Annotated in this window: 110 protein-coding genes, 2 pseudogenes and 1 other annotated feature (1 of these 113 cut by a window edge); of the genes and pseudogenes, 70 read left to right on the top strand and 42 right to left on the bottom strand. The window is 60.7% G+C overall.

Translation table 11 applies throughout. From position 1 onward, the window contains the following. The 4 genes in view from BKP54_RS01020 to BKP54_RS01005 are tightly spaced (at most 31 nt apart) and all read right to left on the bottom strand, a layout consistent with a single transcriptional unit that may run on beyond the window. Positions 1–466, bottom strand: the 5' end (the start) of a protein-coding gene (locus tag BKP54_RS01020) for an ABC transporter ATP-binding protein (protein WP_128090343.1). Its footprint begins 1,190 nt before the window's first position; the window shows 466 of its 1,656 coding nt (coding positions 1–466); the start codon lies at positions 464–466; its stop codon lies beyond the left edge, outside the window. After that, on the bottom strand, positions 463–1,314 hold the full coding sequence (locus tag BKP54_RS01015) for an ABC transporter permease (RefSeq protein WP_084814030.1): 852 nt from the start codon (positions 1,312–1,314) through the stop codon (positions 463–465). The genes BKP54_RS01020 and BKP54_RS01015 overlap by 4 nt, the downstream gene beginning before the upstream one ends. A gap of 9 nt (positions 1,315–1,323) precedes the next feature. Further along, the gene (locus BKP54_RS01010; protein ID WP_280951603.1) at positions 1,324–2,295 is read right to left on the bottom strand and encodes an ABC transporter permease; all 972 of its coding nucleotides are present in this window, start codon (positions 2,293–2,295) and stop codon (positions 1,324–1,326) included. A 31-nt stretch (positions 2,296–2,326) separates the two neighbouring features. Beyond that, entirely contained in the window at positions 2,327–3,856 is a 1,530-nt protein-coding gene (locus tag BKP54_RS01005; protein WP_084814029.1) for an ABC transporter substrate-binding protein, read from the bottom strand. Between the two features lie 385 nt (positions 3,857–4,241). Between BKP54_RS01005 and BKP54_RS01000 the strand changes: the two genes are divergently transcribed. From BKP54_RS01000 to BKP54_RS00975, 6 genes are all read left to right on the top strand, one after another. Further along, on the top strand, positions 4,242–4,868 hold the full coding sequence (locus tag BKP54_RS01000) for a cupin domain-containing protein (RefSeq protein WP_158071663.1): 627 nt from the start codon (positions 4,242–4,244) through the stop codon (positions 4,866–4,868). Between the two features lie 386 nt (positions 4,869–5,254). Further along, the gene (locus tag BKP54_RS00995) at positions 5,255–6,841 is read left to right on the top strand and encodes an ABC transporter substrate-binding protein (RefSeq protein WP_057216937.1); all 1,587 of its coding nucleotides are present in this window, start codon (positions 5,255–5,257) and stop codon (positions 6,839–6,841) included. A gap of 87 nt (positions 6,842–6,928) precedes the next feature. Then, entirely contained in the window at positions 6,929–7,978 is a 1,050-nt protein-coding gene (locus tag BKP54_RS00990; RefSeq protein WP_245317752.1) for an ABC transporter permease, read from the top strand. A gap of 9 nt (positions 7,979–7,987) precedes the next feature. Then, positions 7,988–8,890 (top strand): ABC transporter permease, encoded by a 903-nt coding sequence (locus BKP54_RS00985; RefSeq protein ID WP_025430294.1) that lies wholly within the window; start codon positions 7,988–7,990, stop codon positions 8,888–8,890. After that, entirely contained in the window at positions 8,887–9,738 is an 852-nt protein-coding gene (locus tag BKP54_RS00980) for an ABC transporter ATP-binding protein (protein WP_057216941.1), read from the top strand. The genes BKP54_RS00985 and BKP54_RS00980 overlap by 4 nt, the downstream gene beginning before the upstream one ends. Beyond that, the gene (locus tag BKP54_RS00975) at positions 9,735–10,487 is read left to right on the top strand and encodes an ABC transporter ATP-binding protein (protein ID WP_084814027.1); all 753 of its coding nucleotides are present in this window, start codon (positions 9,735–9,737) and stop codon (positions 10,485–10,487) included. Before BKP54_RS00980 ends, BKP54_RS00975 begins: the two co-directional genes overlap by 4 nt. Before the next feature lie 29 nt (positions 10,488–10,516). Here the strand turns inward: BKP54_RS00975 and BKP54_RS00970 are convergent, their stop codons facing one another. Next, positions 10,517–11,023: a hypothetical protein gene (locus BKP54_RS00970; protein WP_128090341.1), complete on the bottom strand. Its 507-nt coding sequence runs from the start codon at positions 11,021–11,023 to the stop codon at positions 10,517–10,519. 24 nt (positions 11,024–11,047) lie between these two features. Here BKP54_RS00970 and BKP54_RS00965 point away from each other — a divergent pair, with 24 nt between their 5' ends. Then, positions 11,048–11,344: a hypothetical protein gene (locus BKP54_RS00965; protein WP_025430290.1), complete on the top strand. Its 297-nt coding sequence runs from the start codon at positions 11,048–11,050 to the stop codon at positions 11,342–11,344. Here the strand turns inward: BKP54_RS00965 and BKP54_RS37235 are convergent. Both BKP54_RS37235 and BKP54_RS00960 read right to left on the bottom strand, forming a co-directional pair. Further along, entirely contained in the window at positions 11,324–11,641 is a 318-nt protein-coding gene (locus BKP54_RS37235; RefSeq protein WP_347376836.1) for a hypothetical protein, read from the bottom strand. The genes BKP54_RS00965 and BKP54_RS37235 overlap by 21 nt on opposite strands. 7 nt (positions 11,642–11,648) lie before the next feature. After that, a complete protein-coding gene (locus tag BKP54_RS00960; protein WP_057217224.1) occupies positions 11,649–12,671 on the bottom strand; it encodes a LacI family DNA-binding transcriptional regulator in 1,023 nt (340 codons plus the stop codon). Between the two features lie 275 nt (positions 12,672–12,946). On the opposite strand from BKP54_RS00960, the gene BKP54_RS00955 reads away from it, so the two are divergent. From BKP54_RS00955 to BKP54_RS00925, 7 genes are all read left to right on the top strand, one after another. Beyond that, the gene (locus BKP54_RS00955; RefSeq protein WP_057220071.1) at positions 12,947–14,284 is read left to right on the top strand and encodes an extracellular solute-binding protein; all 1,338 of its coding nucleotides are present in this window, start codon (positions 12,947–12,949) and stop codon (positions 14,282–14,284) included. Positions 14,285–14,385: 101 nt separating this feature from the next. Beyond that, positions 14,386–15,333 (top strand): sugar ABC transporter permease, encoded by a 948-nt coding sequence (locus BKP54_RS00950; RefSeq protein ID WP_025430287.1) that lies wholly within the window; start codon positions 14,386–14,388, stop codon positions 15,331–15,333. Continuing rightward, a complete protein-coding gene (locus tag BKP54_RS00945; protein WP_025430286.1) occupies positions 15,330–16,271 on the top strand; it encodes a carbohydrate ABC transporter permease in 942 nt (313 codons plus the stop codon). Before BKP54_RS00950 ends, BKP54_RS00945 begins: the two co-directional genes overlap by 4 nt. Next, on the top strand, positions 16,268–16,456 hold the full coding sequence (locus BKP54_RS00940; RefSeq protein WP_025430285.1) for a hypothetical protein: 189 nt from the start codon (positions 16,268–16,270) through the stop codon (positions 16,454–16,456). Before BKP54_RS00945 ends, BKP54_RS00940 begins: the two co-directional genes overlap by 4 nt. A 3-nt stretch (positions 16,457–16,459) precedes the next feature. Then, positions 16,460–17,557 (top strand): ABC transporter ATP-binding protein, encoded by a 1,098-nt coding sequence (locus tag BKP54_RS00935; protein ID WP_084814025.1) that lies wholly within the window; start codon positions 16,460–16,462, stop codon positions 17,555–17,557. After that, entirely contained in the window at positions 17,550–18,545 is a 996-nt protein-coding gene (locus BKP54_RS00930; protein WP_084814024.1) for an ABC transporter ATP-binding protein, read from the top strand. The genes BKP54_RS00935 and BKP54_RS00930 overlap by 8 nt, the downstream gene beginning before the upstream one ends. 12 nt (positions 18,546–18,557) lie before the next feature. Beyond that, positions 18,558–20,177 carry a dihydroxyacetone kinase subunit DhaK gene (locus BKP54_RS00925; RefSeq protein ID WP_084814023.1) on the top strand — a complete coding sequence of 540 codons (1,620 nt, stop codon included), beginning with the start codon at positions 18,558–18,560 and terminating at the stop codon, positions 20,175–20,177. A 291-nt stretch (positions 20,178–20,468) separates the two neighbouring features. On the opposite strand, the gene BKP54_RS00920 is transcribed toward BKP54_RS00925, so the two are convergent. Further along, positions 20,469–21,359, bottom strand: coding sequence for a LysR family transcriptional regulator (locus BKP54_RS00920; RefSeq protein WP_025430281.1), 891 nt, complete (start codon positions 21,357–21,359; stop codon positions 20,469–20,471). 201 nt (positions 21,360–21,560) lie between these two features. On the opposite strand from BKP54_RS00920, the gene BKP54_RS00915 reads away from it, so the two are divergent. The 3 genes from BKP54_RS00915 to BKP54_RS00905 are packed head-to-tail and all read left to right on the top strand — an operon-like array spanning position 21,561 to position 24,320. Further along, the gene (locus BKP54_RS00915; protein ID WP_084814022.1) at positions 21,561–22,718 is read left to right on the top strand and encodes an aldo/keto reductase; all 1,158 of its coding nucleotides are present in this window, start codon (positions 21,561–21,563) and stop codon (positions 22,716–22,718) included. A 10-nt stretch (positions 22,719–22,728) separates the two neighbouring features. After that, positions 22,729–23,718 carry an aldo/keto reductase gene (locus BKP54_RS00910; protein ID WP_084814021.1) on the top strand — a complete coding sequence of 330 codons (990 nt, stop codon included), beginning with the start codon at positions 22,729–22,731 and terminating at the stop codon, positions 23,716–23,718. 59 nt (positions 23,719–23,777) lie between these two features. Continuing rightward, positions 23,778–24,320, top strand: coding sequence for a flavodoxin (locus BKP54_RS00905; RefSeq protein ID WP_084814020.1), 543 nt, complete (start codon positions 23,778–23,780; stop codon positions 24,318–24,320). Between the two features lie 170 nt (positions 24,321–24,490). Here the strand turns inward: BKP54_RS00905 and BKP54_RS00900 are convergent, their stop codons facing one another. Next, complete coding sequence (locus tag BKP54_RS00900) at positions 24,491–25,957, bottom strand: SulP family inorganic anion transporter (protein WP_084814019.1); 1,467 nt, start codon at positions 25,955–25,957, stop codon at positions 24,491–24,493. Between the two features lie 71 nt (positions 25,958–26,028). Continuing rightward, positions 26,029–26,084 (bottom strand) — a sequence feature (sul1 is cis-regulatory element that is thought to sense ions involved in sulfur or methionine metabolism; They are found in Alphaproteobacteria). A 15-nt stretch (positions 26,085–26,099) separates the two neighbouring features. On the opposite strand from BKP54_RS00900, the gene BKP54_RS35700 reads away from it, so the two are divergent. After that, positions 26,100–26,261, top strand: coding sequence for a hypothetical protein (locus tag BKP54_RS35700; protein WP_158071661.1), 162 nt, complete (start codon positions 26,100–26,102; stop codon positions 26,259–26,261). Positions 26,262–26,400: 139 nt separating this feature from the next. Here the strand turns inward: BKP54_RS35700 and BKP54_RS00895 are convergent, their stop codons facing one another. Further along, positions 26,401–26,697, bottom strand: coding sequence for a PRC-barrel domain-containing protein (locus tag BKP54_RS00895; protein ID WP_082523550.1), 297 nt, complete (start codon positions 26,695–26,697; stop codon positions 26,401–26,403). A gap of 181 nt (positions 26,698–26,878) precedes the next feature. After that, the gene (locus BKP54_RS00890; protein ID WP_084814018.1) at positions 26,879–27,127 is read right to left on the bottom strand and encodes a hypothetical protein; all 249 of its coding nucleotides are present in this window, start codon (positions 27,125–27,127) and stop codon (positions 26,879–26,881) included. Between the two features lie 510 nt (positions 27,128–27,637). Between BKP54_RS00890 and BKP54_RS00880 the strand changes: the two genes are divergently transcribed. Then, a complete protein-coding gene (locus tag BKP54_RS00880; RefSeq protein WP_084814252.1) occupies positions 27,638–27,883 on the top strand; it encodes a hypothetical protein in 246 nt (81 codons plus the stop codon). Positions 27,884–28,401: 518 nt separating this feature from the next. Here BKP54_RS00880 and BKP54_RS36250 read toward each other — a convergent pair. Further along, on the bottom strand, positions 28,402–28,953 hold the full coding sequence (locus BKP54_RS36250) for a hypothetical protein (RefSeq protein ID WP_143347934.1): 552 nt from the start codon (positions 28,951–28,953) through the stop codon (positions 28,402–28,404). Positions 28,954–29,076: 123 nt separating this feature from the next. Next, the gene (locus tag BKP54_RS00875) at positions 29,077–30,111 is read right to left on the bottom strand and encodes an AraC family transcriptional regulator (RefSeq protein WP_084814016.1); all 1,035 of its coding nucleotides are present in this window, start codon (positions 30,109–30,111) and stop codon (positions 29,077–29,079) included. A 162-nt stretch (positions 30,112–30,273) separates the two neighbouring features. Between BKP54_RS00875 and BKP54_RS00870 the strand changes: the two genes are divergently transcribed. The 13 genes from BKP54_RS00870 to BKP54_RS00810 all read left to right on the top strand — a co-directional run bounded on the left by BKP54_RS00870 (position 30,274) and on the right by BKP54_RS00810 (position 45,410). Further along, positions 30,274–31,140 (top strand): sugar phosphate isomerase/epimerase, encoded by an 867-nt coding sequence (locus tag BKP54_RS00870; protein ID WP_158071660.1) that lies wholly within the window; start codon positions 30,274–30,276, stop codon positions 31,138–31,140. A 7-nt stretch (positions 31,141–31,147) separates the two neighbouring features. Further along, positions 31,148–31,996: a sugar phosphate isomerase/epimerase family protein gene (locus BKP54_RS00865; RefSeq protein ID WP_025430270.1), complete on the top strand. Its 849-nt coding sequence runs from the start codon at positions 31,148–31,150 to the stop codon at positions 31,994–31,996. Then, on the top strand, positions 31,993–33,507 hold the full coding sequence (locus BKP54_RS00860) for a sugar ABC transporter ATP-binding protein (protein ID WP_084814251.1): 1,515 nt from the start codon (positions 31,993–31,995) through the stop codon (positions 33,505–33,507). The genes BKP54_RS00865 and BKP54_RS00860 overlap by 4 nt, the downstream gene beginning before the upstream one ends. Then, complete coding sequence (locus tag BKP54_RS00855; RefSeq protein ID WP_084814015.1) at positions 33,504–34,484, top strand: ABC transporter permease; 981 nt, start codon at positions 33,504–33,506, stop codon at positions 34,482–34,484. The genes BKP54_RS00860 and BKP54_RS00855 overlap by 4 nt, the downstream gene beginning before the upstream one ends. After that, positions 34,481–35,482 carry an ABC transporter permease gene (locus tag BKP54_RS00850; RefSeq protein WP_025430267.1) on the top strand — a complete coding sequence of 334 codons (1,002 nt, stop codon included), beginning with the start codon at positions 34,481–34,483 and terminating at the stop codon, positions 35,480–35,482. The genes BKP54_RS00855 and BKP54_RS00850 overlap by 4 nt, the downstream gene beginning before the upstream one ends. Positions 35,483–35,544: 62 nt before the next feature. Further along, positions 35,545–36,669: an ABC transporter substrate-binding protein gene (locus BKP54_RS00845; protein ID WP_057207178.1), complete on the top strand. Its 1,125-nt coding sequence runs from the start codon at positions 35,545–35,547 to the stop codon at positions 36,667–36,669. A gap of 633 nt (positions 36,670–37,302) precedes the next feature. Beyond that, positions 37,303–38,130: a phosphogluconate dehydrogenase C-terminal domain-containing protein gene (locus BKP54_RS00840; protein ID WP_084814014.1), complete on the top strand. Its 828-nt coding sequence runs from the start codon at positions 37,303–37,305 to the stop codon at positions 38,128–38,130. Positions 38,131–38,247: 117 nt separating this feature from the next. Then, positions 38,248–39,189, top strand: coding sequence for a D-ribose ABC transporter substrate-binding protein (locus BKP54_RS00835; RefSeq protein ID WP_025430264.1), 942 nt, complete (start codon positions 38,248–38,250; stop codon positions 39,187–39,189). A 69-nt stretch (positions 39,190–39,258) separates the two neighbouring features. Continuing rightward, the gene (locus tag BKP54_RS00830; RefSeq protein WP_057220061.1) at positions 39,259–39,897 is read left to right on the top strand and encodes a DUF2291 family protein; all 639 of its coding nucleotides are present in this window, start codon (positions 39,259–39,261) and stop codon (positions 39,895–39,897) included. 2 nt (positions 39,898–39,899) lie between these two features. Next, a complete protein-coding gene (locus tag BKP54_RS00825) occupies positions 39,900–41,444 on the top strand; it encodes a sugar ABC transporter ATP-binding protein (RefSeq protein ID WP_128090340.1) in 1,545 nt (514 codons plus the stop codon). Next, positions 41,444–42,511 carry an ABC transporter permease gene (locus tag BKP54_RS00820; RefSeq protein ID WP_025430261.1) on the top strand — a complete coding sequence of 356 codons (1,068 nt, stop codon included), beginning with the start codon at positions 41,444–41,446 and terminating at the stop codon, positions 42,509–42,511. The genes BKP54_RS00825 and BKP54_RS00820 overlap by 1 nt, the downstream gene beginning before the upstream one ends. A 2-nt stretch (positions 42,512–42,513) precedes the next feature. Continuing rightward, on the top strand, positions 42,514–43,548 hold the full coding sequence (locus tag BKP54_RS00815) for a Gfo/Idh/MocA family oxidoreductase (protein WP_057220058.1): 1,035 nt from the start codon (positions 42,514–42,516) through the stop codon (positions 43,546–43,548). Further along, positions 43,545–45,410, top strand: a complete 1,866-nt coding sequence (locus BKP54_RS00810; protein WP_084814012.1) for a hypothetical protein — start codon at positions 43,545–43,547, stop codon at positions 45,408–45,410. Before BKP54_RS00815 ends, BKP54_RS00810 begins: the two co-directional genes overlap by 4 nt. 24 nt (positions 45,411–45,434) lie before the next feature. On the opposite strand, the gene BKP54_RS00805 is transcribed toward BKP54_RS00810, so the two are convergent. Beyond that, entirely contained in the window at positions 45,435–46,151 is a 717-nt protein-coding gene (locus BKP54_RS00805) for a transcriptional regulator NanR (protein ID WP_057220057.1), read from the bottom strand. Positions 46,152–46,301: 150 nt separating this feature from the next. Here BKP54_RS00805 and oiaX point away from each other — a divergent pair, with 150 nt between their 5' ends. Both oiaX and BKP54_RS00795 read left to right on the top strand, forming a co-directional pair. Next, complete coding sequence (oiaX, locus tag BKP54_RS00800) at positions 46,302–47,558, top strand: 3-oxo-isoapionate-4-phosphate decarboxylase OiaX (RefSeq protein WP_057216965.1); 1,257 nt, start codon at positions 46,302–46,304, stop codon at positions 47,556–47,558. Positions 47,559–47,561: 3 nt separating this feature from the next. Beyond that, complete coding sequence (locus BKP54_RS00795) at positions 47,562–48,863, top strand: four-carbon acid sugar kinase family protein (RefSeq protein ID WP_057216967.1); 1,302 nt, start codon at positions 47,562–47,564, stop codon at positions 48,861–48,863. Positions 48,864–49,162: 299 nt separating this feature from the next. On the opposite strand, the gene BKP54_RS00790 is transcribed toward BKP54_RS00795, so the two are convergent. The 3 genes from BKP54_RS00790 to BKP54_RS00780 all read right to left on the bottom strand — a co-directional run bounded on the left by BKP54_RS00790 (position 49,163) and on the right by BKP54_RS00780 (position 53,061). Further along, positions 49,163–50,608, bottom strand: a complete 1,446-nt coding sequence (locus BKP54_RS00790; protein WP_057220056.1) for a sulfatase-like hydrolase/transferase — start codon at positions 50,606–50,608, stop codon at positions 49,163–49,165. 139 nt (positions 50,609–50,747) lie between these two features. After that, a complete protein-coding gene (locus tag BKP54_RS00785; RefSeq protein WP_057220055.1) occupies positions 50,748–51,806 on the bottom strand; it encodes a LacI family DNA-binding transcriptional regulator in 1,059 nt (352 codons plus the stop codon). Positions 51,807–51,870: 64 nt separating this feature from the next. Then, positions 51,871–53,061 (bottom strand): glycoside hydrolase family 88 protein, encoded by a 1,191-nt coding sequence (locus tag BKP54_RS00780; protein WP_057207188.1) that lies wholly within the window; start codon positions 53,059–53,061, stop codon positions 51,871–51,873. A gap of 237 nt (positions 53,062–53,298) precedes the next feature. Between BKP54_RS00780 and BKP54_RS00775 the strand changes: the two genes are divergently transcribed. The 10 genes and pseudogenes from BKP54_RS00775 (at position 53,299) to BKP54_RS00730 (ending at position 65,047) form a co-directional block, all read left to right on the top strand. After that, a complete protein-coding gene (locus BKP54_RS00775; RefSeq protein WP_225906239.1) occupies positions 53,299–54,141 on the top strand; it encodes a sugar ABC transporter permease in 843 nt (280 codons plus the stop codon). Positions 54,142–54,178: 37 nt separating this feature from the next. Beyond that, positions 54,179–55,027 carry a carbohydrate ABC transporter permease gene (locus BKP54_RS00770; protein ID WP_051509368.1) on the top strand — a complete coding sequence of 283 codons (849 nt, stop codon included), beginning with the start codon at positions 54,179–54,181 and terminating at the stop codon, positions 55,025–55,027. Between the two features lie 47 nt (positions 55,028–55,074). Continuing rightward, positions 55,075–56,157, top strand: a complete 1,083-nt coding sequence (gene ugpC, locus BKP54_RS00765; protein WP_084814010.1) for a sn-glycerol-3-phosphate ABC transporter ATP-binding protein UgpC — start codon at positions 55,075–55,077, stop codon at positions 56,155–56,157. A gap of 34 nt (positions 56,158–56,191) precedes the next feature. Further along, positions 56,192–57,478 carry a sugar ABC transporter substrate-binding protein gene (locus tag BKP54_RS00760; RefSeq protein ID WP_057207190.1) on the top strand — a complete coding sequence of 429 codons (1,287 nt, stop codon included), beginning with the start codon at positions 56,192–56,194 and terminating at the stop codon, positions 57,476–57,478. A 111-nt stretch (positions 57,479–57,589) separates the two neighbouring features. After that, positions 57,590–58,876 (top strand): ABC transporter substrate-binding protein, encoded by a 1,287-nt coding sequence (locus BKP54_RS00755; RefSeq protein ID WP_084814009.1) that lies wholly within the window; start codon positions 57,590–57,592, stop codon positions 58,874–58,876. Between the two features lie 59 nt (positions 58,877–58,935). Then, positions 58,936–60,750 (top strand): DUF2264 domain-containing protein, encoded by a 1,815-nt coding sequence (locus BKP54_RS00750; protein ID WP_348626712.1) that lies wholly within the window; start codon positions 58,936–58,938, stop codon positions 60,748–60,750. A gap of 107 nt (positions 60,751–60,857) precedes the next feature. Then, positions 60,858–61,697 (top strand): 5-dehydro-4-deoxy-D-glucuronate isomerase, encoded by an 840-nt coding sequence (gene kduI / locus BKP54_RS00745; RefSeq protein WP_084814008.1) that lies wholly within the window; start codon positions 60,858–60,860, stop codon positions 61,695–61,697. Further along, positions 61,694–62,458: a 2-dehydro-3-deoxy-D-gluconate 5-dehydrogenase KduD gene (gene kduD, locus BKP54_RS00740; protein ID WP_084814007.1), complete on the top strand. Its 765-nt coding sequence runs from the start codon at positions 61,694–61,696 to the stop codon at positions 62,456–62,458. Before kduI ends, kduD begins: the two co-directional genes overlap by 4 nt. Positions 62,459–62,490: 32 nt before the next feature. Next, a pseudogene (locus BKP54_RS36315) lies at positions 62,491–62,646 on the top strand (transcriptional regulator); the annotation flags it as partial. A 268-nt stretch (positions 62,647–62,914) separates the two neighbouring features. Continuing rightward, positions 62,915–65,047, top strand: a complete 2,133-nt coding sequence (locus BKP54_RS00730) for an adenylate/guanylate cyclase domain-containing protein (protein ID WP_244494263.1) — start codon at positions 62,915–62,917, stop codon at positions 65,045–65,047. Positions 65,048–65,290: 243 nt separating this feature from the next. Here BKP54_RS00730 and BKP54_RS00725 read toward each other — a convergent pair whose 3' ends face one another. The 5 genes from BKP54_RS00725 to BKP54_RS00710 form a co-directional block, all read right to left on the bottom strand. Further along, complete coding sequence (locus tag BKP54_RS00725; RefSeq protein ID WP_245317751.1) at positions 65,291–66,622, bottom strand: DUF2778 domain-containing protein; 1,332 nt, start codon at positions 66,620–66,622, stop codon at positions 65,291–65,293. A gap of 441 nt (positions 66,623–67,063) precedes the next feature. After that, a complete protein-coding gene (locus BKP54_RS00720; protein ID WP_025430241.1) occupies positions 67,064–67,669 on the bottom strand; it encodes a nucleoside deaminase in 606 nt (201 codons plus the stop codon). An 83-nt stretch (positions 67,670–67,752) separates the two neighbouring features. After that, the gene (locus BKP54_RS00715) at positions 67,753–69,240 is read right to left on the bottom strand and encodes a nucleobase:cation symporter-2 family protein (RefSeq protein WP_128090365.1); all 1,488 of its coding nucleotides are present in this window, start codon (positions 69,238–69,240) and stop codon (positions 67,753–67,755) included. A 91-nt stretch (positions 69,241–69,331) separates the two neighbouring features. Further along, positions 69,332–69,799, bottom strand: a complete 468-nt coding sequence (locus BKP54_RS34810; RefSeq protein ID WP_128090339.1) for a hypothetical protein — start codon at positions 69,797–69,799, stop codon at positions 69,332–69,334. A gap of 192 nt (positions 69,800–69,991) precedes the next feature. Then, positions 69,992–70,885, bottom strand: a complete 894-nt coding sequence (locus BKP54_RS00710; RefSeq protein ID WP_084814005.1) for a LysR family transcriptional regulator — start codon at positions 70,883–70,885, stop codon at positions 69,992–69,994. A 92-nt stretch (positions 70,886–70,977) separates the two neighbouring features. Between BKP54_RS00710 and BKP54_RS00705 the strand changes: the two genes are divergently transcribed. The 3 genes from BKP54_RS00705 to BKP54_RS00700 all read left to right on the top strand — a co-directional run bounded on the left by BKP54_RS00705 (position 70,978) and on the right by BKP54_RS00700 (position 73,185). Beyond that, a complete protein-coding gene (locus BKP54_RS00705) occupies positions 70,978–72,393 on the top strand; it encodes an aldehyde dehydrogenase family protein (RefSeq protein WP_057216984.1) in 1,416 nt (471 codons plus the stop codon). A gap of 8 nt (positions 72,394–72,401) precedes the next feature. Further along, the gene (locus BKP54_RS35695; protein ID WP_158071659.1) at positions 72,402–72,554 is read left to right on the top strand and encodes a hypothetical protein; all 153 of its coding nucleotides are present in this window, start codon (positions 72,402–72,404) and stop codon (positions 72,552–72,554) included. 64 nt (positions 72,555–72,618) lie between these two features. After that, positions 72,619–73,185 (top strand): tyrosine-protein phosphatase, encoded by a 567-nt coding sequence (locus tag BKP54_RS00700; RefSeq protein WP_057220050.1) that lies wholly within the window; start codon positions 72,619–72,621, stop codon positions 73,183–73,185. A gap of 98 nt (positions 73,186–73,283) precedes the next feature. Here the strand turns inward: BKP54_RS00700 and BKP54_RS00695 are convergent, their stop codons facing one another. From BKP54_RS00695 to cmoA, 5 genes are all read right to left on the bottom strand, one after another. Then, entirely contained in the window at positions 73,284–73,958 is a 675-nt protein-coding gene (locus BKP54_RS00695) for a phosphatase PAP2 family protein (RefSeq protein WP_051509367.1), read from the bottom strand. Between the two features lie 59 nt (positions 73,959–74,017). Continuing rightward, the gene (locus tag BKP54_RS00690) at positions 74,018–75,340 is read right to left on the bottom strand and encodes a histidine kinase dimerization/phospho-acceptor domain-containing protein (RefSeq protein ID WP_084814249.1); all 1,323 of its coding nucleotides are present in this window, start codon (positions 75,338–75,340) and stop codon (positions 74,018–74,020) included. A gap of 6 nt (positions 75,341–75,346) precedes the next feature. Beyond that, entirely contained in the window at positions 75,347–76,000 is a 654-nt protein-coding gene (locus tag BKP54_RS00685; RefSeq protein ID WP_057207331.1) for a response regulator transcription factor, read from the bottom strand. A 225-nt stretch (positions 76,001–76,225) separates the two neighbouring features. Next, positions 76,226–76,975: an isoprenylcysteine carboxylmethyltransferase family protein gene (locus tag BKP54_RS00680; protein ID WP_057220049.1), complete on the bottom strand. Its 750-nt coding sequence runs from the start codon at positions 76,973–76,975 to the stop codon at positions 76,226–76,228. Between the two features lie 9 nt (positions 76,976–76,984). Further along, positions 76,985–77,746: a carboxy-S-adenosyl-L-methionine synthase CmoA gene (cmoA, locus tag BKP54_RS00675; RefSeq protein ID WP_057207202.1), complete on the bottom strand. Its 762-nt coding sequence runs from the start codon at positions 77,744–77,746 to the stop codon at positions 76,985–76,987. Between the two features lie 108 nt (positions 77,747–77,854). Between cmoA and BKP54_RS00670 the strand changes: the two genes are divergently transcribed. Continuing rightward, complete coding sequence (locus BKP54_RS00670; protein WP_057207203.1) at positions 77,855–78,280, top strand: LysR substrate-binding domain-containing protein; 426 nt, start codon at positions 77,855–77,857, stop codon at positions 78,278–78,280. Positions 78,281–78,518: 238 nt separating this feature from the next. On the opposite strand, the gene BKP54_RS00665 is transcribed toward BKP54_RS00670, so the two are convergent. The 4 genes from BKP54_RS00665 to BKP54_RS00650 form a co-directional block, all read right to left on the bottom strand. Continuing rightward, entirely contained in the window at positions 78,519–78,758 is a 240-nt protein-coding gene (locus BKP54_RS00665; RefSeq protein WP_057207204.1) for a 4-oxalocrotonate tautomerase family protein, read from the bottom strand. A gap of 86 nt (positions 78,759–78,844) precedes the next feature. Further along, positions 78,845–79,558 carry an SDR family oxidoreductase gene (locus tag BKP54_RS00660; protein WP_057207205.1) on the bottom strand — a complete coding sequence of 238 codons (714 nt, stop codon included), beginning with the start codon at positions 79,556–79,558 and terminating at the stop codon, positions 78,845–78,847. A 142-nt stretch (positions 79,559–79,700) separates the two neighbouring features. Then, positions 79,701–80,633, bottom strand: a complete 933-nt coding sequence (locus BKP54_RS00655; RefSeq protein WP_057207206.1) for a LysR family transcriptional regulator — start codon at positions 80,631–80,633, stop codon at positions 79,701–79,703. A 154-nt stretch (positions 80,634–80,787) separates the two neighbouring features. After that, the gene (locus tag BKP54_RS00650; RefSeq protein ID WP_084814004.1) at positions 80,788–81,819 is read right to left on the bottom strand and encodes a helix-turn-helix domain-containing protein; all 1,032 of its coding nucleotides are present in this window, start codon (positions 81,817–81,819) and stop codon (positions 80,788–80,790) included. A gap of 88 nt (positions 81,820–81,907) precedes the next feature. Here BKP54_RS00650 and BKP54_RS35990 point away from each other — a divergent pair, with 88 nt between their 5' ends. Both BKP54_RS35990 and BKP54_RS37040 read left to right on the top strand, forming a co-directional pair. Beyond that, on the top strand, positions 81,908–82,288 hold the full coding sequence (locus BKP54_RS35990) for an FAD-dependent oxidoreductase (RefSeq protein ID WP_084814003.1): 381 nt from the start codon (positions 81,908–81,910) through the stop codon (positions 82,286–82,288). A 5-nt stretch (positions 82,289–82,293) separates the two neighbouring features. Next, a complete protein-coding gene (locus BKP54_RS37040) occupies positions 82,294–83,565 on the top strand; it encodes a BBE domain-containing protein (RefSeq protein ID WP_198956807.1) in 1,272 nt (423 codons plus the stop codon). 27 nt (positions 83,566–83,592) lie between these two features. On the opposite strand, the pseudogene BKP54_RS36305 reads toward BKP54_RS37040, so the two are convergent. Further along, positions 83,593–83,658 (bottom strand): annotated as a pseudogene (locus tag BKP54_RS36305) (DNA polymerase IV); the annotation flags it as partial. Positions 83,659–84,338: 680 nt separating this feature from the next. Between BKP54_RS36305 and BKP54_RS00630 the strand changes: the two are divergent. Together BKP54_RS00630 and BKP54_RS00625 are read left to right on the top strand one after the other, a co-directional pair. Beyond that, on the top strand, positions 84,339–85,772 hold the full coding sequence (locus tag BKP54_RS00630) for a family 16 glycosylhydrolase (protein WP_057207209.1): 1,434 nt from the start codon (positions 84,339–84,341) through the stop codon (positions 85,770–85,772). Positions 85,773–86,139: 367 nt separating this feature from the next. After that, positions 86,140–86,325: a twin-arginine translocase TatA/TatE family subunit gene (locus tag BKP54_RS00625; protein ID WP_025430220.1), complete on the top strand. Its 186-nt coding sequence runs from the start codon at positions 86,140–86,142 to the stop codon at positions 86,323–86,325. A gap of 246 nt (positions 86,326–86,571) precedes the next feature. Here the strand turns inward: BKP54_RS00625 and BKP54_RS00620 are convergent, their stop codons facing one another. Genes BKP54_RS00620 through BKP54_RS00610 form a run of 3 tightly spaced genes read right to left on the bottom strand, consistent with a single transcriptional unit; the run spans position 86,572 to position 88,974 of the window. Next, complete coding sequence (locus BKP54_RS00620) at positions 86,572–87,495, bottom strand: U32 family peptidase (RefSeq protein ID WP_057225867.1); 924 nt, start codon at positions 87,493–87,495, stop codon at positions 86,572–86,574. A gap of 4 nt (positions 87,496–87,499) precedes the next feature. Continuing rightward, on the bottom strand, positions 87,500–88,477 hold the full coding sequence (locus BKP54_RS00615; RefSeq protein ID WP_057217002.1) for a peptidase U32 family protein: 978 nt from the start codon (positions 88,475–88,477) through the stop codon (positions 87,500–87,502). Further along, positions 88,468–88,974: an SCP2 sterol-binding domain-containing protein gene (locus BKP54_RS00610; protein ID WP_025430217.1), complete on the bottom strand. Its 507-nt coding sequence runs from the start codon at positions 88,972–88,974 to the stop codon at positions 88,468–88,470. The genes BKP54_RS00615 and BKP54_RS00610 overlap by 10 nt, the downstream gene beginning before the upstream one ends. 113 nt (positions 88,975–89,087) lie before the next feature. On the opposite strand from BKP54_RS00610, the gene BKP54_RS00605 reads away from it, so the two are divergent. Next, positions 89,088–90,599, top strand: coding sequence for a UbiD family decarboxylase (locus BKP54_RS00605; protein WP_084814001.1), 1,512 nt, complete (start codon positions 89,088–89,090; stop codon positions 90,597–90,599). Next, on the top strand, positions 90,596–91,222 hold the full coding sequence (locus tag BKP54_RS00600) for a UbiX family flavin prenyltransferase (protein WP_025430215.1): 627 nt from the start codon (positions 90,596–90,598) through the stop codon (positions 91,220–91,222). Before BKP54_RS00605 ends, BKP54_RS00600 begins: the two co-directional genes overlap by 4 nt. On the opposite strand, the gene BKP54_RS00595 is transcribed toward BKP54_RS00600, so the two are convergent. The 3 genes from BKP54_RS00595 to BKP54_RS35985 form a co-directional block, all read right to left on the bottom strand. Continuing rightward, positions 91,171–91,863 carry an NnrU family protein gene (locus BKP54_RS00595; RefSeq protein ID WP_025430214.1) on the bottom strand — a complete coding sequence of 231 codons (693 nt, stop codon included), beginning with the start codon at positions 91,861–91,863 and terminating at the stop codon, positions 91,171–91,173. The two genes, BKP54_RS00600 and BKP54_RS00595, sit on opposite strands and share 52 nt — an antisense overlap. A 9-nt stretch (positions 91,864–91,872) precedes the next feature. Next, a complete protein-coding gene (locus tag BKP54_RS00590) occupies positions 91,873–92,289 on the bottom strand; it encodes a hemerythrin domain-containing protein (protein ID WP_025430213.1) in 417 nt (138 codons plus the stop codon). A gap of 120 nt (positions 92,290–92,409) precedes the next feature. Then, the gene (locus BKP54_RS35985) at positions 92,410–92,571 is read right to left on the bottom strand and encodes a hypothetical protein (RefSeq protein WP_198956806.1); all 162 of its coding nucleotides are present in this window, start codon (positions 92,569–92,571) and stop codon (positions 92,410–92,412) included. Positions 92,572–92,694: 123 nt separating this feature from the next. On the opposite strand from BKP54_RS35985, the gene BKP54_RS00585 reads away from it, so the two are divergent. From BKP54_RS00585 to BKP54_RS00560, 6 genes are all read left to right on the top strand, one after another. Continuing rightward, positions 92,695–93,252 (top strand): cytochrome c oxidase subunit 3, encoded by a 558-nt coding sequence (locus BKP54_RS00585; RefSeq protein WP_084814000.1) that lies wholly within the window; start codon positions 92,695–92,697, stop codon positions 93,250–93,252. Between the two features lie 5 nt (positions 93,253–93,257). Beyond that, positions 93,258–93,536 carry a cytochrome C oxidase subunit IV family protein gene (locus BKP54_RS00580; protein WP_084813999.1) on the top strand — a complete coding sequence of 93 codons (279 nt, stop codon included), beginning with the start codon at positions 93,258–93,260 and terminating at the stop codon, positions 93,534–93,536. Between the two features lie 172 nt (positions 93,537–93,708). Further along, complete coding sequence (locus tag BKP54_RS00575; protein WP_025430210.1) at positions 93,709–94,161, top strand: cytochrome c; 453 nt, start codon at positions 93,709–93,711, stop codon at positions 94,159–94,161. A gap of 24 nt (positions 94,162–94,185) precedes the next feature. Further along, a complete protein-coding gene (locus tag BKP54_RS00570; RefSeq protein WP_025430209.1) occupies positions 94,186–95,532 on the top strand; it encodes a nitric-oxide reductase large subunit in 1,347 nt (448 codons plus the stop codon). A gap of 67 nt (positions 95,533–95,599) precedes the next feature. Then, positions 95,600–96,412, top strand: a complete 813-nt coding sequence (locus BKP54_RS00565) for a CbbQ/NirQ/NorQ/GpvN family protein (protein ID WP_025430208.1) — start codon at positions 95,600–95,602, stop codon at positions 96,410–96,412. 10 nt (positions 96,413–96,422) lie between these two features. After that, positions 96,423–98,324, top strand: a complete 1,902-nt coding sequence (locus BKP54_RS00560) for a nitric oxide reductase activation protein NorD (RefSeq protein ID WP_084813998.1) — start codon at positions 96,423–96,425, stop codon at positions 98,322–98,324. A 69-nt stretch (positions 98,325–98,393) separates the two neighbouring features. Here the strand turns inward: BKP54_RS00560 and hemN are convergent, their stop codons facing one another. Next, positions 98,394–99,746: an oxygen-independent coproporphyrinogen III oxidase gene (gene hemN / locus BKP54_RS00555; RefSeq protein ID WP_084813997.1), complete on the bottom strand. Its 1,353-nt coding sequence runs from the start codon at positions 99,744–99,746 to the stop codon at positions 98,394–98,396. A gap of 226 nt (positions 99,747–99,972) precedes the next feature. Here hemN and BKP54_RS00550 point away from each other — a divergent pair, with 226 nt between their 5' ends. The 5 genes from BKP54_RS00550 (at position 99,973) to BKP54_RS00530 (ending at position 104,397) form a co-directional block, all read left to right on the top strand. Continuing rightward, positions 99,973–100,263 carry a DUF2249 domain-containing protein gene (locus tag BKP54_RS00550; protein WP_084813996.1) on the top strand — a complete coding sequence of 97 codons (291 nt, stop codon included), beginning with the start codon at positions 99,973–99,975 and terminating at the stop codon, positions 100,261–100,263. Positions 100,264–100,397: 134 nt separating this feature from the next. Then, positions 100,398–101,762 carry a hypothetical protein gene (locus BKP54_RS00545; protein ID WP_025430204.1) on the top strand — a complete coding sequence of 455 codons (1,365 nt, stop codon included), beginning with the start codon at positions 100,398–100,400 and terminating at the stop codon, positions 101,760–101,762. Further along, positions 101,759–102,295 (top strand): DUF2249 domain-containing protein, encoded by a 537-nt coding sequence (locus BKP54_RS00540; RefSeq protein ID WP_025430203.1) that lies wholly within the window; start codon positions 101,759–101,761, stop codon positions 102,293–102,295. The genes BKP54_RS00545 and BKP54_RS00540 overlap by 4 nt, the downstream gene beginning before the upstream one ends. After that, positions 102,282–102,590 carry a metal-sulfur cluster assembly factor gene (locus BKP54_RS00535; RefSeq protein WP_025430202.1) on the top strand — a complete coding sequence of 103 codons (309 nt, stop codon included), beginning with the start codon at positions 102,282–102,284 and terminating at the stop codon, positions 102,588–102,590. The genes BKP54_RS00540 and BKP54_RS00535 overlap by 14 nt, the downstream gene beginning before the upstream one ends. Before the next feature lie 289 nt (positions 102,591–102,879). Then, the gene (locus BKP54_RS00530) at positions 102,880–104,397 is read left to right on the top strand and encodes a DUF1254 domain-containing protein (protein WP_084813995.1); all 1,518 of its coding nucleotides are present in this window, start codon (positions 102,880–102,882) and stop codon (positions 104,395–104,397) included. Positions 104,398–104,736: 339 nt separating this feature from the next. Here BKP54_RS00530 and BKP54_RS00525 read toward each other — a convergent pair whose 3' ends face one another. Then, positions 104,737–105,960, bottom strand: coding sequence for an NnrS family protein (locus BKP54_RS00525; RefSeq protein WP_025430199.1), 1,224 nt, complete (start codon positions 105,958–105,960; stop codon positions 104,737–104,739). Positions 105,961–106,295: 335 nt separating this feature from the next. Here BKP54_RS00525 and nirK point away from each other — a divergent pair, with 335 nt between their 5' ends. The 4 genes from nirK (at position 106,296) to BKP54_RS00505 (ending at position 110,407) form a co-directional block, all read left to right on the top strand. Beyond that, positions 106,296–107,438: a copper-containing nitrite reductase gene (gene nirK, locus BKP54_RS00520; protein ID WP_025430198.1), complete on the top strand. Its 1,143-nt coding sequence runs from the start codon at positions 106,296–106,298 to the stop codon at positions 107,436–107,438. Positions 107,439–107,548: 110 nt separating this feature from the next. Continuing rightward, positions 107,549–108,466 carry an SUMF1/EgtB/PvdO family nonheme iron enzyme gene (locus BKP54_RS00515; RefSeq protein ID WP_025430197.1) on the top strand — a complete coding sequence of 306 codons (918 nt, stop codon included), beginning with the start codon at positions 107,549–107,551 and terminating at the stop codon, positions 108,464–108,466. A 120-nt stretch (positions 108,467–108,586) separates the two neighbouring features. Beyond that, a complete protein-coding gene (locus BKP54_RS00510) occupies positions 108,587–109,288 on the top strand; it encodes a Crp/Fnr family transcriptional regulator (protein ID WP_025430196.1) in 702 nt (233 codons plus the stop codon). A 213-nt stretch (positions 109,289–109,501) separates the two neighbouring features. After that, the gene (locus tag BKP54_RS00505) at positions 109,502–110,407 is read left to right on the top strand and encodes a LysR family transcriptional regulator (RefSeq protein WP_025430195.1); all 906 of its coding nucleotides are present in this window, start codon (positions 109,502–109,504) and stop codon (positions 110,405–110,407) included. A gap of 13 nt (positions 110,408–110,420) precedes the next feature. Here BKP54_RS00505 and BKP54_RS00500 read toward each other — a convergent pair whose 3' ends face one another. Then, complete coding sequence (locus BKP54_RS00500) at positions 110,421–111,371, bottom strand: alpha/beta hydrolase (protein WP_025430194.1); 951 nt, start codon at positions 111,369–111,371, stop codon at positions 110,421–110,423. 26 nt (positions 111,372–111,397) lie between these two features. Then, positions 111,398–111,619: a DUF2798 domain-containing protein gene (locus BKP54_RS00495; protein ID WP_025430193.1), complete on the bottom strand. Its 222-nt coding sequence runs from the start codon at positions 111,617–111,619 to the stop codon at positions 111,398–111,400. A gap of 543 nt (positions 111,620–112,162) precedes the next feature. Between BKP54_RS00495 and BKP54_RS37035 the strand changes: the two genes are divergently transcribed. Beyond that, positions 112,163–112,606 carry an SDR family NAD(P)-dependent oxidoreductase gene (locus BKP54_RS37035; RefSeq protein WP_280951613.1) on the top strand — a complete coding sequence of 148 codons (444 nt, stop codon included), beginning with the start codon at positions 112,163–112,165 and terminating at the stop codon, positions 112,604–112,606. Positions 112,607–112,733: the final 127 nt, after the last annotated feature.

Below are 112,733 nucleotides of genomic sequence, written 5' to 3'. Positions count from 1 at the left end.
ATTCGTGCGGATAAGAACGCGATCGCGCGTGCGCATCGTGGATGCCAACATCCTCAAGCAGCTGGATTGTCCGCCGCTCTCCTTCGCGCTTCGATATTCCCAGATGCCGCACCATCGGTGCTGCGACTTGCTTGCCGATGCGACGGAGCGGGTCGAGATGTGAAGCGGGGTTCTGGAAGATCATACCGAGTTCGCGGCCGCGGATCGAGCACCAGTCAGGCTCGCCAAGTTCGAGGAGGCTTCGCCCCTCCAACCGGACAGCGCCCATCGTCGTTGCTGTCCTGGGAAGAATGCCCATGAGCGCGCGGCACGTGAGGGACTTCCCAGACCCGCTTTCCCCGACGATGCCGAGGATTTCGCCAGCATTGACACTAAACGACACGCCTTTCACGGTCTCGAGGGATCCGAAGGAGATCGACAGGTTTTCAACCTCCATCAATGGTGAGAGCTTGCTTGCCATGCTCATGCGGCCACCTCTCGACGCTGCCATTGGCCGAGACCGTCTCCGAGAAAGGCGAAGCCCAGTCCGAGTGAAATTGCCGCGAGACCTGGGAAGAGGCAGATCCACCATGCTTGCTGGATGAACGCCTGTCCGTCGGCAATGATGACGCCCCATTCTGCGAGCGGCGGCTGAGCGCCCATGCCGAGATAGCCAAAGCTCGCCCCGGCCAGCATGACAAGCACGGCGTCGCTCACGGCATAGGCAATGACTGGTCCGATCGCGTTCGGCAGAACGTGTTGGAAAAGGACCGCTCGTCTCGGGTAGCCGAGGCATTCGGCGGCGCGGACGAATTCGCTTTCGCGAACCGTCAGGACTTCGGCTCTGACAAGACGCGCGTAGCTGACCCAGCCGACGATCGTCAGTGCGATGATAAAATTGACGAGGCCCGGTCCGATCACGCCGACGATTGCCAGAACCAAGACAAAAAATGGAAAGGCGACCGTAAGGTCATAGACCCGCATGAAGACGCTATCGACCATGCCTCCGAAGTAACCGCTGAAGAGCCCGACGATGGTGCCGATTACAAGCGGAGGCAGCACGCCGATGACACAAAGAAACAGGTCCACGCGCGCTGCGTAAATGACGCGGGAGAAAACGTCGCGACCTACCTGATCTGTTCCAAACCAATGATCTGCGCTGGGCGCTGTCAGCATACTGGCGATGTCGATCGTGTCCGGGTCGTATGGCGCGATCAGGGGAGCGGCCAGGGCGATGAACAACCAGCCGCCAAGAATGGCGATCGCCAGCACCATCATCGGTGAGAGCCGCGTTGTGAATGGAATGACCCCTGATAAAGCAGGCAATTTCAACATTGTGGTACCTCAGAGCCGGATTCGGGGATCGATCAAAGCCGAAACAAGATCGACGGCTAGCGTTATGAATACGGTGGAGAAGGCAAAAACGAGCGTGAGCCCTTGCACCACATAGTAGTCGCGGCCGAGGAGTGCGCCGACCATCAGCGAGCCGAGGCCAGGTATGGCGTAGACCGTTTCAACGATGATGGCTCCGCCGATCATGAAGGCGACCATAACGCCCAGAAGGTTGAGCGTCGGAAGAACGGCGTTGGGCAGGATGGTTTTCCAGAAAATCTCCCGCTCGCTTGCACCTTGAGCACGCACCGCGGTTACGAAGTCGGCCGTGGTCTTTTCGATCAGCGCAGCGCGGAGACTCTGGGTCAGCACCGGAACAAGCCAGATCGCCGTCGACATCGCAGGCAGAAACAAATGGTGCAGATGCTCGGCGAAGGTCTCGCCGTAGCCTGAAACAGGAAACCATCCCAACGAAACACCGAAGAAGCGCGACATCATGATACCCAGCCAGAAAACCGGAATGGTGATGCCGATGATGCCGATGATCCGAATGATCTGGTCGGCGGCACCGCCTGGTTCGCGTGCGCTGGCGATCGCCAACGCAATTGTTGGCGGAACGGCCAGTGTCACGACGTAACCCGTAAGGAACAAGGTTGGCCACATGAACTGCAAAATGAGTTCGCTTACCGGCCGCTGGAATCGCAGTGATTGACCGATGTCACCTCCAAGTAGATTGATGGTGTAGGTCAGGTACTGCCGCCAGAGCGGCTGATCCAAACCATAGTGCGAACGAATGGCCGCGATCGTTTCGGGGCTCGCACGGTCGCCTGCAAGGAGACGGGCGGGATCGCCAGGCGCGAGGTGCAGCAGCAGGAAGGTGACGATGCTGATCCCGACCATCACGGCAAGCAACTGCAGCATGCGCCGCGATATGAGTGACAGAAAGTTCAATCTGGTACCTCCGGTGAGAGGGAAGGGCAGCACACCAAAGCGCCGCCGCCCCGCCTGATCTCATCTACTTGGCGACCGTCGTATCTTCGAGGGTCCACTGGAGGGAGGGAGTAAGCTTGATGCCTTCGAGGGTCTTCGAGTAGGCGACCGCGTTCGGCGCATAGAACAGAGGAATCTGAGACACCTCTTCGGTCGTGATCCTCTGGATCTCCTTATAGATCTCCGCTCGCTTCTGGAGATCGGTCTCCATGGTGCCCTGCGCAACCAGTTCGTCGACCTTCGGGTTGGCGTAGAAGGTGTTGTAGGAGTTGGAGCCGCAAGTGCCGCAAACTGCCCAGCGAACAGCCAGATCGGGATCGGGCGTCTCGTTATACCACCAGTTTGCCGCCGCATCGTAGTCGCCCTTGGCGGTTGCATCCCACCAAGCGCCGGAGTCAACGTTTACAATGACTGGCTTCAGTCCGATGGCCTGCCACTGTGCCTGCAGCAGCAACGCCATCTGCTGTTCGGTCGCGCCCGATGTGGCGAGGATCTTCACCTCGTGTCCGGACATTCCAGACTCAATCAGTAACTGCTTTGCCTTCGCAGAATCAAAGGGGATGCCAGGGTTGTCCTTGTCGTGGAAATCGATACTGCCTGGCAGGGTCGTGTTGGCGGGTTCTGCGTAACCCCGCGTGATCGCTTTTGCCATTGCTTTGTTGTCAATCGCATAGGCTGCGGCCTGTCTTGCCTTCATGTTTGAAAACGGCTCGCGCTTGTGGTTCATCAACGTCATATAGATTGTGGTCGAAGGTTCGAGCCGCATATCGATGCTGTCCGTTGCCTTCAGGTCATCAATCTGCGCCCACGGTACTGCGCGCACCACTTCAGCCTCGCCGGCCTTCAACATCGCCGCTCGCGTCTCAGGAGAGGCAACTTCTTTCAGTTCGACGATCGCGTCCGATTTTGGATAGCCGCTGCGCCAATAGTGCTCATTGGGTTGCAGCACGAGCTTATCATTCGGCTTCCATTCCTTGACGGCGTACGGGCCCGATGTCACTGGCGCGCTGCTGAAAGCCTTCTCCGCGCCCTGAGCCTCGACGTCAGCCTTAGAAACAATCCCCATGTTCCAAATTTCGAGATTGCCCAGGAATGGTGCGAACGCAGACTTCAGTCTAATCACCACCGTCTTGGGGTCAGATGCCGTGATGGTCACCACTGCACCGAGCGGGGCGGGATAGGCTGACTGCTTGTCATCGTGGATGCGCGACAGACTGAACACGACGTCATCGGCCGTGATGGTTGTGCCATTCGAGAACTTTGCGTCCCGCAAGCGAAATGTATAAGTGCGGCCATCCTCCGAAATATCCCAGCTTTCAGCCAGTCCTGCTTCAAGTTCGCCGTTTGCGGTGTTGCGCTGCACAAGGCGCGCATAGAGCTGGCCGTATGTCTCGATGTTGCCCGCCGCGGCAGAGCGCAACGGGTCGAGCGTCGTGGTCTTGTACGGGGATACGATCCTGATGAGTTCGGAAGCCGACGCCGGATGAACGGCTAAGACCGAAGCGCCTAGATATAAAGTTGCCGCAACGAGCGGTAGTCTTGTTGCTGTTCCCATTTCCGCGCCTCCCAGCGTCGATTGTTTTTGGTGGTAGTCGGGCTTGTTCGGGTGAGAGTATGTTAGTAATCCAACATTTGTCAATATGAACGATAAAAAAATATCAAATCTTGCGATGAACAGGCGTTCAGTAGACTGAACGAGAACGCGTGTTGGGACCGTTCCACCGCCCAAAGCCGCTGAGCAAAGGCTGTTACGGCGCGCGCGCGGGTCACGGGGAGTGATCGGCTGTTAGCCCAGGCGCCTGTCTTGTTGACGGCATGAAACCTGCGCGAAATCCCGCGTGAATGATTGTCGAATGCGGCCACATGTCGTTTTGGCTTGCGCAGGAGACTTTAGTGAAGCTAAAGTTTTTCCTCAAATCAGGACAGAGCGGAAAGACGATATGAGCTTCGACGAACGGGTGACGCGGCAGAAGGGCGTCGGGCAGTTCCCCATTTCTCCACAATTTCCGCCCGCCGTTTCACTTGGCCGCGCGCTTCGGCAAAGGCGCAAGGAGATCGGCAAGACGATGCGACAGGTCGCGTTTGAGGTGGGGCTCAGCGAGGGCTTCATCAGCCAGATCGAGCGCGGTCTTTCGACGCCGTCGCTGATCTCGCTCTACAACCTTGCCTCTGCCCTCGGCGCCAGCGTGGAGGCCTTTCTGCAGCAGGTGCCACATCCCACCTATTCCATGGTCTCGCATGCCAGCGAACGGCACGGTTACAGCATCGAGGCGGAGGAGCGGGTATATCAACTGTTGCAGCGCGGCTTTCCCGATGCTCGGCTCAACAGCTGCATCACCCACATGCCACCCGGCTATGTCTCCGAGTTGACGCGTCACGAAGGTGAGGATTTCCTGTATCTGATCGAGGGCGAGATGCTCTACGAGATCGGTGACAGGCAATACCGACTGACGGCGGGGGACACGCTGCACTTTCCCGCCTCGCTGCCGCATCGCGCCTGCAATGTCGGTCCCGGCGAGGCGAGGGAACTATGGGTCGGAACGACGCGGATCATACCGGAGCGGTGACTGGCCGTTACTGCATGTTTCCTCAAATCCTATTCGATTTAAGGATAAAAACACGCAGCAGTTCAAAGTGCTACAGCGACCTTTGCGCGTCTAATAAGACGCGCGGCGCTGTAGGTGTCGGATTAGAGCTTGTTTCAGACGAAATTCTCACGAAGGCGATTGACAAGCGACCATCATAAACTTTAGCCTGACTAAAGTGTCGGAACGGGAGGTGGAGGTCGCCCGATCTGGTGAACGCTGCCTTGCCGGTTCCATGCCTCGTGACAGGGCCGGCCCGCAAGGTGGGACGATCAAGGCCCGTGCAGCTGCGCGGGAATGCAATTCCAGAACAATAACACGGGAGCAGACGGCACCAGGTGAAATCCTGGCCGGCTGAAGGAGGAAACATGCGCGTACAAAGACTGGTAAGCGGAGCGATGGTGGCGCTGGCGCTGGCGACGACTCATGCGCTGGCCGAAACGCCGAAGAACACGCTCGTCGTAGCCGACACCATCGACGACATCATCACGCTCGATCCTGGTGAAGTATCGGAACTCGGCGGCGTTCTCGCCGCGAACCAGATTTATCAGCCGCTGGTGAGCGTCGCGCCCGACGATTCCAGCAAGATCATCGGCGTGCTCGCCGAAACGTGGACGGCCTCGCCAGACGGCAAGACCTATACGTTCAAGATGCGCCCGGGGCTGAAGTTCGCCTCCGGCAATCCGGTGACGGCGAAGGATGCGGAATATTCGCTGCGCCGCGTGGTCCAGATGAAGTCGCGCTCAGCCTTCATCCTTACCCAGTTCGGTTTCACGCCGGAAAACGCCAACGAACGCATCAAGGCGACCGACGACATGACGCTGGTCATCGAGATCGGCGACACCTATGCACCCTCGTTCCTCTACTACTGCCTGTCTTCCTATGTGGGCGGCATCGTCGATTCCAAGCTTGTGCAGGAGCACGAGGTCAGCGGCGACTTCGGCAATGCATGGCTGAAGGCCGAAAATTCTGCAGGCTCTGGCCCCTATGTGCTGACGCGCTGGGAACCGAAGCAATCGATCCTACTGACCCGCAACCCGAACTATGCCGGCGAAACCGGTGGGCTGGAGCGCATCTTCCTCCAGCACATTCCGGAAAGCGCGGCCCAGCGCCTGCTGCTCGAAAAGGGCGACATCGACATCGCCAACAAGCTCGGCCCCGATGATTTCGGCGCGCTGGAGGACAATGCGGATGTCGGCTTCGTCGACGGCCGTTCGGGCACGATCTACTACATGGGCCTGAATGTGCGGAACGAGTATCTGGCCAAGCCCAAGGTCGTCGAGGCACTGAAGTATCTCGTGGACTATCAGGGTATCGTCGACACGATCTCACGCGGCACGATGGAGGTACACCAGACGCTGGTGCCGAAGGGCTTCCTCGGTGCGATCGACTACAACCCCTACAAGCCGGACATCGAGAAGGCCAAGAAGCTGCTCGGCGAGGCCGGCGTTTCCGGCGAGTTCACGCTGGATTCCGTCGTCTGGAACACGCCGCCCTACACGGACTTCGCACAGGCCATCCAGGCGACCATGGCGCAGGCCGGCGTCAAGCTCAATCTGGAGGTGGTCGATGGCCAGCAATGGCTGGAGCGCTACCGCTCGGCAAGCCTCGACATCTGGTTCGGCCTGTGGGGACCTGACTATCCCGACCCGCATTCCAACGCCAAGGCTTTCGCCGTCAACAAGAAGGACGCGCCGGATGGCTCCACCGGTCTCGCCGACCGTTTCGGCTGGGATGCCGGAAAACTGTCGCAAGATGCGATGGCGGCTGTTCGCGAGCAGGATACGGAGAAGCGGCAGGCCATGTATCAGGTCATGCAGAAGGCCCATACCGACACTTCGCCCTTCCTCTACATGTTCCAGCAAGTCCGCAAGGTCGGGGTGCGCAGCTCGGTTAAGGGCCTCGTCCTGGGGCAGACCTTTTCCGACGACCGCTACTGGAACGTGAGCAAGTAAACGTCCGAACAGGACTCGGCCGCGAATGGGATTCGGTCCCGGTTCGCGGCCGAGCGTCGATCGCAAACAATCAAACCGGAGTGGGTCGTGCCGGCAGTTCTCTTCAACCGGGTTCTCGGCTTCACCGGCCGGATACTCTTCCTGTTCGTGACCGTGGGCATCACCCTGCTCGGCCTCGTGGCGCTCACCTTCTGCATCGGCCGCATGGTGCCGATCGATCCGGTCCTCTCGGTGGTCGGCCAGAAGGCGAGCGAGGAAGTCTACCAGCGCGTCTTCCTCGAAATGGGGCTGGACAAGCCCCTCTGGCAGCAATTCCTTGTCTATGCCGGCAAGCTCGCGCAAGTCGATTTCGGTACGTCGTTCGTCACCAATCGGCCCGTGCTGTCCGACCTTGCCGGCTTCTTCCCGGCAACGCTGGAGCTGGCGACGCTCGGTCTGCTGATCGGCACGCTGGTCGGCGTACCCGTGGGGGTCGCCGCCGCCTACTGGCATGACCGATGGCCGGACTATCTCATACGCTTCGTCGGCCTTATCGGCTATTCCGTGCCGATCTTCTGGCTCGGGCTGGTCGGCCTCTTCGTCTTTTATTCCAGGCTCGACTGGGTGTCGGGACCAGGGCAGATCGACATCTTCTTCCAGGGGATCGTCAAGCCGGTTACGGGCTCGTTGCTGATCGACTCGCTGATTGCCGGCGAATGGGAGGTCTTCGCCAATGCGTGGAGCCATATCGTGCTGCCGGCCGTGCTGCTCGGCTACTACAGCCTCGCCTATATCTCGCGCATGACGCGTTCGATGATGCTCGACCAGTTATCGCGGGAATATGTGCTGACGGCCCGTCTCAAGGGGGCGACGGAGTATCGGACCGTCATGCTCCATGCGCTGCGCAATGCCGCGATCCCGCTCGTGACGGTCATCGCGCTCTCCTATGGCGGCCTGCTCGAGGGTTCGGTGCTCGTCGAGACGGTCTTCGCCTGGCCGGGCATCGGCAACTACATCGCCTCGTCGCTCTTCCGGGCTGATGTCAACGCCGTTCTCGGCGGCACGGTGCTTGTCGGCACCGTCTTCATCCTGCTCAACATGATCTCGGACGTGCTGTACCAGATGCTCGATCCGCGCTCCAACCTTCGTCGCCGGTAGGAGGCCACCATGACCGCAACGAACCTCGCCCTTGCCGACAGCCGGCGCCAACTGCGGCGGGCCCGCGTCGGCGAATTCTGGCAGTTCGCCCGTCGCTTTGCGGGCAATCCGCTCGGCATGCTCGGCCTCGCCATCCTCGGTGTGCTGGTGCTGAGCGCCGTCTTCGCTCCGCTCCTCGCCTCGCACGATCCCTACCTGCCCGATCTCGTGCGGCGTCTCTCGCCGCCAAGCGGCGAGAACTGGCTCGGCACGGACGAGCTGGGGCGCGACATCTTCTCCCGCGTCCTTTTTGGTGCGCGCCTGACCCTTCTGATCGTCGGGCTGGTCGTCGCCACATCGGTCCCCATCGGCCTCATCATCGGCGCGGTGGCGGGAACGTCCGGCGGCTGGGTCGATGCGGTCTTCATGCGCATAACCGATGTGTTCCTGGCGGTTCCCAAGCTACTGTTGGCGCTCGCCTTCGTCGCCGCGCTCGGCCCCGGCATCGTCAATGCGGCGCTCGCGATCACGCTCACCGCCTGGCCGCCCTATGCGCGGCTGGCGCGGGCGGAAGCGCTCGTCGTGCGCGACAGTGATTATGTCAATGCCGTGCGGCTTGCAGGAGGGTCCGAATTCCGCATCGTCTTCTGCCACGTCATTCCCATGTGCCTTTCGTCGGTCATCGTACGCATGACGCTGGACATGGCCGGCATCATCCTGACGGCGGCGGGGCTCGGCTTCATCGGTCTTGGCGCGCAGCCGCCGCTACCGGAATGGGGCGCGATGATCTCGACCGGTCGCAAGTTCATCTTCGACCAGTGGTGGGTGGCGACAATGCCCGGCTTTGCGATCTTCGTCGTCAGCCTCGGGTTCAATCTTCTGGGGGACGCCATGCGCGACCTGCTTGATCCACACCTCAGGAGGCGCGCATGAGCGAGACACTTGTGAACGTAGAAAACCTGCGCGTCGGTTTTGTCGGCGAGGGTGGGGGGATCATCGAAGCGGTCAAGGGCGTGTCATTCAGTGTCGGCCGGGAGAAGCTCGGCATCGTCGGCGAAAGTGGTTCCGGCAAGAGCCTTTCCAGCCGGGCGTTGATGGGCGTGCTGCCCGGCCATGCGCGGGTGTCGGCCGAAGCCATGTCCTTTGCCGGCATCGATCTCCTGGCGGCCACGCCGCGGCTGCGCCGTCACTTGCGCGGCAGTCGCATGGGAATGATCCTGCAGGACCCGAAATTCTCGCTCAATCCGGTCATGCGCGTCGGCAAGCAGATCGCGGAAGCCATCCGGCTCGGCGATCGTTCGCTGCCCCGCGCGGCGATACGCAGGAAGGTGCTGGAGGTGCTGGAAGCCGTGCACATCCGTGCGCCGGAGCGGGTGTTCGATCTCTACCCGCACGAGCTTTCCGGCGGCATGGGCCAACGCGTGATGATCGCGATGATGGTGGTGCGCGAACCGGAGCTGCTGATCGCCGACGAGCCCACGTCCGCCCTCGATGTGACGGTGCAGGCCCAGGTGCTGGAGATCATGGAGGAGCTTGTCCAACGCCGCGGGATGGGGTTGATCTTCATCAGTCACGACCTCAACCTCGTCTCGCGCTTCTGCGACCGGGTGCTGGTCATGTATGCCGGTCAGGTCGTCGAAACACTGGATGCGCGACGGATGCACGAAGCGAAGCATCCTTATACGCGGGGGCTTATCGCCTGCCTGCCGGCCATCGACGGGCCGCTGACGCCGCTGCCAACCCTGGAGCGGGACGCAAGCTGGAACGAGGTGCGTGCATGATCCGGATCGACAATCTCAGCGTCCATTTCGGCAGCGCGGTGGCCGTCCAAGACCTCAGCCTGTCGGTGGCAGCCGGCGAGAGCTTCGGCCTCGTCGGCGAAAGCGGATCGGGCAAGTCGACCGTGCTGCGCACCCTCATGGGCCTTACGCCCCGCTGGACCGGCGATATCCGCATAGGGGGCATCGACCCGCGCAAGGGGCGACGGCGAGATCTGGTGCATGTGGCGCAGATGGTGTTCCAGGATCCCTACGCCTCACTCCATCCCCGCTACACAATCGGCCGGGCGATCGCCGAGCCGATGTGGATCAACCGCATGTCGGACGTCGACGCCCGCACAGTCGAGCTCCTGGAAATGATCGGCCTGACGGCTGCGCACCGTTTCCGCTTCCCGCACGAGCTTTCCGGCGGACAGCGGCAGCGCGTGGCGATCGCCCGCGCTCTGTCGCTCTCCCCCCGCTTGCTCCTGCTCGACGAACCGACCTCGGCGCTCGACGTTTCGGTCCAGGCCGAAATCCTCAACCTCCTGAACCGGCTCCGCCGGGAGCTGAACCTGACTTTCGTGATCGTCAGCCACGACCTTGCGGTCATCTCCTACATGTGCGACCGGCTGATGGTGATGCAGAACGCCCGCCCGGTCGAAACGCTGACCCGCGAGCAATTGCGCTCCGGCGATATGCAGCACGACTATACCCGAACCCTGTTCCGGGCGAGCCACCACAAGGCGCAAGGTGCGCTAGCCAACGAATGAGGTGGCGATCTCCTTGGGCCACGGCTCCTTCAAATCAATCCCAATTCCACAAGTACGGTCGTTGGGAAATTGGCTCTCAATTTCACGAGGTCACCGGCGGCTACGACCATCTCTCCCTCGCTCCAGATATCGTATTCCATCTCTATGCGAATGCCGTCTCGTTCCAGCACCGCCCATGAATGGTCAAGGCCGCCACCCATATCGAGAGACCATCCTTGGTCTCTCAGTGCAAAAATTGCCGCGTACCAGGCGTCTTTGGAAATCGCAAAACAGTGAATTCGATCCGCACCTTCGTCACCCGTGGCCATCATTGACGTCAACTCCGAATGCCCGGTCGACCCTGAAGCGTTATGCGCGGGCAGACTCTCGCCGCGCAAGTGGGCCTTTGAAGAGATAGAGGATTCTGTCTTGATCCTGACACGGGTGTCAATCTGCTGCGGTGCAAAGCTGGACAATATGACCAGCAGAAGCGCCGCGAAAATCGCGGTCCACACCGACAGTGCCGATCCAAATCTTTTTCGCGTAGACTCTTTCAAAGTCTGGTCGTCGAAAGGGTCGCAATGCGCATTCTTCTGATTTTTGGCGCCCTCATCGTTGGGACGATTGCCGGCATTTACCTGTTCGGAATGATCTGGCGAACCACTGCTCCGGAAGGCGCAATGGCGATGGTCGTTGGAGGAGGCACGCCGGTTCTCCTCGGAACTTTGGCGTTTCTCGGCACGAAGAAGGCTGACGGCCAGCGACCAAGCCTTCTTAGCGCGCAGACATGGTTCGCTGTCCTGGGCATAGCGGCGGCCGCAGCCGGGCTGTTCCTGCTCTTGATTATAGCTGTTTTCCTAGCGGTTCAGCGCGGCTAGGGACCAAGCCCGGCCCACGGGTTTCAAGCAGAAACTCACCAGGAAGCGTCGTCCAGCCCAGTTCTTGGCGTCGATTGGCGACCTTTGTCGCCGGGCGACTGCTCCCTGCGTCCGGTCCGGGCAAAGATCAGCTGGGCATTTCGACAGGAGCGAAAGCAAGGCCGGCTTAACATTGAGATTTTCGCGGCCGACCTCTATTTCTTGAAGCAATCCTTGTTCGGCGATCGTCTTCAGATAGGCGGATGCTACCTGTCGCGTTGCGATGTTCGACGCCACAAGAGAGTGGCACCCTCGCATCCCTCGATCACAAATTCTCCTTGAGTAAGACCTCAATACGGATCTTTTCCTGCGACGCGATCGGCTCGCGCTCATCGGTGCGAGCGCGCATGATGCGGATGGCGCTGCGCACCGCGTGCCCGGGGTCCTGTGCAATAATGGTATCGATCTGGTCGTTGCGGAGAGCTTCTTCGCTGAAGGGCGTGCGTTCGTGGACAACGATGACGATCTTTTGCGCGTCCATACGCTGCCTGATCGCCGTAACAGGCACGCGGCTTTCCGGGCTCATGACATAAGCGGCCCTGATATCCGGATTATGTTCCATGACTTGCCGTATAATCGCCGCCGCCCGCCGTTCATCCCCATAGGTCTCGAGCGACGGCAGGTTCGTCAGGTGAGGGAACTGCTGATTGATGATGCTGTCAAAGCCGCGGCGGCGCTCGATACTGTCGCGCGCCACCATGGTTTCCGCGACGATCATGATCTTGCCGACTTCCCGGCCGAGGAACCGGCCAATGATCTTGCCCGCTGTTGCACCGGCTGCGAAGTTGTCAACGCCAACAAAGTCTGCAGTTTCCAACTTTTCCTGTCCGGACAAAAACTGGACCAGATGAATGCCGCGCAGCATCAGCCGGCTGAGCGCGTCGCGCACCTGTGGTGACTCAGGCGCCATGACGGCGACGCCATCCACCTCTTCGTGTTCGATCGAGGCCAGATGCCGTGAAAGCTGATGCGGATCGTCCGTTGGAATTTGATCGACGGTTATTTCCGTCAACTCGGATTTGAGCGTTTGACTTGCCTCCCGAACACGTTGCAGCAGCTCCAGAAGATATTGATCGCCTTTGCTTGGGAGAACGAAGCGAAAGCGGTAGAGCTTGTTGCGAGCCAGGACAACAGCCGCCGGATTGCGAAAAAAACCAATTCGTTCAATGGCTTCGTTCACTTTTCGTACGGCTCCAGCACTGACATTCGGCCGGTCGTTCAAAACGCGATCGACTGTCGCCAAACTCAATCCGGCTGCTTCCGCCAGGTCTTTCGCCGTCGGTCGCATCATCTTTTTTCACCATCCTCCTGTTGCCGCCCACCGCCTCTTTTCCAACAGCACAAGCGAAAAAGCAAGAAATTGAGGTGCGCACCTCAAAAAAACCTTGCACTGAGGTGCGCACCTCAGTTATATGATTGACAACAGCAGCGGCCAGAGGAGTGCGCCGACGCTGGAGGGGAGGGTCGCTCCAAGGAGGGCGAATCTTCGAGTCTGTCGCAACTCGTTGAGAGCGCGAGGCACGTACCGATGGAGGTCGGAGTGTCACGCTGGAGGAGATTTCCATGACAGTTTCATATTTGAAGTCGGCGTTTGGCGCCGGTGTTGCAACCGCATTTTTGACGCTGGGCGCAACCGCGCCGGCGCAGGCCGAGGATTTGACGCTGTGCTGGGCTTCCTGGGATCCGGCCAATGCGCTTGTTGCGCTCAGCAAGGACTTCGAGGCCAAGTCCGGCCACAAGATGAGTTTCGAATTCGTGCCGTGGCCGAACTTCGCCGACCGTATGCTCAATGAGCTGAATTCCGGCGGCAAGCTCTGCGACCTGATGATCGGCGATAGCCAGTGGATCGGCGGCGCGGCGGAAAACGGCCAATACGTCAAGCTCAATGACTTCTTTGGCAAGGAAGGCATCAAGATGAGCGATTTCATCCCGGCGACCGTTACAGGTTATGCCGAGTGGCCGAAGGGTTCGCCGAACTACTGGGCGCTGCCTGCCTTCGGTGACGTCGTTGGCTGGAGCTATCGCAAGGATTGGTTCTCTCGCCCTGAACTGCAGGCGGAATTCAAGCAGAAATACGGCCGCGATCTTGCCGTGCCGAAGACGTTCGCCGAACTCAAGGATATCGCCGCGTTTTTCCAGAATCGCGAGATCGACGGCAACAAGGTTTACGGCGCCGCGATCTACACCGAACGCGGATCCGAGGGCATCACAATGGGCGCGATGGACGTGCTCTACAGCTTCGGCTTCGAATATCAGAATCCGGACAAGCCCTATGAGCTCGAAGGGTATGTCAATTCAGACAAGTCCGTGAAAGGTCTGGAATTCTACAAGGAGCTTTACAATTGCTGCGCTCCTCCCGGATCGTCCGACGCCTACATGTCCGAGAACATCGATGCTTACAAGTCCGGCCAGGTTGCCCTGCAAATGAACTTCGCCTTCACCTGGCCCGGCATCCATGCCGATCCCAAAGTCGGTGGCGACAAGTCTGGTTATTTCGCGAATCCGGCCGGCCCCGACGGCGTGCAGTTCGCGCAGTTGGGCGGCCAGGGTATCTCCGTGGTCGCAGCATCCGACAAGCAGGATGCTGCCCTTGAATATATCAAATGGTTCGCTCAGCCCGATATCCAGGCCAAATGGTGGCAGCTGGGGGGCTATTCCGCATTGCGCGCGGTCGTTGAAGACCCCGGCTTTGCCACGAGCCAGCCTTACGCGCAGACCTTTCTGGATTCCATGGCAATCGTGAAGGACTTCTGGGCGGAACCATCCTATGCTTCGCTTCTACAGGCCTCGCAAAAACGCTTCCACAACTACGTCGTCGCCGGTCAGGGCACGGCCAAGGAAGCGCTTGACGGCCTGGCTGCCGATTGGACCGAGATCTTCGACGACGAAGGCAAATACTAGACGCTGACCGCGTACCTCCTCGCGGCTTCAGATGTCTGTGCAGGACCGGCGCTCTTTAGCCGGTCCTGCGAACCAATCTGCTTATGAATTAGGGGACTACTATGCTCGATTCATCGATCGAACGGGCGGCACGCGCAACGCCACCAGTCGTTGCCAAACGCATCCAAGGGCTCTCAGATCGGGCCATTGCCTGGCTTTTCGTGGCACCGTCGATCTTCCTGTTGCTCGCCGTCAACATCTTTCCGTTGATTTGGACAATCCGGCTGAGCTTTACCAATTTTCGGGTCAATCGGCCGAATGCCGAGGTCAGTTTCGTCGGGCTCAAGAACTACATCAATATCCTGACAGACTCGGACGTCTGGTTGACGATGCAGGCGACGGCCCATTTCCTGATCTGGACGATCGTCCTCCAGGTTCTGATTGGCTTCGCGCTGGCCTATCTGATCAACAAGAAATTTCGCGGCAACGACATGTGGACGACGATCATCGTGCTGCCGATGATGTTGAGCCCGGCGGTTGTCGGCAACTTCTGGACATTTCTCTACCAGCCGCAGATCGGCCTGTTCAATTACGCCGTGGGGTTCTTGACTGGAGCCGACCCGTCCGCCTTTTCGATGATCGGCGACGTGCCGCTGGCACCGTGGGCCATCGTAATCGTCGATACCTGGATGTGGACGCCTTTCGTCATGCTGATTTGCTTGGCGGGGCTACGGTCCATCCCTGGCAGCATCTATGAAGCGGCGGAATGCGACCGGGCCAGCAAATGGCGGCAGTTCTGGACGATCACAATTCCCCTGGTCCTTCCGTTTCTGATGCTGGCGATCCTCTTCCGCGGCATTGAAAACTTCAAGATGTTCGACCTTGTGGTGCAACTGACGGGCGGCGGTCCCGGGTCGACCACTGAGCTGACGTCCATCAACCTGAAGCGCGAAGCCTTCGAAAAATGGCGCACGGGGTATGCCTCCGCCTACGCGGTCATCCTCTTCGTGACGGTCTTCGGTCTCGCATCGATCTACGTCAAAGCCCTGAACAAGGTGAAACAGAGATGAGCAGCTATTCCGTAACAGAACCTTCGGGTCGCCAGAAATTGTTCGCGGGAACGCTTGTGGTCCTTTACGCCCTGATCACGATCCTGCCGCTCCTGTGGATCATCGGAACAAGCTTCAAGTCGCCCTCCGATGCCATCGCCTATCCGCCCAAAACGTTCTTTTCGCCAACCCTCGAAGGATATGTGAACCTCTTCACCACCCGCACGCGGGCAACGGAAGAGGATGTCAAAGCCCTTGGGGAACCGACGACCTGGTACGACCGCATCGTGCGCAAGGATGGCTTTATCATCGCCGGCCCATCGCGTTTCATGGAACGGTTCTGGAATTCGATCATCATCGGCTTCGGTTCGACGGTGCTGTGCATAGTCTTGGGCACTGCCGCGGCCTACGCCTTCTCCCGCTTCAAGGTACCGCTCAAGGATGACCTGCTGTTCTTCATCCTGTCGACGCGCATGATGCCACCGATTGCCGTGGCGATCCCGATCTTCCTGATGTTCCGCTCGCTTGGCCTCAACGACACCCATCTCGGCATGATCCTGCTCTACACCGCGGTCAACCTGTCGCTGGCGGTCTGGCTGCTTAAGGGCTTTATCGACGAAATCCCGATCGAATACGAGGAAGCGGCGCTGATCGATGGCTACACCCGCTTTCAGGCCTTTTACAAGGTCGTCCTTCCGCAAGCCATGACCGGCATTGCCTCGACAGCGATCTTCTGCCTGATCTTCGCCTGGAACGAATATGCCTTCGCCGTTCTTTTGACCTCGGGCACAGCCCAGACGGCACCACCCTTCATTCCCACGATCATCGGCGTCGGCGGCCAGGACTGGCCGGCCGTGGCCGCGGGTGCAACGTTGTTTCTCGTTCCCGTCATGATTTTCACGATTGTCCTTCGCAAACACCTGTTGCGTGGCATCACATTCGGAGCCGTTCGCAAATGACCGAATTTATCAAAGGGTTGCGCGGGTTCCGGCGCGGCGCATGGGAAATGGTCGCTTCGATCCTCATCGCGCTCGGGGTGTTCATGCTGATGCAGCCGTTCGCACTGTCGATGTTTTCCTACTCGTTCATCGTGACCCTGGTGGGCACTGTCATGTTCATCATCGTCAGCCATTTTCCGGAGTAACCCATGGCACAGATCAGAATTCAGAATGTGCGCAAGGAGTTCGGAGCATTCACTGCCGTCGAGTCCTCCTCGTTCACAGTGGAGGACGGTGAATTCTTCATGCTGCTGGGACCATCGGGTTGCGGCAAGACGACAACGTTGCGAATGATGGCCGGTCTGGAACTGCCGACCAGCGGTGAAATCTTCATCGATGGCGAAGAAGTCGGCATGAAGCCGGCAAGCCAGCGCGACATCGCCTTCGTCTTCCAGATGTTCGCCCTCTATCCGCATATGAATGTACGCAAGAACATTTCCTACCCTCTGCTGAGCCAGGGCATGCCGCGGGCCGAGGTCAAGGCACGCGTGGAAGATGTGGCGCGCATCCTCAAGATCGAGACGATCCTTGACCGCCCGGTCGGCGGATTGTCGGGCGGCGACCGCCAGCGTGTCGCCCTCGGCCGTGCTATCGTGCGCCGCCCAAAGGCGTTTTTCATGGACGAGCCTCTTGGCGCGCTCGATGCGGAGTTCCGCGAGCATATGGCCGAGGAACTGCGTGCACTTCACGACCGGATCGGTGCGACCACTGTCTACGTCACCCACGACCAGCTGGAAGCCATGCAGATGGGCGACAAGATCGTGGTGATGAACCACGGCGTCGTTGAGCAGTTCGGCAAACCGCAGGAAATCTATGACTGGCCGGCAACCAAATTCGTGGCAAAATTCATCGGTTCTCCGGCCATGAACTTCTTCGATTTTGACGGCATGATCGATGCCGGCGGCACTGTCGTCGAGCTTTCGGGGAAGAAGGTCGATGTTCCGTCATCGCGGCAAGGGGCCAAGGGCAAGCTGACAATGGGGGTGAGGCCCGAGCACATCCGCTTTTCCGATTCCTCTGAGTATCGCGGCAGAGTGCTTGCCACGGAATATCTCGGCACCACGCAGATCATTACGCTGGCGACGCCGAACGGCGAGGTCAAGGCGCGTGCGTCCTCGAGGCAGGCTGTCAGATCCGGGGAAGTCATCGGTCTTGAGTTCGATCCCGCCACCCTGACGATATTTGAGGGCGTGAAAGGGCAGGCGCTTCTGTCCGAAGCCAATGAGGGAGTGTTGCGCCATGGCTGACGTCGTTCTTGAAAACGTGACGAAGAAGTTTGGCAATCATACAGCGCTCGACAACGTGTCGCTGACGATACCGAACGGTTCCTTCGTCGTTCTCCTCGGGCCGACGGGCGCCGGAAAAACCACGACGCTGCGCATGGTGTCCGGTCTCGATCGCCCCGATAGCGGCAATATCTATTTCGGCGGCCACTCAGTCGAGGGACATTCACCGGCGCAGCGCAACGTCGCCATGGTGTTTCAGCAGTATTCGCTCTATCCGCATCTGACGGTGCGGCAGAACCTTGAATTCCCGTTGAAATCGCCGCTATTGAAGACGCCACGCGAGGCGATTGACCGCAAGGTCAATGCGATCGCCGAGGTTCTGCAGATCTCCCACAAACTCGACAACAAGGCGACGGCGCTCTCGGGCGGCGAAATGCAGCGTGTCTCCATTGGCCGCGCGCTCGTTCGCACGCCGCAGATCTATCTCATGGACGAGCCTTTGAGCTCGCTCGACGCCAAGCTCAGGGCCGATTTGCGCGTCGAGCTGAAGAATATCCAGGCCAAGTCCGGCGCCACGCTGCTTTATGTCACCCACGATCAGATCGAGGCAATGACAATGGCAACGCATATCGGCGTGCTTCACGAAGGCCGGCTGGTGCAGTTCGGCGCCCCGCGTGAAGTCTACGAGCATCCGGTGAGCATCTATGCGGCAACAAAGCTCGGCCAGCCCCGCATCAACATTATTCCCGCCGACACTTTTCCCGGCGCACCATCCAGAGCGGCGCACATCGGCTTGCGGCCCGAGCACATTACACAGGGCAGCGGCCAGGAGGCATTGGTCCGGCGGGTCGAGCATCTTGGTGACCAGACCCGTCTTCATCTGTCCTTCAAGAAAAACGACCTCATCACCGTCACCGACGCCCACACCAGGCTGAAAAGTGGCGACACCGTGAAAATTCAGCCGGACAAGCCGCTCTATTTCGACGCGGCCGGCATGCGCTTAGCTTAGAGGAAGGATCACATGGCACAATTCATCAACAAGAGGGAAGACGTCGTCACCGAGGCGATCGACGGCCTGCTGGCGATAAGCGGCGGCTCGCTGGCACGACTCGACGGCTACCCGCATATTCGCGTGGTTCTGCGCAATGATTGGGACAAGTCCAAGGTGGCGCTGGTCTCCGGCGGCGGGGCAGGGCACGAGCCTGCGCATGCGGGCTTCGTCGGGGCGGGCATGTTGACCGCTGCCGTCTGTGGCGACGTCTTTGCCTCACCCAGTGTCGACGCCGTTCTTGCCGGCATTCTCGCGGTCACCGGTCCAGCCGGCTGCCTTCTGATCGTCAAGAATTATACCGGTGACCGACTGAACTTCGGTCTCGCCGCCGAACGCGCCCGTGCCTTCGGCCTCAATGTCAGTATGGTCATCATCGGCGATGACGTGGCATTGCCCGAATTGCCGCAAGCACGCGGTGTTGCAGGCACTCTCTTCGTTCACAAGATTGCAGGAGCATTGGCCGAGGCCGGTGCGGATCTGGAAACGGTAACGGCAGCTGCCCGGCGTGTGGCCGCCGGATCGAAAAGCATCGGCATGTCCCTTGATACATGTACGGTTCCTGGATCCCCAAAGGAGGACCGCATTCCGGCCCACATGGCCGAACTTGGGCTTGGCATCCATGGGGAGGCCGGTGTCGAGCAAGTCGACTTCATCGACGCTCGACTGGCCATGGAAGCGGCCGTAAGCAAACTTGCAGCGGCCATGGAGGATAGATCCTATGTGGCGCTCATCAACAATCTGGGCGGCACCTCGACGCTGGAAATGTCGGTACTAGCGCACGAACTGATCACGTCCTCGATCGGAGCGCGGATTTCGCACATCGTCGGTCCCGCGTCGATGATGACCTCTCTCGACATGCATGGTTTTTCGGTGTCCGTCTATCCAGCTGACGAAGCGGAAATAGCGGCGCTGAGCGCACCGGTTTCCATGGCGGCATGGCCCGGCGTGTCAACGGTCAAACCGGTCATCGTCAACATGCTGCCCGACGGCTTGACGCCAATTGCGCCGCTGTCGTCCGAACACAGGGAGACACGCGAGTTCATTGTCAAATGCTGCCGGATCCTGGTTGCAGCCGAGGAAGACCTGAATGCGCTGGATGCCAAGTCGGGCGATGGCGATACCGGCTCGACACTGGCTGGCGCCGCACGCGCCCTGATCAATGCGATCGACCGGCTGCCGCTCTCCGATCATACCCAACTCTACCGGGCGATCGGCCAGGAACTCAGCCAGACGATGGGCGGATCGTCGGGCGTGCTGCTGGCGATTTTCTTCGCCGCGGCTGGCGACGCTGCATCGAGCGGCCTTCCCATGCGCGATGCGCTGAAGGCAGGACTTGCCCGGATGCAGGAAATCGGCGGCGCGCGTCTCGGTGACCGCACCATGGTTGACGCGCTTTCCCCGGCTCTCGACGCACTCAGCGACGGTGTCCGTTCGGCCGCTCTGGCGGCTCGGGAAGGGGCCAACCTGACGGCGACGCTCCTCAAGGCCAATGCCGGTCGCGCAGCTTATATCAACGCGCGACAACTGGAGGGCCATGTCGATCCGGGCGCGGAGGCCGTCGCCCGGCTGTTCGAACACCTGGCGGCGTGATGCTCGAGCGCATCTGCGTTGCAGGTTGCGCTCGCCCAGATCCATGCCGAGGCGGTACTGCGCCGCCTTGGCAGCGGAGATATCGCCCTTGATGGCAACCAAATCCTTGCCGGCTGAGTGCCGAGCGACGGTGGATCCTGCACCGGAAAGGCCTTGGTGCGCCGCACCGGGCCACTTACCTTTGCTACTCTGTCGCGGGCTTCTTCGCTCACTGCCTCGCCATTGCCGGGCTCCGCATGTGCCTGACGCACTACATTGTGACGTGGGCTTAAGGCATCAAGCGCAGTCCGTTCAGCTGCCGCGATACCGCAGAACGTCCACCAATAATGCGAGAGCAGGCGATTGCTGCCGACGGCTCGGATAATACAGATGATAGCCGGGGAAGGAGGGGCACCAATCCTCCAAAACGCGCACCAGCCGCCCCTCGGCAACATGAGCGAGTACTTGGTCTTCGGGCATATAGGCGACGCCAAGTCCGTCCAAGGCCGAGGACAATCGCATGCTCAGGCTATTGAACACGAGTTGCCCCTCTCCACGCACTTTCACCTCGCGTCCGTCCTTTTCCAGCCCCCATGGAAATAGCCCGCCATAGGTCGGGAGACGGATGTTGATGCAGGTGTGGGCGGTCAGGTCCTGCGGGGTTTGTGGAAGCGGATGCCGCTCGAAATAGGCTGGCGACGCCACGACCGCCATGCGCATATTGGGGCCAATGCGCACTGCAATCATATCCTTGGCGACCTGCTCGCCCATGCGCACCCCGGCATCATAGCCTTCGGCGACGATATCGGTGAGGCCGTAGTCGACGATGATTTCCACCGCGATGTCGGGATAATCAGGGAGAAATCGTTTGAGCGCGGGCTGAAGGATCGAGATCGCGGGATGTTCACCGGCCGTGAGGCGAACCGTCCCGGCCGGCTTGTCCCGAAGCTCACCCAAAGCGACCAATTCGGCTTCGATCTCTTCGAAGCGCGGCGCGACCGTTCGCAGCAGGCGCTCGCCGGCTTCCGTCGACGAGACGCTGCGCGTCGTGCGGGTCAAAAGCCGCAGACCCAGTCGCTCCTCGAGATTGCGCATGGTCTGGCTGAGTGCCGACGGCGATACGCCAAGTTTTGCAGCAGCCCGCGTGAAGCTTTTCTCCCTGGCGATAACCGCAAAGGCGGCGAGATCGTTGAAGTTTTCCATCTGGATTTGTTAGCTCATCTAAAAGGTTCATGCGGATTATGGCATCTAATCGCCATCGGCGTCACGCGCTACCTTGGAACTCAATGGTGCGGGCAGTCGGACACTCGGATCTCTTCCAGCTTCTTCCGGCTGACTCGGCCCCGAAACACGACGGTCGATGGGTAACGGTCTGCAAACCGATCACAGGGAAGGACGAAAGACATGACGAATGAGGACACAACGACAATCGGCCGTCGAGGCTTCCTCGGCGCGGCGGGAAGTCTTGCGCTGGCTCCCCTGCTCGCCGGTGCGAGTTCGCCGGCCTTTGCACAGGCAGGGACCGCGGACAGCTCTGCCTCAGTCCAGTCGAGCGATCGGCGAAAGCTTGGAACGTTGGAAGTCTCAAGCGTCGGCCTTGGTGTTCAGAACATGGGCCGGACCTATCAGACGACGATCCCTTCTCGGCTGGAGATGATTAACATCATCCGCGTGGCCCATGAGGGCGGCGTCACCTTTTTTGATACCGCCGAGGCCTATGGCCCGCATGAGTGCGAGCGGATTCTTGGCGAAGCCATCGAACCGTTCCGAGATAACGTCGTGATCACCTCGAAATTCGGATGGAACATCGACCTCAAAACCGGCGAGCGTCGTCCCGGCCTCAACAGTCGTCCGGATCACATCAAGCTTGTGGTCGACGGCATGCTCAAGCGTCTGCGCACGGACCGCATCGACCTTCTCTACCAGCACCGCGTCGATCCGGAAGTTCCGATCGAGGATGTCGCAGATGTAGTCAAGGACCTCATGGACCAGGGCAAGGTCCGGCACTGGGGCCTTTCCGAAATGGGGATTAACACATTGCGCCGCGCTCACGCCGCACTTCCCGTGTCGGCCGTCCAGAGCGAGTATTCGATGCTGTGGCGTGGGCCTGAAGATCAAGTGCTTTCGGTCTGCGAGGAACTCGGCATCGGTTTCGTTCCATGGAGCCCGCTTGGTGTCGGTTTCTTGACGGGTGCAATCGACGCGCGGACGCGTTTTGCCCAGGGCGACATCCGCGGGATCGAATCGCGTTTCTCGCCGGAAAACCTGCCGGCGAACCTGGCGCTTGTGACATTGTTGAATAACTGGGCTGACCGGAAGCAGGCGACCCGGGCTCAAATTGCACTTGCGTGGCTGTTGGCGCAAAAGCCGTGGATCGTACCGATCCCTGGGACGACACAGATGCCGCACCTGCTTGAGAACATCGGCGCCACGTCGATCAGCTTCAGCGCCGAAGAAGCCAAGGAGCTCAATCACGCTGTCTCCGCCATAAAGGTGCGCGGCCAGCGCTTGCCCGATGCCGTTCTGGCCTACTCGGCCGTCGAGGCACCTGAGAAGAAGTAAGGGATAAACAATGAAACACAGATATCTCGGAAATCTTGAAGTGTCGGCCCTAGGCCTTGGCTGCATGGGTATGACGGGCGTCTACGGCTCCGCTGGGGATAGGAGTGAGATGATCCAGCTCATCCACGACGCGCACGACCTGGGCGTGACGCTTTTCGACACGGCAGAAGCCTATGGACCTTTGACCAACGAGGAGTTGCTGGGGGAGGCGCTTCGACCGATCCGCGACAAGGTTGTCATTGCCACGAAGTTCGGCTTCGACATAGACCTTGAGACCGGCGCGCGCAGCGGCGGCACCAACAGCCGTCCCGAACATGTCAAGGCGGTGGCGGAGGCGGCGTTGAAGCGGCTGAAAACAGATCGCATCGACCTCTTCTATCAGCACCGTGTCGATCCGGCCGTGCCGATCGAAGACGTGGCCGGCGCCGTCAAGCAGCTTATCGCCGAAGGCAAGGTCAAGCACTTCGGTCTCTCGGAGGCCGGCGTCCAGACCATCCGCCGCGCCCATGCAGTCCAGCCCGTGACCGCGGTGCAGAGCGAATTCTCGCTGTTCTGGCGCGCACCGGAGGCCGAGCTTCTGCCAGCGCTCGAGCAACTTGGCATCGGCTTTGTTCCCTTCAGCCCGCTCGGCGCCGGTTTCCTCACCGGCAAGATAGACGAGAACACGGCTTTTGATCCGACGGATTTCCGCAACCATGTGCCGCGGTTCACACCCGAAGCGCGCAAGGCGAACATGGCGCTGGTGAGCGTGGTCAAGGCTGTGGCCGATCGCAAGGGTGCTACGCGGGCGCAAGTCGCGCTTGCCTGGCTGCTCGCGAAGAAACCCTGGATCGTACCGATTCCCGGCACCACCAAGCTCCATCGTGTGGAAGAAAACCTTGAAAGTGCCGATCTGGAAATGACGCCTAATGATCTTGCCGAGATTGATGCCGAGGTCTCCAAAATCGAGGTCCGTGGCGAGCGTCTTCCCGAAGCATCGCTCAAGATGACCGGGCTTTAATCAAAGGCAGGTGAACCGTCGTGACTGATTTCGGCAAGCCGACCCGGAGGGGCCTTCTCATGGCGCCGCTGTTCCTCACCCTTGCGGCGGGCAGCGCGTCCGCCACCGTGGCCCAACAGGGCAAGAAGCCGCTCGTGGCGGTGTTTTCGCGCAGCGGAAACACGCGGGTTGTCGCCCGGCAGGTCCGCCGTGCCCTGGGCGCAGATCTATTCGAGATCGAGCCGGAACAACCGTATCCCGACGACTATTTCGAGACGGTCGCGCAGGCGCAATCGGAACGCGACCAAGGCTATAAGCCGCCCTTGAGGGCGACGGTGGACAACGTCGCCAGCTATGCCACGATCTTCCTCGGTTTTCCGATCTGGGGCATGACGGCGCCTCCGGTGATACGGTCGTTTCTTTCCGCGCATGACCTATCGGGCAAAACCATTGCGCCACTCATCACCCATGGCGGTTACGGGCTTGGCGATAGCCTGTCGGTCCTCGCAACGCACGCGCCGACCGTGAACCTGGTCGAGGGCTTCTCCATGCAGGCGCCGCAGGAACGACAGACGATTGAAAGGGTGACAGACTGGCTCGACCGCTTGGGTGCCCCCAAGTGAGGTCGGATTTTTGCCCGAGATACTGGTTCTGGTGCCGGCCGCCAGGTCGGCTTCGGCCACAAAAGCGTGACGATTGTGATGGCCGCTGTTGGCCGACAGAACCTTAACAAGAGCTGGCCATGGTCCTTGGCGTCCATGGCCAGCTCTTGTTGAGGATCAAATAATCTGGATCAGACCTCTTTAAGCTTCATCGCCCCATTCAGGCTCCCGATCAACGTGGCACTCGCCTCGTTCAGGCCCAGGATATCTACGGCGATACCATGCGCCTTGTAACGTCCCACCACCTTGTCCAGAGCATCGACGGCGGTGATGTCCCAGAAGTGCGCCTGTGACACGTCGATAAGAACAGCCATGCCGCTAGCCTCTTCTATATCGAACGCCTCGACGAAAATGTCGGCCGAAGCGAAGAACACCTGGCCCGACACGCGATATGTCAAGCGCCCTGCAGCAGCGTCGGCCACGCTTTCCACCCGCAAGAGGCGCGCGACTTTGAACGTGAAGAAGACGCCGCTTAGAAGGACGCCCACTGTCACGCCGAGTGCCAGGTTCGAGGTAGACACCGTGACGAGGACGGTCGCGATCATGACCGCGCTCGACACCTTTGGGTGAACGATCACACTGCGCAGTGAACGCCAGTCGAACGTGTCGATCGATACCATAACCATGATGGCCACCAGTGCTGCGACCGGAACCTGAGACACCCATGGCTTAAGCAAGACCATCAGCACCAGCAGGAATGCCCCGGCAAACAGCGTGGATAGTCGGCCGCGTCCGCCGTACTTCACGTTGCTGATGGTCTGGCCGATCATGCCGCAGCCTGCGATCCCGCCGAACAGGCTTGCCGCGGCATTTGCAATGCCGAGGCCCGTGCACTCCCTGTTCTTCGAACTCGGTGTTCCCGTCAGATCATCCACCACACTGGCCGTCATCATAGATTCAAGCAGGCCGACCATGGCGATGGCGAGCGCCGGCCCTGCGATAATCCTCAGGGTTTCCAGTGTCAGGGGAACGGTGGGCCAGCCAAAGATCGGAAGAGAGTCAGGCAACTTGCCGAGATCGGCAATGGTCATCACCGGGAGTTGTAACGAGATCGATACCAGGGTCAGAACCAAAATACAGATCAACGGCGATGGGATCGCCGTGGTGACCCTTGGGGCAAGGTAGATGACCGCAAGTCCTGCCGCCAGCATGCTGTAGGCAAGCCCGTCGCCGCCAATGATGTGCGGTAGCTGGGCTCCAAAGATCAGGATCGCAAGCGCGTTGACGAAGCCTGTGCGGACAGATTTCGAAACGAAACGCATGAGAACGCCGAGCCGAAGGAGCCCAAACACTATCTGGAAGATGCCCGCGAGCAATCCGGCGGCAAAGAGATAGGGCAGCCCATGCGCGTGGACGAGGGGTGCTGCGACGAGCGCGACCGATCCTGCCGCAGCGGAAATCATGGCAGGACGCCCGCCCGTGAAAGCTATGACAATGCCGATGATGAAGGAGGCGAATAGGCCGACCTGAGGATCGACGCCGGCGACGAAAGAAAAGGCGATGACCTCGGGGATCAAGGCGAACGTCGCGACGGCCCCGGCGAGCATTTCGCGCATAGGGGCGGCGGACCAATCCCGACGGATGGAGGAAAATTGCATCTGATGTGTTCTCGCAAAGCATGGCGAACGCGCTCGATCGAGCGGTTTCTGAAGTTGGCATGCAGGTTTTGCGTGGTCTGGCGGATCGGCGGCCAGAAGAGCCACCCGGAGTTTCACCGGGTCCGTGGTGAGTGATTTTTTTATGACCTCATTTATTCCGCAATGCAACATGCAACGGAGCCTGCCGCGCATCGTTTTGGAGCTGCCGACCATGCTGGCTGTCGATGACCTCTGGTTCATCGCCGCTCAAGGCGTGAGTTTTGTGGCGGTCGGCGACATACGTTGCATCCGGCTATCTTCGTAGCGGACTTACCGTAGCTCCGTGAGGGAGTCCGCCAATGTGCGCACGTTGAACGAATGTGATCAGATCGGAGATATTCGCCGTCTGCGGTGCTTTTGACCACAGTCGGAGGAAGCCCGGCACATAGGCCGGGCTACAGTGGCTAATGGCGATGCTCGGGCATCTCCTTAAGCTGATCCTTGGTCCATGTCGTGATAGCGTGGACGTCGCCGTCCTCATCCCGCATGAAATCGAGATCGGTAAGGGGAACCGCGACCGGCTTGGCGCCTATGCCGAGGAAGCCGCCGACGTCAATGATAACGCTGCTGCCGGCGCCCGCTCCATGCACATGATCAACTTTGCCGACCTTATGGTCATCCGCTCCGTAAACTGTCGCACCTTCCAGGACCGCGGGCGTGAGTTCTGTGGCTGCGAGGCGGACGTGATTAGTGTGATCCATCTTCGTTTCTCCTTTGAAATGAACTGGTGAAACCTAATTGGAAGGAAAGTGTTCCATTCGAGCGCGATTGGTACTCTGCGTCTGAGTGCGATGGCGTGCCGCGCTTAACCCGCCGAGACCGGCGGACAGCGGCAAACAGACGCTGCTATCCACTACAGCGTTCCAAGCGCCAGCGCGCCTCCTACCGCCAATAGCCCTGCCTAGTGTCGTCGATCGACGATCGCCCCATAATGTAGCCGATCGCGAAGGCAAGGGCGCCGATCGTAAGCACCAAACCCGTTGCGGTATGTGGGTGGTCCGCGGCCGCAGCAGCCACAGCACTGGTTTCGCGCTTCACCACATCTCCCGCTGTCTTTGCTACTTTGCGAACGCCAGTAGGTGGTTCGGTGGGTGTGCCAGTGAAGCCGGTTGTAAGGTCATTCTTTGCCATGGAGTTTCTCCTTGTTGGTGTGAAGGAGGAACTGACAATGGGGTGGGGAGGTTCCACAAATGGCCGACCGGCCCTTATCAATAGCGGTGCCTTGTCTGCGTAGGGCTGCGGCGCACCCGAAAAGCCGGATTTTCGATTGAGAAGTTTTGGAACGATTTTCCGAACACGGGGTTCATATTTCAGGCGTTCTGTGACGTCACCATCTTCGGTTTGAGGAATGCAATGATTGATCCTCCAAATCAGCCCCCAGGCACATCCGAGCGGAAGGTCGAGCTCGACCAGGCGGTTGACTACGCGGTGCAGCTCCTTGTCGAAGAAGCCCACTTGGTCGGATGGGGCCGTGTAGAATTTCTGACGGCTATTTTGGACGCAACCAGTGCCCGACTTGCCGCGGTGGAAGAAGAAACAGAGCTAGAGGCCGGCGGCGTCACATTGCCAAGGACCGCATACCCGACCGATTAGAGAATGCGCTTTTTCTCAATGGCCGACGAGCCGCAAGAAAGGTCGAAAATGACGATTGCGATTGAGGAAGATCCGCAGGCATGGCGCGAGGATCTTCGACTGCGACTTGAGGGGTTGGTAGACCTGTTCGTCGTGGCGGGCATTCAGCAGGAAGATGTTTTCGCCGCCATCCTTGAGGATGTCGATGGTCTGCGCAGCGCCTTGATCCGCGATCCAGACCCCGCAGACGACGACACAGCGAAGACCACTATTGATGAACCTTCAAACGATTGGCCTGCGGCCGAGGGAAGGTAATCGTCGTGTTTTCTAGGGTTCACCGGGTCGCGGATGGGGCTTTTCCTCGTTGTCTGCTGCCACTCATTTTGGTGGTCGAGGATGAGTATCTGATCCCTATTTGGCTGCATATGGCGTAGGTCATAGCCCAAACGGACAGCTTGTTTCGGAAAACCCGTCGTCCTATAAAACTGGTATACGCGCATCTGTCGAGCATGAGATAACTCCACGCTGGCAATCGCGCACTGCTTTCGACTCTTGACCACGGATGTACTGGCACTAGTCTTGGAAGCGACAAAAAAGAAGGTCGGAGCCAGCGCGCCCCGGCCTTTTTTGTTGGGCCCGATGCTTATATTTACTCCGACGCATGCGCCTCTATTGAGCGGGCGCCGTTGTCGAGGGCTGCGCACTCGTCGGTTCGGTGGTGGTCGCTGGCGGCGTCGCTGTTTCAGTCGTCGTCTTTCCCGGAAGCAGGAAGACAATTGCAAGGATGATGACGACGACCCATGTTTTGACCTCCCAAGCTTAGTGGCTTGAGCCTACTCGCCACTTCGAACCCGTTCGATATAGCGCTTCCTGTCTTCCTCGGTCGCACTAGCCGACATGTCCTGTCCGAGTTCGGCCCTTTGAGATAGCGGGAGCCATGGTCGATTAGGGTTCTCTCTAACCCATAGCTGTCTGGCACGTCTTTCAATTTCAGCGTCTTCCAACGTCTCCTCCTTCGATTTGAGTTCGAGTACCGCAGGGCCAGGCTCTTGCACGACTGACCTTGAATCCTTTGCAGACCAGCGGGCAACCCGAAGTATCCTGGCCTGATAAGGATCTACGTAGTGCAGACACTCGATTGCTTCGATAGGCCGCCGTCGTCGCAAGGCCGTTGAGGCGGAATTTGACGTTGTCGTCAGCTCGCAGGCAGTCAAAGCTACGACCTGACCAAACTCGTGCATCTGGATCGGCGCGGCAACGGGAAGGCTGTTCGCAAATTCCTGGCGTGGATCCAGGGCCAGGTGTGATTGCAGCCGAAGACGAGGACCAACCGGATAGGAAAAAAAAACGTCCCGCAACCGGTTTGATTCGTCGCTGATGGTCATTCCTGGCCATGTCCGCGTAACGCTCGAGACGCCGGTCCTTCCAAGGCTCTCTTTGCGCATAGCGCCGGCGCCCCTGTGCCAACCAGATCTTCGTTCGGTAGGGGGATGCCTCCTGACGGAAGCTCAGCTGGTCATCATCGTCTGCTGTCGCGGCGTCTCAATGGGCGAGAAGCCGAAGCGCTTCTTGTAGCAGGTGGCAAAATATTGGCTCGAGGAGAAGCCGCAGTCATAAGCAACGTTGGTGACGGACTGCTGGCCACTTTCGAGCAGTTGGCGCGCCGCGTTCAGGCGCAACATCTGCAAGTAGCGCACAGGCGTCATGTTGGTCAGCACCTGGCAATGCTGGGTGAACTGGGTGCGCGAGAGATTGCATTCGACAGCCATGTTCTCCAGGGTCCAGTCTTCATCAAGCGCATGCCTCAAGCGCTTGAGGAAAATCTCGACCGTGCGCTTGGAACTTGCGAGTGCCAGATCCAGCACCGGCGCCTGGCTTTCCAGCATTTGGCGGAACTGGAGCAGCATCATCGAGATCAGCAGGCGCAGGCGCGCTTCACCGCCATGGATGTCACGGCTCGCCACCACCTCGTGAATTTCCATGAAGGTGCGCGCGACTTCGCGCGAGGCGAGATAGGAAATCTGCTCGTTCTTGGACAGAAGCTCGCTCAGCCGCTTGCGATCCCGTTCCGGCCAGCCGATCCAATCGGGCCAGAGCCAGGTTTCATGCGGGCGGCGCACGCCCATGTCCATCAGCACCCAGACGATATGGCTTGCGCCGATATTGGGGTCGCCGAGCGCATGCAATTGCCACGGCCGGACGACGAACATCTGGCCTTCGCTGAGCGTGGTCTTGCGGCCGTCCATCGTAATGGTGAGAGAGCCGCGTGCGAGATAGGCGATCTTGACGCCTTCGTTGCAATGTTCGCGCAGACCCCAGTCCTGCGGGTTCGTCGCATCCCAACCGCCAACGGAACAGACCTGCGGCAAGGCGTGGCCGAGGTCGATGCCCGGATAGCCGCGTCGTGTCCATGCGTTGAGCGAGACTTGTCCGGCAAGAGACGCCTTCATGAGGTCCTGGCAGTTCCCGGCATAGAGCAGGGCACCCGGCTCACGGAAAACCGCCGGCCGGCCGACGGCTCGCTCATTGTTGACTTTGCTCATCGCTCTCCCCCGCCGATGTTCAAAATTTACCAGTCCTCTATTTCGAACGCGGACGCTCCTTTATTGCGCAATGCTGCGTCATCATCAAGCGGCAAACGGAGGCGCTTGGTGATTTGTCGTTGAAACTCAACGGCATGGAGGAGAATCAGGGAGGATTTGCCGGTGCGGATAGGTTTCCACACGGACGCGTTCAACTCGGCCTATTGGTCGTTCGAAAAATGCTTGCAGTGGGCGAGCGACAACGATGTGCACTTCATCGAGTGTGGCCTGATAGACGGGGTCAGCTGGATTCATGGTCTCGGCTACCAGCCGCATGTCGCGCTTTACGAGGATCCCGCACTACTGCGTCGGAAGATGGATCGCTACGGCGTGCGCTTCTCCCAGGTCGATGCCGCCTATCCGCTTTCCGGCGAAGATGGCCCGTTGCGCGGCGTGCCTTACGTGCTGAAATCGATTGCCTGGGCCGCGCAGGCCGGCAGCCCTTGCGTCGATACGACCGACGGGCTCCATATGCCGCCGGGGCTGAGCGAAGAAGAATCGATGGCGCTCATGAAGCGCAGCTACGAGAAGATCATCGAGGTCGCGGAAGCGCACGAAATCATCGTCAATATCGAGCCGCACGGGCATTTCACCACGCGCCCCGAATTCATGGAGCGCATGCTTGCCTTCGTCGATTCCCGATGGTTGCGCATGAACATGGACACCGGCAACACCTTCATCGCCGGTCAGGAGCCGACGGAGTTTCTGCCGCGCTTCGTCGACAAGGTCAGCCACGTTCACGTCAAGGATGTTTCGCAATCGCTCGCCGCTGCGGTTCGTGGCGGGCAGACCGGCATCGCGGTCAGCCATTGCGCGCTCGGCGATGGTGTCAATGCCGACAACATCAAGGCCTGCCTCGCGATACTGCGCGATCACGGCTACGACGGCGTGCTCAGCCTGGAATGCGAGGGAGCCGCCGGCCCGATGATCGAGAAATCCCTGTCTTGGATTCGCGCGACCTGCCGCGACCTCGGCATCAAGCTACACTGAGCGCGCCATGAACCTGGGCATCAACCTTCTCTGTCTGACTGACTTCGTCGAGGACAGGCACCTGGCCAGCATCGGACGGCTGCGCGACCTCGGTTATGACGGGGTCGAGGTCCCGGTCCTTAAAGGTGCCGTCAGCCACTATGAGCGCCTGGGCAAGGAGCTCGACACGCTCGGCATCGGCCGATCGACCACGTCGATCGTTCCGACGCCGGACGCCAACCCGGTCAGTTGTGACGCGGACGTACGAGCGCGCGGCCTTGCCCATCTCGACTGGGCCCTGGATTGCGCCATCGCCCTTGGGGCCGAAAGTATGGGTGGGCCCTTCCATGCACCGATCGGGTTCTTCACCGGGGTCGGGGCCAGCGAGGACGAGCTCAAATACGGCGCCGACGCACATCGGGCACTGGCGGAGCGGGCTGCGGCAAACGGTATGCATCTGAGCCTCGAGCCCCTCAATCGCTTCGAGACCTATTACCTGAACACCATGGAGCAGGCCCGCTCCTATGTGGACCGGGTTGGGCATCCAGCCTTCAAAATCATGTACGACACCTTTCATGCCAACGTCGAAGAGCGTCGGCCGGAGGCGGCCATTCGCCTGATCGGCAGCGACATCGGCGTCTTTCACGTCTCCGAGAACGATCGTGGCATCCCGGGACGGGGACACATAGACTTCGCCGCAATGTTCAAGATCTTGAAGGAGATCGGTTATGACGGCTGGCTGACCCTTGAAGCATTCGGCGCCGGACTTCCAGCAATCGCGACGGCAACCCGCGTCTGGCGGCCGCTGTTTCCCGATTTCGAGACGCTCTTTTCCGAAAGCGCGACGTTCATTCGCAAGACATGGGCACAAGCATGACCATTCCTTCTCCCGCAATCGAGATGCGCGGCATCACCAAGAATTTTCCCGGCGTCAAAGCGCTGAAAGGTGTGAGCTTCGTTGCCTATCCGGGTGAGGTCCACGCACTGGCCGGCGAGAACGGCGCCGGCAAGTCTACGCTGATGAAGATCCTCTCCGGCGTCTACCGACTGGATGGCGGCGCCGTCGTCGTGGGCGGAGAGGAGCGACATTTCACTCATCCGCTCGATGCGATCCGCGCCGGCATCGCGGTGATCTACCAGGAATTCTCGCTACTGCCCGAGCGCACCGTGGCGCAGAACATCTTTCTCGGCCGCGAGCCGACGCGGTTCGGCCTCGTCAACCACGGGGCGATGAACCAGGAGGCGCGACGCGTGCTCTCGCTGTTCGGCTCGTCGCATCGGATCGAACCCGACACGGTTGTCGCCGACCTCGATGTCGCAAGCCAGCAACTGGTCGAGATCGCCAAGGCGGTGTCGCTCGATGCACGGGTGATCGTGATGGACGAGCCGACCGCCGCCCTCAACGAGGCGGAATGCGAGGTGCTGTTCGGTCTCGTCGACACTCTGAAGAATAGGGGTGTGGCGATCATCTACATCACGCACCGCATGCGCGAGATCACGCGGCTTGCCGATCGGGTGACTGTGCTGAAGGACGGCGAAACGGCAGCGAGCTTCGACGAAGTGCCGGAGCCCGATGTAATCGTACGCGCCATGGTCGGGCGCGATATCGGCGATTTCTATGCGGCGCCAGCGACGTCGCAGGAGATTGGTGACGCCGTGCTCTCCGTGTGCAATGCCGGCAACGAGCGGCTGAAGAACATTTCCTTCGAACTTCGCGCCGGCGAGATCGTCGGTTTTGCCGGATTGCAGGGGGCAGGGCGCGTTGCGCTCGCCCGGGCGATTTTCGGCTTTTCGCCCTTCATCAGGGGCGAGGTGATGCTTGCCGGCAAGCCGGCGCGGTTCACCAACCCGCGCGACGCCATCCGCGCAGGCATCGGCCTTTTGCCGGGCGATCGCAAGGCCGAAGGGCTGGTGCTCATGCAGTCGGTCACGGACAATGGCATGCTGACGGCAAGGGCGCTGTCGGCGCTCGCTGGCAAGGCTGATGCGACCGTGTTCGCCTCCACTGAGGAGATTTATAGGCTGCTGCAGGACCTCGACGTGCGCGCGGGCAGCTTTTCCCAGGAAATCAAGGCGCTCTCCGGCGGAAACCAGCAGAAGGCAATTGTCGCGCGCTGGCTGGCACTGGCGCCACGCTTGCTGATCTTCATCGAACCGACCCGCGGCATCGACGTCAACGCCAAGGCCGGCATCTACCACCTCATGCGCGATCTCGCCCGCAAGGGTACGGCGATCATGATGATTTCGTCCGACCTGCCGGAGGTGCTCGGTGCTGCCGACCGCATCCTCGTTATGCGCGCCGGCGAACTGGTGGCAGCGTTCCAGCGCGGCGTGTCGGAAGCCGATGTCATGCTCGCTGCAACCGGCGAAGAGGCGGTGGCGGCATGAACACGGCGATCTTCACCAAACGCCCCACTTCGCGCACTGAGCGCTATTCGCCGGCCCTGCTGCTCACTGCCGCGCTTCTGACCTACATCGCTATCGCGCTCAGCCTTGGTTTGACGCGGTTCCTGACACCGGAAGCGGCGATCTCCATCCTCAACCGCTCCATCGCGCTCGGCATGACCGCTGTCGGCCAGACCTTCGCCATTCTCGTCGGCTCGATAGACCTGTCGGTGGCGCATCTCATTTCCGCGTCGGCGGTGGTCTCGTCGGCGATCATGAACGGTGATCCGGCGATGATGGTGCCTGCCGTCCTCGCGGTGCTGCTGATGGGTGTTCTGGTCGGCACGTTGAACGGGCTGCTGATTATCAGGCTGGAGGTCAATCCGCTCATCGCGACGCTGGGCATGGCGCTCATCATTCAGGGTTGCCTTGCTTCCTTCCACGGCAAGTTCGCAGGTTCGGTCCCGGATGCGTTCCAGTTCTTCGCCTATGGCACTGTGCTGGAATTGCCATTCAGCCTCATCGTGCTGGCGCTGGTCGTTCTTGCTGCCTGGGTCCTGCTGCGGTTCACTCGCTTCGGGTCCAACATCTACTCAGTCGGCGGCAATCGCGACACCGCGCGTGCAGCGGGCATCAAGACGGGCCGGGTGGTGATGGCGAGCCATATCATCTGCAGCCTGTGTGCGTCACTGGCGGGCCTCTATCTCGCAAGTCGCCTGAAGTCCGGTTCGCCCTGGATCGGCACGGAGGGTGCATACGACCTGGAATCGATCGCCGTCGTGGTCATCGGCGGGACGATCCTCTCCGGCGGCAAAGGCGGGATCTGGGGCACCGTCGCGGGCGTCATCATCTTCTCGCTGATCGACTCCATCTTTAATCTCACCGGCGTCGACGCCTTCGCCAAGCAGGTGATGCGCGGCATCATCATTGTCGCAGCCGTCGCCTTCTACGCCGTGCGCTCGAAGAGGATAGTGGCATGATTCAGCAAACCATCGGCTCTGCAGAGACGCCCGGCACCTCGAGAAGCGGCCGCTTCCCGAAGATCAATCCCGTCTTCTTCGTGCTTGCAGCCCTGCTCGTCGCCATCACGCTGTCGAACCCGAACTTCGTCGAGCCCCCCGGATACATGAATTTCCTGAAGCGTGCCGCGCCGCTGGCGATCCTCGCCGCCGGCCAGATCTATGTCATCGTCTCTGGTGGATTCGATCTATCCGTTGGCTCGCTGATCACGCTAACGGTGGTCGGTTCATCGATGCTGCTCAACAACAGTGCCGATGCGACATGGTGGGTGATCCCGGTCATGTACGCCGTTGGGCTTGCTGTCGGCGTGATCAACGGTCTCGTCGTCAGCTTTCTGAGGGTCCCCTCGCTGATTGCCACACTCGGCATGATGATTACTCTGAACGGTGCAGCCTTCATGTGGTCGAGCGGATCGCCGCGCGGCTACCTGCCCGAGACTTTCCGCTTCTTCGGGCGCGTCAATATCCAGGGCATTCCGCTCATTCAGTTCCTGCCGGTTGCGCTGCTGGTGCTGCTTGCGGTCGGCATATGCCTGTTCTGGCTCATGCATCGCACCAATCTCGGCCGCATGCTGCATGCGATCGGCGACAATCCGCGGGCGGCGCAGATGTCGGGCGTCCCGCTCGAGCGGGTTCGCATCACCGCCTTCGTCGTGTCGTCGCTGAGCGCCGTGACGGCCGGCATTCTGCTCGGCGGTTTTGCGGGCGTTTCGACAGATGTCGGCGTCGGCTACGAGCTGCAGGCGATCACGGCTTGCGTCATCGGTGGCGCGCAGCTTCTGGGCGGGCGTGGCTCGGTGCCCGCGTCGATCGCCGGCGCGTTGACGCTGACTGCGATCTTCACGCTGCTCAATTTCATTGGCTTGCCGAAACCGGTGCGCGATGTCGTGCAGGGCGTGATCCTGATCGTCGCCGTCGTGCTTGCCACCTATCGGCGCAACCGCGCCGGCGGGACCTGAGTTTCGTCGGCCGAAGGGCCGTCGGGAGGAACTGAAAAATCATGATCAAATGGGAGTGAGACATGAAAAGACTGCTGACCGCCACCCTTTCGGCTGCCCTCATCGCCAGCACCGCGCAGGCCCAACAGCTGAACTTCGACGATCCTGCCGAGTTCGCCAGGCAGCGCGAGCTCTTGACGGCCAAGGCCAACGGTCCGGGTGGGGAGCCGTGGGCGCAATATTACGGTGACCAAATGGCCGACACCGCAAAGTTCAAGAAGGATGGTCCCTACACGATCTGCTTCTCGAACGCCGGGGTCAACAATGCCTGGCGCGTGACCGGCTGGACGAACATGCAGGCTGAAGTGAAGCTCCATCCGGAAATCAAGGAGCTCATCCATGTCGATGCCGAAGGCTCCGACGACAAGCAGATCTCCGACATCGACGATCTGATCAATGGCGGCAAATGCTCGGCTCTGATCGTCTCGCCGAACACGACCGCGGCGCTGACCCCGGCCGTCGAGAAGGCCTGTGCCAAGCTGCCCGTCATCGTCTTCGATCGCGGCGTCAACACAAAATGCCCGGTCACTTTCATCCACCCGGTCGGCGGTTATGGCTTCGGCATCCAGGCCGGCGAATTCGTGGCGGCCAATGCGCCGGCCGGCGCCAACGTGCTGATGCTGCGCATCGTGCCCGGCGTCGACGTACTGGAGACCCGTGCGTCCGCCGCCAAGCACATCTTCAAGGAAAAGGGGCTGAACGTCATCGGCGAGGAGTTCACCGAGGGCGACAACGCCAAGACCAAGTCGATCGTCGAGGACTATCTGCAGCGCGGCACGATCGACGCGGTCTGGATGGATGCCGGCGCCACCGCCGTTGCAGCGCTGGAGGCTTTCGAAGACTCCGGTCTGCCCCTGCCTGTTATCACCGGGGAGGACCAGCAGGACTTTCTGATGAAATGGAAGGCCGAAGGCTTCAAGGCGATTGCGCCGACCTACCCGACCTATCAGTGGCGCACGCCCATCATTGCGGCCGTGAACGTGCTGAAGGGTGAACCGGTCCCGGGTCCGGAATGGGTGATGCCGCAGCCGGCGATCACAGCCGAGACGCTCGACCAGTACGTCAACGACAAGATGCCGCCGCTACATCATGCCATGTGCGGCTGCGAAAAGCTGCCCGACTATCCGGCAGCATGGGGTGGTCAGTAAGAAGAAGAGGGGCTGCGCGACAGCGCGGCCCCTTCCGTCGTCTCCCTCGCTGGACCGGTCCATAGAGCCGACGTTCCTCGGCCCGCGAATTGCCGGGTACAGGCCGACCGGAAATCTGAACGAGGCCATACCATCATAGCGCTGGCCGGTTACAGAGCGAAAAGGTGACGCCTTTTGCGCCCAGCCTGTCAATGTCACCAACGCCAGCCCCTTTGCTATAACCTCCGCGTCGCCGAAGGCCGATGCCACGTTGGTTGCGTCCGTCCTCACGACGACTTGTCCCAGCTGTTTCAGGTCAAGCCACGCTCCGCCAGGCGACGGCCGCCGAGTACGCCTGCGTTCTTCGGTGAGCAGTTGCGGATCAGCCCAGAGGGTTTCAGTGCTTTGGTAGTCGAACGTCTGTGATGCGGCCCCTCTTGTGGGCAGGCCTTGTGCAGGCAGATGCCTCTACCCGGCTTGCAATCGAGCCGTCCTATTGCCGGCGCGGTTTCGCAGATCTCGATAACATGTATCTTATGATACCTGTTGACATGTTATACCAGTTGAGAAATATAGACCTACGCCGGGATCGGCGGAGGAACGTTTCGGCTGGACGAGATTGGCTCCGGTCACTTGCATTTAGGGAGGTCTTCGATGACATCGATCGCGCTGTTCGGTGCCGGTGGCAAAATGGGCTATCGGCTCGCCAAGAATCTGAAGGGTTCGCGCTTCGATGTCCGGCATGTCGAAGTGAGCGACACCGGCAAGGCGCGCCTTTCGAAGGATCTCGGCATCGCCTGCGTTTCCGCCGATGAGGGCCTAGATGGTGCCGATGTCGTCATTCTTGCGGTTCCGGATACTGCGATCGGCAAGGTCGCGGCCGGCATTGCCGGCAGGCTGAAGCCGGGCATGATGGTCGTGGCGCTCGATGCCGCGGCCCCATTTGCCGGCCATTTGCCCGAGCGCGCGGACCTTACCTATTTCGTCACGCATCCCTGCCATCCGCCGATCTTCAATGACGAGACGGATCCAGCGGCCAAGCGCGATTTCTTTGGCGGCATCGCGGCCAAGCAGCACATCGTTTCCGCTCTGATGCAGGGTCCGGAAAGTGCCTATGCGCTCGGCGAAGAGATCGCCAAGGTCATCTGGGCGCCGGTCATGCGCTCGCACCGCGTCACCGTCGAGCAGATGGCGCTGCTGGAGCCGGGCCTGTCCGAAACGGTCTGCGCTTCGCTGCTCGTCGTTATGCGCGAAGCAATGGACGAATGCGTGCGCCGCGGCGTTGCCAAGGAGGCTGCCCGCGACTTCCTGCTCGGCCACATGAACGTGCTCGGCGCCGTGATCTTCGAGGAGACACCGGGCGTCTTCTCCGATGCCTGCAACAAGGCGATCGAGTTCGGAAAGCCCGTGCTCATGAAGGACGACTGGAAGCGCGTGTTCGAGCCCGCGGAAATCGCCGCGAGCATCCAGCGCATCACCTGATTTACGGCGGGCTTGGTCCGCGCTGACGGCGCCACGCGCCGGCAAAGAATCGCACCGGGAGGCCATTTTCAATGGGGGGATGGCCGAAGGAGACCGGGGCTAACTGGGAGGAGAAACATGAACATTACCCGTAGACTGATCACTATCGGTTTTGCTGCCGTCATGGCGGCTGGCGTTGCCATGCCGTCGTTTGCTGCCGATCTCATCGCGATCATCACGCCGAGCCACGACAACCCGTTCTTCAAGGCGGAAGCCGTAGGCGCGGAAGCCAAGGCCAAGGAGCTCGGCTACGAGACACTGGTTCTCGTTCATGACGACGACGCCAACAAGCAGTCGCAACTCATCGATACGGCAATCGGCCGCGGCGCCAAGGCGATCATCCTCGACAATGCCGGCTCGGAAGCCTCGATCGCCGCCGTAAAGAAGGCCAAGGATGCGGGCATCCCCTCCTTCCTGATCGACCGTGAAATCAACGCCACGGGCGTCGCTGTTTCCCAGATCGTCTCGAACAACTACCAGGGCGCGCAGCTTGGTGCCGAAGAGTTCGTCAAGCTGATGGGCGAGAAGGGTAACTATGTCGAGCTGCTCGGCCGCGAAGCCGACCTCAATGCCGGCATCCGCTCCAAGGGCTATCACGACGTCATGGACGAATATACGGACATGAAGATGGTCGCCCAGCAGTCGGCCAACTGGAGCCAGACCGAAGGCTACTCCAAGATGGAGACCATCCTTCAGGCCAATCCGGACATCCAGGGCGTGATCGCCGGCAACGACACGATGGCAATGGGCGCGATCGCGGCTCTGCAGGCTGCCGGTCGCAAGGACGTTATCGTCGTCGGTTTCGACGGGTCGAACGATGTGCGCGACTCGATCAAGGCGGGCGGCATCAAGGCAACTGTCATGCAGCCGGCCTATGCCCAGGCCCAGCTCGCCGTTACCCAGGCGCATGAGTACATCACGACCGGCAAGGCGCCGGCCGAAGAAAAGCAGCTGATGGACTGCGTGCTGATCACAGCGGACAACGCCGGCAAGCTCGAAACCTTCGCGCTCTCCGAATAATCCTCTCGCAATGGCGCGAGGCAGGGGAAAACCCTGCCTCGCGTTTGCTGTTTATGACGGAGAATGGGAATGCTGAGGTTTCAGGCTGCCTGTACACTCATGCTTGCCGGCGCGCTTGCGCTTAGCGGCTGCAAATTCGTCAAGACCGAGGACGAACAGAAGCAAGCGGCGGCAGGCGCCTTCAATCCCGACAGGCTGGTCGCCGACATTTGGGACGCGAAGGTCGTACCCTATCTCGTCGAGCGTGCAGGCGCGTTCAAGGATGTCACCGCTCTTGCCGCAAACAATCTGGACGCGGCGGCGGAAAAATACGGCCACAAGGAAAAGCAGGGCAACGCGCCATGGACCTTTGCCGCCAAGGTCGACGGCGTGATCGTCGCTGAGGAGACGAAATCACGCGCGGCCTACGTTGATGTGGACGTGGACGGCGACACGAAGGCGGACGTGCGCGTCTCGATCGGCCCGGCCATCCGCGGCACGGCGTTGCGCGACAGCCTGAAATTCGTGAACTTCAACGAGTTCAAGAACCAGATCGAATGGGCGCAGTACGGAAAGGCCTTCAACACCCACGTGAACCGCGCCTTGCTTGAAAAGCTTTCGCGCGAGGGGCTCACCGGCAAGACGCTCAAAGCGACCGGCGCCTATCCGTTGCCGGCCAAGGGTCAGTTGCCGCAATTCGTGCCTGCCACCATCACCGTGGGAGGTTGACGATGGCCAATCTCGACGACGGCGACGTCATTCTCGAACTGAAGGACATCACCAAGGCCTATTCCGGTATCGTGGCGCTGAAGAAGGCGGACCTGAAGCTTCGCCGCGGTGCCGTGAATGTGCTCGTCGGCGAAAATGGTGCCGGCAAGTCGACGATGATGCGCATCATCGCCGGCGTGGAGCGCCCGACGCTCGGCGAGATCTGGATGGATGGCGAACGCATCCACCTGAACAGTCCCGCCGACGCGGTGCGCCACGGCATCGGTATCGTCTTCCAGGAACTGAACCTCTTCGGCAATCTCTCGGTTGCCGAGAACATCTTTGCCACCCGCGAGATCACACGTGGCCCCCGCGGCATCGACCACAAGGCGCAGGTGGAAAAAGCCAACGAATTCCTCAATCGCCTGGAAGCAGGCATCTCCGCCGAAACGCTTGCAGAAGACCTGCCGATCGGCCAGCAACAGCTCGTCGAGATCGCTCGCGCCGTATCGCTCGACACCCGCATCCTTATCATGGACGAGCCCACCTCGGCGCTCAGCGCCGCCGAAGTCGACGTACTCTTCCGCGTGATTGCGGACCTGAAAGCGCGCGGTGTTGCGATCGTCTACATCTCGCACCGGCTGGAAGAGCTGATGCGCATCGGCGACTACATCACGGTGCTGAAGGACGGCGAGATCACTGGCCATGCCATGGTCAAGGACATCGATACGCGCTGGATCGTGCGCTCGATGATCGGATCGGATGCCAAGGATTTTGCCAAGCAGGTCGAGCACGAGCCGGGCGAAGAGGTCTTTCGCACCGAAAACATCTGCCTGCCGCGCGCGCAGGGCGGCTATGCCGTTGACCATGTGTCGATCGGCGTTCGCAAGGGCGAGATCCTGGGGATCTACGGTCTCATGGGCGCTGGGCGCTCCGAGCTTTTCGAATGCATCATGGGCCGCCACGAGCACTATACGGGGAAAATCTTCGTCGAGGGCGAGGAGCTGAAGGGGCGTGACACGACCCGCCGCATCCGCGAGGGCCTGGCGCTGATCCCGGAAGACCGCCAACGCGAGGGCCTCGTGCAGTCCATGTCGATTGCTGACAACCTTTCCATGGCAAGCCTCGGCCAGTTCCTGAAGGGTGGCTTCCACATCGATCTCAAGCTTGAGAAGAAGGCGATCCTGGACGCGATCCGCAATCTTTCGATCAAGGCGAAGAACCCGGACTTCGACGTCACCTCGATGTCGGGCGGCAATCAGCAGAAGGTCGTCATCGGCAAGGCGCTGATGACCGGGCCGAAAGTGCTGCTGATGGACGAGCCGAGCCGCGGCATCGATGTCGGCGCCAAGGCGGACGTTTTCCGCACCATGCGGCGCCTGGCGGGCGAGGGGCTCGCCATCCTGTTCTCCACCTCCGACCTGGAAGAGGTCATGGCCCTTTCCGATCGCATCGCGGTGATGAGCAACGGCCGCCTGGTTACGGTGGTCGACCGCAAGGATGCCACTGAGGAGATGGTCATCTCGGCCTCCGCAGAGGGACATAAAACCAAAAGGATGCATGCGTGATGACGACAGCAACGCAAACTGCCGCCGCTGGCAACAGCCTCTCCACTGGGGCGGCCCTGCTCACGCTCATGAAGCTGAGGACGTTCATCGCGCTCTTCGCGGTGATCATCTTCTTCTCGATCTTCGCGCCGAATTTTCTGTCGACCGCGAACATGATCCTGATGTCGAAGCACGCGACGCAGAACGCCTTTCTCGCCATCGGCATGACCTTTGTCATCATCACCGGTGGCATCGACCTGTCCGTCGGCTCGATCGTCGGGCTCTGCGGCATGATTGCGGGCGGGTTGATCATGTACGGCGTGGCGCTGCCGCTCGGCTACACGGTCTATTTCAATATCGTCGAGGTCGCGATCATCGTGATGGCAGTCGGCATCCTCATCGGTGCGGTCAACGGTCTGCTGATCACACGGCTGAACGTTGCGCCCTTCATTGCGACGCTCGGCACACTCTATGTCGCACGCGGCATGGCGCTGCTCTATTCCGATGGCCAGACCCTGCCCAATCTCAACGGGCGGGAAGACCTCGGCAACCAGGGCTTCAGCTATCTCGGCTCCGGCTCGATCCTCGGCCTTCCGGTCTCCGTCTGGATCCTCATCGTCGTGGCGTTGGGTGCGGCCTACTTCGCCCGCTTCGTGCCGCTCGGCCGGCACATCTTCGCCGTCGGCGGCAATGAGCGCGCCTCCCGCATGTCGGGCATCCGTGTCAACCGCGTCAAGATGTTCGTCTACATGTTCTCCGGTTTCTGCGCGGCGATCGTCGGCCTCGTCATCTCCTCGGAACTGATGGCCTCGCATCCCGCGACCGGCACCAATCTCGAGCTCAACGCTATTGCAGCGGCAGTTCTCGGTGGTACATCCATGTCCGGTGGGCGCGGCACGATCGGTGGAACGATCATCGGCGCCTTCGTGATCGGCATTCTGTCGGACGGGTTGGTGATGATGGGCGTGAGTTCGTTCTGGCAGATGGTGATCAAGGGCCTGGTGATCATTGTCGCCGTGGTGGTGGACCAGGCACAGCGCCGCCTGCAGCAGCGCGTGGCCCTGATGCAGATGGCAAAGGCAGGCTGAGCATGGCCAAGATCAAGGGCGCGCTGATCGGCTGCGGTTTCTTCGCCGTCAACCAGATGCATGGCTGGCAGGATATTGCCAATGTGGAGATCGTGGCGATCTGCGACCGCGATCCGGAGCGGTTGCGTATCGTCGGCGACCAGTTCGGCGTCGCGCGGCGCTACCAGTCGGCAGAGGCGACGTTTGCCGATGGCGGCTTCGATTTCGTCGATATCGCCACGACGGTCGGCAGCCATCGGGCACTGGTGGAGCTTGCCGCCAGCCATAAGGTGCCAGCGATCTGCCAGAAGCCGTTCGCGCCGACCCTTGAGGATGCCAAGGCCATGGTGGTTGCTGCCGACGGGGCTGGCATTCCGCTGATGATCCATGAGAACTTCCGCTGGCAAACGCCGATCCTCGCAGTGAAGGCGGTTTTGGACCGTGGCACGATCGGCACGCCCTTCTGGGGCCGCATCTCCTTCCGTTCCGGCTTCGATGTCTTTTCAGGCCAACCCTATCTCGCCAAGGGCAAGCGCTTCATCATCGAGGACCTCGGCATCCATTCGCTCGACATCGCCCGTTTTCTCTTCGGTGATGCGCACCGAATGACTGCCCGCACGGCGCGCATCAATCCTGACATTGCCGGTGAGGATGTGGCGACCATGCTGCTCGGCCACGACAACGGCATCACCTCGATCGTCGATGTCAGCTATGCGAGCAAGCTACCGGAAGAACCGTTCCCGCAGACCTTCGTCGAGATCGACGGCAGCACGGGCACGCTCCGTCTCGGCAAGGACTACAAGCTCACCGTCCATGGGCCAGAGGGCACGACGGAAAGCCTCGTCGCGCCGAAGCTGCTCCCCTGGGCCTCGCGGCCATGGCACAACATTCAGGAGAGCGTGGCGCTGATCCAGAAGCACTGGGTCGAGCGGCTGGCCGCGCGGCAGGAACCGGACACCTCCGGCCGCGACAATCTGCAAACCTTCGCCCTTGTCGAAGCCGCCTATCTTAGCGCCAGGCGCGGCGAGACCGTTTCGCTTGTGGATCTGCTGGGATGAACAAAGACGCGCTGCTGCTCTACGGGACCCGGGAGCGTGAGCCCGAAAGCCGCACGCTCATCGCCGGCGATTTGAGCGTGGCGCTTCAGGACGGTAATCTTCGCAGCCTTCGGTTCCGCGGCTATGAGGTGTTGCGCGCGATCGCCTTCCTGGTGCGCGACGGGGATTGGGGCACCTGCAATGCCATGATCAGTGCCCTTGCCGTCGAAGAGAAAGAACAGGGTTTCTCCGTCACTTACAGCGCCCGCTTCACCGCGCCTTCGGGCGCCAATCTCGATTGCGCGGTCGCGATTTCCGGATCCGAGCGGACGGTGAGCTTTTCCGCAGACTGCATCAGCGACGCTGACTTCGAGACGGCCCGTGCCGGCTTCGCCGTGCTGCACCCGGTCGTCGGCGTCGCGGGCCAGCCAGTGGAAGTCCGGCATGGCGATGGCAGTATCGAGCAGGCGCATTGGCCGGAGCAGATTGAGCCCTGGCAACCTTTCAAGGATATCGCGGCGATCACGCATCGCGTTGCGCCGGGCATCGAGGCAACAACGCAGTTCGGTGGCGACGTCTTCGAGATGGAGGACCAGCGCAACTGGACCGACGGATCCTATAAGACCTATGTGCGGCCACTGGCGCTACCCTGGCCCTACCGCGTGCCGAAGGGCGAAGCGTTCGGCCAGCGGATTACCGTAGGCATCCGGGCGGAAGAGGGCGCGGCATTCGCGGTGGCGTCGGATCTGGTCACGCTTGTGCTGGCGCCGACGGCACTTCGCTTTCCGGAGCTCGGCGTCGGCTTGCGGCCGGAATGCTTCGCCGACGAACTCGCCTCGCTTGCCGTCCTCAAAACGATCGACGCGCGCCATCTGATCGCCCATTTCGATCCTGGCGCCGGACATGGGATCGCAGCGCTGGAAGGATACGCGGATATCGCTGAGCGGTCCGGCCTCAAGGTGACACTGGAACTTGCCCTGCCATGCAAGCGCCCGCTTGACGAGGAAATGGCCGAACTCGCCACGTTCATCGAAAAGGCTGGTCTGGCGCTCGATACGCTGTTCGTTTGCCCGTCAGTGGACCGTCAGTCAACGCCGCCCGGCAGTCAGTGGCCGCAGTGCCCGCCGCTCGCGGATGTCTATGCCGCGGCGCGGGCAGCCTTTCCCGGCGTTCGGCTCGGCGGCGGCATGATGAGCTATTTCACCGAGCTCAATCGCAAGCACGTGCCCGGTGATCGGATAGACTATGTCAGCCATTGCACCAACCCGATCGTGCATGCGGCTGATGACCTTTCCGTCATGCAGACCTTCGAGGCCCTTTGCGATGTCGTGCGTTCCACGCGGGCAATCTATGGCGACAAGCCCTATCGCATCGGCCCTTCCACCATCGCCATGCGCCAGAATCCCTATGGCAATGCCACGAAGGACAATCCGGCCGGCGGCCGCATCCCGATGGCCAGTGTCGACCCTCGGCACAATGGACGTTTCGGCGCCGCCTGGGCGCTGGCCTATGCCGCAACCGTGGCCTCTGCAGGACTGGAAGTCCTGACGCTTTCGACGCTTGCAGGCCCTTTCGGGCTTGTCGCCGGTGAGGGGGAGACGACCGCGAAAGGCGAGTTGCGGCCGCTTGCACATGTGCTGGCGCGTCTCGGGGCACTCGCAGGCGAAGAGGTTGTCGCGGTCGAGACCTCACGGCCGGATGCGGTGCTGGGGCTGGCGTCCCGGGAGCGGTTGCTTCTGGCAAACATAACGCCTGCGCCGCAGACAGTGTTGCTCACTGCTACGCCGCGAAAGGTCGTGGAAATTGCGAGCGGTGAGAAAGTCCTGGCGTCAGGACAGCACGTCACTCTACCAGCCTATGGCTGCGTCGAGATCTTCATCTGAGCGTTATACCAACCTACGTTGATACTACTTCTGGCTCTTGAGGGCATAGAGTGCGCGGGAGCGCTCCAGGTGTTTTACCATCGCCTGTTCGGCAAAATCGGCGTCACCCTTTTCGATCGCGCGGATGATTTCCGCGTGTTCTGCAAGTGTGAAGTCCTCGCGGCCCGTCCATATGAGCATTTCCGTATGGTAGGACTTCAGCCATCCCAGCATCGCGCCGCTGACGGCCGCAAAGATCGGGTTGCCCGAAATCCGGGCGATCGCGTGGTGGAATTCCATGTCGGCATCGATGAAGGCATCCGCATCGCCGAGACTCTGTTTCTGCTTTTCGAGCAGCCCGCGCAGTTCGGCGATCTGTGCCGGGCTTACCTTGGCTGCCGCCTCGCGGACCATGCCGCGCTCGAAGAAGATGCGGGCGCTCTTGAGGTGTTCCAGCGAGTCCGAAGAGCCGGAAAGCATCAGCTTTGCCGGCAGATCGACCTGCCGGAAGATGGATTCCGCGGTTATGCGCAAAACTTTGGCGCGCTCGCCTTGGGAAATCTCGACGAGGCCCTTGCCGGCGAGCGCCTGCATCGCTTCGCGGATGGCCGGGCGCCCGACGCCGTAGCGTTCCATCAGTTCGCGTTCGGACGGCATGTCGTCGCCGGCCTTCAGCTCGCCGGTCTCGATCATGAGCTTCAGTCGCGAAAACACTTCATCGGAGAGTTTCTTGCGGACGATCGGTTCGGAAACAACGTTCATGAGTCACCTGGTTTCGACAGGTTTGATTATGCATCAAGTTCCCATGCTGCAACAGGTTTCGCCGCAGCCGGCTTGCAATAACATAAATACTCATTATACCAGTTTGTAGCCGTTAACAAGCGTGCCGCACGGGATGCGGGAGGAGAGAACGTGATCCGTCTGACCTATCGGATAGAGACGCCCGGATCTGTAGAAGCGATGGCGTCGAAGATCGCCAGCGACCAGTCGACAGGCACCTTCGTGGCGTTGCCGGGGGAGACGGAAGAGCTGAAGGCGCGCGTGGCGGCGCGCGTCGTCGCCGTCCGTCCGCTGCCGCCCACGCACCAGGCCTCCTTCTCTGACGAAGCGGGTGGCGCCAAACAGTTCAACCGTGCGGATGTCGACATCGACTTCCCGATGGACGCGGTGGGCACGGATCTCTCCGCGCTGATGACCATCGCCATCGGCGGCGTGTTTTCCATCAAAGGGCTCACAGGTATCCGTATCGTCGATATGAAGCTGCCGCGGGAATTTGCGGCGGCCCATCTCGGGCCGCAGTTCGGCGTGGCGGGAAGCTTCGCGTTGACCGGTGTGAAGCATCGCCCGATCATCGGCACCATCGTCAAGCCGGCGCTCGGCCTCAGGCCGCATGAAACAGCTGATATGGTCGGCGAGTTGATCGAGGCGGGCGTCGATTTCATCAAGGACGACGAGAAGCTGATGAGCCCGGCCTATTCGCCGCTGAAGGATCGTGTCGCGGCGATCATGCCGAAAATCCTCGCCCACGAGCAGAAGACCGGCAAGAAGGTCATGTACGCCTTCGGCATCAGTCACGCCGACCCCGACGAGATGATGCGCAACCACGATATGGTCCTTGAGGCCGGCGGCAATTGCGCCGTGGTCAACATCAATTCGATCGGTTTTGGTGGTCTCGCCTTCCTGCGCAAGCGCTCTAGCCTCGTGCTGCATGCCCACCGCAATGGTTGGGATATCCTCACGCGCCATGCCGGCCTCGGCTTCGAGTTTTCCGTCTGGCAGCAGTTCTGGCGCCTGCTCGGCATCGACCAATTCCAGATCAACGGCATCCGCGTGAAATACTGGGAGCCGGACGAAAGTTTCGTACAATCCTACAAGGCCATCAGCACGCCGTTGTTTTCGGAAGACGACAGGGCGCTGCCGGTGGTCTGCTCGGGCCAGTGGGGCGGGCAGGCGCCCGATACGATCGCGGCGACCGGTGGATCGACAGCGCTTCTCTACCTCTGCGGCGGCGGCATCGTCAGCCATCCGGGCGGGCCGGGAGCGGGCGTGAAGGCGGTCAAGCAGGCATGGGAGGCGGCGGTCGCGGGCGTGCCGCTGGACGCTTACGCGCAGGATCATCCGGAACTCGCGCAATCCATCGAGAAATTTGCCGATGGCAAGGCGGCCTGAGCCATGACACGACCGCTGATCAGCTATTATGGCGACGACTTCACCGGCTCAACCGACGTCATGGAGGCGCTCGCCTCGAACGGTGTCGAAACGGTGCTTTTCCTGAAAGTGCCGGACGCGGACCTGTTGTCGCGCTTCGACGGCGCGCGCGCCTTCGGCCTTGCCGGCACGAGCCGCAGCGAAACGCCTGAGTGGATGGACGTGCACCTTCGCGAAGCCTTCGGCTGGCTGAAGACGCTCGACGCCGAACTCTGCCACTATAAGGTCTGCTCGACCTTCGATTCCGCGCCGCATGTCGGCAATATCGGCCGGGCGATCGAGATCGGCCGCACGGTCTTCGGCGAAGCGACCGTGCCACTCATCGTCGGCGCGCCCCAGATCCGCCGATATACGGCCTTCGGAGAGCTCTTCGCCGCCTATCAAGGCCGCAACTACCGCATCGATCGTCATCCGGTCATGTCGCGCCATCCGGTCACGCCGATGGACGAGTCCAATCTGCTGATGCATCTCGCGCGCCAGACAAAGCTCTCTTCGGCACTCATCGATAATGTCGCGCTGCTGGGCCGGTCGGCGCTTGAAGACGCCGACATCCTGCTCATCGACGTGCTCGACGCGTTGACCCAGGCCGCCGCCGGTGCCTTGGTCTGGAACGCGCTGCATCCCAGAAGCGGCTTCATTTGCGGATCCTCCGGTGTCGAATATGCCTTGATCCCCGCATGGCGGAACGAGGGTCTGATCGGCGACAAACCTGTCTTTGCCGAGGCCGGTCCGGTGGATCGCATCGCGGTCGTGTCCGGCAGCGTTTCTCCCACCACGGAGCGGCAAATTCGCCATGCGCTCGCAAACGGTTTTGGCGGCGTCACGCTTGATCCTCTTGCACTTTCCGGCGACGAGGCCGGAGCTGCAATTGCCGTGGCGATCGAAGCCGGCCTCAAGGTGCTGGAAGGCGGCGACAGTGTCGTGCTTTACACGGCGCTTGGTCCATCTGCCGATCGGGGCGGCGAACTCGATTCATCGACAGGCGCTCGTCATCGCCTCGGCCGCGCGCTCGGCCAAATTCAGTCGGCGCTTGTCCAGCGCGCCGGGATCTCGCGCGCCGTGGTGGCCGGCGGCGATACGTCAAGCCACGCGCTCGGTCAGATGGGCATTTTGGCACTGACGCTAAAGATGCCCCTGCCGCAGACGCCGGGCTCGCCGCTTTGCATCGCTCATGGCGGTGCGGTGGATGGCTTGCAGATCGCGCTGAAGGGCGGGCAGGTTGGCGGCGACGACTATTTTTCCATGATCAGAGCGGGCAAAGTATAACTCGGGCGGTGAGCGGCACACCAACGTTAGGCTGGAAATAAAGAGATAGAGCGTTTCCGCGCCTCCGTTTAACGCAGACGTGCGACTGGGCCACCCGGGCGAGCTGCCGGATCATTCTTCGAAATGCTCATATTCGAAGGTCGACCTTCAGCCAGCGGACAGCGCCGGCATGATCTCCAAGATGAGATCGGGTGCGCTTGATCGGCGAAGATGTCGGTAAACCTCAGAGCGACGACTTGTTCGCTGTGGCGGCCTCGAAGCTGTCCACCAGTAGCCGTAGGGCGGGTAATGACCGGAGCTTAAGGGAAGGCCAAGGCTTTCCTGCGCAGTATGAACTGCTGGAGCGCATCAGGGCCAAGCGCGATGTGGTCTCCTGTTAGCCGCATGTGCTCGGTCAGTTTGGAAAACAAGTATGCGGCCAGATCTTCGCGCTCCACGACCAGGTTGGTCGTTTCCTGCGGGTCGCTTGCCAGCGCGTAAAGCTCAAAGAAGACCTCGTCCTTGAAGATGTCGACGATGAGCTTGTGCGATTGGTGGATGATACACCGCGAGAAGTTGCCCAGGGCGCCATTGCCGTCGAACTGAACAAAGATATCCTTATGCTCGCAAGGCGTCCCGGCGTTGATCGACGGCATCAGGGAGCGGCCGGGAAGGTCTTTGGGTTTCTCGACGTTCACGATGTCGCAAATCGTTGGCAAGACGTCGATGTGACTGACCGCTTGGTCGCAGACCCCGATGCCGGCCATGGGCGCCGGCATCTTGAACAGGAGAGGTGTGCGGATCGCCTCCTCGTACATGCACATCTTCTGCCAGAGGCGATGCGAGCCGAGCATCTCGCCATGATCGCTCGTAAACACGATCAGTGTTTCGTCGTAAATGCCTTCAGCCTTCAGCTTGGAAACGATCGCTCCGATGCAATGGTCGAGAAGAGCCACCAGCCCGGCATAGACGCGCCAAATCTCTTTCCAATCGTCGCGGCTGTAACGGGTGCCGAGGAAGCCGGGTAGATTGTAGAGCTGCAGCGGACTTTGGCCGGAGAACCATTGGCCGACATTGTCAGGCGGCTCGACCTCTCGCGCCAACGAATACCACGGCTCGGGCACATCGAAGGGGGGATGCGGCGCCAGGAACATGGCGCTCAGGAAAAGTGGCCGCGATCTGTCGCGGTTCTCGATGGCGCCGAGCGACGATTGCAGGATATAGCCGTCGAAGAAGCTGTCGAACCCCGGCTCATAGCAGCCGGTCGCCGGCGTCGAATAGTCTCCGACCGAGGTAACGGTGCCTGAAGTCAGTTCCGGAACGATGCCGCGGAAGCGTTGGCCTCCAGGTGGACGGTGCCCCCTCGCATCGAGAAACGCGCCGTAATTCTCTTCAAGTGCATGCCACCTGACCGCCGTGCCTTCGCGCATCTCGAGCGGTGGCTGGTACATCAGATGCTGCTTTCCCGCGTGCCATCCGTCCCAATCGGCAGACAGCAGTCCGTACAGGTTGGCGAAGTCGTCACCTATGAAGCCATGCTGTTTGTCCACCTCGACCCAGGGGTTGATCAGACAACCGGTCGAATTGGGATATCGCCCGGTGAAAAACGCGCCGCGCGAGGGAACACAGAGCGGGGAAGCGCAATAGGCGTTCGGGAAAAGGCAACTGTCGGCCAGAAGCGCCTGCAGATGCGGCATGTAGGATGTGCCGATGAAATCGTAGCGAAGCTGGTCGGCCATGATGACGACGACGTTCGGTTTCTTCATGGATTATCCTCGCTAAGCCAAGGAAAAAAGGCAGCGCAATGCGTTCGCCGTGGCAGCCCGGTCAGTCAGACATCGGCGGTGGCATGCCGTCTGCAAGGGGTGAGCAGGCGTCGGTGAAGGCCTGTAGGTTTCGTCGTCGTCAGCGGGCGGGACGTTCCCTGGGCGGACCGACGGTCGCCCTTTCGATCAGTTTGACGCCCATGTTGACGCGCGTGATGCTTTCTTCGGCGTTGGCTATTCGCTTCATCAGGAGTTGAACGCCGATCCGGCCGAGCTCGATGCGATCGATGCTGATCGTCGTCAGCGGCGGCCGGCTGTGCATGGCAATCGCTACGTCGTCGAGCCCGATGATCGAATAGTCGTCGGGCACCGAAAGCCCCTGGCTCTGAAGCGCCTGCATGACGCCGAGCGCCACCACGTCCATGCTGCAGAAAAGCGCCGTTGCCTTGTCCAGCCTGCCGCTCTCGAGCGCTTGGCGCGTGGCCAATTGCGCCTGGGTTTCCAGGAAACCCATCTTGCCGAGATCAATGAGGTGCTTGTCCGGATCGAAGACAATTCCAGCTTCCTCCAGCGCCAGGCGAAATCCTTCAAGGCGACGCTGCATGGACAGTCGCCGTGGCAGCGTCACATGCATGATGTCTCGGTGCCCGGCCTCCAGCAGGCGGCGCGTCGCTAGCCAGCCCGCCGACCAGTTGTCGGGCAGAACACTGTCCATGCGCATCGAACGATCCATGCCGTTTATCAGAACGGTCGGCACACCACTTGCGGCGAGCCGGTCGATCGCGGCCCGGTCGTCCAGGCCGACCGCGATGACTGTGCTCGGCTCCGCGCCACGCAGGTATTCGTCGATCTCCGCGGTGTTCTGTTTGGTGTCGAGCGTCAGCAGCTGCACGTCGACTTTCAGCGAATGCGCCGCTGCCTCGTCCAGTGCGCCGCGGATCACATCCTCGTAGAACTGCGACCCGGAGTAGTACTCGGCCGGCACGATCAACGCGGTGCTTCCGATGCCAGCCTTGTGAAGCGATCGGGCGTTGCGCCCGAGGTAGCCGAGTTCTTCGGCAAGAGCCAAAATCTTCTTGCGGCTCTCACCGCTGACGCCGCCGCGATTGTTCAGCACCTTCGACACGGATGCGACCGAAACGCCGGCTGCATCGGCGATGTCGCGCAGTGTCAGTGTGGCGAGTTGATCATCGGTCATTGGAAACCCACTCCATCAGATTCCTGCGCTTTTTGGGAGTCGCAGCGACTGGCATTTTGTCTGCTTACCAGAAGAATTGTGTATGCCCGAGCGACCGCATCAAGGCCTCCATGAAATAGTAGTCTCCATAGGGAAGCATGGTGTCGGAATAGCCTGATCCGACATGGGCCGCGCCATGGGCGAGAAGGCCGAGTGCCGTTGGATCTTCGGTCAGGTCGCAGGTGTCGAGCAAGCCAGCGATCAAGCGGTCGGCAAACCCGCGCCAGGCTTGAGCCTCGTCGACGTCGCACTGGTCGGCGAGCATGTAGATGCCGGCTGCCATGATGGCGCCGGCCGAACTGTCGCGCGGCGCGTTCTTCGGGTTGGGGACGTCATAGTCCCACACGGGCACGAGGTCGCTGCCCATCAGCTGCTCGGCCTTGGCGGCGAGCCTGCGGGCCGCATCCAGATAGGTCCTGTTGCCGGTGACGCGCGCGCATTGCGCAAAACCGTGGATCAGCCAGGCCTGGCCGCGTGACCAGCATGATCCGTCGGCATGGCCCTGGTGGGTTTCTCCGCGCAGTGCCTCGCCGGTGCTCGGGTCGAACAGGAAGGTGTGGAAGCTGGTATCGTCGTCGCGCACCAGATGTTTCAATGTGGTGTCGGCATGGCCGTCGGCGGCCTCGCGAAAGTCGGCGCGTCCGGTTTCGCCGTAGGCCCAGTAGAGGAGGGCGAGGTTCTGCATCGTATCGGCGATGATCCGCCCGTTGGCGAAATCTGCGCGCATGGAGCCATGCGCCGGTTGCGCGTTCCACGCCTGAAGATAGCGCCCCTCCGGTCGGTACCGGCCGAGCAGCAGATTGGCGGCTTCAAGAGCGAGCGCGCGCGGCTCCTTCTCGCCGGTCATCAGCCATTCGGCGACGCAGCTGAGCGAGAACTGGAAGCCAAGATCATGGTCCTGAGCGCGGCGATGCGCCAGAATGCCCCGAAAGATCGAGCGGCGGGCGCGCGCTGCGTTCAGGAATGTCGGATCTCCTGTTAGCTGCGAGGCAAGCCATAATTGGCCGGCATGAAAGCTCACGACCCAGTCGTAGGGGCTGCAATAGGCCCAGCTATTGTCGCTCAAGCCGATCTTCGGGTTGCGAATGCCGATGATCGGCATGGTCGTGCGCAATTTTTCGATGCTGCGTACGAGCGCTGCCTGGTGGCGATCAACATGAGAGGTGGCGGCTGCCGGCACGGAGGCTGCAAAGTAGCTACTGGTTTCGATTTTCATGTGAGTGCTCCTGAGTGTGGAAATCTTTTTGCTCATTACGCAATTTTCGTCAATAGCGAAACTTTCGCTTGACGAAGAATGTTTTCGGTTTCATTCTTATGTCTAGTCTGGGCGTCCTTCGTGACGTCCACGGCGCCGATAAGGGAGGGTGAGGGAATGTCCATTACGGACGCATCGAATGCAGGGCCGCCTCTGAGCGTGCGACTGCGCAGCCAGTTGGGCGGCTACGGCTTCCTGATGCCCTGGCTGCTGGGGTTTGTCGTGCTGACCTTGGGACCGGCCGTTTCGTCGTTCTATCTCTCGCTCACCGACTTCGGCCTGATGGGGCCGGCCAACTGGGTCGGCGCCGAGAACTATGTGCGGATTGCCAGCGACGACCCCCGTTTCTGGACGGCGATGCGGGTGACTTTCACATTCGTTCTCCTGTCGGTTCCGCTCAAGCTGATGTTCGCGTTGGCGATCGCCGTGGCGCTGAACAAGGGGCTGCGCGGCCTGACGGTCTTTCGGGCGATCTTCTATCTTCCGTCGCTGGTCGGCGGCAGCGTTGCGATCGCGGTGCTCTGGCGGCAGGTGTTTGCCGGCGACGGGGTGCTGAACCAGGTTCTGGCGGCGCTTTTCGGCTACGAAGGCCCGAGCTGGATCTCGAACCCGTCCACGTCGCTCTACACCCTGGTTCTGCTCGCGGCCTGGCAGTTCGGCTCGTCGATGATCATCTTTCTCGCCGGTCTGCGCCAGATCCCGCAGGATATGTATGAGGCTGCCAGCATCGACGGGGCAAGCCGCTCCCGCCAGTTCTTCAAGATCACGCTGCCGCTTTTGACGCCGGTGATCTTTTTCAATGCGGTGATCCTGACGATCGACGCGTTCAAGGCTTTCACCTCGGCTTTCGTCGTCAGCGACGGCAGCGGTGGTCCGATCGATACGACGCTGTTCTACACGCTCTACCTCTACCAGGAAGCCTTCACCAACTTCCGTTTCGGATACGCATCAGCCCTTGCCTGGGTGCTGGTGGTCATCATCGCCATTTTCACGACGCTGTCCTTCATGTCGGCCAAATATTGGGTGCACTACGATGACTGATACCGTCTACGCGTCGAACGTCGTCGAGGCAGCTGCCATGCCCGACGGAGCCAAATCCTCGCCGCTGAAGCGGGCGTTGGTCTACGCGCTCCTGACCGCCGTGAGCTTCATCATGCTCTATCCGTTGCTGTGGATGGTCTCGAGCTCCTTCAAGCCAGAAAACGAGATCTTCGCGACGACATCGCTAATACCGCAGGAGTTTACGCTCGATGCCTACCGACGCGGTTGGAATGGCCTGAGCGTCAGCTTCGGCCACCTGTTCCTCAACTCGCTGCTGATCTCGGTCCTGGTCGTCATCGGCAACCTGATATCGTGCTCGATGGCCGCCTATGCCTTCACGCGGCTGCAGTTCAAGGGACGCGGGTTCTGGTTCGCGCTCATGCTCGGAACCCTGATGATGCCGCAGCATGCGGTGCTGATCCCGCAATATCTGATGTTTCTCAAGTTCGGCTGGGTCAACACGATCATGCCGCTTGTCGTGCCGAAGTTCTTCGCCATCGATGCCTTCTTCATCTTCCTGATGGTTCAGTTCTTCCGCGGCATCCCGCGCGAACTCGACGAGGCGGCCATCATGGACGGCGCCGGGCCGTTGCGCATCTTCCTCAAGGTGATCCTGCCGCTTTCGACGCCTGTCCTGGCGACCGCCGCAGTCTTCTCCTTCATCTGGACCTGGGACGATTTCTTCGCGCCGCTGATCTATCTGAACGACATCGAGAAATACACGGCCCAGCTTGGTCTTCGAACCTTCGTCGATGCCACGGCGCAATCGGATTGGGGCGCTCTGCTTGCGATGTCGACTTTGACCGTATTGCCGATCTTCGTCCTCTTCCTCCTGTTCCAGCGGCTGCTGATCGAAGGCATCGCGACGACGGGCATGAAGCGGTAGTGCCGCGAACAAAAACCACAGAACAAGCAATAGGAAAGGGGAGCCCCATGACGACGCTCGCTTTGAAGCAAGTCCAGAAGCGCTACGGTGCCGTCGAGGTCATCCGCGGCGTCGACCTCCAGATCGGCAGCGGCGAGTTCGTCGTTTTCGTCGGCCCGTCGGGGTGCGGCAAGTCAACGCTCTTGCGCATGATTGCCGGGCTGGAGCCCATCTCCGGCGGCGAGCTGGCGATTGGCGGCGCCAGGATGAATGAGAAGGCAGCCTCCGAGCGCGGCATCGCCATGGTCTTTCAGTCCTACGCCCTCTATCCGCATATGAGCGTCTACAAGAACATGTCGTTTGGTCTTGAAACCATGCGCATGCCAAAGCCCGAGATCGACCAGCGGGTGCGCAAGGCCGCCGAAATCCTGCAGATCACGCAGCTGCTCGAACGCAAGCCAAAGCAGCTGTCGGGCGGCCAGCGTCAACGAGTGGCCATCGGCCGCGCCATCGTGCGCGATCCGAAAATCTTCCTGTTCGACGAACCCCTGTCCAACTTGGATGCCGAGCTTCGCGTGCAGACCCGTGTCGAGATTGCAAAGCTCCACGCCGACATCGGCGCCACGATGATCTATGTCACCCATGACCAGGTCGAAGCCATGACGCTCGCTGACCGGATCGTCGTGCTGCGCGCCGGCCGGATCGAGCAGCAGGGAACGCCGCTCGAAATCTACAACAGGCCGGTCAACCGCTTTGTCGCCGGCTTCATCGGTTCGCCCAAGATGAATTTCCTGGATGTATCCGTGGTGGGGCGCCGCGACGACGGTGTTGTCATCGGTCTTGCCGGTGCCGATGTCGCGGTGCCGCTGGTCGAGAGAGCCGAGATCGGGGCGACCCTCAGTCTTGGCGTTCGCCCGGAGCATATCAGGGCCAACGGCGCGGGCGGCATCCATCTGGGGACATTGACGATCACCCATATCGAGCATCTCGGCGGCCAGACCATCGTCTATGGGCGTATGCCCGACAAGCAGGCGCTCATCGTCGCCATGGAAGGCCAGACACTGCTTGGCACGGGCGAAACGCTGAGCGTCAGCATCGCGCCGGAACATTGCCATCTCTTCGACGCCGAAGGGCGCAGGCTTGCCGACTAGGCTCAGGCAAAAACGGAACCAAAGGGAGGAATTCATGATCAATCGACGCGAACTTCTACGCAACGGCCTGCTGCTCGGCGGAGCGGCTGCATTTTCGCAGCTTCCGCTGCGGACCGCATTTGCCGACAGCGCCACGATGCGGCTCTACTGGTGGGGCACGCCTGCGCGCGCCGAGCGCACCCTTGGCGTCGCCCGGCTGTTTGAAGCCGCCAATCCGGATGTCAAGATCAACGGCGAAGTCGGCGGCAACGACTATTGGTCGAAACTGACGACGATGCTTGTTGGCGGCAATGCCCCTGATATTTTCCAGCTCGAGCCTGGCCGATTTGCCGACTATGCGCGCCGTAACACCACGCTTCCGCTCAACGATTTCCTCGGCAAGTCCATTCGCACCGACAAGCTCGCGCCGGGTGTGCTGGAGCTTGGAACCGTTGACGGCAAGGTGGCGGGCATGCCGCTGTCGCTCAACGCGTTCGCATTGTTCTATGACACGGAAGCCTTCAAGCAGGCCGGGCTCAATCCGCCGGGGGCCGCGACCACGTGGGACGAGTTCGCCAAACTTTGTGTCGAACTGACCAAGGCGATCGACCGCAAGAACGTTTGGGCGGTCGGCAACGCATCACGTTACACCTATGCCTTTGATGCATTCTTGAACCAGCGCGGCAAGCGATTGTACGGCGAGGACGGCAAGATCGGTTTCGATGTCAACGATGCCAAAGACTGGTATGGCTACTGGGAGAGCCTCGCCAAGAACGGCGGCTGCGTGTCGGCCGAAGTTCAGTCGATGGACCAGATCCAGGTCGATTCAAACCCGCTGGCAACCGGCAAGGCCGCTATGGCCATCGCGTTTTCGAACCAGCTTCTCGGCTACCAGTCGGCGATGAAGAACCCGCTAGGGATCACCACCTTGCCGGTGACGGATCCATCAGGACCGTCCGGCCTGTTCTACCGGCCGGGTCTGCATTTCGGCATTGCAAGCACCTGCGAAAATCCGGAACTTGCTGCCCGGTTCATTGACTTCTTCGTCAACGATATGGCTGCCGGCAAGGTTCTCGGCGTCGAGCGCGGCGTTCCCGTCAACACCGACGTCAAGGGCGCGGTCGTTCCGCTGATCGACGACGTGTCGAAACGGACGGTCGACTACATCTCGTCGATTGCCGGCCGGGTCGGCGCCTATCCTCCGCCAGTGCCGGTCGGCGCCTCCGAATTCGACACACGCGCCTTCCGGCCGCTGGCAGACAAGGTGGCCTTTGGCCAAGTGACGCCCGCAGAAGCGGCTGATCAGTTGGTTGCGGAAGGCGGCCGAATTCTCAAGGGCTGATCGTCTCGCGACGATAGTGGCCGCTTCGCTTGTCGAAATCGCCTATGCGCCCAAGTGCGCCGCCGAAGGAGGTCGGCGGCGCACAGAAATCGAAGCTTTCGGGAGAGGACCATGCTTGGCAGACGCGAATTTTTGCAATTGGGGTTGTTGTTCGGGGGCGCGGCAACGTTTTTGCAATCGCCGTTGCGCTCGGCACTGGCGGATAGCGCAACGATGCGCCTCTTCTGGTTCGGTTCTCCCGCACGCGCCGAGCGCACGCTTGGTGTTGCCAGGTTGTTCGAGGCCGCAAATCCCGGCGTGAAGATCAATGGCGAGGTTGGCGGCAACGACTATTGGTCGAAGCTGACGACGATGCTGGCCGGCGGCAATGCGCCCGATATTTTCCAGCTCGCGCCAAGCCGCTTTGCCGACTACGCCCGCCGCAACACCCTGCTTCCGCTCGGCGATTACCTGGGAAGCGTAATCCGTACCGACAAGTTGATGCCCGGCGTCCTCGATCTCGGGGCGGTCGACGGCAAGGTCGTCGGCATGCCCCTGTCGTTGAATGCGTTTGCTCTGCTTTACGACAGTGTCGCCTTCGACGAGGCCGCCATTGCGCCGCCCGGACCGACGACGACCTGGGACGATTTTGCCAGGCTCTGCATCGACATCACCAAGGCGATCGGCCGGAAGAATGTCTGGGCGGTCGGCAACGGCGCGCGCTACAGCTATGCCTTTGAGGCGTTTCTCGTTCAGCGCGGCAAGCGACTGTACGGCGAAGATGGCCGGATCGGCTTCGATGCCACCGATGCCAGCGACTGGTACGGCTATTGGGAAAGTCTGGCGAAGAACGGCGGCTGCGTGTCGGCCGAGGTCCAGGCAATGGACAAGCTTCAGATCGATTCCAATCCGCTTTCAACCGGTCACGCGGTGATGGCGATCGCCTTTTCCAACCAGTTGCTCGGCTATCAGGCGCTCGCTAAGAACAGGCTGGGGATCACCTCGCTACCGATCGCCGACGCGGCGGGACCTTCCGGCCTGTTCTACAAGGCGAGCCTGCATTTCGGGATTGCCAGCACCTCGAGGCAGCCGGAGCTTGCAGCCCGGTTCCTCGATTTCTTCATCAACGACCTCGCGGCCGGCAAAATTCTCGGCGTGGAACGCGGCGTGCCGATCAACCTTGATGTCAGGGAGGCGGTGACGCCTCTTGTCGACGATGTCTCGAAACGATCGGTGGACTACATTTCCTCGATAGCGGGACGGGTGGGCGCCTTTCCGCCCCAGGTTCCGATCGGGGCCTCCGAGCTGGAGGAACGCGTGTTCCGACCGATCGCCGACCAGGTTGCCTTCGGCCAGCTGACGGTCGCTGCAGCCGGCGAGGAGCTGGTCGCGCAGGCAAACCGCATCCTCAGGAGCTGACGTTTCCAACGGCTCGCCCTGGGCCCTGCACCATAAGCCTCCCAAGACAGGAATGGCCAATGACAGATGGCATATACCCCGACAGCCTGTTCCATCCGTGGTCGGGCAATGAACTGCGCACGCGGGCCGATGTCGAGCGCGCGCTGAAATCGCTCTGCGACCCGGCCGAATCCTACCGGTCGGCCGGTGGCGCGCGGTTGCGGTTCGACGCGACCGCTGCGCATTTCGATCAGGCGGCAGCCGATCTCGAGGGCTTCTCGCGGTTGTTGTGGGGGCTGGTGCCGGCGCAGGTCGGCGGTGCCGACTGGATCGACTGGAAGCCGATCGCACGCGGTCTTGCGTGTGGCACGGATCCGCACCATCCGGAATATTGGGGGCAGCCGACGGATCGCAACCAGCGCCTCGTCGAGCTCGCGGCAATCGGCATTGCGTTGCGTCTCGTGCCGGACAAACTCTGGGCTCCTCTTGAGCCAGATGAGCGCGAGAACGTCGTCGCCTATCTCAAGTCAGGGCATGCCTGCCGGTTTTCTGAGAACAACTGGAAGTTCTTCCGGCTGCTCATCAGCCTGGGGCTGGATTCCGTCGGCGCCGATCACGATCGGGACTTGGACCAGGCCTATATCGACGAAATCGAGACTTTCTATTTCGGTGATGGCTGGTACAGCGATGGCGACGCGCGCCGTGCCGACCACTACATCCCCTTCGCCTTTCACTTCTATGGGCTCATTCTTGCCGTGCTCGACGGCCGCGCCTACACGCAGCCCTATCGCGAGCGTGCGCGTCTCGCCGCCGGCGATATGACGCGTTGGTTTGCCGATGATGGCGCCGCATTGGCGTTTGGCCGGTCGATGACCTATCGCTTTGCCATCGCCGGTTTCTTCGGCGCTCTGGCATTTGCCGGCGAGGAGGCGCTGCCTTGGGGGCAACTGAAGGGCTTCTATCTGCGCAATCTGCGCTGGTGGGCCAAGCAGCCGATGGCGTCGAGAGACGGCATCCTGCCGGTTGGTTACGCTTACCCGAACCTTCTGATGTGCGAGACCTACAACTCACCGCAGTCGCCCTATTGGGCCTTGAAGGCGTTTCTGCCGCTGGCCTTACCGGAGCAACACCCCTTCTGGAGCGCTGAAGAGGCGGATTGCCCACCGCGCGCCGACGTCGCCGTGCACGTGCACACGGGCATGATCATCAGGAACCCTCCTGGTGATGCCATCGCGCTTTGCGGTGGCCAGCAAACGGGTCCGCAAAACACCTGGGCACGGTTCGGTGCCGAGAAATACAGCAAGTTCGTCTATTCCGCCCGCTACGGTTTCAGCGTGGAAAGTGACCCCAACCGTTTCGCCGACGCTGTCCTGGACGGCATGATCGGATTCAGCAGCGACGGTCTCCAGTTCCATGTCCGCCAGGCCAACGAGCAAGTGCTGATCGCCGATGACGTCCTCTACGCGCGCTGGCGGCCCAATGGCGACATCCTGGTCGAAACCTGGCTCTACTGTCATGGCGATTTCCATGTCCGCACCCATCGCGTCTGGGCCGAGCGAGCGGTCCTAACCAAGGAAGGCGGCTTTGCGATCGCCCGAAGCGATCGGCTTGCCGATGCACTGGAAGGTGAAGCTGGCAACGCTGTTGTTGCAACTCCGCACGACCTGTCGGCGATCGTCGATCTCGGCTCGTCGGTCATCCGTGCCGGCAAAGCGCATATCGCCCAGCCGAACACCAACCTGATTGCCGGAAGGACGCTGGTGCCGCAGTTGACGGCCGAACTCCCCCCCCGGAAAGAGCACGCTTTTTGCAGCCGTCCTGGCGAGCGCCGATCCGGCCGCCGGGCGCAGCACGCTGACGCGCTTGCCGCCGGCCCCCGACCTGCCAGCGCTTGAAGCCCTGATCAAGGCAAAGGGCCGGCCGGTCACCCTTATGAGCAGAAATACGAGTGCCTGACCGGCGGTTGACGCCGGCCCATTTTGCAAGTCGAGGACAAGAACTGATGGATATTCGCCAAGCTATACATTTCGAACAGGCCGAGACGCTCGACACCGAGGGGCTGCGGCGCCATTTCCTCATCAAGGATCTCTTCGTTGCCGGCGAGATCCGCGCCACATACAGCCACTATGACCGCCTGGTTCTGCTCGGCATCCGGCCGGAAGCTGCACCGCTCGCCTTCAGCGCCGAGCTCGCGAAATCCGCTGGCGTTGCCGATTTTCTCGAGCGGCGGGAACTGGCCGTCGTGAACCTTGGCGGCGGCGCGGCGAGAATATCTGTCGATGCCGTGGATCATGTCATTGCGCCTTTTGAGGCGCTCTACATCGGCAAGGGTGCGAAAGGCGTGTCCTTTGCCGCCGTGGACGAGGCATCGCCTCCAAAACTCTATGGCGTCTCGGCGCCCGCGCATGCCAGCCACCCCACCCGCAAGATCCCCCAGGATGAAGCGTCTCCCCAGGCGCTCGGGACGAGCGAGGCCGCCAACAAGCGCACCATCTACAAATATGTCCATGATGGCCTGTTGCCGACCTGCCAGCTCATGCTCGGCATCACGCGGTTCGAGCCGGGGAGCGTCTGGAACACCATGCCTGCGCACCTTCACGATCGGCGCATGGAAGCCTACCTCTATTTCGACATGCCGGAAGATCGTATGGTCGTCCATCTCATGGGGCGGCCCGAGGCGACGCGTCACCTGATCGTTCGCAACGAGCAGGCGGTCATTTCGCCCCCGTGGTCGATCCACAGTGGCAGCGGCACGGGCTCCTATGCCTTCGTGTGGGCAATGGCAGGCGATAACCAGTCCTTCGCCGACATGGATTTTGTGGCAATGGAGACCCTGCGATGACCGAGATTGGGGATCTGTTCAGTCTTTCCGGCAAGTGGGCGCTGGTCACAGGCGCCCGGGGAGGGCTGGGGCAGGCGACGGCACTCGCGCTTGCGAAGGCAGGGGCCGACATCGTGGGCCTCGGGTCGACGCCGATGCCGGAAACCAGAGAGTTGATCGAAGCTGTCGGACGCCGATTCCTCGGCATCCAGGCGGATCTTTCGCAACCCAACGATTTTCGCTCTCTCGTCGGCGAGATCGACGAGCAAACCGGGCCAATCGATATCCTGGTCAACAATGCCGGAACGATCAGGCGTGCCGATCTGCTCGACTACTCCGAGGCTGATTGGGACGTGGTGACGAACGTCAACGAGAAGAGCCTGTTCTTCCTCAGCCAGGCCGTTGCGCGCGGCATGGTTTCGCGTCGCTTCGGCCGCATCATCAACATCGCATCGCTGCTCTCCTTCCAGGGGGGCATCCGGGTTCCGGCCTATACCGCCTCCAAGCATGCGGTGGCGGGGCTGACGAAGCTGATGGCAAACGAGTTGGCTGCATCCGGTGTCACCGTCAACGCGATCGCGCCCGGCTATATGGAAACTGACAACACCGCGGCCCTGCGAGCGGATCCGGAGCGACAGAGGCAAATCCTCGAACGTATTCCCGTCGGGCGATGGGGCGTTCCTGAAGATCTGGCGACCGCGGTCCTGTTTCTGGCAAGCCCGCATGCATCCTATGTGACTGGAGCTATCATTCCGGTGGATGGAGGATGGCTCGCGCGGTGATGGCACTTCGATCGTTAGGACAGTCGCTATGTCGAGCGTGACGCGAGATCGGCATCGAGGATCTGGAGGGTGAGAAAATCATCTCGTTCTCGCGACAGAACCTGTCTTACACGGAGCGCTCCGAGAAGTTCGAGGAGTACAATCTTTCGACGAACGTCACTTACAGCTGCGACGACACCTTCTCGCTACAACGCCGCGCGTCTTGTTAGACGCGCAAAGGTCGCTGTAGCACTTTGAATTGCTGCATGTTTTTATCCTTAAATCGAATACGACGTTGGCCGTCGAGTGGTTTCTAGCTTAAGATGGCATCTGCTATACGCCGAGGTTGGCACTGCCCAACAGGCAGCAGATGACGGTTCCACCTTGAACAGTCTGCTGTAGCAGAGGTGCGACGTTCGGATCATCACCATTGACGGTATTTGCCCGGCACTTCGCGTTATTGGTGGGAGTGGATTCATGCGTTCGCCAGATATGACCGGAATATCCCGACCCCCGCGCTGGGGGTTGGCCGCAAAGCTGTTTACGACGCTCGTCCTGCTTGGCGCCGCCGCGATCTTGGTGACCGGTGTACTCGGTTACTTCCGTGCCCGTGACGCCATCGAAAAAGCGGTTTTCGACCAACTCACGGCCGCCCGTCAGAACAAGACGCGTCAAGTCGAAACCTATTTTCGCACCATCGCAGCGGAACTGCGCCTGCTCGCCGCCTCCAAGATGGTGGTTGATGCGACGCGCGAATTCCGGATTGCAGTCGACCAGCTCGATCGCGCAGGCGTACAGCCTGACCTTCGGCAGAAGGTCCAAGATTGGTACGCTGCGAACTTCATCCCGCAGATGACGAGTATCCTGGGAAGGCAACCGGAGCTGTCCGACTATCTGCCGGTTGGTGGCGCTCCGTACTATCTGCAGTATCACTACATCGTGGAAAATCCGAACCCGGCGGAGCGACGCAAGCTGCTCGATGATGCCGGTGATGGCAGCGAATACACCAGGCTGCATGCCACCTATCATCCATTGATGCGCGCAGCCGCCTCGATGGTCGGTTTCTTCGATTTCATGATTGCTGATCCCAAGTCGGGTCGCCTGATCTACACAGTCCAGAAAGAACTCGATTTCACCACGTCCCTGCAATTCGGCCCCTACCGTCGCTCCAACGTCGCAGCCGCTGTCGCTCGCTGTGCAGAGCCCGCCGGGCAATCGGCCATCTGCCTCGAGGATTTCGCTCCATATGCACCGACCGGTGGGGCGCCAATTGCCTTCATGGGAGCACCGGTGATTGATAAGGGTGTCGTCATCGGGGTGCTGGTGGCGCAACTGTCGAACGAGGAGATCGACAACGTCGTCACTGGTGGTCGCCGGTGGCGACAGGAAGGGTTCGGCGACACGGGCGAGGCATATTTAATTGGACCCGACTATCTGGTGCGCTCTGGACCGCGGACATTCTACGAGAACCGGGAGGCGTACTTCGCCGAACTCAAGTCTGTCGGTGCCTCGGACGAGGAGATCGCCGCCATTCAGCGTTACGGGACGCCGGTGATGCATCAGCGCATCGACACCGAAGCATCTCGGGCAGCACTTGCCGGTGTCGAAAACACCGGCGAGATCATCGGGTACCGCGGCGTGCCGACACTCGCCTCGTGGGGCCCGCTCGAGATACCCGGCGTCAGGTGGGCGCTCGTCGCTAAAATTGACAGCGCCGAGGCCTTCGCGCCGATCGCCCAGCTCCGCCAGGAGCTGCTGATCGTCGGGGGATTGGCGCTGTTGGCGGTGGCCGTGACGGCCGCATGGCTTTCGCGCGCACTGCTCGGACCGCTGCGTGAACTCACTGCCGGAGTAAAGCGCTTCGCGGCCGGCGACTATGGAGCCAGTGTGCCAGTTCGCACGCGCGACGAGGTGGGCCAACTCTGCTCAGCCTTCAACGGCATGGTCGAGACGCTGCACGAAAAAAATGTCGTGATCGAGAACAAGAATCGTGAGAACGAGGAACTGCTCCTCAACGTGCTGCCGGCTCCGATCGCCAACCGGTTGCGCGGTGGCGAGGCTGGGATCGCCGACGGCTTCGCCGAGGTGACCGTCGCCTTCGCGGATCTGGTTGGCTTCACGGCTCTGTCATCGGAGATGCCGCCACACGAGGTCGTCACGTTTCTCAATGGGCTATTCACGCGCTTCGATGTCGCCGCCAATGAACTCGGAATCGAGAAGATCAAGACGCTTGGTGACGCCTATATGGCGGTGTGTGGCTTGCCCGAGCCGGTGGCTAACCACTCCGAGCGGATGGTGCGCATGGCTATCCGCATGGTTCACATTACCCGAGAGCACGCGATGGAAAACAACGTCTCGATGAAGCTCAGGGTTGGTGTCAATACCGGGCCGGTCGTGGCCGGCATCATCGGCAAGAGCAAGTACATCTACGACCTGTGGGGCGATACGGTGAACCTTGCCAGCAGGATGGAATCAGGCGGCGTGCCCGACGCGGTTCAGGTGACGCGCCCTGTCTACGAAAAGCTCAAAGACCACTTCGTCTTCGAGCCGCGCGGCCCTATCGAAGTCAAGGGCAAGGGCAAGGTAGAGGCCTGGCTGTTGAGGTTGTAATGCCGGACCGGCCATATCCGGCCTGTCGATCAGGTGGAAGCGATACGGGAACGCGTCCGCAATTTCTCGCCGGCATGAACGTCTACGTCTCAACCTAATGGCAGCGAATTTGGAATGTCTTTGACCTTTATGGCCTTCGCGCGGAGATGATGTAGCTGGAATACTCCAAGCCGCGTCCTTCTCAGTCGCGTTGGCGAAACGCCTTGGCGGCCATCACTACCGCGACTGCCGGGATGTTGTCCGTCAGCCCTTCTTTCCGTTCGATGCCATCTGTATGCCGGCCGCGCGTCCGCCGCTCGGAACCACGACGATCTGCCTGACCTTGCCTTCTTTGAACGCTGTGAGGAAACGCTTGTAGTCCTTGAAGGCGACGCAGCCATGCGATTCCGCCCGGCCGCTGCGCAGCAGGTAGCTGTGGGTCAGGAAACCGTCTCGGCCGTGCTTGTTCTTTCCGTCGACAGGCAGCATGCGGACCGCCTCGACCCCATGGAAGCGCGTTTCGCGCATCTTGAGATTGTAGGTGTGCGGTGGGGTGGGTCCGGTCATCTTGACGTTTACGTAACGCGGATTGTCGGCCATCTTGCCGATGCCGGAATGGGCTTCGAGCACGCTGCCGTCGGGCATATAGACCTTCGCGGCGGTGATGTCGTAGACGGCGACGCCATTTCCTGCCCGGGCACCACCGCCGAATAGGTTGCGCAGTGCGCCGAGGCCACCGCCCGATCTTTTGTCCGCCGGATTGTCCGGCCGCACAAAGGCAAGCTGTTGCTGCTTTGGCGTTTCGCGTTCTTCGGCCTTCGGCGCTGCGTCGTCCTTGGCTCGCCGGGTCTCGGGTTTCTCTGTTTCAGCGGTAGGCTTTTGGGCTTGATCTCCGCCGGGACGGAACTGCGGCTTCGGTCCCGAAGACGGCGTGTCCTCGTAGTCTGGCAGGGCAACGGCCTCATCTTCGGCGTTCGGGTCCGGCGAGGCCGCGAGGTCGTCCTCCATTGGTACCGTCAGCAACGCCGAAAACACAGCGCTGTCCGTTGCGCTCTGAGAGGGGGCCGCATAGGCCAACGAGACCAAGGGCTTGTCGGTTGCTACGGCGCGCGGCGGCCCGAACCGTTCCGGCGCAGGCGCGTCAAGACTGGCGATCGCGCGGCCTGGCGTGACGGAATGAGAGGCCCTGAAGTGGCTGGCGAGCTGCTCGGATGTCAATGCAGCCTGCTTCGCACCGGAACTGAAGCGTGCAGCCTTGCCACTCGTCTCGGCATCTCCAAAGATATCGGCCCTGCGGGGGAGTTTCCCTTCGGCGCCGCTAAGGCTTGCGAGCACGACGGGCTCGGCCACGGCGACCAGCCTCGGCGTCTGTTCGACCCTTGCCTGCTTGACCCACGGGCGCTCTTTTTTGTGCTGCGCCGCATAGAGTTGTGGTTTGGGCAGGAGGTTGCCCGAACCGTGACCGAAATAGCTGCCCATCGCGACTGCACCCACGACGGATCCCGCGGCCGCGCCGGCAAGGGCGATGCCGCAACAGGTGATCAGCAGTGGACGCAACAGACGGCGCAAAGACTGTGAACGAACGACCTTACTCAAACGCATCTCAAGCCAGTAAATCTCGCAAACGCTCTCGGGCCGACGAGCGACCACCGCTGCGCAATTTCCCGGATTGTCCCCTTTTTTGACGACGGATCGACAAAGAATGAACAAGTATGGTTAAATTTTGCTTTCCATGAATCTCACTAGATTAAAACTGGCATCAAGGCGTCCGTTCTCGGCCGTCGAATGGGTTTGCCGGATGATCGGCGGCTGGTTTCTGAAGTGGGTAGGATGCCGGGTGTAGCCCCAGCAAGGACTACACCCGATGCGTACTCTTCAATCAGCCTACAGCACCGCGCGTCCTATTCGACGCGCAAAGGTCGCTGTAGCACTTTGAATTGCTGTATGTTTTCGTCCTTAAATCGAATGCGATTTAAGGAAACATGCAGTAGGCAACGGTTTCTATCGAGACCGGCGCGAAAGGGACGGATCGGCGCGTTAGTTGAGGGGGATTGCATTATCCCCTTTGCTGGCTTGATAAACTGCGGAGAGGTCGTCGTATTTGCGCCCGATTGCAGTTGCTCTTTCCTTCAAAAGCGAATGCTGCGGTTCCGGCACTCCGTCGATCAGCCCCATGATCGACTGTCCTTTCCAGAATGAATTCGTCCGATTGTAGCCCCCTGGCTCCAGCGTGAAGACTTCCTTCAGGATCTTCAAATCGTGCGGAATGGAAAACGCATCCCGGGAATCCTCGTGGCTGAAGAAGTAAAAGAAGTTGTCGAAGCCTGCCCAGGTGATCGCCGAAAGGCACATCGAACACGGCTCATGGGTCGACAGGAAAATGAGGTCCGTCGTATCCGGCCGCTCGGATCCGGTCATCTCATAGAAGCGCTTCAGGGTGTGAACCTCCCCGTGCCATAACGGATTCTCGGTTTCGTTGTTGGTTTCGACGAGCACAGTGGAAAGGTCCGATTTCCGCAGCAGCGCCGCTCCGAAGATCTTGTTGCCGGCCGCGACGCCGACCTCCGTGGCGGGGATGATGCCAGCCTCCATGGCTGTCAGCAGGGCGTCGAGCAGACGCGTCGTTTCGATTTTTTCTGACATTCTTTATCTCCTTGAAATGTCGGGAAACGGTTGGTCCGGATCAAAGTTTAGACTTCGATCCGGACGTGCTTTCAAAGCAATACTCAGTGAGCGCCCTCAGGAATCATCGGTATTTCGATGCCTTTTTCGTCATAGAGCTTGCCGTTGAGGAAGTAGTCGCCGTCGCGAAGCCGGACGATGTCCTTGTAGCGGATCGTCCGTTCTGTGCCGGCCACGAACACTGACTGCTGATCGGCATTTCCTGCTTTGAAATGATTGAACAGCAGGTTGAGGACGATCGCCATCAAAGCAGCGGAACTGATGCCGGAATGAAAGATCGTCGCAACCCATGCCGGGAAGTGCTCGTAGAATCCCGGCGACGCGATGGGGATCATGCCGAAACCGATCGACGTCGCGACGATGATCAAGTTCATGTTGTTGTGGTAGTCGACCTTGGAGAGCGTGCGTATGCCACTTGCCGCGACCGTACCGAAAAGGACGATGCCGGCACCACCGAGAACGGAACTTGGCACCGCTGCAACAACGCGTCCCATGACCGGCAGAAGGCCGAGGACGACGAGAAAAAGACCGCCGGTCGCCACCACATAGCGGCTCTTCACGCCGGTTACGGCGACAAGCCCGACGTTCTGGGCAAAGGCACTCTGTGTGAACGAACCGAAGATCGGCGCGAGAATACTCGACAGCATGTCGGCCCGAAGCCCATCGCCCAGGCGGTGAGAATCAACCTTCGTTTCGACGATCTCGCCAACGGCGAGAATGTCGGCTGATGTCTCCACGAGCGTCACGATGATGACGATCAGCATCGAGACGATGGCGGCGATCTCGAAGGTGGGATAGCCGAAATGGAATATTGTCGGCAGGGCGAAGAGGGGGCCATTTCCGACTTGTGAAAAGTCGGTCATGCCAACGGCATAGGCGATGCCCGTTCCGATCACGAGCGCAAGCAGGATGGAGAGCCTTGAAACCGATGCGCTTCCAAGTTTGCTGAGCAGGAGAACGATGGCGAGCGTTGTGGCGGCCAGCTGGATATTTGCCGGGCTTCCGAAATCGGGAGAACTGTTGTTGCCGCCCATTGCCCAGAACGCGGCGACCGGCATCAGCGTCAGTCCAATGGTGGTGATGACGATACCGGTGACTAGGGGTGGGAAGAAACGGGTAATCCGTGAGAATACGGGCGTAATCAATAGCCCGATCAACGACGCCGCGATGACGGCGCCGAGAATAGACGGTATTCCCCCATTGCCGGAAATCGCCACCATTGTTGCAACCCCCGAGAACGAAACGCCCTGCACAAGCGGCAGACGGCTCCCGAAGAATGGCAATCCCAATGTTTGCAGGATGGTGGCCAGACCACCGGCAAAAAGCGACGCCGTCACCAGGAGGCCGATGTCACTTGGGCTAAGCCCCGCCGCCTGTCCGACAATAAGGGGTACGGCGACTATGCCGCCGTACATCGTCAGAACGTGCTGTAATCCATATGCGATATTGGCGCCGATGCTGAGTTTTTCGTCTTCCGGGCGCCTGCTTGATGCACTTCCCTCTTCTATAATTGCCAAGGTAAACTCCTCCATACCTTTGCTGAGTTGCGTTTTGAGTTGAACCCCATTTCGGTCAGACACGTCGGCATAGCCATCGGGGCACAGGCCTATGCCGAGCATGGGCTCATGCCTGAATGAGAGATCGTTGCCGCTTATCGTCGACGTTGCTGGAACGCGCACGAGAGACGTGTCGTCGTGCAACAGGGGCAGGGTGCCCAAACCGATTTTCAGGAGCGGTGCCCGGCGGCGCTGCGCGCTCTAAGAGGTGAACCGGATCATCGAAGAGACCGAGCGGCAAGGCAGTTTCGCCACCCTCGATCGAACGGATCCTGATTCCGCGAACGAAATCGAGGCTGCCGATAATTTTATGGATACCCTGGGACCGAGCAATGACTGTGAAACGCTTCGAGTGGACGTCGACCGGCTCTGATGCGACCACGTCGCTCTTGGCAGGGGACTTGCGACGGGCGTCAGACTGGCGCGTATTGCGGCAGATAACGCAATGAAAGCCATAGACTAACCGACCAGCGGTTGAGGTCTTCCAATCATGCTGAAAGCAAAAAATATTACCAAAGGGAAGTTCGGTTTCCATGCCCCCACCAGCTCCATAGTTGAACTGGCAATTGGCCAGTTTCGCTAGGACCCTGTTCCAGGAGGTGCGAACTCCGGATCGTCATCAACGTGGGTTGAACGGGGCAATTCTTGCGAGGCACAGGCCTACGCTTCAATTAACGATGCAATGTTTTTACAGATACTGTCAAGGGGGCCAAGGAGACGTTATCGCTTATCGAGATCGTTCCTTCACGAGATCGATGAAGGCGCGTAGTTTGGCGGGCGCGTGCCGGCGCCCGGGGTAGTAGAGGCTGAGGCCGGGATAGGCCGGGGTCCAGTCATCCAGCACCTGGATCAGCCGTCTCGCCGCCAGATCCTCGGCGACCAGGTCTTCCGTGATCAGCAACAGGCCGACGCCGGCGAGAACCGCCTCGTGCATCAATGCGGTTTCGTCGAGCGTCAGGACGCCGGGAACGTCAATCTCCACCGTCTCGCCGCGCTTCTCGAATTCCCAGCGATAGATCGAACCGGAGGACATGCGCATGCGGATGCAGGCATGGCGCAGCAGGTCGGCGGGCACGCGCGGCTGTTCGCGGCCCGCAAAATAGGCGGGCGACCCGACGACGATGGAACGGATCGTCCGGCTGAACGGCACGGCGATCATGTCCGCCGACAGGCTCTCCTGAAGGCGGAAGCCGGCATCAAATCCTTCCTCCACAAGATCGATCAGCCGATTGTCGGTCACCAGCTCGACCTTCATCTCCGGATGGCGCCGGAGATATTCGAGGATCAGCGGCGACAGGATCATCCGCGCTGCGCCGAGCGAGGTGTTCAGCCGCAGCGTGCCGGAAGGGCGCTCGCGGTGCTGATCGACATTCTCGATGGCGGCGTGGATTTGCGAAAGGGCCGGAGCGACCTCCGCGATGAACTGCTCGCCCGCCGCCGACAGGGAAACGCTGCGGGTGGTGCGATCGAACAGGCGTACGCCAAGCCGCGCCTCGAGACCCGCGACCGCGTGACTGAGGGCTGAGGAGGACATGCCAAGGTCGCGGGCGGCGGCGCGAAATCCACCGCGTCGGGCCACCGCCACCACGGCTTCCAGTTCAATCAGGCCGCTGCGATTCATTGCGCTGGTTTCCGGGACAGTTTGCGTCTCTTTCACGGTCTTATACACGCAATCGGAAGGCGCTACATCCTGGTTTCAACAGGAGAACGACTATGCGCGATATCAACGAAATCTACATCGATGGCGCCTTCGTCACGCCGCACGGGACTGAGCGGTTCCAGCTTTTCAACCCGACTACCGAACAAGCGATCGGCGCGGTGCGCCTGGGCGACGTCGAGGACGCCCGCGCCGCAATTGCTGCTGCGAAACGCGCGCTGCCGGCGTGGTCGCAGACCAGCAAGGAGGAGCGGATCGTCCTGTTGCGCCGTTTCCATGACGTGGTCGCCGCCCGGTTCGACGATCAGCTCGACGCTATCGTCGAGGAATACGGCGCGCCGAAGAGCCGCGCCGGTTGGATGGTGAACATGGCGGCCACTGCCTTTCTGGAGGCGGCGGAAACGCTTGAGGCTTATGATTTCAACCAGACCATCGGCCGTGCGGACGTGCGCATGATGCCCTTGGGCGTCGTCGCCGCCATCACGCCCTGGAACAGCAATGCCTCCTTCATCTGCGGCAAGATGGCGATGGCTATCGCCGCCGGCTGCACCATCGTGATCAAACCCAGCGAAATGAGCGCAATCCAGACCCGGATCGTCACCGAGGCGCTGCATGAGGCGGGTGCTCCTGCAGGTCTGTTCAACATCGTCACCGGACGGGGTGATGTCGTCGGTGCGGAGTTCGCCTCTCACCCCGACGTCGCCAAGGTGACGTTCACCGGTTCGACAGCAGTTGGACGGTCGATCCTGCGGTCGGCCGCAGAGACGATGAAACGCGTGACGCTGGAGCTCGGTGGCAAGGGGCCGCAAATCATTTTGGACGATGCCGATCTCGATGAGGCGATCCCAGTGGTGGTGGCGTCCGGTTTCATGAACAGCGGCCAGGCTTGCGTAGCGGGGACGCGGGTTCTCGTCCCGGAACGCAGAATGGCAGAGACCCTGGCGAGGCTGAAGGCCGAGGTCGAGGCGGTCCGCGCCGGCGATCCGACCAACCCCGAAGTGTCCGTTGGCCCAATGGTCAGCCGGAAGCAGTGGGACCGGGTGCAATCCTATCTGAAGCTTGGACAGGAGGAAGGCGCGACGCTGCTGGTCGGCGGCGAGGGCCGACCTGAAGGCCTTGAGCGCGGCTGGTTCGTGCAGCCGACCGTCTTTGCCAACGTCACCAACGACATGCGGATCGCGCGCGAGGAAATCTTCGGACCTGTGCTGAGCGTGATCGGCTACGCCACGGAGGAAGACGCTATCGCCATCGCCAACGACACGACCTACGGCTTGCAATCCTATGTCCTGTCGTCAGATCCCGTGAGGGCGCGACGGGTTGCCGCGCGCCTGGAGGCCGGGCGAGTCGTCATCAACGGAGCACCCCACGAGCCCCTGGCACCCTTCGGTGGGTTCAAACAGTCGGGAATTGGCCGCGAACGCGGCGTCGTGGGCTTGGAGGCTCATCTTGAGCCCAAGGCGATCCTTGGCTGAGGCAATCGATGGCGTCTCTCGAGGTTTGTCTCGACCTCGAGAGACCCCTGATCGTCCTGCTGGACGGCGATCTTTCGGAAGACGCCGGAACGGATTTCTTCGCAAGCGGCGATGACGCCGTCTCCAGCTTCCAATGGTCAGCCGCAGCAGGCGAACATTGACAACATTGGCGTTCAGCTTCATGTCAGCGGTTGCATCCATGGTGCTCGAAAAGGAGCAGGTTGGATGAAATTTGGATCCATAAGACCAATCCTGTGGGCGACACTCGCGGCCGCATTGATCATCGGAGGGTACCTCGGCGGTATCCAGCTTTCCGGGAACTTCCACGAGGTTGTTCCGGGCGAGCTCTACCGTTCGAACCAGCCGACGTCGGCGCAGATCGCCGACTACGCCAAGCGATTTGGCATTAGGTCGATCGTCAATCTTCGTGGTGTCGACAACGGCGCGGCTTGGTATCGCGATGAGGTCGCAACTGCCGCAGCGCTCGGTCTGAAACATGTGGACTTCGGGATGTCCGCGAGCCACGAGATGACACTCGATCAATCCTTGAACCTCGTATTGCTGCTGCGCGATGTTCCCAAACCGGCCCTCATTCACTGCCGGTCAGGCGCCGACCGCACGGGGCTTGCTTCGGTCATCTATCTCCAGCAAATCGCCAAGGCCGACGAAGAGACCGCCGAAAAACAGCTGTCGATACGCTTCGGGCACATCGGGATCCCCTACCTTTCCCCCAGCTACGCAATGGATGAGAACTGGGAGATGTTGGAGAAGGTCTTCGGCCTCGCCGGTTAGGGCATTTCCAGGAAAAGTGCCAAGCGACGTTCCGTGAGGAAATGTTTGGAAACAAAGAGATGGAGCATTTCTTTCACACCGCTTAAATCGGAAGCGCTCTAACCGGCACTCTCCTCGGGGCGGGGCAGATAACGCCTGGCGATCATCCAGCAGATCGTTGCCCATGTCGCACCCGCACACCAACCGCCAAATACATCTGTCGGATAGTGAACGCCGAGGTATATCCGGCTCAATCCGACCATCAAAGTCAGCGCCAGGGCCACGGCGATGACGTAGAGACGCGTGGCGCGGTTCGATTGGACCCGCGAGAGAAGCAGGCCCAACGTCAGATAGGTAACCGCAGACAGCATCGCATGCCCGCTTGGAAAGCTGAGATCATGCACATCGACCAGGTGGGGCACGATGTCGGGTCGAGGTCTCGCAACCCCGATTTTCAGAAGCGTGCTCAGCAACCATCCACCCAGAACCGAGAGCAGTACGAACATACCGGTGGCGCGACGCGATGCGAGAACCAGATAGCCGACTGTAACGATAGTGACGAGGGTCAGTACGGTGGTGCCACCGAGGCTGGTGATGTCGGTGACCACATGCGTCAACCATCCGGGCCCGATGGGAGCGGAGAGGTTGCCGGGCTGGCGCAGCGCGCGCAGGATCGCCTCATCGAACGCGCGCGTTTCTCCCTCGACCACCTCGCTCGTCAGCCTAATGAAGACAAAGGCGCCTCCGGATGCCAGTGCAAAGGCGGCGATGCCTAGCGGCCCATACGCCCTCATGCGTCTGTAAAACCGTTCGGTTAGCGCGGCGATCTTGGACAAGGCGGGCTCCCGCTGGGTTAAAGGCGCACGGCGGCCTCGAAGCCGCCCAACCTCCCGGTCGCAGGAGATTGGAGTGCCAGGCTGCCGTTCATCTGCTCGACGAAGCGCTTGACGATCGACAGCCCAAGTCCAGAGCCGGCCGCTTGCGTTGGTCCGCGCGTGAACCGTCTCGTCAGGCCCGCCAATGTCGGTTGATCGAGGACGGCGCTTTCATTGACGACGCGGATGCCATCAGTGCCGAAATAGACATCGACGACACTGCCCGACGGGCTGTGGACCAGTGCATTCTCAAGCAGGTTGCGCACGACGATCGCGAAGGCATCCGGGCGGATTTGCCGCTCGAGGCGCGCCTCATCTGGCGCATGAAGCACGATGCGCCCCGCGCCCAACGCAGATCGCCCGATGTCTTCGATGACAACCTGCAGGACCGGGAAGAGGTCCGTTTTTTCGTCCGACACGCCGATGCCTGCTTCAGCGCGCGACATCTGCAGCAGTTTTTCCGCCAGCCGCCCCAGATGTTGAAGCGATCGTTCGATCTGTCCGACACGGGCAGAAAGCGAAGGCGGCACCTCCGCGAGCAGCCGTTGGGTCTGCGCCAGCGCGCCGGCAATCGGTGTGCGCAACTCGTGTGCGCTGTTGGCGGTGAATTCCCGCTCGGATTCGAGTGCGGCGCGCAGCCGATCCAGCAGCAAGTTGACGGAGCGGGCGATCGGGCGAAGCTCGACCGGGAGCCCGGCTTCATCCACCGGGACCATGTTGCCACCATCCTTGGTGCCGATATCGTCGCGCAGCCCTTCAATTGGAGACAGGGTCATACGGACGACGAGGATGATGGCAATGATGCTGGCGGGAATGAGTGCCAGGATCGGGAAAAAGAGCGCCATTCCCCCCTCGATTGCAGCCTCGCGCCTATTGTCGAGGGAGTCCGCCACTTGGATGTAGAATGAGCCGTCCGCGGTCCCGGCCGTGTATATCCGGTGCGTATCGTTCTGCGAGAAGCCGACCTCGAGGGGGGCCGGGAAGGGCTCGGCAGGCGCATCCCTCGATTTCAACAGGATCTGCCCGTCCCGACCGCGAACCTGGTAGACAAGATATTCGCGGTTGCTGGCTGCTTTTTCTGCCGGGCGTCGTAGCGCATCGCCCGCATCCCGCCCGGCCAGATCGTCGATGACGATCGGAAGCAGGCGTTCGGCGGTTTCCTGAATGCCGCTATCGAAAATCTCGGAAAACTCGTCCTGCATGATGAGGATGCCAAATCCCATGGCGACGAGCCAGAAAACCGCGACGACACTTGTGATCGCGACGACGAGCTTGCGGGTCATGCTTGGTTTCTGGAACATGGTCACTCACTTGATGCAGTAGCCCACACCCCGAACAGTTTCGATGCGGTCATGGCCGATCTTTTTTCGCAGCCGGCTGATGTAGACCTCGACCGTGTTACTTTCGATCTCGGCGCCGAAGGCGTAAAGCTCCTCGTGAAGCTGTGCCTTGGACACAATTGCTCCGGGTCTGGCCGCCAGTTTGTCCAGGACGGCCCATTCGCGGGCGCTCAAGAGCTGGACCTCATTGTCTACCACCACGTTTCGGTTGATCTGGTCTATCTCGATCCCGGGTAGGCGAATGGTCGAGGTTGGCTTGCCCGCATAGCGCCTCGATACCGCCAGCATGCGCGCAGTCAATTCGTCGAGGTCGAAGGGTTTGACGAGATAGTCGTCTGCCCCGCTGTTAAGTCCCTCGATCCGATCGGATACTTGATCGTGCGCTGTCAGGATGATGACCGGCGTTGCATCCTGACGTGAGCGTAAAGACCGGAGCAATGACAGTCCATCTCCATCCGGCAATCTCAGGTCGAGAAGGATAAGCCCGTATTCGACCGTCCCCGTTGCCGACATCGCATCAACGACGCTTAAGAACCAGTCTACGGCATGGCCCGCGGCGGCGACGTGATCACGCAGCGCCTCCCCCAGGACCTGATCGTCTTCCACAAGCAGAACGCGCAAGCTACCATCCGCCACCAAACAACCTCTGCCTATTGTCGCCCATAGGCATGCGTCAAGTCGATTGTTTTTCGATCGGTCGGATTGCTCATGAGCCATGGCTCCCTTTCAGGCCGAAACGGCGCCGAGTTGTGGATCGTAGGCTGCGGGATTTCTGACATGAACCTGAGAGGCGCGGAGGCGATGGAAGCCGTCGTCTCCGGCAGGGTGCCACGGCAGACGGCGCCCTTAGAGCGATGTCTTCGGTTCGCGAAACGCACCGTGCTTCTTGAAGTGGCTGACCAATGCGGTCGCCATGCCGACAAGCGCCATCAGGGCAGCGAGAACAAGCAGATAGGATCGCCGGTGCTCAAGGTTCTCGGCGATGGCGAACCGATACATTTCCGTTGCGAGGATGGCGAGCAGAGCGGCTGAGACAGTCGAATAATCCTTGGCGACGACGCGTTTGAAATTGAATGACATCCCGTCGATCGAGTGACGGAAGTTCTCAAGCCGCAGCGCCCAGCGCGGCACGTCTCGACAATAGGCGCGATAGGCTTCGCCGAACTTCTGCTCCAGGAAAACTTCCTCGGCATAGACGATGCATTGGTACATGAAGGCAAACAGGCCAACGCCAATCGCAATGACCAGCGGATTGCCGTGCAGCAGGAAAATGCCGGTATAGACGAGCATGTTGCCCACATAGAGCGGGTTTCGGCAGACGCCGAACATGCCTTCGGTGACCAGGTCCTTTGCGTAGACCCTCTTGTTCAACCCGCCGCGCTTAATGTAGGCGTAGCCCACCACGACCGTGCGTAATGCCAGCCCGGCGAGAACAACAGCAATGGCGGCCGCGGTCTTCAGCAGGTTCGCTGTCCCGCTGCCCCACATTTCGGTTGACGGCGGCACCAGGATGAATAGTGCCAGGATGATGGCCGGGAAGACCTGGTTGCGGTACCGGAAGAAGAAATTACCGAGCTGTATCATCAGCGTCTTCATGTCGGCGCCCTACTTGACTGCGACGATGCCGCAGAAATTGTACCAGCGGAAAAAGACTTCGACGCTGCGGAAGCCCACTTCTTTCAGCAGTTGCAGGTTTTCCTCCAGGCGATAGGGGATCAAGACATTCTCCAGGGCTTCGCGCTTCTTGGATATCTCGATCTCGGAGTAGCCGTTGCGCCGCTTGAAATCGTAGTAGTGCTGGATGAAGAGCCGGTTGAAGGTCGTATCTTCACCCGTCAGCTTCTCGACGAGAAGCAGGCAGCCTCGATCGTTGAGAGCTTGATACATCATGCGCATAACGCGTTCGCGGTAGAGCGGACGAATGAACTGCAGCGTCAGCAACATGGTGACGACGCTCGCATTGTCCATGTCCACGCCCTGATGGAGGTCGGCGACCTTGAGGTCGATCTGCCTGCGGGGTGCCGATGCGTCTATCTTCTGGCGCGCCTTGTCGAGCATGTCGGGCGCATTGTCGATGCCGACGAAGCGAACGCTCGGCTCGATGACGCCGTCGAGGCTTAGAAGGGTCGTGGCTGTGGAGCAGCCGATGTCATAGACGTTGGTGTCGGGTTGCGCGAAATCACGCGCAAGCTCGCACACCATGCGCTGCATTTCCTCGTAGTAAGGAACGGAGCGGCCGACCATGTCGTCGAACACATCCGCAACCGTTGCGTTGAAGGCGAAATCCCCGACCTGTTGGTCGTCGCGGGCAAAGACTTCGTCCTTCCCGCTGGAGCGAAGATGCAGGTGTTGTGCCTTGTTGGCCATGGGTCGCAATCCGATTGATACCTTGCGTCATGACCTTCATCGCAGGCGATGAAGGTCTACCGACATTCGCAACAGGCCATTCGAACCTGACATGAACCTGAACGACGGTTGATCCCACTCATCGGATCGTTCCGGCAGGAGAATCCGACCGCCGATCTTGTCATCCAATCGCTCGCGCTGGGCTCGCTTGAGAGGCCCGACCTAACCATCACATATCGGCGAAGCGCCGACGCTCGCGAAGTGTCATCGGCGTTCCTGCTGGATAGGACGATGGCGGTCTGCTCGCCGAAATTGATAGCCGGAAGCAGGGGGCAGCTCGAGGCCAGTGACATCCTCGATTTGCCCATCTTGCTGGACACGGCAGACGCATGGTCTTGGCGGTGCTGGTGCAGTTCTGCGGCGCTCACGTTCGAGCCTCGGGGCGGAAGCATCGCTTTCGATACCGACGAGGCGTCGATCGACGCTTGTATCTCGGGATTGGGAGTAGGACAGGCAAGCCCGCTGTTTATCGAACACGAGCTGAGATCGGGTTAGCTTAGCCTTGGCGGCGTCGGTGTTGCCGGTGGTCGGTGCTTACGAGACCTCAAGGCCCGTCGAATTCGGCATGGCAGGCGTTTTCCTGAAATGGTTGGAGAAATGGACGAACGTCGAGGTTGATTGACAGAGATTCGACGTTCATGCTTTGCGCTACGAAATCCGGCGTTTCCACTATCGCAACGGTCTCTGCCCACACGTTTGGGCAGAGACCGTTGAAATCGGTTGGCCAACTGCTTCAGGACTTGGCGGCGGCAGCACGCAGTGTGCGGTATTGTGCCGTCGGAAGCCCACCCCAGCCCCAGTTATCAAGATCGACCTCTTCGATCACGACATAGGTCGATTCAAGCGGCTTGTGCAGAACATTGAGCAGCACCTCGCTGACGCCCTTGATGATGGCCGCCTTTTCCTCCGCCGACACCGAATTGCGGCCGGGCGTGGTTCCTTCGCGGGTAACCTGTACGGTGACAATAGGCATTGCAGTCTCCTTGCCGAGAGTTGGTTCGGTAAATCATCGGATTTGGTGGGCCGGCGCGGGGATCGTCCCGAGCCAGCACCATGAGGTTACCAGCGCCCGGCGTTCTGGCCGCCATCGACATGGAGGATCTCGCCGGTGACGAAGCTCGCGTTCTCCAGATAGAGTACGGCGTCGACGATATCGCGGATTTCGCCCATCCGGCCAACCGGATGCAGCGCAGAGAGGGCCGCGTGTGTCTCGGGCGCGTGCATGGGGGTCTTGATAACCCCTGGAGATACCGCGTTGACGCGAACCCCGCTCTTCGAGAATTCCATGGCAAGCGACTGGGTGACCGCGTTCAGCCCACCCTTGGTCAGGGAAGCAAGCGCTGAAGGCAGGCCGACGATCGGCTGATTGACCAGGCTTGTGGTGATGCTGACAATGTGGCCCGAGCCCTGCTTCAACATTTCGGCCGCGGCACGCTGGGTAATGTGGAAGAATCCGGCGACATTGACCCCGAGGTTGTGATCATAGTCTTCCTGGGTCATTTCAATGAACGGCTTGGCAAGAAACACGCCGGCGTTGTTCACAAGCGAGTCGATGCGACCGAAGCGCTCCATACCTTCGCGGACGATCCGTTCGGCGGTCTCCGGCCTGCTGATGTCGCCGGGCACGGCGAGAATGTCCGGGTCGGCCGTGGCCGCGATCGACCTGGAACTGGCTATGACGCGAAAGTTTCGGTCACGGTAGGCGCGAACCAGGGCGGCGCCGATGCCTTGTGACGCGCCGGTGATAATGACGACCTTCTGTTCGGTATTCATGATGTGATCCTTTCTCAATGGCAGCGACCGTCTGATCGACGCCCGCCCGACGCCCTCGGCGTTGGTGCTATTGATTTAGATCTATCCTGAGATCGGGAGAATGGTCAGAAGTTGGACGTCAGTCATTCGAATATCGGCATAATCAAGGGAGCGTACCTGCTTCTGCAGCCAGTCGGGCAAATTCGGAGCGCAGACGTGGCGTGGCGAAATCGACAAAGGCTCGAACCTTGGGCACGGACATGCGCCCCTGGGGTGCGAGCAAATGAACGGGCAGGGGTGGGTGCTCGGCGTCGGCGAGGACGATCTTCAGTCGCCCGTCTTTGACATGTTCAGCGACATGATAGGAATAGAGCCTGGCTACGCCTCTACCCGCGACGGCCGAAGCAGCGGCGGCCCGAACGCTGTTGACGATCAATCTCGGCGTGAAGTGAACCGTCCGCGGAATGGTCGAGTCTTCTGCCGGTGTGAAGTTCCAGGAATCGAGACCGAAATTGGTAAAGGCGATGATCTGGTGCTTTGTGAGGTCGGCTGGCACCTCGATGACGGGATGATTGGCGAGATAGCGGGGAGAAGCGACCACCACGCGCCTGACATCACCGCCCAATCGGGTGGAAATATGTGACGAATCCGCCAGATGGCCAATACGCAACGCAATGTCGACGCCTTCGTCCACCAGGTTGACGAACCGATCGAGCAGCAGCAGCCGGGCAGAAACAGCCGGGTGGACGTCGAGGAAATCATCCAGGATCGGACGCATAACCTCGTCCCCTATGATCGGCGGCACGGAAATGGTCAGCGTTCCACGCGGAGCCGCACGCTCACCGCCGGCGAGCATGTCGGCCTCCTCGAGATCGATCAGCACCCGCCGACAGGCAGTCGCGTAGCGTTGGCCGGCCTCGCTGAGCTTGAGTGTGCGGGTCGTTCGATGCAGCAGTTCGGCACCCACATGCGCTTCCAGGAAGCTCAGCGCGCGACTGACCGCCGTCGGGGAGCGCTTCAGCCGACGGGCAGCACCTGCGAGGCTGCCCTCGTCGATCGCGGTCACGAACACTTTCATTGCATCAATGCGATCCATTATTCTGCCGATCTCCGGTGTAGTGCCTATCAGCAGGCAAGTATTCGCCCGAAACTGGCAATAGGTAAATATGCGAACCGAAGGCACCTTCGGTTCCTCTCGGTCGAGATCGATATCGGCGATCGTCGCCGGCTGTGCCGAAACGCGGCTCCAATCAGGTATGTTTCAAGGCTTGGCGCAGCGAGCCAAATCTGAGGCGATAATGCGCGGCGGTCAGGCCCGTTTCACGGTGGAACAGGCGGCTGAAGAAGCTTGCGTCCTCATAGCCTGTTTCGTTGGCGATCGCCTCGATCGTCAGGTCGGTTGTTTCCAGCATCTGCTTTGCTTCTTCGATACGAAGCGCGTGTGCGTAGGCCAGCGGCGTCATACCTGTCGCTTTGGTGAAGCGGCGGATGAACGAGCGTTCCGACAGCCCGGAAAGAGCCACCATTGCGGCAACGGGCGCGCGGGTCTTGTAGTTCAGCGCGAGCCACTTTTGGCAGGAGTTGATCACCGCGTCGACCGTCTGGCGGAGGCTCATGAGTGACGCAAATGGCTGCTGCCCCAGGTCATGCCATTGCAGCATGTAGACCTTGGCCACTTCCATCGCCTCCTTGAGGCCGACGAACCGCGCAATGAGGTAGAGAGCGAGATCCTGCCAGCTTGACCCGCCCCCCGCCATAACGATGCGCTGCGCCTCACCACTCAGGACCAGTGACCGATCCAGGCGCACCCTGACACCAGGGTAATTGTTGGAAAGGGTCGTGACATAGCCCCAGTGGATCGTCGCTTCGCAATTGATGAGCAGTCCCGCCTCGCCGAGCAGGACGGCACCGGAACAGGCACTGGCCAGCAACGCGCCATCCTCATGCGTTCGCCTTAGCCATCTTGCTTCAGGCTCATACAGCCCTGCGACGCTGTCGCCCGGATTGATGAAAAAATCCGGAATGCACACGATCTGCGGTGGAGGGGAGTCGCCGAATGCGAAGTCTGGTTTGACCCAAATGCCGTTGGCGGCGCGAAAACCACTGTGTGAACGGGCAACGACATAGGGGCGCATGCGCTGTTGTCCCGCTTCACCCTTGACGATGAACGGCCAGTCGCGGCCGGGAGATGAAAACAGATCGAACATTCCGAACAAGGCGGAGGCCGTGACTTCGGGCACCGCGAGAAGTGCTACATTGATAGGGCTGTCCTGATCAAGCATGGCAGAAATGACCGCCTTCCAGCATTTTCGACTTTAGTACCAAGCGTCGAACGCGACTAGGCTCTTTCAGCCAAGAGGAGGTCTCGACATGTCCCATGATGTGCTCCGCAGTGTACTGCGTGGCGAGCTGCTCGAGCCCGGAACTTCGGCTTATGACGCTGCTCGAGTGGTTTGGAACGGGCTGATCGATCGGCGGCCTGCCTTGATTGCCAGATGCCGCAATGCTGCCGACGTCATCGCAGCGGTAAACCATGCGCGGACGCATCGGCTCACCATCGCCGTTCGCAGCGGCGGGCACAATGTCGCCGGCTACGCCGTTTGCGATGATGGTCTGATGATCGATATGTCGCCCATGAATGCCGTCCACATCGCGCCTGGGCTCGACCGTGTGCTGATCGAAGGCGGGGCGACATGGGGCGATGTCGATGCGGCGACCACGCCTTTTCGGCGGCCACGCCGGGCGGACTGATTTCGATGACAGGCGTGGCCGGGCTCACTCTTTCGGGCGGCATTGGCTGGTTGCGCGGCACCCATGGCCTGAGCTGCGACAATCTCATTGCTGCCGATGTGGTCACCGGTGATGGCAGGCTCATCCGCGCCAGCGAAGTCGAGAATATCGACTTGCTTTGGGCGCTAAAGGGCGGCGGCGGGAATTTTGGCATCGTCGTGAACTTCGAGCTTCGTCTTCACGAAATCGCCGATCCGGTGATGTTCTGCGCGCCTGCCTATCCGGAAGAGCACGCCGTCGACGTCATCCCACAGTGGCGCGACCATATGGCTTCAGCCCCTGACGAAGTCAGTGGTCTCGCCGAATTCTCCACCATACCGAGTGATCAGGCCTATCCGGAACAGACATGGGGCAGGCGAGTGATAACGCTTGCCACTGTTTATGACGGTCCCGCTGAAAAAGGGGAGCGCGTCATGCAGCCGTTGCGCGCTCTTGGTGAGCCGTTACTCGATTTCAGTGGTCAGATGCCCTATCGCGAGCTCCAGTCCATTTATGACGGATTGTTCCCCAAGGGGCGTGACCGCTGCTACTGGAAATCGACCTACCTTTCGGGCCTTGGTGACGATGTCATCGGCGCGATCATCGAGCGCCTGATTAAACGACCCTCCGAGATGACCTACGCGTCGATCTGGAAATTTGGCGGAGCCATGCAGCGCGTTGCTTCCGATGCCACTGCCTTCGGCGATCGCAACATACCTTACATGTTGAGCCTTGATGCGATCTGGTCCGATCCGTCAGATGATGACGCGAACATCAGTTGGGTTCGCAATGCATGGCAGGACATGCAGCCACATTCCACGGGTCGCCTCTACCTGAATTTTCCCGGGCTCGGCGAGGGTGACAACCTGGTTCGCAATGCTCTCGGCGCTGAAACCTATTCGAGACTTCAGAAGATCAAACGCGTCTACGACCCGGAGAACACAGAACATTGCGCCGGACGTTCGATTGTCTTGACCAATGAGCGGTCGCGGCAGTCGGCAAGGGCTGCACTCTGCCGATGGGGCGGATCGACCTGTGGATCCAAGCGCGCGTCACGCCGGAGTGGTACGCCATTTAGATCGCGACGTTGTCCCGCTCTCTCCTGTTACCAGTGGAACATTCGAGCTGACGCCGATGAGGTAAATTTCATCCGCGGATCTGTGGAGGAGAAACGTGATGACGACGGACATGACGATATCCGAAGTTCTGAGAGATCCACTTATCAGGCAGGTTCTGCGCGCCGATGGTATCGCCCCTGAGGCGTTCTCTGCTGCTTTAAAGCAGGCGGCCGCAGGTTTGCGACGCAGTCCCGGATTGTCTTGCTCTTCGACTGAGGCCCAGAACGCATCCATATCGACGTGAATGAGTTTCCGGAGCGGTCAAGCGCCTCATCGTCCAAGGTAGTTCGCGACCAGCTGTTTAGCGAGGCGACAAGATCGTTTATGCCGCAGCCACCCATCGCGCGTTCTTATTAGACGTGCAAAGGTCGCTGTAGGACTTTGAATTACTGCATATTTTTATCCTTAAGTCGAATGCGATTTAAGGATAAAAATATGCAGTAGGCGGCGGCAACGATACGAGTTGCTTGCGATCGTCACGAACGGAAATTCGTTCTCCAGCACACCCGAACCGGTGCTTCGGTGCCGCTTTTCGGATGGCGCCGTCGCCGTTGCCGAGCATCCAAGGCGCCACGTGCGGTTCCGAATCGGACAATTTCGGCAGCATGCTTCGAAGCCTACTTGCGTAACCGGGAGCATCCACACATGCACACCGGAACACACCTTTGCGTTCATGCAAGATCTCTGAGGATGTGGCAGGATTTCCCTCTAAGCCTTTCAATACGCGACAAAATTCTGTTTGCAGCGATGTGACCTGGGTCGTGTCATTTACTGCGGCAAAGCGTTGAGATCATCCCGATCACCTGCGTTTTCCAGCGCCGCAATTCACATCAAAAACCCATAAATGCAGGCGGTGCCACCGTCTGCCGAGCGATGTTAGCTTGCCTTCGGGAGGAAACGAAGGAGCTGACCATATGCCAAAATCGATCGTCAACGCCGTAGGCACCCCGCTTTTTTACAGTGGAGCATCGACTGCGTGGTTCTCTGCGACGGGATCGGGGCCTGTGCTTTACGGCACTGAGGCAAACGACTCGATCTGGGGCGATGGCTCCGTCGATGTCACCATGGCGGGCGGGAAGGGTGACGACATTTACTACCTCTATTCGGGCATCAACCGTGCCATGGAGACGGCTGGAGCTGGTGTTGATACCATCAACACCTGGATGAGCTATACCTTGCCTGAGAATTTCGAAAACCTGACCGTCACCGGCAGCGGCCGGCATGCTTTCGGCAACAACGCCGACAATATTATCTCGGGGGCTTCCGGTAGCCAGACGATCGACGGCGGCGGCGGCAACGACATTCTGGTCGGCGGCAGCGGCGCGGACATCTTCGTCGTCGGCCGAGGTGGCGGCAGCGATCTGATTGCCGACTTCGACAGTTCCGATACGGTCCGGCTGAATGGTTACGATCTCACAAGCTTCCAGCAGGTCACCAGCCTTGCGACACAGGAAGGCACGGATTTGAGGCTGAACCTCGGCGACGGCGAGAGCTTGCTGTTTGCTGACACGACCGTGGCCGATCTCGCGCCGGAGCAATTTCAGCTTAGTCTCGATCGCTCAAACCTTGCGCTGAGTTTTGCCGACGAGTTTGACAGCCTCTCCCTTCATGATGGCGATCAGGGCGTATGGGATGCAAAGTTCTGGTGGGCGCCTGAAAAAGGCGGAACCTTGGCCAGCAACGGCGAACTGCAGTGGTACATCAATCCTGACCATGCGGAGACCGCTGCCATCAATCCATTTTCGGTCGAAGATGGCGTGCTGACGATTAAGGCAGAGCCGACGCCGGATGCACTGGAATCAGAGATCGATGGGTACGAATACACGTCCGGAATGCTGACGACGTACTCGACCTTTGCGCAGACCTACGGCTATTTCGAAATCAGAGCGGACATGCCGACCGAAACCGGCACTTGGCCGGCGTTCTGGCTGTTGCCGGCAGATGGCTCCTGGCCCCCCGAACTCGATGTTGTCGAGATGCGGGGGCAGCAACCGAACATTGTCAACGTAACCGTTCACAGCAACGAGACCGGCGAACAGACAAGCGAGACGACCGCAGTCAAGGTCGCCAGTACCGAAGGGTTTCACACCTACGGCGTGCTATGGGAAGAGGATGAAATCGTTTGGTATTACGACGACGTCGCCGTGGCGCGTGCCGATACGCCCGCGGACATGCACGACCCCATGTACATGGTGGTCAATCTGGCGGTGGGAGGGGCAGCGGGGGAACCGAACGCAGACTTCGGCGACGGAGCGGAAATGCAGATCGACTATATTCATGCCTATGCTCTGGATGAAGTGCAGTCGGCGACTGGCGAAGCGCAGCCGATGGACGACTGGTTATCCTGATTCTTCACTTGGGCGCGCGCCGACCAATGCTCAGCCCGTGCCTCCTTGAGCGGTTGGACAGTGCCGACATCCGTCCGAAGTTGCCCCGCGTCGAACAGTCCGGCGATTGCGCGCAGTGCCTTGGCTCGCTTCTCGTCGGGATGCGCCGTCGGCGACACAAGGATGCCACCGGGCCGGCAATCTCTGGTAGCGGTTTAGCGCCAATGACCACCAGATCGGACTGACTGGTGAACGAGCGCCGCGCGCTTTGAATGTTTGCGACCTGACAAAGACCGGTGCCTCATGGCCCGCTAGCTTCCCGATTGTCGCCAGCGGCGCCATCGCCGCGCGGCATTGTAACGGTTCATTGGATCAGGGAAACAACGATATGGGATCTTTTAGTGTCTGGCATTGGGTGATCGTGCTGGCAGTCGTGTTGCTGTTGTTCGGGCGCGGCAAGATCCCGGAGTTGATGGGCGACGTCGCCAAGGGCATTCGCAGCTTCAAGAACGGCTTGAGCGACGAGACCGCAGCGCCCGCCGAGAAGCGGATAGAAACGGGATCGGGAGAGTAATCGGTTGCGCCGAGCCCACGACCAAGCAGCCTGAGCATGCCGATCGTCAACCGGCTCGCTCAGGCAGTCGGTCGGGGGGAAGCCTCACGACCTGCTGGAGCAATTGATCGATTTTCTTCCGGCAAATTCAAACGAGCGTGGCGTGATCGATCAGACGGCGGATGCTGCCAACGAAGTCAGCGATGTTGGCATCGTGTGTCGGCACCATGGCCGCGTGGATCAACGCAGCTGCCAATGCGCGCCTCCCTAGGGTGAGCCGGTCGGGGCTGAGATCCACGACGCGCCGGATTGACCATGGTGAAAGCCGTTCGACAACGGCACGCCGGGATAGGCGATCGCCAGCCGTTCGAGCCCCTCTGTGGCCGAGATCCGCCCGGTTGCAACATCCTCATAGATACGGGCGACCGTCACCATGTCGCAGTCCTGCGGCGACAGCCGGACTCGGCTGATGCCGACGGCCGGCAGTTCGGCAAGCTCCTGCAGCAGGCTCTGGCAGGTGTGCGACAGGGTCTGGACCCCATTGAGCGTGAGGAACGGCTGGCGATCGAGCGTCTCGACAATGAGGCCGTCGCTGTCTTCGCCGCAGATGAACTGGCAGTTGTCCTTGACCAGCCCCTTGGAGCGGGCGTGGGCGCAGCGCGCCGAGATTGCCAGCGGCACGCGGCCAAAGCCGAAGATTTCAAATTCGACATCAGGCGCATCGCGAACGATGTCGCGCACTGATGCCATGGGCAACTCCGGCGGCAGGCAGATGCTGGTCGCACCGCGTGACGCCAGCAGTCTCGCGGTGGCACCGTTGTAGACGTTGATCAGAGGTCCGATCGAATGCGGTTTGCCGGCAAGGAGCCCGAGCGCGGACAGATCGTTGGCCTCGATCGGGTGGATGCTGTCGCGCACCAGACCGCGCACGAGTTGGCTCTCGCGCTCCAGGGTGACGAGTGCAAGCGAGGCAAGGCTGACCTTCTTGCCGGCGCCTTCCAGCCGTTCGATTACTTCCGCGACATGCGGCTCGATGAAATGCAGGCGCTTCGAGCAGACCGCCTCGCCGAGGGTGACATGATCAACCGGGCCTTCGTCGGCGATACGGAAATAGAAGTCGCGCCATTTGGGTCCGTCCCAGAGGTAAAGCACCGGGCCGAGGCTGAGCGAGGGGTGGGTTGTTGCGGACATGTCGTTACCTCCACCGCTTTTCATAGGCGCCCGACGTCGTCTTCTGTCCTTCGCTGAGCCGCCTAAGTCGTGACAACAAGGCGGGCCTTTCGGCCGCATCGGCAGCGACGGCGCGGCGCATGATTGAAACAACCTCGGCGACATAGGCCTTGCCGCGCTGGCGACCCTCGATCTTAAGTGCGCCGACGCCGGCATCGCGCAAGGCATCGATATGATCCATGACATCGAGAGAAACCGGATCCTCGAAGGCGTAGCCACGCTCCTCGGCAATGTCGAAACGTCCCTTGCAGAGCGTCGGATAGCCGGCAGCCTCGCCGGCCGGAAATCGGTTGATGGTGTAGTCGCCCAGCTCCGACACCAGTTCGCTGCCATCCTCGCGGTAACGAACGTGGCTTGCCGGCGAACAGACTCCGTTCATGTTGGGCGATTTGCCAGTGGCATAGGACGACAGCGAGCAGCGGCCTTCTGCCATCACGCAAAGCCCGCCGAAAACAAAGACCTCGATCTCGCAGCTGATCTGGCGTGCAAGGCGGGCAATATCCGGAATGGTCAGAATACGCGGAAGCACGACGCGCTTCGCTCCGAAGGTTTCGACCAGGAATTTGACGGCATCGGCGTTGGAGGCGGAAGCCTGGACCGAGACGTGTAGCCGCTGCTGAGGGTGGCGCTCGGCGGTGTAGGCCATCAATCCGAAGTCGGCGAGGATCACGGCATCGGCCCCCAGACGCACGGCATCGTCGACGGCGTCATGCCAGAGCTTTTCGTGGCCAGCCCGCATGAAGGTGTTGATGGCAACGAAGGTCATCACCTTGTGCCGGCGCGCATAGGCGATCGCCGTCTTCAGCTCGTCGCGCGAAAAGTTCAGGCCGGGAAAGTTGCGTGCATTGGTCTCGTCGCGAAAGCCGCAATAGACCGCATCGGCACCGGCATCGACGGCCTCGCGAAAGGCAGCCGGCGTGCCTGCCGGACAGATCAGTTCCATCTGGCTGCCTCCCCGGACAATGCGCGTGTCCTGATCTCAGATGCCGCGCGCCGAACCAAAGGCGCGAACGGCCCGCTCATGCGGGCGATATCTGCGGGCAGGTCGATATTGCAGTCGTCGAGCGCGTTGCGCAGCGCCAACATGGCTTCCATGTCGCCCGTTATCGTCAGGCTTCTGGAAAAGAACACCGCATCGCCGTCGATCTGGCCCTCGAGCAACGCCAGAAGCAGCACGAACTTGCCGCCCATGCAGGCGTCAGCGGCCGGCAGATGGGCAGCGCGGTGAACAGAGATGCGCCGGGCGGCCGGCTCGACCAGAAAGCTTACCGGAAGGTCCGTCGGGACGAAGGCATAGCGTTTGCCGGCGTGTTCCCCGAGCCGGTCGAAGAGATCCGGATGCTGCTCGACGACCTGGGCAAAGACGAGCCGCGCGGCGTGTTCTAAGAGGGGGATTGGTACGATCCGGAGCGGCACGGTCATCGCAAAGGGTAGGGTCATGGGCTGCCTGCATGAAAACGGAGCAAAGAATGGCCGCATGCTAGTCGGCGCGTCGCCACCGCTGTTTGTCCCACGTCAAAGACATCGGGCATTTGCCGCCCGTAAGAGGCGGTATGAACAAGAGCTTCCTTCCCGCCAAGGGTTTCGTCTCGCTTCAGGGTTTTGCCTGTGCGCTGGAGCGCGAGGGGGAGCTGAAGCGTATCTCCCGTCCCGTGTCCCTGGTGCACGAAGTGACGGAGATCCACCGGCGCATTCTGGCAGATCAGGGCCCGGCTTTGCTCTTCGAGCGGCCGGTCGATGCGTCAGGGCGCGTCCACGACATCCCGCTCTTGGCCAATCTCTTTGGCACCGAGCGTCGGATCGAACGTGGTTTCGGACTGACGGCCGGCGGGCTGACCGGGCTTGCGCGAGACCTGGCGGAACTGCGAGACCCGCGGGCGCCGGGATCGCTGCGCGACGCCTGGGACCGGCTGCCGCTGTTGCGCTCGGCGCTCTACATGCGGCCGAAACATGTGACATCAGCACCGTGTCAGGACATCGTCTGGCGCGGTACGAACATCGACCTTGGCCTTCTGCCGATCCAATGGTGCTGGCCGGGCGAACCCGCACCGCTGATCACCTGGCCACTGGTGATCACCCGCGCACCGGACGATCCGCGTGATGTCAATGTCGGCATCTATCGTATGCAGGTGCTTGGCCGGGATCGAGTGATCCTGCGCTGGCTTGCCCATCGCGGCGGCGCGCGACACCATCGCCTGTGGCAGCGCCAGGGGCGCGACATGCCGGTTGCCGTAGCAATCGGCGCCGATCCTGCGACGATCCTCGCTTCGGTCATGCCGCTGCCGGAGGGGCTGAGCGAGCTCAACTTTGCCGGATTGCTGCGGCGCAGCCGAACGCAATTAGTCGCCGCCACATCGGTGCCGCTGGCCGTGCCGGCAAATGCCGAGATCGTGCTTGAGGGAACGGTGTCGGCAACCGAGACCGCCGACGAGGGCCCCTATGGTGACCATACCGGCTACTACAATTCGGTCGAGCCGTTTCCGGTCATGACGCTTTCTGCCATCACGACGCGCCGTGCCCCCTATTATCTCTCCACCTACACCGGCCGCCCGCCGGACGAGCCTGCAAGGCTCGGCGAGGCAATGAACACATTGTTCATTCCGCTCGCCAAGAAACAGTTCCCCGAGATCACCGATCTCTGGCTGCCGCCGGAAGCCTGTTCCTATCGCGCTATGGTGGTCGCGATCGACAAGCGTTACCCGGGACAGGCGAAACGCCTGATGATGGGTCTGTGGTCGATGCTGCCTCAGTTCAGTTACACCAAGCTGATCATCGCAGTCGACCCGGATATCAACGTCCGCCACTGGCCCGACGTCATGTGGGCGCTGGCGACCCGCTTCGATGCCAGCCGCGACGTCACCATCATTGCCGACACACCGATCGACTATCTCGATTTTGCGTCGCCGCGCTCCGGTCTCGGCGGCAAGCTCGGGCTGGATGCCACCGCCAAGATCGGTTCCGAGACCGATCGGGAATGGGGACGCGTCCTCGATATGACACCCGATGTCATCAGCCAGGTGGATGCCATCTGGGCCGATCTTGGGCTTGAAAGGAAAGCATCATGAGCAGGCACCGAATTGTCGTCGGCATCACCGGTGCGTCGGGCGCTGCCATACCGTTGCGCATTGCCGAGCGGCTTGCACAGATCGAGGAAGTGGAGATGCATCTGGTGCTATCGCCGTCGGCCCATCGCACACTTGCCCATGAGGTTGGCGGACATGCGCTGTTGCGGTTGCTGGAGAAGGCGGACCGGACCTATGAGCATGACGATATCGGCGCTGCGATCGCCAGCGGGTCGTTTCCGACCGCCGGCATGATCGTCGCGCCCTGTTCGATGCGCACGCTTGCTGCGATCGCCAACGGGCTTGCCGACAATCTCATCGTTCGCGCCGCGGACGTGCACCTGAAGGAACGCCGTCGTCTGGTGCTGATGGCGCGCGAAACGCCGCTGCATCTCGGCCACTTGCGCAACATGTGTGCGGTGACCGAGATGGGAGCGATCGTCATGCCGCCGGTGCCGGCGTTCTACAATCGGCCTGATAGCGTCGAGGCAATCATCGATCATCTCGCCGCAAGGGCGATCGATCTCCTCGCGCTGCCGATCGGCCCGCTTGCGACCGCCTGGCAGGGGGAGGTTCAGTCGAAAGGCAACGCCTGCAACAGCGGATCTGCCCCGAACATAACGTAGTGGCCACCGGCGAGCAGCCAGAACGTGATCGCCGCGGTCGCGAAGGCTGACAGGATCATCACCGGATCGAGGCGCAGGCACGCCTGACCTTTCAATATCGCGACAAAGGGCCAAATCGAGGTGCCTTGCTGGGCAATCGACCAATTGTCCGCCAGGCGGCGCCGCACACGCTTTTCCACCATGAGGAAACCGCCGAGGGCAAAAAGCGCGAAGCCGCCGAAGAGCACCAGAGAGCGCAGATCGCCATTGGTGACGACATGGCCGAGAGCCCACAGCAGGAAGCCCCAAAGCACCGGGTGACGTGTGACGCTGACGATCGCACCCTTCCGGGCGTTGCTTTGGTAAATGGAGATCGACAGCGGGTTCTCACTGAACAGGCCGGCGAGAACGAGGAAGAGCCCGAGTGGCGCGAGGACGAATGTCGTCCACGCCTGCCACGGGGCCGGCTCCCAGAGCGGGATGAAATCGAGCGCAAGCGCTGCCTGAAAAACCCAGATGAGCGCGACGATCGACAGCAGCGAATAGACGGTGAAATAGGTCCGCCGCCCCAATAGTGTGATCAGCCGCTGACGCAGCGTCGGCAATGCCGGCACCATATGAAGGGCAAGGAAAACTGCGAATGCCGCGAGAAAATTGTACATCACTGGGCCTCAGATCCTCTCAGCAAGGAGCAACCGTTCTGTCGCGATATGGCGCCGGACGGTTTCGAAAAAGGCGCGCAGCATGTAGCCGATCGCCTCCCAGCTGTGCGGGCAGCGCGTGTGAAGCAGTTCATGGAGGACGCGGGCGACTTGCTCGGCCAGTTTTCCGTCATGCCGGTGCTCGTCGCGCAAACGCTCGATCAGCCTCTGTCCGTCGTTGGGGCTTCTTGCCGCCATGATGGCTGGAAACAGGATCTGATCCTCAAGCCTGTGCACGGCCAGCAGCGTCGATGGCAACTTCTCTGCAATCTCGCTGCAAGCGGCCGCATCGATGCGGCGCGGCAGGGAGTCGGCAATCGCCTCGAGGCGATCACACAATCCGAGTAGGCTCTGATAGCCTTCTTCCAAGGCAGTCCGTCCGGGCATGGGCAGCTCCGTCAGCGAGATTTGTCATCCCTCAAACGTCTAGGCGCAATCGAAAGGGCGATCTTTGACATTTCGCAAACTGGATGGTGACCGCCTGGTGAGGAGACATCCGCGACATGGCTATTGCGACGGGTCGAGGAAGAGCACGACGGCGATCGCGACGGAAAACAGGATAGCCGACAGCGTTGCCGCACGCTGCAGGACCCCCATGCGATAGAGAAGGATGGCGAACCCGACAATGATCGGGGTTGCGACGGAAAGGCCGATTTGAGCATCTTTCATCGAAAAACTCCTGGAATGATCCTGCTGCTATCAGCCCAGTTGCCAGGCCTCTTTGCGTAATCGCAAAGACAGGTCATCCCCGCCTGCCTAGGTGTCGGCCGGTTCCGGCAAAGGAGTTGGCGCATGGACGGACGGGCACTCCCGGTTCAAGACGCAGACGAGAACGCATCCGCGGATGACCTTCTGCTTTGGGTGCTGGTGTGGAGCGAGTTGGCCGCCTTCGGCATCCTGCTCGTAGGTTTTCTCGTGGTCGGTGTCATCCAGGCGGACGCGTTTGCCGCCGCCCGTTCACATCTCAACCCGTTGCTCGCAGGTATCAATACGCTCGTTCTCCTGACCAGCGGCTGGCAGGCGGCTCTGGCGACGCGTCCGATCGCTTCGACGCCGACGCGCCGGCGCGCGCTCGTTCTTGCCGCGCTCTTCGGTTTCGCCTTCGTGGCCATCAAGCTGTTCGAATATTCGACCGAAGTCGCCGTCGCCGGGTTGCCGAAGTTCGGCGCCTTCTTCGAGCTCTATTTCCTCATCACTGGCTTCCACCTGCTGCATGTCGCCTTCGGCAGCGTGATTCTGCTGTTGGTCGCCTGGCGCCCAAGCCCGGGAAACATCGCTCTGATCACCACGCTCTGGCACGTCATCGACCTTGTCTGGATCGTGATGTTCCCGATCATCTATCTCGCGTGAACGCCATGACCCATCACAATGCGCGCCGACTTCGCAATACCTTTGCCGTGCTGATCGCGATCGTGCTTTCGGGCATGGCCATCATGACGCTTTGCGGCGGCACGGCTTTCGTGATCGCGGCCCTGCTGGTGCTGGCGGTGATCAAATGCCGGCTTGTTGCCCTCGATTTCATGGGCCTTGGCCAGGCGCCGGCTGGCCTGCGGTTTGGCCTCTTGGCCTGGCCGATGATGCTTGCGCTTCTGGCCCTGGCCAAGCTTGTGATGGGCGTGGTGCTATCCGCTTGAAACCACTCTCTGTCTTGTTTGCCAAAACGCAAAGAAGGCCCTTCGGAAATCCCTAGACATGGGGCGCGCCCCGACAGTTCGTCGGTGCCGCACGTCGCGGCACCAAGCGGGGAGGGGATCAGATAAGCCGGCCACGGTGTTTGCGGCCGGCCGAAGTCGAAAGGATGACGTGATGGCAGAACGCCTCACCAAGACCGGGGCCCGAAACGTCTTTTACGGCGGGTCCTTTTTCTTTTTTGCAATCTTTGTCGGGCTTACCGCCCACAGCCACTACTACATGCGGACTGTTTCGACCGATGAGTCGACCCTGACGGACGCCGTCGCCCGCGGCAAGCACGTCTGGGAAAAGAACGCCTGTATCAACTGCCACACGCTTCTCGGTGAAGGCGCCTATTTCGCGCCAGAGCTCGGCAATGTCTGGAAACGCTGGGGCGGCGAGACCGATCCGGAAGGTGCGCGCGAGACGATGAAGGCCTGGATGGCGGCCCAGCCGAGCGGTATCGAAGGGCGCCGCCAGATGCCGCAGTTCAACCTGACCGAACAGGAACTCAACGACCTCGCCGATTTCCTGGAGTGGACGAGCCGCATCAAGACCCAGAACTGGCCGCCGAACGAGGCCGGCTAAGCGTTGCGATTGGAGTGTGAAATCATGAAATACCAGACCCAGAAGGTCGCAATGCTCTACTTCTACGGAGCAATCGGCCTGTTCCTCGCCCAGGTGCTGTTCGGCGTCCTTGCCGGCACCATCTACGTCCTTCCCAATACCTTGTCCGAACTGTTGCCTTTCAACATCGTTCGCATGGTGCACACCAACGCGCTCATCGTCTGGCTGCTGATGGGCTTCATGGGGGCCACCTATTATCTCCTGCCGGAAGAGGCCGAGACCGAGCTTTACAGCACGAAGATCGCAATCGCGCAGTTCTGGATCTTCCTGATCGCGGCTGCGATTGCCGTCGTCGGCTATCTCCTGCACATCCACGAAGGCCGAGAGTTTCTCGAACAACCCTTCGCGATCAAGGTCGGCATCGTCATCGTCGCTCTGATGTTCCTCTATAACATCACACTGACGGTCCTTAAGGGCCGCAAGACGACTGTCACCAACATCCTGATCTTCGGGCTCTGGGGTGTGGCGATCTTCTTCCTCTTTGCCTTCTACAATCCGATCAATCTCGCGCTCGACAAGATGTACTGGTGGTACGTCGTTCATCTCTGGGTCGAAGGCGTCTGGGAGCTGATCATGGCGTCGGTGCTCGCCTTCCTGATGATCAAGCTCAACGGCATCGACCGGGAAGTCGTCGAAAAGTGGCTCTATGTCATCGTCGGCCTGGCACTGTTTTCGGGCATCCTCGGCACTGGCCACCACTACTACTGGATCGGCGCGCCGGGCTACTGGCAGTGGATCGGTTCGCTGTTCTCGACGCTCGAGGTCGCGCCGTTCTTCACCATGGTGATCTTCACCTTCGTGATGACCTGGAAGGCCGGTCGCAAGCATCCGAACAGGGCGGCGCTGCTATGGTCGATCGGCTGCTCGGTGATGGCCTTCTTCGGCGCCGGCGTCTGGGGCTTCCTGCACACGCTGTCGTCGGTGAACTACTACACCCACGGCACACAGGTGACAGCCGCCCACGGGCACCTCGCCTTCTTCGGTGCCTATGTCATGCTCAACCTTGCGGTCATGGCCTATGCGATCCCCGAAATCCGCGGGCGGGCGCCCTATAACCAGATGCTTTCGATGGTCAGCTTCTGGATCATGTGCACGGCCATGTCGGTGATGACCTTCGCGCTCACTTTCGCCGGTGTGCTGCAGGCCCATCTGCAGCGCGTGCTCGGTGAAAGCTACATGGACGTCCAGGATCAGCTCGCGCTGTTCTACTGGATCCGCCTTGGCTCCGGCGTCTTCGTGCTGATCTCGGCACTGATGTTCGTCTGGGCAATCCTCGTCCCCGGCCGGGAACGCAGCAAGACGCTGAGCGCATCGATGCAGCCCGCAGAGTGAATGAACGTGCCGGTCCGGGTTACCCGGACCGGCCAATCTCCTTCCTCCTTTTTTACGGAGTCATGCCATGAGCATTGTTCAACCAAGCCTGGTACCGGTATCGATCGACATTCCGGCCTATAGCCCCTCCGGCAATGAATGCGCGCTGTTCGAGAATGCCTGGGTTCGGCAATTGCCGCTGCTGCTCAAGGGGCCGACCGGTTGCGGCAAGACGCGTTTCGTCAGCCATATGGCAGCAAAGCTCGGCCTGCCGCTTTCCACCGTCTCCTGCCATGACGATCTGGCCGCAGCGGATCTGACCGGACGCTACCTGTTGAAGGGCGGAGATACGATCTGGGTCGATGGCCCCCTGACGCGCGCCGTGCGCGAAGGCGGGATCTGCTACCTCGACGAGATCGTCGAGGCCCGCAAGGACGTCACCGTCGTGCTGCATCCGCTGACAGACGACCGCCGCATGTTGCCGCTGGAGCGGACCGGCGAATTGCTCGAAGCGCCTTCAGCGTTCATGCTGGTCGTTTCCTACAATCCCGGCTACCAGAACCTGCTCAAGAGCCTGAAGCCGAGCACCCGACAGCGCTTCGTCGCAATCGAGTTCGATTTCCTGCCACGCAACCAGGAGATCGAAGTGGTCTCGCGCGAGAGCGGACTGGCCGCAAGCCAGGTCGCGCCACTCGTCAACCTCGCTCAGCGCCTGCGCGCACTCAAAGGGCATGATCTCGAGGAGGGCGTCTCGACACGGCTGCTTGTCTATTGCGCCTGCCTGATCGATGCGGGAATGCCGATCAGGGATGCGGTGCGCGCTGCGATGATCGAGCCGCTGACCGATGAGCCGGACGTGCGGGCAGCCCTTCTCGAAGTCGCCGCCTCCTTGATCGCTTGAGGACAGGCCCATGCTGGATTTCCTAGAACTCGAAGAAACCGTCGGGCGCGCCTGGCACCGGTTCATTGGCAACACCGGCACCTGGCGACGTTATCCCGAGCAGGCTGTCAAACTGGCCGACATGATGCCGATGCTGGCGATCAGCTTTCGAGGACACGGCGGCGAGACCGCGGTCCAGATCGTCCCCGCGCGCGGCCGCACGTCTGGCCACCGTCTGAAGTGGCGACAGAAAATGGGCCTCGGCGAGGAAAAGCTCGTTCAGCCTGGCCGAGATCACGCCTCGTTGATGCTGCCCGGCGAGATCGACATCTTTCCCGACCGGAAACTCAACATTGACCTCTATCTCTGGCTGGTCGCCTATATGGCGACAATGCCGCTTGCCCCGCGCGGTGAAGTCGACCCGTTACAGGCCGACCTTACGTATCTGTCGCGGGCGCAGGAAACCGTGGCGGAGGTCTTTCAGCGGTTTCCGGGCATGCGCCATAAATACTGCCGCCTGGCTGAAGCCGTTCTTATCGAGCGCCAGCGCGGTTCACTCCCGTCGGTAGAGCAGCATGTCGAAAACCGTGTCCTGCGGCTGTTGCGCAAGGCGGCCGGACAGCCGGATACGACTTTGCCGGTAATCTTCCCGCATCGCGCGCCGCCGGGATATTTGCCGCTGCTGCCGGTGCCGCTGTGGCCCGATACCTTGCTGCGACCCGAGACCATTACCGAACGCGATGACGATGTGGCGGCAACAGGTGCCGCCTCCAGCCAGATCGCCGAGACCGAACGGCACGTGGCCGTCAGGGAAAACCCGGAGAACCGCAAGGGCGATCGTAGCCCCTTCATCCTCAACCGCTTCGAAAAAATTCTGGCGATGGCCGAGATGGTCAATGTCGACCGGCCGTCCGACGACAGCGACGAACACGACAACAAGGCCGCACAGGATCTTGACGAGATGACGCTCGGCGAGCGGAAGGGCCGCCCGTCTGCGCGTTTCCGCTTTGATCTCGACCTGCCGCCGGAAGCCGTCGACCCGACACCGCTGACATCAGAACTGACCTATCCCGAATGGAACTACAGGACGTCGAGCTATCTGAAAGACCATTGCCGGGTGCTGGCCAGCCCAGCCTCGGGCATGGAGGACCGGGCTGAACTCACACCGGAAACCAGGAGCCTGATCCGGCGGGTACGGCGCCAGTTCGAAGTGCTGCGTCCGCGCAACGAGATCCTGCGCGCGCAGATCGACGGCGCCGATCTCGATCTCGATGCCGTGGTGCGGGCTCGCACCGATCTGGCGGCCGGCGGGCAGGGGAGCGATCGCATCCATCTGATGAGCCGCCCGCAGGTTCACGACCTCGCCGTCACCATCCTGGTCGACGTCTCGCTTTCAACCGATGCCTGGTCCGACAATCGCCGGGTGCTGGACGTCGAAAAGGAGGCGCTGCTCATTCTCGCCCATGGCCTTTCGGCCTGCGGCGACAATCATTCGATCCTCACTTTCACCTCGCGGCGGCGCGACTGGGTGAAAGTGGAAAGCGTCAAAGCTTTCGACGAGCCGATGAGCCCGCTGGTCGAATCCCGTATCGCCGCCTTGAAGCCGGGATATTACACCCGCATCGGTGCGGCGATCCGCCATGCCACATCAGAGCTCCAGAGGCAGCCCAACCGCAAGAAGCTGCTTTTGGTCCTGACCGACGGCAAGCCGAACGACGTCGATCACTATGAGGGACGCTTCGCGCTGGAAGACAGCCGCAGGGCGGTGATGGAAGCGCGCCGCAGCGGCATCAGCGCTTTTGCCGTCACCGTCGACCGCGAGGCGAGGTCCTATGTGCCTGCCATGTTCGGCCAGAACGGTTATGCGCTGGTCGGCAATATCACCCGGCTGCCGGCGGCATTGCCGGCGATCTACCGAAGCCTGGCGGGATAGAACGGTCAGGTACAACGCGAAAAGGCCCGGTCTCGACCGGGCCTTTTCGTGTTTGTGGTCAACCGAGGTTCAGGCCGCCTTGCTGTGCGTGCGTGGCGCGTCGTCGATATAGGCATCGAATGCTGCGGCCACGGCGCGGATCACGAAGCGATGATCCTGGCTTACCGTTATGACGCCGTCGGCGATATCCAGCACGCCGTCATTGGCCATCGTCGTCAGCCGTACATTGCCACCGAGAAGGACCTGCGGGTCGCATCCGTGTGCGGTGGCGATTGCCTTGATGTCGACCGTGAAGTCGCACATCAGTCTCTCGATGATCGCGGCACGCAGGCGATCCTCATCGGTCAAACGATAGCCTTTGGTCGTTGCCAGCCGTCCAGACGCGATGTGGCTTGCATAAAGTCCTGGGGGAACCTCGTTCTGCACGTAGCCGGCTTGTGACCGGCCGATTGCCGAGGCGCCGAAGCCTATCAGCGTTTCACAATTGTCCGTAGTATAGCCCTGAAAATTCCGCCGAAGCGTGCCAGAGGATTGCGCGAGCACGAGATCGTCGTCGGGCAGGGCGAAGTGGTCGAGCCCGATCTGGCGGTAACCCGCTTCGCAGAGCGCCTCGCTGATGGCGAGCGCCTGATCGGTGCGCGCCGAAGCGTCGGGCAGAACGTTCTCGTCGATCATGCGCTGGTGTTTCTTGAACGACGGCACATGCGCGTAGCCGAAGACGGCGAAGCGCTCCGGCCGCATCGCCACTGCCGCCTGGACCGTCTCGACGCAGGAGCGAACCGTCTGGTGCGGCAATCCATAGATCAGGTCGAAATTGATTCCGGTGACACCGGCTTTGCGAAGATGCGCCACTGCATCCGCCGTCTGCTGTTCTGTCTGAATGCGGTTGATCGCCTTCTGGACGACCGGGTCGAAGCTCTGTACGCCGAGGCTGGCGCGTCCAACGCCCCCTTCGCCAAGCGCTTGCGCCATGGCTGCGGTCAGGCGTCGGGGATCGATTTCGACAGCCACGCCTGTCTTTTGACCAAACAGGTAGCGTTCGCGCAGGAGGGCCATCAGGGAAAGGAACTCTTCCGGCTCGATGATCGTCGGCGTCCCGCCGCCGAAATGGACCTCGCCGATCGGCAGCGGCGCGGACACATGATCGGCCACCATGCCGATCTCCTGCCTCAGCACGTTGAGGTAATCGAGGATCGGTTCGTCCTGCCGGGTAATCGTGGTGTGGCAACCGCAATACCAGCACATCGATCGACAGAAGGGGATGTGCAGATAAAGAGACACATCCCGATCTTCGGGAACCGCGCCGAGCCAATCGGCGTAGGTCGTGCGATCGACACCGGCGGAAAAACGCGGTGCGGTCGGGTAGCTGGTGTAGCGCGGCAAGCGCATCTCGGCATATTTCAAAAGGGCGGTGGACTGCATGGCGGTTCCTATCGGCTTGTCGAAACAATCGATCCGTTTCTAGGCCGCGTGCCCCCGTCGTTCTTTGCGAAATGCCAAGTAACCGACCATGAAGGCGCAAAGCGGGATTTGTTTGCGCTTCGACAAAATGTCGCGTTGCCGTCGGCATTAGCCTTTGCAAATCCGGGCCGTTTGCGCCGGCGTTTCCCGGAAGCTGAGGCAACAACGGCGCCCTGAACGGACTGAGATGACCACTGCAGAAACAGAAACCAAGCACTTCATCGACGTGCGCACCATCCCGCCGGTGGAGCGCCATCCGAAGATCTTCGGCATGCTCAATGCGCTGGCCGAGGGCGGCTCCTTCATCATCGTCAACGACCATGATCCGCGTCCGCTGCACTATCAGTTGGAAAGCCGCTACCCCGGCGAATTTACCTGGGATTACCTCGAGCAGGGACCGGATGTCTGGCGGGTCGAGATCGGCCGGCAACAGGCCTCCGGCTGCGATTGCTGCTGCGGCAGCAGCAGCGGCCACTGATACGAGTGTCCCGGCTAGGGCGTTTCCAGTTTAGGCGTAGCCGCAGGAACGCTCTATCTCTTTGTGTTTACGCATTTCCGGCCGGAAAGCCGCTTCGCACTTTCCTGGAAATGCGCTCTTCTGGATGAACCGCGATGTTCGGTGCCACGCTTTCCCGCTGGACGATGTCCTATTTCGCGGCTGCGCTGATCTTTCTTGCCATCGGCGAGATCATGATGGTCCTCGGCTTCGGATATCCGGTTTCATCCATCGAGGCCCCTGAGACGCTGGCGCTCGTCCATACCATTGCGCTCGGATGGCTCAGCCTCTTGATGGCGGGGGCCCTGCTGCAGTTCGTGCCTGTTCTCGTTGGTCGGCCGCTTTCGCTTCCCCACCTGGCTCTTCCGGCTCTGGTGCTGCTGGTTGTCGGCATAACCAGCCTGGTGCTTGGTTTTGCCAGCCTCGCAGGCGCCAACAGCCTTTCACCGCTCCTTCTGCCGTTCGGGGCGACTGTGACGATCGCCGGTTTCGGCCTGCTCATCATCATCTTTGCATCGACGCTTTGGCAGGCGCGACCGCTGCCCTTGCCCGCGCGGTTCGTCGCCGTTGGTCTTGGCTCGCTGGTCATGACCTTCTTTCTCGGTGGCATCTACGCATTCGTCCTTGCCGGACTTGCCGATGCGCCGGCCGCGATCGATCTGACGCTCGAAGGTGTTTCGCTCCATGCCACGTTGGGGCTGGGCGGCTGGCTGAGTTTTACGACCATGGGGGTCAGCTACCGTCTTTTGACCATGTTCATGCTGTCGCCGGACCGCGAACGGCATAGTAGCAGGATCGTCTGGGCGCTGGGTGCTGTTGCCCTCGGAATGATCGTCTGCATTGTGCCGATGATCCTTTCCGGTTCGGACGGGCGGACGCCCCTTCTCGTCGGTGCGGCGCTCGCCGGTGTGATCGCCATTGGAATTTACATGGCGGACATCGTGCGGATCTACCGCGAGCGCAAACGCAAGCTCATCGAATTGAACAGCCGCGCCGGCATCGGCGCTTTCGTGGCGCTGATAGTCGCGACCGTGTTCTTCGTAGCTTTGATCGTCAGCGGCCAAATCGAAGAAGGCGTGGGCGCGCTTGTCTATCTCGTCACTTTTGGCTGGCTGACGGGCATGGGGTTGGCGCAGCTTTACAAGATCGTTCCCTTCATCACCTGGCTCGAATGCTACGGCGCGCTGCTTGGACGCATGCCGACGCCGCGCGTTCAGGATCTGGTCGTCGAAACGCGTGCGACGTTCTGGTTTCGCCTCTACTATCTCACCGTGATCGTTGCCTCGACAGCGCTCTATTTCGACAACGCATTGCTGTTTCAGGCGAGCAGCTTTGGCCAGTTGATTGCGGTCAATGCGTTGCTTTGGGAATTCGTGGCAACACGAAGGCTCAGCAACGTGCCCAGTAATCTTCGGCTTCCTGGCGGCTTCGCCCGTCCGCATCTCTTCTTCCCATCGTTTCAGTCACGGAGACAACCATGACCAAAGACCCCATCGAGCTCGACGTCCGGCCGCTTCTCAAGAGCGGTAGCGATCCGTTCCAGGCCATCATGCGCGCCGTCGACGGTCTGGCACCCGGACAACCGCTCAAACTGATTGCAACGTTCAGGCCGGTGCCGCTTTTCAGCGTCATGGCCGGCCGCGGCTTTGCCCACCAGGACCAGCCGCTCGGCAACGGCGACTGGGAGGTTCTATTCACGCCGGAGGAACAGGTCGATGAGATCAGGGTCTCCGCCGGCGACACGGATCTGGACGCATGGCCGGATCCCGCGCGCCAGCTCGATCTGACGGATCTGGACCCGCCCGAGCCGATGGTTCGCATCCTCGCCGTGGTGGAAAAGATGCAGGCCGGCGAGGTGCTTTTCGCACTTCTCGCGCGCGAGCCGCTGTTTCTCTACCCCGAACTAGCCAAACGCGGTCACAAATGGGCCGGGAACTTCGACGCGGCGGGCGAGACCTATCGCATCCTGATCCGCGTCGGTGGACAGAAGGGGGACGAAAATGCAGCCGACTGAACGCGAAGAGCTGGTCGAAAGCATTCGCAGCGCCCTGCGGATGATCGTCGATCCGGAAATGGGGTCCAATGTCGTGGATCTCGGTTTGATCTACGACATTGCTGTCCAGGATGGCGGCATCGTCCGCGTAACGATGACCACGACGATAAAGGCCTGCCCCGCCACGGCCTTTCTCAAGGAAGCCGTGCAGAACTGCGTCTGGTACGTTCCCGGCGTCGAATATGCCGAAGTGCGGCTGACCTACGAGCCGCCATGGACCCCGGAAATGATGCGCGAGGCATCTGCCAGGTATTAGGTCGTGGACGTGTAAACTTGCACGCATGTAGCGTGCTGGTGCGCACTGTGCTGTCAATCATCTGAACCACAGCACCGTTCAGGTTCGAGATCGCTCTCAGGATATGATCCCAGACAGGCTCGCGTTCAATGTCGCCTTGAGTCCGTATGCGGTTGCCCGATCCGCAAGTGAATGAACGAGGGACCCGTCCAAATGAAATCTGTGTGCGATTATGTCGAGATTTGCTGCAACACTTGCTCATCGGGAGGTTGCAGCTAATGTCGCTCCGACAACGTCCAGGAGAGTGTGCATGGTCAGGTTCAATCGATTGCCAGCGCTGGCGCTGTTTTCGCTCGTCTCAGCGACGTCCGTTGCCGCGCAGGACCATTTCGGGCCCAAATTCATGGCCGATGTCCCAGCGAGCATCCAGACGCCGGATACCGTGGAAACTCGCATCGGAACCCTGAAGTTCTCGGACGGTCTTCCCGATCAAGAGACGGTGCAGAAGGTTTATGACAACATCGACTTTTCAAGGGGCGTCGAAGCGTTTCTATCGGGAATGCCAGCCGCATCTGTCTACGCACTGTGCCAGGGCCTGGAGGACGTCGGGGCCGCGAAAAACAAGGGCATCGGCATTACGGAAAATCTTATGGACGCGCGTTCATTGTTTCTGACCGCGAATACGACAACCGTCTACGTCTTTTTCTGCGTTGATCTTACGAACGGACCAGTCGTCGCGGAGGTACCTCCAGGCGTCCTCGGACCCGTCGACGACGCATACTTCCGCTACGTCACCGATGTGGGCCTCATCGGACCCGACCGCGGTAAAGGTGGGAAATATCTTTTCGTGCCACCAGACTATTCCGGCGAGTTGCCTGCTGAAGGCTACTTTGCCACCAAGTCGCCGACCAACACAAACCTGATTCTCTACCGCGCCTTCGTAAAGGACGGCGACATCGCTGCGGCAGTCAGGAGCGTGAAGGACCATGCGCGTGTCTATCCGCTGTCGGCGGGCAAGGAGCCGCCGGAAACCACCTTTATCAACATCTCCGGCAAGCAGATGAATACGGTCCATGCCAATGACTTCCATTTCTACGAGGAGCTGAACAGCGTCATCCAGACCGAGCCGGGCGATGCATTCGATCCCGAAATTGTCGGCCTGTTCGCATCTATTGGCATCAAGAAGGGCAAGCCGTTCGCGCCTGATGCCCGCATGAGGGCAATCCTCACCGAGGCTGTTGCGGTCGGCAATGCGACGGCCCGGTCCATGGTCTTTGCTCCCCGCGATGAACGCGCGAAATTTTACCCCGACCGTCAATGGAACAATGGCTTCATCGGCAACAGCTATCAGTTCCTGAACGACGGCGAACGCATGCTCGACGCGCGCACGATGTTCCACTACGCGGCGACGGGGATCACACCTGCGATGGCAGATGCGAAGCCCGGCACCGGCTCAGCCTACGCGTTTGCGGTCAGGGACTCGACCGGAACCTATCTCGACGGCAGCAAGACATACAAAATCACCTTGCCTGCCCCCGTTCCGGTCGGACAGTTCTGGTCGTTCACGGTCTATGACAATCAGACCAGATCAATGCTGGAGACTGACCAGAAGCTCGCAGGCATCGACAGCAACCAGCCGGGCATCAAGAAGAACGAGGACGGTTCGGTGACAGTCTGGTTCTCTCCAGAGGCTCCGTCGGGACAAGAGGGAAACTGGGTTCAAACCATACCTGGCAGGGGCTGGAATTCGCTGTTGCGGCTGTATGCTCCATTGGAGCCATGGTTCGACAAGAGTTGGAAGCCAGGCGACTTCGAGAAGGTTGATTGAACACGCGCCGCGGGTTCCGGATGTTTTGCATACGGTCCGACACCCGACCCGCTGGGAAGTCATCGAAGAAATGAACCACAGGCACTGCATGAGTGCTAGATTTCTTGCGTCTGCCGCCGTGGCAAGTGTTTCTGCCCCCATCGTTTTTTTTAGCGCAGCCAATGACCGGTTATTGGCTGCGCTAGCGATTTTCGAGAGGTTCGCCTCACGCGCGCTGTCGGAGGCACAAGCTTCGATCCTGCGGGGCGACGTCTTTATGAGTACATGGCCTCGTCGGAAGGTTGCCGCAGCGGCGGCAACCTTCTTTTTTGGTTATGCAGAACCAACTTACCCGGGGCGCTAGGCAGTACCCCGTGGCGCGCGCCGGGCGCGAACCAGCATCGGACCGTATTCGATGCAGAACAGCGCAAAGGCTGTGATCCAGAGTGCTCCCGATAGCGCGAGCAGGTGATGATAGTGCGCCGGCAGGATCTCGGCGAAGGGGCGCGCCAGCGCCGCGCCGATGATGGCGATGTAAGAGGCGCAGCTGAGGTTCGATGCAGCCAAGGGCCGTCCGGTGTGTCCACGGCTTGCGCGCGTCATGACGGCCAGCATCATGCAGGCTATGACCCCAACGGTCATCACATGCATGACGGGGTACGCGTCGAGAGCGCCGACCGCGCCTGCCGCAACGGCGGCAAAGCCGAGTGGAACGAAGGCATAGGCCGCGTGCAGGACGAACACGATCTTGTCCGGCCACGTGGTCCACCCGCGCCAGCGGATAAACCGGGCCGCCTGCAGCAACGAGGCGGCGGACGCTACCGTAGCCGTGACGATATGTTGCGGCGCGAAGGTCCAGCAGACAAGAGCAGCGACGCCGACGAGAATCGTCAGTGTGTCAAAGCGGTTATAGGGAACCGGAAAGTCGGTCCGGCCGAACTTGTTCAGCCAGTTGCGGGTGAAGCTTGGCAGAATTCTGCCGCCGACAATCATGATCAGCATGACATAAGCGCCGATCGCCAGCCGTGCCGCCGCATCGACGTCGAGTTCACGGACGACGGAGATATGGAACCACGCATTGGCGGCTGAAAGGAGAACCAGACCGCCGACGATTTTCAGATCCTTCCACTTCCGACCGACGATGATTTCGCGCGCGCAGATCGCGAGCAACGCCGGCATGAAGGCGGCCTCGATGATCACTGCGAACTTCAATCCGATAACATCGGTTGCAAGCAGCGCCAGCCGCCCGGCAACCCACAGGGCGAACAGGTAGGCGAGCGGCCTGCCAGAAACTGGCAGCCTGCCGGTCCAGTTCGGAACAGCGGTCAAAAGGAAGCCTGCGAGTACGGCGGATGAGAACCCGAAGAGCATCTCGTGTGCGTGCCAATGGGCAGGGCCATATTCGCCGGCAATGTCGATACCCGTGGTAAGGGCGGCAATCCATCCGGCCATGGCGAAGATCGCCCAGAGACTGGCGCCGAGGAAGAAGGGTCTGAAGCCATAGGAAAATAGAACGGGACCGGTGGTGGCGATTCCGCGCGGGATTCCTCCGCTAGGCCTTGGTTTGCTGAAGTAACTAAACATTGTTCGATCCTGTTCTTTCGTCGAGCGGACGGGTGGATGGGATCGATTTATCCGGGGCTTGCCCAGGCATCTTTGCGAAAACGCAATTATAGAGCCTGGCGAACGCCGCCCCCGTGAAGATTTGCAGAAAAACATCCACTTTCCGGGGCGATTTGTTCCAAGACAAAGACGTCATTCGCTCTCGGTTCTACTTGAGGCATGACTACTGAAAAACCTGTGGTCAAAACCTGAGGTGAGCCCGCCAGGGACGGCAGAGGACACCGTAACACGTTGAATTTCGGCATGATTTTCGGACGGCCACTCCGGTCGCGCGGTCATGCCCAAGGAGAGCAATGATGACAGAACAGCTGCAGATGACTCGCCGGACGATTCTGGCCGGCGCCGCCTTCGCTGGCGCGCTGACGCCGATCCTGACGGCGACCTCGACCCAGGCCGCAACGGCCGCCGCTCCCGCGGCAGCGGACACGGCGCCGGTCGACATTGCGACACTGGAACGGGTCAAGGTCGACCTCGTCGCTCCGCCCTTCGTTCATGCTCACGATCAGGTCGCCAAGACCGGCCCGCGCGTGGTCGAGTTCACCATGACCATCGAAGAAAAGAAGCTGGTCATTGACGGCGACGGCACCGAAGTGCACGCCATGACATTCAATGGCTCGGTTCCCGGTCCGCTGATGGTCGTCCACGAGAACGACTATGTCGAACTCAGATTGATCAACCCCGCCACCAACACGCTGCTGCACAATATCGACTTTCACGCAGCAACGGGGGCCTTGGGCGGTGGCGGCCTGACGCAGGTCAATCCCGGCGAGGAGACGACCTTGCGCTTCAAGGCGACCAAACCTGGCGTCTTCGTCTACCATTGCGCGCCGGAAGGCATGGTGCCCTGGCACGTTACCTCGGGCATGAACGGCGCCATCATGGTGCTGCCGCGTGACGGGCTGAAGGATGAGAAGGGACAGCCGCTGACCTATGACAAGGTCTACTACGTGGGCGAGCAGGATTTCTACATCCCACGCGACGAAGCCGGCAATTACAAGAAATACGAAACGCCCGGCGAAGCCTATGAAGATACCGTCAAGGTGATGCGCACGCTGACCCCGACCCACGTCGTCTTCAATGGCGCGGTCGGAGCGCTGACTGGAGAGAGGGCGCTGACAGCGGCCGTTGGCGAACATGTGCTCGTCATCCACTCGCAGGCCAACCGCGACACACGGCCACACCTGATCGGTGGACACGGCGACTATGTCTGGGCAACCGGCAAATTCCGTAATCCGCCCGAGCTCGATCAGGAAACCTGGTTCATTCCGGGCGGCACGGCCGGCGCGGCCTTCTACACATTCCGGCAGCCGGGCATCTATGCCTACGTCAACCACAACCTGATCGAGGCCTTCGAACTGGGCGCGGCCGGACACTTCAAGGTCACCGGCGAGTGGAACGACGATCTGATGACCTCGGTCGTCAAGCCGGCTTCGATGTAGCCCCGATATGACAATTGGCCGCGTTGCCCGAAGAGGTCTTTGGGCAGCGCGAGGCAGCGACAAAGGCATGCGCCGGATCCATCGGCGCATGCCAATAGAAGGGGAAGAACATGCGCGATAGACGTCACAAGAATTCGGTTTCGGTGTTTTCCGTCGCCGTTCCAGCTTTGCTGCTGGTTGCCATCGGCGGGGTGCTTTCGGCCAAGGTCGGGCTGCTGGATGACCTCGACGCAACGGTCGACACCCGCATCGAAGCGCCAGTGACAGTGACGATCGAGCCGCGCCGCATGGAATACCGGGCCGAAGGCCACTTCATCAAGAATGGCTTTGCCGTCGATGCACCGCTGGTTGATGCGACGCTCGCGAAACCGTTCAGGATCATGAAGTACCAGGTTAGCCGCACGGACTATCAGCGTTGCGTCGAAGACGGCGCCTGCGAGAAGGGTGAGCCGGCGGCAAGCCTCGGCAATGATACCCCGATGACCGGCGTCAACTACACCGACGCCAGCAACTATGCCGCCTGGCTGACGGAAAAGACGGGGCAGGTCTGGCGTCTGCCGACCGATCGGCAATGGGCCTTTGCGGCCGGCCGGAAATTTCCCGACGACGCGCTCGGCATTGACGGCAGCAAGGACAATCCGGCGCTCCGGTGGCTTGCCGACTACGAGCGCGAATCCGCGCGGCAGAAGTCGAAGAACCCAATGCCGCAACCGTCGGGCACGTTCGGCGAAAACGAATTCGGCGTCGCCGATCTCGACGGCAATGTCTGGGAATGGACGCAGACCTGCCACCGTCGCGTGACGATCGGCGTCGATGGCGAAGTGCTGAAGATATCGCCAGCCTGCGGGATCTACGTCGTCGACGGCAAGCACCGTGCGTCGATGAGCTTTTTCATTCGCGATCCGAAGAGCGGCGGTTGCGCGGTCGGCGTGCCGCCGGACAATCTCGGCTTCCGCCTGGTTCGCGACGATCGTTGGTATGCGAACATGCTGTACGCCTTCGAGCGCCGTTTCCCCGGTGCGGTGTAACAGCGCGGGGCCTTGATTATCGCCGCTTAAGGGCGGCGAAAGGGTGTTGTCCGCTTCTTCCTCCCGATCGCACGTGATATAGCAGCCCGCATCGCCGATCCGCAGGAGACAGGAAACGACGTGGCTGCACTGGACCGAACACTCGTCAAATCACTCCCGCTGTTTCAGAAGATGAGCGATCAGGAGCTGGACAAGCTCCTGGCGCACGCGACCGTGCGGCGCGTCCCCCAGAATGAGGCCGTCTTCGAGCAGGGGGCTGCGGCCGACTCATTCTATCTGCTTCTGCACGGACGCCTTAAGGTCACTCAGGTCACCCGCGACGGACAACAGATCATCGTCCGTGTCGTCAATCCGGGCGATCTGTTCGGCTTTGCCCGCGCGCTGCAGCGCAGCGACTATCCGGGAACGGCGATGACGGCAACGGAAAGCCTCGTCCTCGCCTGGCCGACCGAGCTCTGGAACGTGTTCGTCGAGAGCAATCCGCATCTGGCCATCAATGCGATGCACACGATCGGCCAGCGGCTCGACGAGGCCCATACCCGCATCCGCGAGATGTCGACCGAGGAAGTCGAACGCCGCGTCGCGCACGCGGTTCTGCGGCTGGCCGAACAGGCGGGTAAGCGCGAAGAGCTTGGCGTGCGCATCGATTTTCCCATTTCCCGGCAGGACATAGCCGAAATGACCGGCACGACGCTCCACACCGTCTCGCGCATTCTCAGCGCGTGGGAGGGGCGGGGACTGGTGCAGGGTGGACGACAGAAGCTGCTTCTCTGCGATCTGCCAGGGCTTCGACGTCTCGCTGAACAAGTCGAGAAGAGCTAGGGTTCGACTGCCCCTCCACGACGTGTGTGACTTCCAGACGTCTGGTCAAGGCCTGTAGTCACCATCGGACGAATGCAGTACCTATGGGCAAATTCTAGAGCGCCGTGCGTTCAGATGAACGCACAAAGGACGCTCTAGCACTTTGATTGTAGAGCATCTTATCCGCTTTCGGTGATTCCACTTGAAAGCGGGATGCTCTAGTCGCGGGGTCCAATGGATCGACTTGATGCCATGCGGGTACTGCTTGCGGTGGTCGACGCCGGAAGTTTGTCGGCTGGCAGCCGCAAGCTGAATGCTCCCTTGCCGAGTGTCAGCCGCAAAGTCGCTGATCTCGAGCGGCACCTCGGTGCAAACCTAATCATTCGCACAAGCCGAAACCTGCAACTTACTGATGCCGGTCGTGATTATGTCGAAGCGGCGCGGAAGATCGTGGCGGACCTGGAGGAGGCCGAGCGACGCGCCTCGGGTGAATATCAAACACCGCGCGGAACGTTGACGATCACGATGCCGGTGGAGTTCGGAAGCCGCTACGTGCTGCCGATTGCATTGGACTTCATGGACAAGCACCCGGAAGTCTCCTTGAACATCTTGTCGTTGGACCGCTCAGTCAATCTCGTCAACGAGCAGGTGGATGTTGCCATTCGTCTCGGGGAACTTGCCGACAGCTCTCTTTACGCAGTCAAGGCTGGCGAGTTTCGCCTTCTGACGGTTGCCAGTCCAGCTTATCTCAAGCGGCATGGCGTGCCTGAGCATCCGAGCGACCTGCCGAAGCATGACGGCATCATGTTCAACAACCGCTCGTTCTTCTGGGGATTTGACCTCGACGGTAAACTGATCGAAGCTCTTCCGATCGCCCGGATCGAAGTCAACACGGCGGCCAATTGTGTTGCCGCCGCGTTAAGTGGCATCGGTATCGCCCGGGTCTTTGACTACCAGGTGCCAGAGGAGCTCTCCACCGGCGCGCTTGTGCCGATCCTGCAAGGTTATGGCGGCGAGGCGAAACCGATCCACATCGTTTATTCGCGTCAAGGCCTTCTCGCACTGAAGGTGCGCGCCTTCATCGACTGGGCCCTGCCGCGGCTTCGTACGACTTGCAGTGGGTATGGATCGGCGGCCTGACAGCTACGCGCCGTCACCGAAATGATGCGCGAACCTCTTCAATCGTTTGCTTCGGGCTCTGCAGATGAGGGTAATGCCCAACGCCGGCAAGGAGATTGAGTTTTGCGGGGAGCCTTGAGGCGAGTTCGAGCCCCATTTCCTTCTTGATGTAGAGGTCTTTCTCACCCCAAACCACATTTACGGGTGTTTTGAACCGGGCCAATTGCGATTCAAAATAGTCCTGGTCCCGCGTGAAGTGAGAATAGTAGAATGAGAAAGCGTCTGCCGTCGTCAAAGCGCCATGGTTCCAGCCGTTGGCCATGTCGTCCTTGAATTCCTGCGAAACCTCGAACTGCGCTTCCTTGGGCAGGCCTCGTCTGAAGGCGTTCTCGAGGATATCGGCGCGATTCTTGTTCAGCTGGGCACGCGCCTGACCAGTCGCTCCCGCCACTTTCAGGCCTTGCAGGCTCTCGTACATGTACTGGGGCCTGTTGAAGGGAGCGAAGTCACCAACAATGATCGTCTTGGCGATATCAGGGTTTTCCAACGCCAGGAGAAGCGCCGGCAGGGCTCCGATGTCGGTTGCGTAGATCGTTAGCTTCGATGTGTCGATATCCGCCTTCGCCACGTATTCGTTCAAGACGCGCGCGTAGTCCTTGGGTGCATAGGAAAATCTGTCGACCGCTGGCCTTGATGAGAGGCCGTAGCCTGGCCAGTCGAAAGCATGAACCTCGTAGTCATTGCCAAGGGCGAGCGAAACATCTTTCCAGGCATAGAGGGTTTCCGGAAACCCATGCAGGAAGAGAACGGTCCCTTTCGGTCTCGGGTTGTGCACCACCATTCTTCTAAGCGTGATGTCTGCATCGATCTTCAGGAAGTCGATGTTGGCCTTTGGTTGTTGGGTGTCTTCGGCGCTTGCCGGTGCGATGGCCGAGCAAAGCACCGCGGCGGCTGCAAACAACGTCCGAATGGATGATTTTGGCATGTCAGTTTCCTCAATGTAGCGTCAGATCAGTAGACCAGGCGATCGACTTGCGCCTGAAGGCGAGGGCCGATCAGGAGGATTGCGGGAATGACGATCACGTAGCCGATCCCCCAGGAACGCAGCCACGTCAGGACAAATCCATTCGAAAAGCCCAGATTGAAGGCGAGAAGCGAGAAGGAGATGATCCCCGTCGTCACGACGCCCATCGACAGGGCGAATGCGATTTTCCGTTTCAGATGTATGTGCATGTCTCTCTCCCAGAGGGCTCGGAAATAGTGGCTCAATCACCCTGCTTGTCGTCAGCGACGCGCTCAGGACCTGGCATAAGAATTGAGCGCCACGCCCGCGGCCGGTAGAGCAAGAATGCGAGAGGCAGCCTCTTGATGTCGGCAAGTCCCAAACGGAGCGGAATGACATACACCGGTCGCGAAAGGACGAAATGTCATGTCGCGAACGCACCCGAAGGCCCTTGTGACCTACGCGTCATGCGCGATCGGTCTCCTTTATGCCGATCGGCTGGCGCGCCGCGGATACGATGTTGTGATGCTTGCAAATGGTGCTGATCGACCAGCCGCGCTTGCGCGTATTCTGCGGGCCGAAACCGATGCGGCGGTCGAGATCATCACTCCAAACCTTTGCACCGATCGCGGCCTGGATGACGTGGAAGCCAGTTTCGCGCGAGGAACCGGCTTTGACGTCGTCGTCAATAATCTCGGCCTGCCTCCCGGCAGGGCACTGACCGAAGCTTCTGCGGCAGATCTCGACCGCCTGATTGGCACGAATGTGAGGGCATACACGCGCATTTCGGCGCCGCCGCCCGGAGCATGGCCCTTCGGCGCCACGGTGCGATTATCAACGTGGCGTCGGCCGTCGGCATCGCACCCGAAACTGCAACCGGCGTCTATGGCGCGAGCAAGGCCTTCCTGATCGCCCTGGCCCGCACGATGCAACACGAACTGGGACATCACGGCGTTTATGTACAATTGGTTCTGACCGCCGCAATCCGCACCGATGTCTGGCCATTTGCGGGATGTGAAGCCGAACTTCTGCCCGGAATGATGAGTGCCGCCGACGTGGTGGATGCCGCATTGGTCGGATTCGACCGTCACGAGCCGCTGACCATTCCCTCTCTGGCGAAGGCAAGCCAATGGGCGCGGTACGAACACGCGCGCAAGACGCTGCTCGATGATCTCGTGAATGGCGAGTTGGCGCCGCGATATCGGCGGCTTGTGTGACCCGAGACTACGAAACGAGAGGCTGGCTCTCATTTCCCCTCAGTACCGGTCGCTGGGTGTCCAGCCTAATCTAAAGGGCATGAGCAGGGACCGAAGCTCGCCAGCGATGACGGCCTGCTTTCACCAC

The organism is Ensifer sp. 1H6, assembly GCF_001976035.1.
Taxonomy (GTDB): Bacteria; Pseudomonadota; Alphaproteobacteria; order Rhizobiales; family Rhizobiaceae; genus Ensifer; species Ensifer canadensis.
Note: the sequence above shows the minus strand (reverse complement) of the source record. Positions and strands in the feature narration are given on the sequence as shown.

Coding starts and splice junctions, on each gene's coding strand:
- BKP54_RS01015 (WP_084814030.1), bottom strand. CDS start 1,314: ATGTTGAAATTGCCTGCTTTATCAGGGGTCATTCCATTCACAACGCGG.
- BKP54_RS01005 (WP_084814029.1), bottom strand. CDS start 3,856: ATGGGAACAGCAACAAGACTACCGCTCGTTGCGGCAACTTTATATCTA.
- BKP54_RS01000 (WP_158071663.1), top strand. CDS start 4,242: ATGAGCTTCGACGAACGGGTGACGCGGCAGAAGGGCGTCGGGCAGTTC.
- BKP54_RS00995 (WP_057216937.1), top strand. CDS start 5,255: ATGCGCGTACAAAGACTGGTAAGCGGAGCGATGGTGGCGCTGGCGCTG.
- BKP54_RS00985 (WP_025430294.1), top strand. CDS start 7,988: ATGACCGCAACGAACCTCGCCCTTGCCGACAGCCGGCGCCAACTGCGG.
- BKP54_RS00980 (WP_057216941.1), top strand. CDS start 8,887: ATGAGCGAGACACTTGTGAACGTAGAAAACCTGCGCGTCGGTTTTGTC.
- BKP54_RS00975 (WP_084814027.1), top strand. CDS start 9,735: ATGATCCGGATCGACAATCTCAGCGTCCATTTCGGCAGCGCGGTGGCC.
- BKP54_RS00965 (WP_025430290.1), top strand. CDS start 11,048: ATGCGCATTCTTCTGATTTTTGGCGCCCTCATCGTTGGGACGATTGCC.
- BKP54_RS37235 (WP_347376836.1), bottom strand. CDS start 11,641: ATGCGAGGGTGCCACTCTCTTGTGGCGTCGAACATCGCAACGCGACAG.
- BKP54_RS00960 (WP_057217224.1), bottom strand. CDS start 12,671: ATGCGACCGACGGCGAAAGACCTGGCGGAAGCAGCCGGATTGAGTTTG.
- BKP54_RS00955 (WP_057220071.1), top strand. CDS start 12,947: ATGACAGTTTCATATTTGAAGTCGGCGTTTGGCGCCGGTGTTGCAACC.
- BKP54_RS00950 (WP_025430287.1), top strand. CDS start 14,386: ATGCTCGATTCATCGATCGAACGGGCGGCACGCGCAACGCCACCAGTC.
- BKP54_RS00945 (WP_025430286.1), top strand. CDS start 15,330: ATGAGCAGCTATTCCGTAACAGAACCTTCGGGTCGCCAGAAATTGTTC.
- BKP54_RS00940 (WP_025430285.1), top strand. CDS start 16,268: ATGACCGAATTTATCAAAGGGTTGCGCGGGTTCCGGCGCGGCGCATGG.
- BKP54_RS00935 (WP_084814025.1), top strand. CDS start 16,460: ATGGCACAGATCAGAATTCAGAATGTGCGCAAGGAGTTCGGAGCATTC.
- BKP54_RS00930 (WP_084814024.1), top strand. CDS start 17,550: ATGGCTGACGTCGTTCTTGAAAACGTGACGAAGAAGTTTGGCAATCAT.
- BKP54_RS00925 (WP_084814023.1), top strand. CDS start 18,558: ATGGCACAATTCATCAACAAGAGGGAAGACGTCGTCACCGAGGCGATC.
- BKP54_RS00920 (WP_025430281.1), bottom strand. CDS start 21,359: ATGGAAAACTTCAACGATCTCGCCGCCTTTGCGGTTATCGCCAGGGAG.
- BKP54_RS00915 (WP_084814022.1), top strand. CDS start 21,561: ATGACGAATGAGGACACAACGACAATCGGCCGTCGAGGCTTCCTCGGC.
- BKP54_RS00910 (WP_084814021.1), top strand. CDS start 22,729: ATGAAACACAGATATCTCGGAAATCTTGAAGTGTCGGCCCTAGGCCTT.
- BKP54_RS00905 (WP_084814020.1), top strand. CDS start 23,778: ATGGCGCCGCTGTTCCTCACCCTTGCGGCGGGCAGCGCGTCCGCCACC.
- BKP54_RS00900 (WP_084814019.1), bottom strand. CDS start 25,957: ATGCAATTTTCCTCCATCCGTCGGGATTGGTCCGCCGCCCCTATGCGC.
- BKP54_RS35700 (WP_158071661.1), top strand. CDS start 26,100: ATGACCTCATTTATTCCGCAATGCAACATGCAACGGAGCCTGCCGCGC.
- BKP54_RS00895 (WP_082523550.1), bottom strand. CDS start 26,697: ATGGATCACACTAATCACGTCCGCCTCGCAGCCACAGAACTCACGCCC.
- BKP54_RS00890 (WP_084814018.1), bottom strand. CDS start 27,127: ATGGCAAAGAATGACCTTACAACCGGCTTCACTGGCACACCCACCGAA.
- BKP54_RS00880 (WP_084814252.1), top strand. CDS start 27,638: ATGACGATTGCGATTGAGGAAGATCCGCAGGCATGGCGCGAGGATCTT.
- BKP54_RS36250 (WP_143347934.1), bottom strand. CDS start 28,953: ATGACCATCAGCGACGAATCAAACCGGTTGCGGGACGTTTTTTTTTCC.
- BKP54_RS00875 (WP_084814016.1), bottom strand. CDS start 30,111: ATGAGCAAAGTCAACAATGAGCGAGCCGTCGGCCGGCCGGCGGTTTTC.
- BKP54_RS00865 (WP_025430270.1), top strand. CDS start 31,148: ATGAACCTGGGCATCAACCTTCTCTGTCTGACTGACTTCGTCGAGGAC.
- BKP54_RS00860 (WP_084814251.1), top strand. CDS start 31,993: ATGACCATTCCTTCTCCCGCAATCGAGATGCGCGGCATCACCAAGAAT.
- BKP54_RS00855 (WP_084814015.1), top strand. CDS start 33,504: ATGAACACGGCGATCTTCACCAAACGCCCCACTTCGCGCACTGAGCGC.
- BKP54_RS00850 (WP_025430267.1), top strand. CDS start 34,481: ATGATTCAGCAAACCATCGGCTCTGCAGAGACGCCCGGCACCTCGAGA.
- BKP54_RS00845 (WP_057207178.1), top strand. CDS start 35,545: ATGAAAAGACTGCTGACCGCCACCCTTTCGGCTGCCCTCATCGCCAGC.
- BKP54_RS00840 (WP_084814014.1), top strand. CDS start 37,303: ATGACATCGATCGCGCTGTTCGGTGCCGGTGGCAAAATGGGCTATCGG.
- BKP54_RS00835 (WP_025430264.1), top strand. CDS start 38,248: ATGAACATTACCCGTAGACTGATCACTATCGGTTTTGCTGCCGTCATG.
- BKP54_RS00830 (WP_057220061.1), top strand. CDS start 39,259: ATGCTGAGGTTTCAGGCTGCCTGTACACTCATGCTTGCCGGCGCGCTT.
- BKP54_RS00825 (WP_128090340.1), top strand. CDS start 39,900: ATGGCCAATCTCGACGACGGCGACGTCATTCTCGAACTGAAGGACATC.
- BKP54_RS00820 (WP_025430261.1), top strand. CDS start 41,444: ATGACGACAGCAACGCAAACTGCCGCCGCTGGCAACAGCCTCTCCACT.
- BKP54_RS00815 (WP_057220058.1), top strand. CDS start 42,514: ATGGCCAAGATCAAGGGCGCGCTGATCGGCTGCGGTTTCTTCGCCGTC.
- BKP54_RS00810 (WP_084814012.1), top strand. CDS start 43,545: ATGAACAAAGACGCGCTGCTGCTCTACGGGACCCGGGAGCGTGAGCCC.
- BKP54_RS00805 (WP_057220057.1), bottom strand. CDS start 46,151: ATGAACGTTGTTTCCGAACCGATCGTCCGCAAGAAACTCTCCGATGAA.
- BKP54_RS00795 (WP_057216967.1), top strand. CDS start 47,562: ATGACACGACCGCTGATCAGCTATTATGGCGACGACTTCACCGGCTCA.
- BKP54_RS00790 (WP_057220056.1), bottom strand. CDS start 50,608: ATGAAGAAACCGAACGTCGTCGTCATCATGGCCGACCAGCTTCGCTAC.
- BKP54_RS00785 (WP_057220055.1), bottom strand. CDS start 51,806: ATGACCGATGATCAACTCGCCACACTGACACTGCGCGACATCGCCGAT.
- BKP54_RS00780 (WP_057207188.1), bottom strand. CDS start 53,061: ATGAAAATCGAAACCAGTAGCTACTTTGCAGCCTCCGTGCCGGCAGCC.
- BKP54_RS00775 (WP_225906239.1), top strand. CDS start 53,299: ATGCCCTGGCTGCTGGGGTTTGTCGTGCTGACCTTGGGACCGGCCGTT.
- BKP54_RS00770 (WP_051509368.1), top strand. CDS start 54,179: ATGCCCGACGGAGCCAAATCCTCGCCGCTGAAGCGGGCGTTGGTCTAC.
- ugpC (WP_084814010.1), top strand. CDS start 55,075: ATGACGACGCTCGCTTTGAAGCAAGTCCAGAAGCGCTACGGTGCCGTC.
- BKP54_RS00760 (WP_057207190.1), top strand. CDS start 56,192: ATGATCAATCGACGCGAACTTCTACGCAACGGCCTGCTGCTCGGCGGA.
- BKP54_RS00755 (WP_084814009.1), top strand. CDS start 57,590: ATGCTTGGCAGACGCGAATTTTTGCAATTGGGGTTGTTGTTCGGGGGC.
- BKP54_RS00750 (WP_348626712.1), top strand. CDS start 58,936: ATGACAGATGGCATATACCCCGACAGCCTGTTCCATCCGTGGTCGGGC.
- kduI (WP_084814008.1), top strand. CDS start 60,858: ATGGATATTCGCCAAGCTATACATTTCGAACAGGCCGAGACGCTCGAC.
- kduD (WP_084814007.1), top strand. CDS start 61,694: ATGACCGAGATTGGGGATCTGTTCAGTCTTTCCGGCAAGTGGGCGCTG.
- BKP54_RS00730 (WP_244494263.1), top strand. CDS start 62,915: ATGCGTTCGCCAGATATGACCGGAATATCCCGACCCCCGCGCTGGGGG.
- BKP54_RS00720 (WP_025430241.1), bottom strand. CDS start 67,669: ATGTCAGAAAAAATCGAAACGACGCGTCTGCTCGACGCCCTGCTGACA.
- BKP54_RS00715 (WP_128090365.1), bottom strand. CDS start 69,240: ATGGAGGAGTTTACCTTGGCAATTATAGAAGAGGGAAGTGCATCAAGC.
- BKP54_RS34810 (WP_128090339.1), bottom strand. CDS start 69,799: ATGGAAACCGAACTTCCCTTTGGTAATATTTTTTGCTTTCAGCATGAT.
- BKP54_RS00710 (WP_084814005.1), bottom strand. CDS start 70,885: ATGAATCGCAGCGGCCTGATTGAACTGGAAGCCGTGGTGGCGGTGGCC.
- BKP54_RS00705 (WP_057216984.1), top strand. CDS start 70,978: ATGCGCGATATCAACGAAATCTACATCGATGGCGCCTTCGTCACGCCG.
- BKP54_RS35695 (WP_158071659.1), top strand. CDS start 72,402: ATGGCGTCTCTCGAGGTTTGTCTCGACCTCGAGAGACCCCTGATCGTC.
- BKP54_RS00700 (WP_057220050.1), top strand. CDS start 72,619: ATGAAATTTGGATCCATAAGACCAATCCTGTGGGCGACACTCGCGGCC.
- BKP54_RS00695 (WP_051509367.1), bottom strand. CDS start 73,958: ATGAGGGCGTATGGGCCGCTAGGCATCGCCGCCTTTGCACTGGCATCC.
- BKP54_RS00690 (WP_084814249.1), bottom strand. CDS start 75,340: ATGTTCCAGAAACCAAGCATGACCCGCAAGCTCGTCGTCGCGATCACA.
- BKP54_RS00680 (WP_057220049.1), bottom strand. CDS start 76,975: ATGAAGACGCTGATGATACAGCTCGGTAATTTCTTCTTCCGGTACCGC.
- cmoA (WP_057207202.1), bottom strand. CDS start 77,746: ATGGCCAACAAGGCACAACACCTGCATCTTCGCTCCAGCGGGAAGGAC.
- BKP54_RS00665 (WP_057207204.1), bottom strand. CDS start 78,758: ATGCCTATTGTCACCGTACAGGTTACCCGCGAAGGAACCACGCCCGGC.
- BKP54_RS00660 (WP_057207205.1), bottom strand. CDS start 79,558: ATGAATACCGAACAGAAGGTCGTCATTATCACCGGCGCGTCACAAGGC.
- BKP54_RS00655 (WP_057207206.1), bottom strand. CDS start 80,633: ATGGATCGCATTGATGCAATGAAAGTGTTCGTGACCGCGATCGACGAG.
- BKP54_RS00650 (WP_084814004.1), bottom strand. CDS start 81,819: ATGCTTGATCAGGACAGCCCTATCAATGTAGCACTTCTCGCGGTGCCC.
- BKP54_RS35990 (WP_084814003.1), top strand. CDS start 81,908: ATGTCCCATGATGTGCTCCGCAGTGTACTGCGTGGCGAGCTGCTCGAG.
- BKP54_RS37040 (WP_198956807.1), top strand. CDS start 82,294: ATGACAGGCGTGGCCGGGCTCACTCTTTCGGGCGGCATTGGCTGGTTG.
- BKP54_RS00630 (WP_057207209.1), top strand. CDS start 84,339: ATGCCAAAATCGATCGTCAACGCCGTAGGCACCCCGCTTTTTTACAGT.
- BKP54_RS00625 (WP_025430220.1), top strand. CDS start 86,140: ATGGGATCTTTTAGTGTCTGGCATTGGGTGATCGTGCTGGCAGTCGTG.
- BKP54_RS00620 (WP_057225867.1), bottom strand. CDS start 87,495: ATGTCCGCAACAACCCACCCCTCGCTCAGCCTCGGCCCGGTGCTTTAC.
- BKP54_RS00615 (WP_057217002.1), bottom strand. CDS start 88,477: ATGGAACTGATCTGTCCGGCAGGCACGCCGGCTGCCTTTCGCGAGGCC.
- BKP54_RS00610 (WP_025430217.1), bottom strand. CDS start 88,974: ATGACCCTACCCTTTGCGATGACCGTGCCGCTCCGGATCGTACCAATC.
- BKP54_RS00605 (WP_084814001.1), top strand. CDS start 89,088: ATGAACAAGAGCTTCCTTCCCGCCAAGGGTTTCGTCTCGCTTCAGGGT.
- BKP54_RS00600 (WP_025430215.1), top strand. CDS start 90,596: ATGAGCAGGCACCGAATTGTCGTCGGCATCACCGGTGCGTCGGGCGCT.
- BKP54_RS00595 (WP_025430214.1), bottom strand. CDS start 91,863: ATGTACAATTTTCTCGCGGCATTCGCAGTTTTCCTTGCCCTTCATATG.
- BKP54_RS00590 (WP_025430213.1), bottom strand. CDS start 92,289: ATGCCCGGACGGACTGCCTTGGAAGAAGGCTATCAGAGCCTACTCGGA.
- BKP54_RS35985 (WP_198956806.1), bottom strand. CDS start 92,571: ATGAAAGATGCTCAAATCGGCCTTTCCGTCGCAACCCCGATCATTGTC.
- BKP54_RS00585 (WP_084814000.1), top strand. CDS start 92,695: ATGGACGGACGGGCACTCCCGGTTCAAGACGCAGACGAGAACGCATCC.
- BKP54_RS00580 (WP_084813999.1), top strand. CDS start 93,258: ATGACCCATCACAATGCGCGCCGACTTCGCAATACCTTTGCCGTGCTG.
- BKP54_RS00575 (WP_025430210.1), top strand. CDS start 93,709: ATGGCAGAACGCCTCACCAAGACCGGGGCCCGAAACGTCTTTTACGGC.
- BKP54_RS00570 (WP_025430209.1), top strand. CDS start 94,186: ATGAAATACCAGACCCAGAAGGTCGCAATGCTCTACTTCTACGGAGCA.
- BKP54_RS00565 (WP_025430208.1), top strand. CDS start 95,600: ATGAGCATTGTTCAACCAAGCCTGGTACCGGTATCGATCGACATTCCG.
- BKP54_RS00560 (WP_084813998.1), top strand. CDS start 96,423: ATGCTGGATTTCCTAGAACTCGAAGAAACCGTCGGGCGCGCCTGGCAC.
- hemN (WP_084813997.1), bottom strand. CDS start 99,746: ATGCAGTCCACCGCCCTTTTGAAATATGCCGAGATGCGCTTGCCGCGC.
- BKP54_RS00550 (WP_084813996.1), top strand. CDS start 99,973: ATGACCACTGCAGAAACAGAAACCAAGCACTTCATCGACGTGCGCACC.
- BKP54_RS00545 (WP_025430204.1), top strand. CDS start 100,398: ATGTTCGGTGCCACGCTTTCCCGCTGGACGATGTCCTATTTCGCGGCT.
- BKP54_RS00540 (WP_025430203.1), top strand. CDS start 101,759: ATGACCAAAGACCCCATCGAGCTCGACGTCCGGCCGCTTCTCAAGAGC.
- BKP54_RS00535 (WP_025430202.1), top strand. CDS start 102,282: ATGCAGCCGACTGAACGCGAAGAGCTGGTCGAAAGCATTCGCAGCGCC.
- BKP54_RS00530 (WP_084813995.1), top strand. CDS start 102,880: ATGGTCAGGTTCAATCGATTGCCAGCGCTGGCGCTGTTTTCGCTCGTC.
- BKP54_RS00525 (WP_025430199.1), bottom strand. CDS start 105,960: ATGTTTAGTTACTTCAGCAAACCAAGGCCTAGCGGAGGAATCCCGCGC.
- nirK (WP_025430198.1), top strand. CDS start 106,296: ATGACAGAACAGCTGCAGATGACTCGCCGGACGATTCTGGCCGGCGCC.
- BKP54_RS00515 (WP_025430197.1), top strand. CDS start 107,549: ATGCGCGATAGACGTCACAAGAATTCGGTTTCGGTGTTTTCCGTCGCC.
- BKP54_RS00505 (WP_025430195.1), top strand. CDS start 109,502: ATGGATCGACTTGATGCCATGCGGGTACTGCTTGCGGTGGTCGACGCC.
- BKP54_RS00500 (WP_025430194.1), bottom strand. CDS start 111,371: ATGCCAAAATCATCCATTCGGACGTTGTTTGCAGCCGCCGCGGTGCTT.
- BKP54_RS00495 (WP_025430193.1), bottom strand. CDS start 111,619: ATGCACATACATCTGAAACGGAAAATCGCATTCGCCCTGTCGATGGGC.